This is a genomic window from Ensifer sp. Root278, assembly GCF_001429285.1.
Lineage (GTDB): Bacteria > Pseudomonadota > Alphaproteobacteria > Rhizobiales > Rhizobiaceae > Ensifer.
Genome location: NZ_LMJJ01000008.1, coordinates 115,343 through 230,685, shown reverse-complemented (window position 1 = coordinate 230,685; position 115,343 = coordinate 115,343). Strand labels below are relative to the sequence as shown.

73 protein-coding genes and 1 pseudogene (2 of these 74 running past the window's edge) are annotated in these 115,343 nt (G+C 62.0%); 31 read left to right on the top strand and 43 right to left on the bottom strand.

Annotated features, from left to right (window positions below):
* The 3 genes from ASE60_RS09805 to ASE60_RS09795 all read right to left on the bottom strand — a co-directional run.
* A protein-coding gene (locus ASE60_RS09805; RefSeq protein WP_057249681.1) for an ABC transporter substrate-binding protein crosses the window boundary here: on the bottom strand, window positions 1–1,054 show its 5' portion. The gene continues 488 nt to the left of window position 1, outside the view; 1,054 of the gene's 1,542 nt are visible here — the first part of the coding sequence; it begins with the start codon at window positions 1,052–1,054; the stop codon falls past the left edge of the window.
* A 124-nt stretch (window positions 1,055–1,178) separates the two neighbouring features.
* Entirely contained in the window at window positions 1,179–1,811 is a 633-nt protein-coding gene (locus ASE60_RS09800) for an XRE family transcriptional regulator (protein WP_057249680.1), read from the bottom strand.
* Between the two features lie 200 nt (window positions 1,812–2,011).
* Entirely contained in the window at window positions 2,012–3,469 is a 1,458-nt protein-coding gene (locus ASE60_RS09795; protein WP_057249678.1) for a M81 family metallopeptidase, read from the bottom strand.
* A gap of 111 nt (window positions 3,470–3,580) precedes the next feature.
* On the opposite strand from ASE60_RS09795, the gene ASE60_RS09790 reads away from it, so the two are divergent.
* The 9 genes from ASE60_RS09790 to ASE60_RS09750 all read left to right on the top strand — a co-directional run bounded on the left by ASE60_RS09790 (window position 3,581) and on the right by ASE60_RS09750 (window position 11,709).
* On the top strand, window positions 3,581–4,405 hold the full coding sequence (locus ASE60_RS09790) for a M55 family metallopeptidase (protein ID WP_057249676.1): 825 nt from the start codon (window positions 3,581–3,583) through the stop codon (window positions 4,403–4,405).
* 24 nt (window positions 4,406–4,429) lie between these two features.
* Window positions 4,430–5,668: an FAD-dependent oxidoreductase gene (locus tag ASE60_RS09785; RefSeq protein ID WP_057249674.1), complete on the top strand. Its 1,239-nt coding sequence runs from the start codon at window positions 4,430–4,432 to the stop codon at window positions 5,666–5,668.
* 435 nt (window positions 5,669–6,103) lie between these two features.
* A complete protein-coding gene (locus ASE60_RS09780) occupies window positions 6,104–7,030 on the top strand; it encodes an amino acid ABC transporter permease (RefSeq protein ID WP_082615790.1) in 927 nt (308 codons plus the stop codon).
* Window positions 7,027–7,791, top strand: a complete 765-nt coding sequence (locus ASE60_RS09775; RefSeq protein ID WP_057249673.1) for an amino acid ABC transporter ATP-binding protein — start codon at window positions 7,027–7,029, stop codon at window positions 7,789–7,791. The genes ASE60_RS09780 and ASE60_RS09775 overlap by 4 nt, the downstream gene beginning before the upstream one ends.
* 32 nt (window positions 7,792–7,823) lie before the next feature.
* Window positions 7,824–8,684: an ABC transporter substrate-binding protein gene (locus ASE60_RS09770; protein ID WP_082615789.1), complete on the top strand. Its 861-nt coding sequence runs from the start codon at window positions 7,824–7,826 to the stop codon at window positions 8,682–8,684.
* Between the two features lie 22 nt (window positions 8,685–8,706).
* The gene (locus ASE60_RS09765; protein ID WP_156414619.1) at window positions 8,707–9,516 is read left to right on the top strand and encodes a GntR family transcriptional regulator; all 810 of its coding nucleotides are present in this window, start codon (window positions 8,707–8,709) and stop codon (window positions 9,514–9,516) included.
* Window positions 9,513–10,253, top strand: coding sequence for a BtpA/SgcQ family protein (locus tag ASE60_RS09760; protein WP_057249667.1), 741 nt, complete (start codon window positions 9,513–9,515; stop codon window positions 10,251–10,253). Before ASE60_RS09765 ends, ASE60_RS09760 begins: the two co-directional genes overlap by 4 nt.
* Window positions 10,250–10,768: an ureidoglycolate lyase gene (locus ASE60_RS09755; protein ID WP_057249666.1), complete on the top strand. Its 519-nt coding sequence runs from the start codon at window positions 10,250–10,252 to the stop codon at window positions 10,766–10,768. The genes ASE60_RS09760 and ASE60_RS09755 overlap by 4 nt, the downstream gene beginning before the upstream one ends.
* Complete coding sequence (locus ASE60_RS09750; protein WP_057249664.1) at window positions 10,765–11,709, top strand: carbohydrate kinase family protein; 945 nt, start codon at window positions 10,765–10,767, stop codon at window positions 11,707–11,709. The genes ASE60_RS09755 and ASE60_RS09750 overlap by 4 nt, the downstream gene beginning before the upstream one ends.
* Window positions 11,710–11,819: 110 nt before the next feature.
* On the opposite strand, the gene ASE60_RS09745 is transcribed toward ASE60_RS09750, so the two are convergent.
* The 4 genes from ASE60_RS09745 to ASE60_RS09730 all read right to left on the bottom strand — a co-directional run bounded on the left by ASE60_RS09745 (window position 11,820) and on the right by ASE60_RS09730 (window position 16,656).
* On the bottom strand, window positions 11,820–12,872 hold the full coding sequence (locus ASE60_RS09745; protein WP_057249662.1) for a sugar phosphate isomerase/epimerase: 1,053 nt from the start codon (window positions 12,870–12,872) through the stop codon (window positions 11,820–11,822).
* A gap of 153 nt (window positions 12,873–13,025) precedes the next feature.
* Window positions 13,026–13,979: a substrate-binding domain-containing protein gene (locus tag ASE60_RS09740; RefSeq protein ID WP_057249660.1), complete on the bottom strand. Its 954-nt coding sequence runs from the start codon at window positions 13,977–13,979 to the stop codon at window positions 13,026–13,028.
* A 63-nt stretch (window positions 13,980–14,042) separates the two neighbouring features.
* A complete protein-coding gene (locus tag ASE60_RS09735) occupies window positions 14,043–15,053 on the bottom strand; it encodes an ABC transporter permease (RefSeq protein WP_057249658.1) in 1,011 nt (336 codons plus the stop codon).
* Between the two features lie 76 nt (window positions 15,054–15,129).
* Window positions 15,130–16,656 carry a sugar ABC transporter ATP-binding protein gene (locus ASE60_RS09730; protein ID WP_057249656.1) on the bottom strand — a complete coding sequence of 509 codons (1,527 nt, stop codon included), beginning with the start codon at window positions 16,654–16,656 and terminating at the stop codon, window positions 15,130–15,132.
* 163 nt (window positions 16,657–16,819) lie between these two features.
* Here ASE60_RS09730 and ASE60_RS09725 point away from each other — a divergent pair, with 163 nt between their 5' ends.
* The gene (locus ASE60_RS09725) at window positions 16,820–17,842 is read left to right on the top strand and encodes a LacI family DNA-binding transcriptional regulator (protein ID WP_057249655.1); all 1,023 of its coding nucleotides are present in this window, start codon (window positions 16,820–16,822) and stop codon (window positions 17,840–17,842) included.
* A gap of 54 nt (window positions 17,843–17,896) precedes the next feature.
* On the opposite strand, the gene ASE60_RS09720 is transcribed toward ASE60_RS09725, so the two are convergent.
* Window positions 17,897–18,817 (bottom strand): LysR family transcriptional regulator, encoded by a 921-nt coding sequence (locus ASE60_RS09720; protein ID WP_057249653.1) that lies wholly within the window; start codon window positions 18,815–18,817, stop codon window positions 17,897–17,899.
* A gap of 180 nt (window positions 18,818–18,997) precedes the next feature.
* Between ASE60_RS09720 and uraD the strand changes: the two genes are divergently transcribed.
* The 6 genes from uraD to ASE60_RS09690 all read left to right on the top strand — a co-directional run bounded on the left by uraD (window position 18,998) and on the right by ASE60_RS09690 (window position 23,789).
* Window positions 18,998–19,534, top strand: coding sequence for a 2-oxo-4-hydroxy-4-carboxy-5-ureidoimidazoline decarboxylase (uraD, locus tag ASE60_RS09715; RefSeq protein ID WP_057249651.1), 537 nt, complete (start codon window positions 18,998–19,000; stop codon window positions 19,532–19,534).
* A 42-nt stretch (window positions 19,535–19,576) separates the two neighbouring features.
* Window positions 19,577–20,920 (top strand): MFS transporter, encoded by a 1,344-nt coding sequence (locus ASE60_RS09710; RefSeq protein ID WP_057249649.1) that lies wholly within the window; start codon window positions 19,577–19,579, stop codon window positions 20,918–20,920.
* A gap of 262 nt (window positions 20,921–21,182) precedes the next feature.
* Entirely contained in the window at window positions 21,183–21,713 is a 531-nt protein-coding gene (locus tag ASE60_RS09705) for a sigma-70 family RNA polymerase sigma factor (RefSeq protein WP_057249647.1), read from the top strand.
* Window positions 21,706–22,467 carry an anti-sigma factor gene (locus ASE60_RS09700; RefSeq protein WP_057249645.1) on the top strand — a complete coding sequence of 254 codons (762 nt, stop codon included), beginning with the start codon at window positions 21,706–21,708 and terminating at the stop codon, window positions 22,465–22,467. Before ASE60_RS09705 ends, ASE60_RS09700 begins: the two co-directional genes overlap by 8 nt.
* Before the next feature lie 10 nt (window positions 22,468–22,477).
* Window positions 22,478–23,194, top strand: a complete 717-nt coding sequence (locus ASE60_RS09695) for a Bax inhibitor-1/YccA family protein (RefSeq protein ID WP_057249643.1) — start codon at window positions 22,478–22,480, stop codon at window positions 23,192–23,194.
* A gap of 28 nt (window positions 23,195–23,222) precedes the next feature.
* Window positions 23,223–23,789 carry a DUF2076 domain-containing protein gene (locus ASE60_RS09690; protein WP_057249641.1) on the top strand — a complete coding sequence of 189 codons (567 nt, stop codon included), beginning with the start codon at window positions 23,223–23,225 and terminating at the stop codon, window positions 23,787–23,789.
* A gap of 425 nt (window positions 23,790–24,214) precedes the next feature.
* Here ASE60_RS09690 and ASE60_RS09685 read toward each other — a convergent pair whose 3' ends face one another.
* From ASE60_RS09685 to ASE60_RS09665, 4 genes and pseudogenes are all read right to left on the bottom strand, one after another.
* The gene (locus ASE60_RS09685; RefSeq protein ID WP_156414618.1) at window positions 24,215–25,423 is read right to left on the bottom strand and encodes an ABC transporter substrate-binding protein; all 1,209 of its coding nucleotides are present in this window, start codon (window positions 25,421–25,423) and stop codon (window positions 24,215–24,217) included.
* Between the two features lie 19 nt (window positions 25,424–25,442).
* On the bottom strand, window positions 25,443–25,808 hold the full coding sequence (locus ASE60_RS09680; protein ID WP_057249636.1) for a hypothetical protein: 366 nt from the start codon (window positions 25,806–25,808) through the stop codon (window positions 25,443–25,445).
* Window positions 25,809–25,884: 76 nt separating this feature from the next.
* Window positions 25,885–27,672 carry a type I secretion C-terminal target domain-containing protein gene (locus tag ASE60_RS09675; protein WP_057249634.1) on the bottom strand — a complete coding sequence of 596 codons (1,788 nt, stop codon included), beginning with the start codon at window positions 27,670–27,672 and terminating at the stop codon, window positions 25,885–25,887.
* Window positions 27,673–28,161: 489 nt separating this feature from the next.
* A pseudogene (locus ASE60_RS09665) lies at window positions 28,162–31,706 on the bottom strand (hypothetical protein); the annotation flags it as partial.
* A 513-nt stretch (window positions 31,707–32,219) separates the two neighbouring features.
* On the opposite strand from ASE60_RS09665, the gene ASE60_RS09660 reads away from it, so the two are divergent.
* Complete coding sequence (locus ASE60_RS09660; RefSeq protein WP_244495581.1) at window positions 32,220–33,146, top strand: transglutaminase-like cysteine peptidase; 927 nt, start codon at window positions 32,220–32,222, stop codon at window positions 33,144–33,146.
* 85 nt (window positions 33,147–33,231) lie between these two features.
* Here the strand turns inward: ASE60_RS09660 and ASE60_RS09655 are convergent, their stop codons facing one another.
* The 5 genes from ASE60_RS09655 to ASE60_RS09635 form a co-directional block, all read right to left on the bottom strand.
* On the bottom strand, window positions 33,232–33,840 hold the full coding sequence (locus ASE60_RS09655; RefSeq protein ID WP_057249625.1) for a ribbon-helix-helix domain-containing protein: 609 nt from the start codon (window positions 33,838–33,840) through the stop codon (window positions 33,232–33,234).
* A 3-nt stretch (window positions 33,841–33,843) separates the two neighbouring features.
* On the bottom strand, window positions 33,844–35,124 hold the full coding sequence (locus ASE60_RS09650; protein WP_057249622.1) for an HlyD family type I secretion periplasmic adaptor subunit: 1,281 nt from the start codon (window positions 35,122–35,124) through the stop codon (window positions 33,844–33,846).
* A gap of 60 nt (window positions 35,125–35,184) precedes the next feature.
* Window positions 35,185–37,362 (bottom strand): type I secretion system permease/ATPase, encoded by a 2,178-nt coding sequence (locus ASE60_RS09645; RefSeq protein WP_057249620.1) that lies wholly within the window; start codon window positions 37,360–37,362, stop codon window positions 35,185–35,187.
* A gap of 33 nt (window positions 37,363–37,395) precedes the next feature.
* A complete protein-coding gene (locus ASE60_RS09640) occupies window positions 37,396–38,757 on the bottom strand; it encodes a TolC family outer membrane protein (RefSeq protein WP_082615788.1) in 1,362 nt (453 codons plus the stop codon).
* Between the two features lie 447 nt (window positions 38,758–39,204).
* Window positions 39,205–39,966, bottom strand: coding sequence for a diguanylate cyclase (locus ASE60_RS09635; protein ID WP_057249616.1), 762 nt, complete (start codon window positions 39,964–39,966; stop codon window positions 39,205–39,207).
* Between the two features lie 1,119 nt (window positions 39,967–41,085).
* Between ASE60_RS09635 and ASE60_RS09630 the strand changes: the two genes are divergently transcribed.
* Window positions 41,086–41,292 (top strand): hypothetical protein, encoded by a 207-nt coding sequence (locus ASE60_RS09630; RefSeq protein WP_057249614.1) that lies wholly within the window; start codon window positions 41,086–41,088, stop codon window positions 41,290–41,292.
* Between the two features lie 198 nt (window positions 41,293–41,490).
* On the opposite strand, the gene ASE60_RS09625 is transcribed toward ASE60_RS09630, so the two are convergent.
* Complete coding sequence (locus ASE60_RS09625) at window positions 41,491–42,111, bottom strand: pentapeptide repeat-containing protein (protein WP_057249718.1); 621 nt, start codon at window positions 42,109–42,111, stop codon at window positions 41,491–41,493.
* Window positions 42,112–42,301: 190 nt separating this feature from the next.
* Entirely contained in the window at window positions 42,302–42,511 is a 210-nt protein-coding gene (locus ASE60_RS09620; protein WP_057249612.1) for a dodecin, read from the bottom strand.
* Between the two features lie 336 nt (window positions 42,512–42,847).
* Between ASE60_RS09620 and ASE60_RS09615 the strand changes: the two genes are divergently transcribed.
* Window positions 42,848–43,177, top strand: a complete 330-nt coding sequence (locus ASE60_RS09615; protein WP_057249610.1) for a hypothetical protein — start codon at window positions 42,848–42,850, stop codon at window positions 43,175–43,177.
* Here the strand turns inward: ASE60_RS09615 and ASE60_RS09610 are convergent.
* Window positions 43,138–43,851, bottom strand: a complete 714-nt coding sequence (locus tag ASE60_RS09610) for a 5-formyltetrahydrofolate cyclo-ligase (RefSeq protein WP_057249608.1) — start codon at window positions 43,849–43,851, stop codon at window positions 43,138–43,140. The two genes, ASE60_RS09615 and ASE60_RS09610, sit on opposite strands and share 40 nt — an antisense overlap.
* Window positions 43,852–43,968: 117 nt before the next feature.
* Between ASE60_RS09610 and ASE60_RS09605 the strand changes: the two genes are divergently transcribed.
* Together ASE60_RS09605 and ASE60_RS09600 are read left to right on the top strand one after the other, a co-directional pair.
* The gene (locus tag ASE60_RS09605; RefSeq protein ID WP_057249606.1) at window positions 43,969–44,847 is read left to right on the top strand and encodes a LysR family transcriptional regulator; all 879 of its coding nucleotides are present in this window, start codon (window positions 43,969–43,971) and stop codon (window positions 44,845–44,847) included.
* A gap of 38 nt (window positions 44,848–44,885) precedes the next feature.
* Complete coding sequence (locus ASE60_RS09600) at window positions 44,886–46,007, top strand: HPP family protein (RefSeq protein ID WP_057249604.1); 1,122 nt, start codon at window positions 44,886–44,888, stop codon at window positions 46,005–46,007.
* A 69-nt stretch (window positions 46,008–46,076) separates the two neighbouring features.
* Here the strand turns inward: ASE60_RS09600 and ASE60_RS09595 are convergent, their stop codons facing one another.
* Entirely contained in the window at window positions 46,077–46,376 is a 300-nt protein-coding gene (locus ASE60_RS09595) for a hypothetical protein (RefSeq protein ID WP_156414616.1), read from the bottom strand.
* A 500-nt stretch (window positions 46,377–46,876) separates the two neighbouring features.
* Here ASE60_RS09595 and ric point away from each other — a divergent pair, with 500 nt between their 5' ends.
* From ric to ASE60_RS09580, 3 genes are all read left to right on the top strand, one after another.
* Window positions 46,877–47,548: an iron-sulfur cluster repair di-iron protein gene (gene ric, locus ASE60_RS09590; RefSeq protein WP_057249601.1), complete on the top strand. Its 672-nt coding sequence runs from the start codon at window positions 46,877–46,879 to the stop codon at window positions 47,546–47,548.
* The gene (locus ASE60_RS09585; protein ID WP_057249599.1) at window positions 47,548–48,738 is read left to right on the top strand and encodes an NnrS family protein; all 1,191 of its coding nucleotides are present in this window, start codon (window positions 47,548–47,550) and stop codon (window positions 48,736–48,738) included. Before ric ends, ASE60_RS09585 begins: the two co-directional genes overlap by 1 nt.
* A 158-nt stretch (window positions 48,739–48,896) precedes the next feature.
* Window positions 48,897–51,218 carry a PBP1A family penicillin-binding protein gene (locus ASE60_RS09580; RefSeq protein WP_057249598.1) on the top strand — a complete coding sequence of 774 codons (2,322 nt, stop codon included), beginning with the start codon at window positions 48,897–48,899 and terminating at the stop codon, window positions 51,216–51,218.
* A 61-nt stretch (window positions 51,219–51,279) separates the two neighbouring features.
* On the opposite strand, the gene ASE60_RS09575 is transcribed toward ASE60_RS09580, so the two are convergent.
* The 3 genes from ASE60_RS09575 to ASE60_RS09565 all read right to left on the bottom strand — a co-directional run bounded on the left by ASE60_RS09575 (window position 51,280) and on the right by ASE60_RS09565 (window position 57,645).
* Window positions 51,280–53,133 carry an ABC transporter ATP-binding protein gene (locus tag ASE60_RS09575; RefSeq protein ID WP_057249596.1) on the bottom strand — a complete coding sequence of 618 codons (1,854 nt, stop codon included), beginning with the start codon at window positions 53,131–53,133 and terminating at the stop codon, window positions 51,280–51,282.
* 135 nt (window positions 53,134–53,268) lie between these two features.
* Window positions 53,269–56,439, bottom strand: coding sequence for an efflux RND transporter permease subunit (locus ASE60_RS09570; protein ID WP_057249594.1), 3,171 nt, complete (start codon window positions 56,437–56,439; stop codon window positions 53,269–53,271).
* A gap of 30 nt (window positions 56,440–56,469) precedes the next feature.
* Complete coding sequence (locus ASE60_RS09565) at window positions 56,470–57,645, bottom strand: efflux RND transporter periplasmic adaptor subunit (RefSeq protein ID WP_057249592.1); 1,176 nt, start codon at window positions 57,643–57,645, stop codon at window positions 56,470–56,472.
* Between the two features lie 882 nt (window positions 57,646–58,527).
* On the opposite strand from ASE60_RS09565, the gene ASE60_RS09560 reads away from it, so the two are divergent.
* From ASE60_RS09560 to ASE60_RS09550, 3 genes are all read left to right on the top strand, one after another.
* Entirely contained in the window at window positions 58,528–60,066 is a 1,539-nt protein-coding gene (locus ASE60_RS09560; RefSeq protein WP_057249590.1) for an ATP-binding protein, read from the top strand.
* Window positions 60,063–60,671: a response regulator transcription factor gene (locus tag ASE60_RS09555; RefSeq protein ID WP_057249588.1), complete on the top strand. Its 609-nt coding sequence runs from the start codon at window positions 60,063–60,065 to the stop codon at window positions 60,669–60,671. The genes ASE60_RS09560 and ASE60_RS09555 overlap by 4 nt, the downstream gene beginning before the upstream one ends.
* Before the next feature lie 87 nt (window positions 60,672–60,758).
* Entirely contained in the window at window positions 60,759–61,241 is a 483-nt protein-coding gene (locus ASE60_RS09550) for a heme-binding protein (protein WP_057249716.1), read from the top strand.
* 479 nt (window positions 61,242–61,720) lie between these two features.
* On the opposite strand, the gene ASE60_RS09545 is transcribed toward ASE60_RS09550, so the two are convergent.
* The 5 genes from ASE60_RS09545 to cyoA all read right to left on the bottom strand — a co-directional run bounded on the left by ASE60_RS09545 (window position 61,721) and on the right by cyoA (window position 66,679).
* On the bottom strand, window positions 61,721–62,413 hold the full coding sequence (locus ASE60_RS09545; protein WP_057249714.1) for an SURF1 family protein: 693 nt from the start codon (window positions 62,411–62,413) through the stop codon (window positions 61,721–61,723).
* An 85-nt stretch (window positions 62,414–62,498) separates the two neighbouring features.
* Window positions 62,499–62,900, bottom strand: coding sequence for a cytochrome o ubiquinol oxidase subunit IV (gene cyoD, locus ASE60_RS09540; RefSeq protein ID WP_057249586.1), 402 nt, complete (start codon window positions 62,898–62,900; stop codon window positions 62,499–62,501).
* The gene (gene cyoC, locus ASE60_RS09535; RefSeq protein ID WP_057249584.1) at window positions 62,897–63,517 is read right to left on the bottom strand and encodes a cytochrome o ubiquinol oxidase subunit III; all 621 of its coding nucleotides are present in this window, start codon (window positions 63,515–63,517) and stop codon (window positions 62,897–62,899) included. The genes cyoD and cyoC overlap by 4 nt, the downstream gene beginning before the upstream one ends.
* A gap of 4 nt (window positions 63,518–63,521) precedes the next feature.
* On the bottom strand, window positions 63,522–65,525 hold the full coding sequence (gene cyoB, locus ASE60_RS09530; protein ID WP_057249582.1) for a cytochrome o ubiquinol oxidase subunit I: 2,004 nt from the start codon (window positions 65,523–65,525) through the stop codon (window positions 63,522–63,524).
* 80 nt (window positions 65,526–65,605) lie between these two features.
* Entirely contained in the window at window positions 65,606–66,679 is a 1,074-nt protein-coding gene (cyoA, locus tag ASE60_RS09525; RefSeq protein ID WP_113132302.1) for a ubiquinol oxidase subunit II, read from the bottom strand.
* Between the two features lie 327 nt (window positions 66,680–67,006).
* Between cyoA and ASE60_RS09520 the strand changes: the two genes are divergently transcribed.
* A complete protein-coding gene (locus ASE60_RS09520) occupies window positions 67,007–68,332 on the top strand; it encodes an MFS transporter (RefSeq protein ID WP_057249579.1) in 1,326 nt (441 codons plus the stop codon).
* Between the two features lie 36 nt (window positions 68,333–68,368).
* Here ASE60_RS09520 and ASE60_RS09515 read toward each other — a convergent pair whose 3' ends face one another.
* The 10 genes from ASE60_RS09515 to ASE60_RS09470 form a co-directional block, all read right to left on the bottom strand.
* A complete protein-coding gene (locus ASE60_RS09515) occupies window positions 68,369–69,685 on the bottom strand; it encodes an ATP-binding protein (RefSeq protein ID WP_057249577.1) in 1,317 nt (438 codons plus the stop codon).
* Between the two features lie 4 nt (window positions 69,686–69,689).
* Window positions 69,690–70,343 carry a response regulator transcription factor gene (locus ASE60_RS09510; protein ID WP_057249712.1) on the bottom strand — a complete coding sequence of 218 codons (654 nt, stop codon included), beginning with the start codon at window positions 70,341–70,343 and terminating at the stop codon, window positions 69,690–69,692.
* A 146-nt stretch (window positions 70,344–70,489) separates the two neighbouring features.
* Window positions 70,490–71,224, bottom strand: coding sequence for an isoprenylcysteine carboxylmethyltransferase family protein (locus ASE60_RS09505; protein WP_057249575.1), 735 nt, complete (start codon window positions 71,222–71,224; stop codon window positions 70,490–70,492).
* A 12-nt stretch (window positions 71,225–71,236) separates the two neighbouring features.
* Window positions 71,237–72,004, bottom strand: coding sequence for a carboxy-S-adenosyl-L-methionine synthase CmoA (gene cmoA, locus ASE60_RS09500; protein ID WP_057249574.1), 768 nt, complete (start codon window positions 72,002–72,004; stop codon window positions 71,237–71,239).
* Between the two features lie 189 nt (window positions 72,005–72,193).
* A complete protein-coding gene (locus tag ASE60_RS09495) occupies window positions 72,194–73,039 on the bottom strand; it encodes an efflux RND transporter periplasmic adaptor subunit (RefSeq protein WP_057249572.1) in 846 nt (281 codons plus the stop codon).
* A 34-nt stretch (window positions 73,040–73,073) separates the two neighbouring features.
* Complete coding sequence (locus ASE60_RS09490; RefSeq protein ID WP_057249570.1) at window positions 73,074–75,050, bottom strand: hypothetical protein; 1,977 nt, start codon at window positions 75,048–75,050, stop codon at window positions 73,074–73,076.
* A gap of 20 nt (window positions 75,051–75,070) precedes the next feature.
* A complete protein-coding gene (locus ASE60_RS09485) occupies window positions 75,071–75,892 on the bottom strand; it encodes a SapC family protein (RefSeq protein WP_057249568.1) in 822 nt (273 codons plus the stop codon).
* Window positions 75,893–76,003: 111 nt separating this feature from the next.
* Window positions 76,004–78,151, bottom strand: coding sequence for an efflux RND transporter periplasmic adaptor subunit (locus ASE60_RS09480; protein ID WP_057249567.1), 2,148 nt, complete (start codon window positions 78,149–78,151; stop codon window positions 76,004–76,006).
* 10 nt (window positions 78,152–78,161) lie between these two features.
* Window positions 78,162–79,907: an HlyD family efflux transporter periplasmic adaptor subunit gene (locus tag ASE60_RS09475; protein ID WP_162261283.1), complete on the bottom strand. Its 1,746-nt coding sequence runs from the start codon at window positions 79,905–79,907 to the stop codon at window positions 78,162–78,164.
* Between the two features lie 164 nt (window positions 79,908–80,071).
* The gene (locus ASE60_RS09470) at window positions 80,072–107,044 is read right to left on the bottom strand and encodes an LEPR-XLL domain-containing protein (RefSeq protein WP_057249563.1); all 26,973 of its coding nucleotides are present in this window, start codon (window positions 107,042–107,044) and stop codon (window positions 80,072–80,074) included.
* A 646-nt stretch (window positions 107,045–107,690) separates the two neighbouring features.
* On the opposite strand from ASE60_RS09470, the gene ASE60_RS09465 reads away from it, so the two are divergent.
* Entirely contained in the window at window positions 107,691–108,989 is a 1,299-nt protein-coding gene (locus ASE60_RS09465) for a S41 family peptidase (protein WP_057249561.1), read from the top strand.
* 65 nt (window positions 108,990–109,054) lie between these two features.
* Here the strand turns inward: ASE60_RS09465 and ASE60_RS09460 are convergent, their stop codons facing one another.
* A complete protein-coding gene (locus ASE60_RS09460) occupies window positions 109,055–109,900 on the bottom strand; it encodes a methyltransferase domain-containing protein (protein WP_057249559.1) in 846 nt (281 codons plus the stop codon).
* A gap of 205 nt (window positions 109,901–110,105) precedes the next feature.
* On the opposite strand from ASE60_RS09460, the gene ASE60_RS09455 reads away from it, so the two are divergent.
* Complete coding sequence (locus ASE60_RS09455; protein ID WP_057249558.1) at window positions 110,106–111,914, top strand: ABC transporter ATP-binding protein/permease; 1,809 nt, start codon at window positions 110,106–110,108, stop codon at window positions 111,912–111,914.
* 100 nt (window positions 111,915–112,014) lie between these two features.
* Here ASE60_RS09455 and ASE60_RS09450 read toward each other — a convergent pair whose 3' ends face one another.
* A complete protein-coding gene (locus ASE60_RS09450; RefSeq protein ID WP_057249556.1) occupies window positions 112,015–112,842 on the bottom strand; it encodes a bifunctional allantoicase/(S)-ureidoglycine aminohydrolase in 828 nt (275 codons plus the stop codon).
* Between the two features lie 67 nt (window positions 112,843–112,909).
* The gene (locus tag ASE60_RS09445) at window positions 112,910–113,596 is read right to left on the bottom strand and encodes a GntR family transcriptional regulator (RefSeq protein WP_057249554.1); all 687 of its coding nucleotides are present in this window, start codon (window positions 113,594–113,596) and stop codon (window positions 112,910–112,912) included.
* 302 nt (window positions 113,597–113,898) lie between these two features.
* Here ASE60_RS09445 and ASE60_RS09440 point away from each other — a divergent pair, with 302 nt between their 5' ends.
* Window positions 113,899–114,633, top strand: a complete 735-nt coding sequence (locus ASE60_RS09440) for an aspartate/glutamate racemase family protein (RefSeq protein ID WP_057249553.1) — start codon at window positions 113,899–113,901, stop codon at window positions 114,631–114,633.
* A gap of 71 nt (window positions 114,634–114,704) precedes the next feature.
* Here ASE60_RS09440 and ASE60_RS09435 read toward each other — a convergent pair whose 3' ends face one another.
* Window positions 114,705–115,343 carry the 3' portion of a DUF480 domain-containing protein gene (locus tag ASE60_RS09435; protein WP_057249551.1) on the bottom strand. The gene runs 12 nt beyond the window's last position, so the window shows 639 of its 651 coding nt (coding positions 13–651); its start codon lies off the right edge, out of view; it ends in the stop codon at window positions 114,705–114,707.

Below are 115,343 nucleotides of genomic sequence, written 5' to 3'. Positions count from 1 at the left end.
GAATATCGCTCTTGCCGGAGTCGGCAAGCAGAGCCTTGGCCTTCTCGATGTCGTATGTGTACTGGAAGCCCTGCGGGTCGTGTCCCCACATGCCGCTCGGCACCGCGCCGCGCATTTGCTTGGCCTGGCCGAGCATGATGCCGTCGATGATGCCTTGATAGTCGACCGCATAGGAAATCGCCTTGCGAACCTTGGCGTCGTCGAGCGGCGGCTGGCGGTTGTTCATGTAGATGTAGTTCACATACATGCTGGGATTGCTCTCGACCACGACGGAAGCGTCCTTTTGCAGCGCCTCCGCCTGATCGAGCGGGATCTGTTCGATGATGTCGGCATCGCCGTTGGTCAACTGAAGGCGGCGGGCCGACACGTCGCCGACGATGCGAATGACGACCTGTTTCAGCGCCGGCTCAGTGCCTGCGTAATGTTCGTTGCGGTCGAGCACGATGCTCTGGTTCCGCTCCCAGGAGGCGATACGGTAGGGCCCGCTGCCGGCGGAGTGCTCGGCAAGCCAGGCCTTCGCCATGTCGCCGTCCTTTTCATGCTCCATCACCTTGGGATTGATGATCGCTGCCCCGGAGACGGCCAGCGTCGAAATGAACGGCGCGAACGGCGCCGTCAGATGAAATCTGATAGTCTGCGGATCGACGACCTCGACCTCCTTCAGCACCGGGAACGCGTCGGACGGTCCGGCCTTCAGCTTCATCAGCCGGTCGAAGCTGAATTTGACGGCCGCGGCATCGACCGGTGAACCGTCATCGAACTTGTGGCCGCTGGCGAGCTTGAAGGTCCACACGAGGCCGGCATCGTCGGCGGTCCAGCTTTCAGCCAGTTCGGGCCCGACCTCCGTTGAGCCGCCCTTGTAGGCGACGAGCCTTTCGTAGGCGGCATAAATCAGTGTGTAGCCGCTGTTGCTGATTTCAACTCCAGGATCGGCGGTCGGCGGATCTTCCGCTCGCGCCATCACCAGCACGTCCTGCGCTGCGAGCGCGCCGGAAAGAGGCGTCGACGCCAGAAGCAATGCAACGCCGATCGATTTCCACTTGGAACCGTTCATCTCGTAGTCCTCCCCAGAACTGCGGCGCACAATGCCCTCCCGGCATTCACCGCAGTGCTAGACTAGGAAACGCTTTTCCTAAGTGCAATATTTTTTTCTTATCGTATTTGTTTTTTAGTTTCGATCAGCTTTTGAGCTTGATCGTCTGCGCGTTCGCCAGTGTGGAGACCAGCTCGGTTTCCGGGGTCGAGCAAACGCACAGGATATGCGCGGGTTCTTCGCTGACGCTGAGATAGGCGTGACCCATTATCGCGTCGAAGTAGCAGGAATCGCCCTTCTTGAGCCGCAAAGGCGCATAGATCTCGGTGTGAAGCTCCAGTTCCCCTTCGAGAACGTAGAAGAATTCCTCGCCCTTGTGCCGGATAAGCGGCCCAAACTCCTCAAGTGTGCGTGCACGGGCTACCGCCACGATCGGAACCATCGACTTCTTAGAAATCTCCGTGCAAACATAAAGATAGTCGTAGTTCTGCGTGATGATCGCCCGCCCGTCGCCGGACTTGGTGTAGGTGCGCCGCCCCAGCATGTTGGGGGCTTCCTCAGCGCCCGCCATGGTCCCGAAAAGCTCGACGATGTCGACCTTCAGGCCCTGGGCGAGCTGGATCAGTCGGTCGTAGGTGAGCTGCATCTGGTTGTTCTCAACCTTGGAAAGGGTCGAGACCGCAAGCCCGGTCATGGAACTCACCTCTGCCAACGTCCAGCGATTGCGGTTGCGAATCTCCTTCAGGATATCGCCGAGGCTGGATTTCGCATCGGTCATCGTTGGCGTCTCCAATTTGCCTGCAGCCGTTCCGGACCGCGTGCCGATTTCGGCTCAGCCCGCGACGCGGCAGAATCCGACTGGCATGATAGGAAAACCATTTCCTATAATACGTGGCCGAAATCAACATTGCCTCGAAGGCAATGCGTGCCGGCGACAACCCTGCCCGCGATCGTCTTCGGATCGATACCGCCCTTGCCCTACCCCTCGAATGGGTTGGCGACCCTGGGCCAATAGGGTCGCTTCAGCTTGGTAAAGGCCAGTTTCTCGAATGAGGGCTGCAAGGCACCGGGCGCGCTGACGTAGAGAATTTCGCGCGCGATGGGTTCGAAGCCTGCGCGGAAGTGGTTGCTGGATTTCACCACGACGATCTTCTTCTGCGCCGGGTCCAGGCCGAGCGCGGTCATGCATTCCGGGTGGAAGGTTTGTGTGCGCACGGTGTTCAGCACGATGTCGACGTTGCCGACACTGACCCAGACGGCATCGCCGATGCCGAGCGGCGTCGGCCCGAAGCGCTGTGTGATGCCCGAAGCGACACGCCTGACCGTCACCGTCAGATCGAGCGGATCGCCGGAAGCCGGCCCGACCTTGCCGCCGATCCGCAGCGCCAATGTGGCCCCCTCTCCCGCCTCGCGGCACATGCGCACCGCAATCGGGTCCCAATAGAGGCAGGTCGCCACGTCTTCGATGCCGCGCTCGATGATGCGACGCAGGATGAAGGTCGAGTCTCCAGGCGCTCCGCCGCCTGCATTGTCGGAGACGTCGGCAAGCACGATCGGACCGCTCTTCGCGGCAATGGCCCGATCCAGCGCCGCGTCGATACCGAGATAGTCTCCGCGCATTTCTTCGCGCGCATCGAATATCTCCCGACCGAAGGACCGGGCGGTGCGCGCAGCCTTTTCCGGGTCATTGTCGGTGACGACGAGCATCTTGGCGCCGACATCCTCGACATCGCCCCAGGGGAAGCCGTGGCCGAAGGAGACCGACAGCACGCCATCCTGCCCCTCCACGGCTTTCATGCGATCGACAATGCCGCGCAACGGCGCGCGATGCGGGTGGAAGGTGTTGATCATGCGGCAGTCATAAACGCCCATGGCTGGTCGCACTTCGCCCGCGAGGGTCCGCTCCACCAGCCGGAACAACTGGCCGGCTACCTCCTCGATGTCCGTATGCGGATATTCCTTGTAGGTGGCGATCATGGTCGCATTGGCGAGCATGCGGTCGGTGATATGGCAATGGAGATCAAGTTCGGCGGCAACCGGCACATTCGCCCCGACCAGCCCGCGCACATGCTCGAGCAGATCCCCCTCGACATCGTCATAGCCTTCGGCGACGCAGGCGCCGTGCAGGGCAAGCATGACGGCATCGACCGGCATGGCCGCCTTGAGGTCGCCAAGGATGGTGGCGCGGAAGCTCTCGTAGACCGCCCGCGTGGTCCTGCCGCCTGGCTCGGCCACCGCGCACAGGCTCTCCACCACGCACCAGGCCTTTTCTTGAGCGGCCTTGCGCCAGACAGACAATTGCGACGAGCAGCAGGTGCGCGGCCTGCTGGTGGCATCGCCGTAGGCGATCAGGTTTTCCCGGAAGGCCTCAAGGCCCGTCTGCATCGGCGAAAATGTGTTGGTCTCGGTGTCCAGCCCAGCGATGAACAGTTTCATTTTTACCTCTTGCCTATCAAGAAAGATATTTTCTAATCATAAAACTATGTTTATCGTCGGAAAGTCAAATGCATTATCCGCGCCTTCGCGCGGCTGACTGGGGAGGCAGGAATGCGCGTCTATATTTCCGCGGATATCGAGGGCATCGTTGGGGTCGTCAGCCGCGACCAGCTGATGCCCGAAGGTTTCGAGTATGAGAACGCCCGGCGCTGGATGACGGACACAGTGGTCCATGCCTGCGAGGCTGCGCGTGAAGAAGGCGTGGAGGAAGTCATCCTCAGCGATTCTCATGGAAATGGCGAGAGCATCCTGATCGACCGCCTGCCCGACTATGTGCAGGTCGTGCGTAGCTGGCCGCGGCCGCTGATGATGATGCAGGGCATCGAGCTCGGGTCCTTCGTCGGCGCCATGCTTCTCGGCTATCACGCCGGGGCAAGCCACTCGGGGGGCGTGCTGTCGCACACCATCGGCGGCACAGCCTTCGCCGAGGTGCGGATCAACGGCGTCGTCATGCCGGAGGCCGGCATCAATGCGGCCATCGCCGGGCATTTCAATGTCCCGGTGCTGCTCGCCTCGGGCGACAACATTGCCTTGGACGAGATCAGGGAGCGCATCGGCGACATCGTGACGGTGCCGGTGAAGCAGGTCTACAGCACGCAATCGGCGATCACGCTGACGCCGGCCGTCGCGCATCGCCGCATCCGCGAGGGCGTCAAGGCGGCGCTGGCAAGAGCAGGCTCGGCAAAACCGTTCAGACTGGAAAACCCTGTCCTGGAGATCGTGTTCCGAAATCGCCTGCCGGCCGAGTATCTCTCCTATCTCAAGGGCGTCGAGCGCACTGATGGTTACACGATCCGCTACCAGGGCGACGACATGGTCGACGTATCGCGCTTCATCCAATTCGTGGTCGGCTACAATTCGCGCCTGACTTTCTGACGGGCCCTTCTGCGGAATCAAACAATGGCTACCTCCATCGTCCTCGGCGCCGGCATGGTCGGCGTCTCAACCGCGCTCGCACTGCAGGAGAACGGGCACCAGGTGGTGCTGCTGGATCGCCAGGCACCGGGCCGGGAAACAAGCTATGGCAACGCTGGCATCATCCAGACCGAGGCCGTCGAGCCCTATGCCTTCCCTCGCTCCGTGACCGAGATTGCCAGGGTTGCGCTGAAGCGCGGCAACGACGTCGACTGGCGGCTGCGCGATATGCCACAGCTGGTGAGGCCGCTCTGGCGCTATTTCGCGCAGTCGGCGCCCGCGCCTTACGCGAGAACCATCGCGGCCTATTCACAACTGGCGCTGCGTGCGAGTGACGATCACGCGCGTTTCATCGAACCCGCCGGCGCTGGGGAACTGATCGTCCGGCAGGGCTGGCGCGCGGTCTATCGTACACCCGCGACATTCGAAGCGGCTGCTGCCACCGCGGAGCGGCTGAAGCGTGTCTACGGCGTGCCGTCAGCGGTGCTTGGTGCATCCGAACTCGCGGCAAGCGAGCCGGCGCTGCAACCTCGGCTCGCGGGTGCGGTCCATTGGACCTCTCCCTGGACCTGCCGTGACCCGGGTGAACTGGTCGCGCGCTATGCCGCCCTCTTCATTGCGCGCGGCGGAACGCTGGCCCTCGGGGACGCCATGAGCTTGCAGCAGAATGGCGCCGGCTGGCAGGTGTTGTCCGAGGGCGGCACTTTTACGGCACAGAACGCGGTCATCGCCTTGGGTCCATGGTCGCCGACACTCGCGAAGACGTTCGGCTATCGCATCCCCATGGTGTTCAAGCGCGGTTATCACAGGCATTTCGCAGGTTCGAACGGACCGCGCATTTCGATGCTGGATGTCGACCGTTCCACGCTGGTTGCACCGATGAACGCAGGGTGGCGGGTATTGACCGGTGCGCATATGGCACCGCCGGGCACAGCGCCGGCATCGCGACAGATACTGCACGCCGCCAACGCCGCGCGCGAGCTTTTTGGCTTGGGCGAGGCCGTCGAAGCAACGCCCTGGTCGGGCACCCGGCCCTGCATGCCCGACATGCTGCCCGTCGTCGGTCCGACCCGGTATAAGGGCCTGTGGTTCCATTTTGGCCACGGCCATCAGGGCTTCACATTGGGCCCGACGACCGCCTTCATTCTGGCGGAGCAAATCGAGGGGGGACACGGCAATCCGCTCGCCCTGCCCCTGACGCCATCCGCGCGAGGCTGGGCATAAGGTGCGGCTTTGCGCCGTTCGGTACGGACGCTGGATAGGATTACAAGAACGAGTACTTGCGGACTGGCGAGACTTTCAGCGTCTCGCCAGTCGAAGCGGTGCGGTCCCTTGGCACACCGGCAACGCTCATAGCGCGCCGCAGCCTTACTTATTTTCTCTTCAACGGACCGTTCGGTTCCGTCCCGGTACAGCCTTCATGCGGCTGCATCCCGGAAGTTGCCAGTTCGGCCGGGCGCTTAGCGCTTGAGAAGCTGTCCCCTTCGCCGGTTCCTCCGTGCCAGCGGCGATCGTTTTGTTCCTCGCGGCCGCTGACTTCCAATCCTCCAGCGCATTCAGCGCGAATATGCACAGGCGGAAATATTCTCCGGTCGCCAGCTTGACTCCGTTTCGGCGTGCTTCTATCAAGTTGTAGGCCTAACCATACAATTGGATGCCATGCACCACTCTCACTCATCTTCAACGTCCGCGCTGTCACTCGCAGACCTTCCCGGTCCGGATGTCGCCATCCGCCCACTGCACCACCCCTGGCGGTGGATCAGTGGCGGTCTCGTCATCCTGCTGCTTGCCGTGATCGGCCGCGCCTTCGCAGTCGGGCAAATCCAGTGGACGGTGGTCGGCGAGTTCCTGACGGCTGGCGTCATCATCACCGGCTTCGGTTGGACGCTGCTGATCTCGGCCTGTGCGCTGGTGCTCGGCGTCTTGCTTGGTTTCGCTTTCGGCATCATGCGGCTTTCGGAAAATCCGATCCTGCGCTTTGCAGCATGGCTCTATGTCTGGGTGTTCCGCGGCACGCCGGTGCTGCTGCAGCTGCTCATCTGGTTCAACATCGCTCTGGTCTTCCCGCGCCTCTATATCCCTGGGCTCATCGATGCCCGCATGGTCGATGTGGTGACGCCCTTCGTCGCGGCTGTCCTCGGTCTCGGCGTGAACGAAGGCTCCTATCTGACGGAAGTGGTGCGCGGCGGCATCTCTTCGGTCGACAAGGGCCAGAAGGAAGCTGCCCATACGCTCGGCATGACGCCGGGCCAGACGATGCGGCGTATCATCCTGCCACAGACCCTGCGGCTGATCCTGCCCGTACTCGGCAACAGCGCCATCGGTATGCTGAAGTTCTCCTCGCTCGCCGCCACCATCGCCATGGGCGAGATGCTGAACGCTGCACAACGCATCTACTTCATCAATGGCGCTGTGATCGAACTGTTGTTCGTCTGCGCCGTCTGGTATCTGGCGGGAACCACCGTTCTATCCATCGGCCAATACTATCTCGAACGCCATTTCGGCCGCGATGGCGCAGCCGCAACCCGCGAGCGCCGCTGGTTCAAAGGATGGGCGCGTCGTCCCGTCGCCCCGGGGGAAGCATGACACTCGCAGTCAAGGCAGTCGGTATCCGCAAGAGTTTTGGCAGCCACGAGGTCCTGAAGGGTCTCGATCTGGAAGTCGCCTATGGCGAGGTGCTCTGCATCCTCGGACCCTCGGGCAGCGGCAAGAGCACCTTCCTGCGCTGCATCAACCATCTGGAAACGCCGAATGGCGGCTATGTCTGGGTCGACGGCGCGATCATGGGCTACGAGCTCAGCCGCGGCGCGCTTGAGGGATTGCCGGTCAAGCGGCTCAGGGCGCAGCAGAGCCAGCTCGGCATGGTGTTCCAGCATTTCAATCTTTTCGCGCACCGAACGGTGCTCGGCAACGTCATCGAGGGACCGATGGTGGTGCGCGGCTTGAGCCGCGCCGAGGCCGAAGCCCGTGCCATGGGCCTGCTCGAGCAGGTCGGCATGGCGGCCAAGGCATCGAGTTATCCGTCGCAGCTTTCCGGCGGCCAGAAGCAGCGCGTGGCAATCGCCCGGGCGCTCGCCATGGAGCCCCGTGTCATGCTCTTCGACGAGCCGACCAGCGCGCTCGATCCGGAACTCGTCGGCGAGGTTCTGGAAGTCATGCGCAATCTCGCGCGTGGCGGCACGACGATGATCGTCGTCACCCACGAGATCGGCTTTGCCCGGGAGGTCGCCGACCGCGTCGTGGTGATGATCGACGGCGAGATCCGCGAGATGGGCGTGCCCACGCACGTTCTGAGCAACCCCGGCGACCCGCGCGTGCGGAGTTTCCTCAGCCGCGTGCTGGCCTGAAGAAAAGAGTTCAAAAAGAGGGAGAACTGAAAATGAAACAACTGCTACCAATGGTTCTGGGGCTAGCCTCCGCAACAATCATCAGCCTGGCCGCAGGCGGCCTGGCGCACGCCGCCGACGAGAAGCTCGCAGCCGCTCTGCCGGACGCGGTGCGCGATACCGGAAAGCTGAACGTCACGATCAGCCTTGCCTATCCGCCAATGGAATACAGCGACGCCGGCTCGACGGAACTGAAGGGCTTCGACATCGATCTTGCCAAGGCAATCGCCGAACGCCTCGGCCTGACGGCCGAGTTCCAGAACGTCGAGTTCCCGCAATTGATCCCGCAGGTCGTCACCGGCCGTTCGGACCTGATCATGACCGCCTTCTCCGACAAGGTGGAGCGCCAGACGCAGCTCGATTTCATCGACTACTTCAAGACCGGCAACGTCTTCTATTCGGCTGCCGATCATCAGGGTGAAATTAAGAGCGAAGCCGACCTCTGCGGCAAGACTGTCGCGGTCGCAACGGGAACCAGCTGGGTTACCTGGGCGGAAAATGTCGGCAAGGCTAAATGCGCAGCCGACAAGCTGATCACCGTCATCCAGATCCCGACCCAGGCCGAGCACATCATGCAGATCCGCCAGGGCCGCGCCCAGGCTTCAGTCATCGGCCTGGAAGGTCTTCTCGACCTGATGAAGCAGGAGCCGGGCAAGTTCTACCAGATCGGCGAGGTCGGCGATGTCAACCACTACGGCATCGCCTTTGCCAAGGCGAACGGTCAGCTGCGTGATGCCGTAAAGGGCGCGCTCGACGCCATGAAGGCCGATGGCACTTATGCACAGATCCTCGACCGCTACGGCTTGAAACAGGCCGCCGTCGAAGAGTTCAAGATAAACGGAGCCACGAAGTAACCGAACCGCGCCGGAGCCTGCCTTGACCCATCCTTCCATGCCAGACGCCTCCACCATCGCAGCAAACGGAAACCCGGACGACCGGCTGGCCCGGCTGCGCCTCGATCTCTATTCGAGCGAGCAGCTCTACCGGCAGCTCTATCGGGCGCTCCGCGCCGCGATTCTCAGCGGCGACTTCTCCGAAGGGGAAGCGATTCCCTCGGAGAACCAGTTGCGCGACCAGTTCGGCATCGCCCGAACAACGGTGCGCAATGCGATGGCGCTTTTGGTTTCGGAAGGTCTGGTTCAGCAGATTCGCGGCCGCGGCACGATCGTCTCGCACCGGCCGATCAGCCACAACATCTGGAATTTCGGCAGCTTCACGGAGCTTGCCCGCCGCCAGGGCCAGCGCCCAGTGACGCGCGTGCTGGAGCACCGGGTCGAGAATGGCGAACTCTTACTGGTGCGCGCCCGCGGGCTTGCCAATGGCGATACGGTGAGTTGGCTGAACGTCGACACATCTCAGCTTGATCTTGCCCTCTATCCGGGCATCGACCGCTACGATTTCGCGGCGCAATCGCTCTACGAGGTTTTGCGCCGCGACTATGACCGCCACCCCTTGCGTTCGGAATTGCTGCTCAGCGTCGTGCCGCCTTCCGACCGCCTCAGGGAGGTCTTTGCTCCGGCGCCTGACGTGCCGGGCTACCTTTGCGCCAGCGGGGATGTGCTCGATGCCGACGACCGGTTGGTCGAGCGCACGTCGATCGTCTACTCGCCGGCCGTCCAGATGAAATTTGCAACGCGCTGGGGGCGCGAGACCGCGCCGCACGGTGCGCAGGAGAGCAAGACATGAGCCGCTTCGGCGACACTTTCACGACCCCAAAACCCATTCTTGGCATGCTGCACCTGGCCGGTGACGGCCCCGCGGCCAAGCTTGCCCAGGCCGAGGAAGAGGCCCGCATCATGGCCGGCGAAGGCGTGGACGGGGTCGTGGTCGAGAACTACTTCGGTGGTGCAGAAGACGTCGAGCGGGTGTTGGACCGGCTGTTCGGGTTCGACCTCGGCACCCGCATCGGCGTCAACGTGCTCAGAGACGATGCGCGCGCCTTTGCCCTTGCCAAAACGTACCCCGTTTCCTTTGTCCAGGTGGATTCTGTCGCCGGCCATCTGCCGCCGGGAGCGGACGAAGCCTTCGAAGCCGAACTCGCGACACGCCGCGAGGACGTTTCGGCACTGTTGTTCGGTGGCGTTCGCTTCAAGTACCAGCCCGTTCTGTCCGGGCGACCGGAATCGGAAGATGTGCGCATCGGCGCTTCGCGCTGCGACGGGCTGGTGGTCACCTCCGACGCCACCGGCCAGCCGACAGACATGGAAAAGGTGGCGCGCTTCCGCGCCGCGACCGGTGGCGCGATGCCGCTCCTGATCGGCGCCGGTCTCACCGAGGCCAATGCCGCCGAGCAACTGGCCAAGGCCGATGGCGCCGTGGTCGGGAGCTGGTTCAAGCACGACCATAAGGACACAGGCCGTGTCGAGGCAGCCCATGTCGCCGGACTGATGCGCGTCGTGCGCGCCATCAGGAGCGACGCATGAGTGCGGCCGACTCCGTTTTCGCCCGCCCGGTGACCCCGGACAATTTCTCGCGATACGGCAAGGTCTATGACCTGACCGGCGACACCGATCCCAAGGTGGTCTGGACCGCCGGTGATGGATGGAGCGACGGCTTCACGAAAACATCGTTGATCGATGGTGCCGGCCATCTCGGCGTCACGCGCGGCGGCAGCGCACCGTGGCACTGCGGCGCTATGGAGCGGCATCCGCAAACGGAGGAGGCGATCTTCTGCTTCGCCCAACCGGTTGTCCTCGCCGTCGCTCCCGCATCTGACGCCAGGGCGCCGGACCGGAATGAGATCGAAGCCTTCGTGATCGCGCCCGGGCAGACCGTGGTGATGGACCGCAACGTCTGGCACGACGCCTGCCGAGGTGTGTCGGGACCAACCCCCTATTACTGGATGGCCGTCTGCGGTCTCGGCGAAAGCCCTTGGGTGCCGGTTGCCGGTGGCCCGAAGCTGGTGCAAGCCATTCCAGGCGAAGGACCAACCGCATGACATGCTTCTTCATCGGCGACGTCGCACTCGACGAATACTACACCGCCGATCGCTGGCCGGGCCGAGCCGACAAGGGCATGGTCAAGGAACTCCCGGCCGAGGCCGGTGGCTCCATTGCCAACGCCGCCGTGGTGCACGCTGGCCTTGGCGGTGAAACGCAGTTCATCTCCCTGCTCAACGACAGTCCCCTGTCGCAACGATTGATCGCCGATTTGAAGGACAACGGTGTCGGCGTTGATCATATGCTGATCGATCCCGCCATTCCGGAATCACGCAATTTCATCTTCCTCGTCGACGGCGAGCATGTCGTTCTGACGGTCGAGATGGGCGAGCAGCCGATGTGGCTCGGCGCCGCTGCCCTCGATGCGTTGCGCCAACCAGGCTTTCTCTACACGACGCTCTATCGCGCCCGTCGTCTGCATGCGCGAACGGATCAAGGCGTGGTCAAGCAAGCCGACCTTCTTGCCGATCTCCGCCAGCACGGCCGCCGCGTCATCTTCGATCTCGACGTCGGTGGATGCACGCCGCAGGATATGCCTTATCTCACCGGTGCTACCGTCGTTATCTTCAACCAGGTCGGTTTCCGCGCTGCCTTCGGCCACGATGAAATCACGATGATCAGCGACTGGATGCAGGCGCACGATATCGACTGGGTCGTACGCACCCTCGCTGCGGATGGCGCCGAGGCGCGCAACGGCGACACGATCCTTCGCGTTCCCGGCCTTCCGGTTGACGTCGTTGACGTCACCGGTGCAGGCGACACGTTCGGCGGCACATTGACCTGGTGTTTGTCGCAAGGTCAGACCATCGAAGAGGCGCTGGACTTCTCCGTCGCAGCCGCCTCCCGCTCCGTCACCATCCACGGCCCGCGGGCGGGCAAGGCAGGCCCGGACGATATCCGCCGCTGGCGTGACGACGGGCGCCGGCCGAGAGCTCGGTGAACCGCAGCACAAGATCGGATCGCCGGGGGTTGTAGCTGAGCCCTTCCTTTCCGCACGAATTAAAGGGACGGCTGGACGTCACGACCTGCCGGCGAGGGGCTGAACCTTACTCAGATCCCCAGCATGCGCCGGTTGGCGGCCTCGTCGGTGCCGCCGCCGGCAAAGTCGTCAAACGCCTTCTCAGTCACGCGGATGATGTGGTGCTTGACGAAGTCGGCACCCTCGCGGGCACCATCCTCCGGGTGCTTCAGCGCGCATTCCCATTCGACCACCGCCCAGCCGGAGAAATCATTGGCCGCCATCCTGGAAAACACCGCGCCGAAATCCACCTGGCCGTCGCCGAGCGAGCGGAACCGTCCGGCCCGGTTGACCCAGCCCTGATAGCCGCCATAGACGCCCTGGCGTCCGGTCGGGTTGAACTCCGCATCCTTGACGTGGAACATGCGGATGCGGTCCTTGTAGATGTCGATGTTGTCGAGATAGTCGAGGCACTGCAGCACGTAGTGCGAGGGGTCGTAGAGCATGCAGGCGCGGGCGTGGTTGCCGGTGCGCTCCAGGAACATCTCGTAGGCGATGCCGTCGTGCAGGTCCTCGCCCGGATGGATCTCGTAGCAGACGTCGACACCACAGTCCTCGGCATGGTCGAGGATCGGTTTCCAGCGCTTCGCCAGTTCGTCAAAGGCGGTGTCGACGAGGCCGGCCGGCCGCTGCGGCCAGGGATAGACGAAGGGCCAGGCAAGCGCGCCGGAAAAACTCGCCATGGCGTTCAGCCCGAGGTTCTTCGAGGCGGTCAGCGCCAGCTTCACCTGTTCCACCGCCCATTGCTGCCTTGCCTTGGGATTGCCGCGCACTTCCGGTGCCGCAAAACCATCGAAGGCCTCGTCATAGGCCGGATGCACGGCGACGAGCTGGCCCTGCAGATGGGTGGAAAGCTCGGTCACCTCGACGCCGTTATCGCGGGCCTTTCCGGCAAACTCGTCGCAATAGGTCTTCGAGGTCGCTGCCTTCTGAAGATCGATCACCCGCGCGTCCCAGCTCGGGACCTGCACGCCTTTGTAGCCGCAGTCCGCCGCCCATTTGGTGATCGCATCCCAGGAATTGAACGGTGCCGCATCGCCGGCAAACTGCGCAAGAAAGAGCCCTGGCCCCTTGATCGTCTTCATCTCTCGTCTCCTCCGTTGGAAAATGTGCCGGGCAATCGAAAGGCGCCGGCGATGCCCGCCTGGGGCTCAAGACGACACGACCTGTGATTTCAGGTGATCGTTGTGGGATGGCAGCCCGCGCCGACCGCGGGCCGCCTTTCAGTCAAGCCTGGATCAGAACGGCGAATCCGGGAAGTAGAAGTCCTTGGCATTGTCCTTGGTCACGAGCGTTGCATCGATCGTGTAGACGCCACGGACCGGAACCTGGCCGTAGAAGTTGGCCACGGTCATCTCAAGCGCAGTACCGACCATTGCCGGCGGGTAGAGCACGTCGACCGGGATCATCTTGTCGCCGTCCATGACCTTCTTGATCATTTCCTTCGAGCCGGCGCCGGCAACGACGTATTGGATGTCGGTGCGCTTCGCCTGCTCGATGGCCTGCAGCACGCCGACGGCCATGTCGTCGTCCTGGCACCAGACGACGTCGATCTTCGGGTACTTCGTCAGGTAGTCCTGCATGACCTTGAAGGCATCGTCGCGGTTCCAGTTGCCGTACTGGCGGTCGAGAACCTTGACTTTCGAGCCTTCGATGCCCTTGTCGAAGCCGTCCTGGCGCTGCTGGTCGATCGGGATCGGCAGGCCGCGGATGACGACGACTTCGGCTTCCGGCGTCGTGGCCTTGATATATTCGCCCGCGACCTGGCCGAGCGCCGGGTTGTTGCCGGCGACGTAGAGATCGCGCACGGAGTTGTCGTTGACGCTCGGCGCACGGTCGACGAGCGCGACGAAGGTTCCCTTGCCCTTTACTTCCTTGATTGCGTTGACCAGCGGATCCGGATCGGTCGGCAGGATGACGAGAGCGTCGATGCCCTGTGTCTCGAGGTCCTGCACGGCGTTGGCCTGGCTTGCCGGATCGGGTGAGGTCTTGACGATGACGTTCAGGCCCGGATTGCGTTCCATCAGGATCTTGGCGACGCGCTCGGCATGGAAGACCACGCCGGCCGTCCAGCCATGATCGGCAGCCGGGATCGAGACGCCGATCGTCACTTTCTTTTCTTCCTGCGCGTGCGACACGCCAGCGAGTGCGGTCATGGCCGCGAGGGTCAGGCCGAATAGCTTATTACGCATTAAGTTCCTCCCAAATATCAGGTCAGCCTGTTTGAGGCCGGGAGACCTGTGGACCCGGCCGTCTCACGATTTCCGAACCAGCGAGCGCTGGACGAGCATCGCAATGATGATGATCGCACCCTGGATGGCGCCGATCAGGTATTCACTGATGAAGTTGGAGAGCAGCATGATGTTGCCGACCAGTTCGAGGATGAACGCACCACAGATCGTGCCCCAGACGCGACCCGCGCCGCCTTTGAGCGCGGTGCCGCCGACGACAACGGCGGTGATTGCCTGTAGTTCCCAGAGAATGCCAGTCGTTGCCGACGTCGAGCCGAGGCGCGGCACATAGAGGAGGACGGCGGCTGCCACGCAGAGCCCCTGGATCACGAAGGCGACGGTGCGGACGCGGTTGACGGAAATGCCGGAGTAACGCGCAACGTCACGATTGGAGCCGACGGCGACGACGTGGCGACCGTAGCGCGTGCGATAGAGGATGAAGGCCGCCACGGCCGTCACCGCGAGGATGACGACGATCGGTACCGGCAGGCCGAAGATCGTGCCGAAATAGGCGGGACGATAGATTTCCTGGAGCTCTGGCTCCTTAAGCGTGATCGCGCCGCCCTGCGACAACCAGGTCGTCAGTCCCCTATAGATGCCCATGGTGCCGAGCGTCGCGATGAAGGGTTCGATCTTGCCGACTGTGGTGATCAGACCATTGGCAAGACCACAGAGTGCGCCGGCGACAATAGTAAACAGGACCGCCGCCAGAAGCATGAGCACCGGATCGGCGATGACCCCGGAGTTCATGAACAGGATCATCAGACTGGCGATGAAGGCGACCATCGCCCCGACGGAGAGATCGAGATCGCCCGACGAAATCACGAAGGTCGCTCCGACCGCGATAATGGCGATGAAGGCGCTGCGGGTAGCGACGTTGGCGAGGTTGTTGATGCTGATGAAGTTGGGATTGACCAGCGCCCCTACCAGCAGCAGCAACGCCAGTGCGACGAATGGCGCCACGGCCCTCAGATCGATGTCGCGCCAGCTGCGGCGACGAATTGCGCCCTGACTGCCTTCCTCGTTTACGCTCATATCCAATTGAACCTCCGTCCCACCTGTCGGGAATCTTGTTGTTCTCGGCATCTGCGCAGGATGCGCCGCGGCCGCCTCAGGCCGCCGTCTTCCTCTTCAATCCTGCGGCGTAGCGCATGATCTCCTGCTCGGAGATCTCGTCCCCCTCGAGAATGCCGGCGATATGGCCTTCGCGCATGACCACCACGCGACTGCATAGGCCTATGACCTCGGGCATCTCCGATGAGACGACAATGATCGAGCGACCGTCCCGGGCGAGCGCCGAGATGAAGTGGTAGATCTGCTGCTTGGTGCCGACGTCGATGCCGCGGGTCGGCTCGTCGATGATGATGATACCAGGGTCGGTTTCCATTACCTTGGCGAGAAGCAGCTTCTGCTGGTTGCCACCGGACATGCGTCCGGCGACAATCTTGTCATCCCTGACGCGGATGTCGAAGCGGCGGCGCGCCTTGACCAGAGCCGCCTCCTCGCTTCCCGGATCGAGATAGCCGAGGCGGCTATGGCGACCGAGCGACTGCAGCGTCAGGTTCGCCATCATCCCGGCATTGAGCAACAGCCCCTTGGCTTTCCGGTCCTTGGTCATGTATGCGAGACCGGCCTTGTTGACCGCGTGCACGTCACCGGATGAAACCGGCTGGCCACGAACGAGAACCTCGCCGGACACACGCGGGCGCAATCCGACGATCGCCTCCATCAACTCCGTCCGACCCGAACCGATCATCCCGGAAAAACCGAGGATTTCGCCGCGGCGGACCTCGAAGCTTGCGTCCCTAACGTAGCCTGTTGAGACCGAACTGACGCGCAGCACGACCTCCTCGTCGAAGTCGGGTTCGCTTTTGGCGGGATAGAGGCTCGAAAGCTCACGGCCAACCATCAACTGGGCGATCGCCTCGCCGTCGAGGATGGAGGTCGGCGATGTCTTGATCCATTGGCCGTCGCGCAACACCGTCACGCGATCGGTGAGTTCCATGACCTCGTCGAGCTTGTGCGACACGAAGACGAAACTCGTTCCCTTGTCGCGCAGCTTGCGCACCAAGCGGAACAGAAAGTTCGTTTCTTCGCGAGAAAGGACGGCGGTCGGCTCGTCCATGAAGACGACACGCGCGTCACGGCTGATAGCCTTGGCAATCTCCACCATCTGCTTTTCGGCGATCGACAGCGAGCCGATCATCGCGTTCTCGTCGACATGGGAGCCGAGGAGATCGAGAACGCGGCGCGTTTCCGCGCGCATGAACTTGCGGTCGAGCACGCCGAACCTGGTCACTTCGCGGCCGAGAAACAGGCTCTCGGTGACGGTGAGATGTTCGGCCAGATTGAATTCCTGATGGATGATGACGATGCCGAGCGCTTCGGCCGCACCGTTTGCTGGGAGCTTCACCGACTGGCCGTCGAGCAGGATCTCGCCCGAGGTCGGTTGCTCGAAGCCGGACAATATCTTGACGAGCGTGGATTTGCCGGCGCCGTTCTCGCCCATCAGCGCGTGAATCTCGCCCTGGCGCAGCTCGAAATCGACGCTGAAAAGCACCTGCACGCCGCTGAAGGATTTACTGATGCGGCGCGCAGACAGCACGACGGGAGCCCCGTCGACAACCTCCGTGGTCATATTCCCCTCCCTGCGGCCTCCACCGCTTTTTCAATGATGTAAACCTTTACACTGCGCGATGTAAAGGTTTACATCTTGCTTGTAAGACAATTTTTTCGGCCTGCGCGTTTGACCGTCAGGCAAGTCTGTGTAGTGTCTCGCAACAAAGCCCGAGGCCAAGCGAGTGTCCGATTCCACCCCCGCAACCATCGAAGATGTCGCACGCATCGCCGAAGTGTCGATCGCGACAGTTTCGCGGGCCATTCACATGCCCGAGAAGGTTGCCAAGTCCACGCGGCTGAAGGTCAACCAGGCCATCGCGCTGACGGGCTACACCACCAATGCGATGGCGCGCAGCCTTAGGCTGGGGCGCTCGAACATGATACTCGTGGTCGCGCCCGATATCGGCGATCCGAACTTCTCCAGCATTCTGGTTGGCCTTGAAAATGAAGCGCGTGCCCATGGCTACGGCGTGCTGATCGGGCATACCCAGAATGATGCCCAACGCGGGTTGGAATATCTGAAATTCTTCAACTCGAACCAGGCGGCCGGCCTGATCCTGTTTACCGGCATTCTTCCTTTCGGCCATCAGGAGGTGACGCCGCGCCTGCCGCCGACCGTCGGTGTTTTCGAGCCCGTCTTCAACGGAGGCATTCCCTATGTCGGCGTCGACGACGTCGAGGGCGCGCGCAAGGCCGTTGATCTTCTCATTTCCGAAGGGCATCGGCGGATCGCATTCATCGGAGACTCCCATACGCGCCTTGCCTATGGCCGTCGTCGGTCGGGGTACGAGGCCGGACTTGCCGCGGCCGGCACCCCCCCGAACCGCCGCCTTATCCTCGAAGGCGACGGAACGGTGGAAAGCGGCAGGCTGGCGCTGGAGCAGCTCTTCATGCGCGACGACCTTCCGACCGCCTTCATGTGTGTCAACGATCAGACTGCTCTTGGTGTCGCGCTTGGCCTCAAAGCGCGCGGCTATGAGATACCGGATCAGTTTTCGGTCACCGGCTTCGATGACGTCCCGCAAGCCAGTTTCATGACCCCTTCCCTGACCACGATCCGCCAACCACGGACCGCGATCGGCAAGCACGCGATGGCACTGCTTCTAGAGATGCTTTCGGACCGCACCCCTTCAGAAACGGAGATCCTGCTGAGGCCCGACCTGGTGGTCCGCAACTCTGTTGGGCCGCCGCCGACACGGCGATGAAGGATTGGGCGCGACTGTCCGGTTACTCCGAGAGCAGCCACTTCGTTCCGAAATCTAGCTGATGATCCTGTTGCGCGCTTGCATGATGATCTCGCGCAGCCACCGGTGCATCGGCGAATGATGCGAGCGGTCATGCCATAGCATGTGGAAGACCATCTGCGGGAACTCGATCGGCGGCTGGCGCACGACGAGAGGCAGAAGCCCCGCAAAGTAGCTGGCAAAATGACGGCTGGTCGAGAAGATCAGGTCCGACTGCAGCAAGAGGTACGGTGCGGTCGTAAAATAGGAAAGCGCCACGGTGCGCGCCCGGCTGACCCGAAGGCTTGACAAGTGGGTTTCGACGACACCGCGATGGGCCATCGAATAGGCCACCGGCACGATATGGGCCGCCGCCAGGTAATCGGCTTCGCTGAATTCGCCCTGCGCTAGAGAATGGCTATCCCGCATCAGGCAAACGATGTCGTCCTGCAGGAGGATCGAGCGCTTGAGATAGGCGGGCGGAGACGGCCAGTTGCCGATGACGACATCGACGTCACCCCGGGCAAGCGCTCCCTCGAAGTCGAAGTCGGGACCGAGCGCCCGGATCACGAGGCTCGCATTCGGCGCCTTGCGCCTGATCTGATCGACAATTTCCGACAGGAACACCGGCGCCATGTAGTCCGGCGAGGCGATCGTGAAGCTGTGATTGCTTGATGGGGCGTCAAACGGCGCCGTGGCGTCGACCAAGCCGGTGAGATCGGCCAACAGGGCCTGAGCGCGTGGCAAAATCGCCAGAGCGCGCTCCGTCGGGACCATTCCGTCACGGCCGCGCACAAGCAGTTGGTCGGAAAAGATCTCGCGCAGCTTGCCAAGCGCCAGGCTGACCGCCGGTTGGGATTGCTCCAGCTTGACAGCGGCACGCGTCACACTGCCCTCGGCCATAAGCGCGCAGAACACCTTTAGGAGATGTGCGTCAACGGTATCTTCTTTCGACATCTGATTTTCAGAATAGCCAACAAAATCCGGCAGGGCGAGCCGGCCAATAGGTCAACACCACCTTTTATTCGTCTGGCTAATAATGGGTATTTGCCTGCCCGCGTTGACCAAATCGCCCCCACCGAGCACCGTTTGTCATAGGAAACACCCCGATGCGGCGGCTCAACTTCAGGGCAAGTCATGCTTGATATCGACGCGATCAACCAAATGGACTGCGACGCCTTCGTCGCCTACCTCGGTCCTGTCTTCGAGAATTCGCCTTGGGTCGCGCAGCGCAGCTGGCAGAAGCGGCCGTTCGCCGACGTCGAGGCATTGCATGGTGCGATGTTCGGCCAGATCCTGGCCCGTGACACGGCGTCCAAGGTCGAATTCCTGGGCGCGCATCCGGACCTTGCGGGCAAGGAGGCCAAGCAAGGCCGGATGACCGCGGAATCGACCGTCGAACAGGGAACGGCCGGGCTCGACAGCCTGGCGGGCCACGAGATGGCGCTGATCGACGATCTGAACCGCCGCTATCGCGCCCGGCACGGCTTTCCCTTCATCGTTTGCGTTCGCCACTACACCAAGGCCGGCATCTTTGCCGAGTTCAAGCATCGCATCGGACGGGAGACCGACGCCGAGCTTGCGGAAGCACTGCGGCAGATCGCCAACATCAGCCGCTATCGACTGGGCGCCCTCGTAAAAGAGGCGCAGGAGGTTATCACGCCGGCCGCATAGCGGCTGGTTCCTGAAATGGACTTATACGGGAGGTAGTCCACAATGGCATCGGCAGCACATGCGGGGAACAGAGGCGGCTCACCCGCCGCGAACCCCGAAAATCTCGAGTCGGTCTACCGCAAGGTGACATGGCGGCTCCTTCCCTTTCTGATGTTCCTGTGGATCCTGGCATGGATCGACCGGGTGAATGTCGGTTTCGCGAAGCTCACCATGCTGCAGGACCTGCAGTTCAGCGAAACCGTTTACGGTCTCGGTGCCGGCATCTTCTTCCTCGGCTATTTCTTCTTCGAGGTGCCGAGCAACATGTGGCTTGAACGGATCGGCGCCCGCGCCACGATCGCCCGCATCACCATCGGCTGGGGTATCATCTGCGTGCTGATGATGTTCGTCACCCAGCCCTGGCAGTTCTATACGCTGCGGTTCCTGCTCGGCGTGTTCGAGGCCGGCTTCTATCCCGGCATCATCCTCTACCTGACCTATTGGTATCCATCGCTGCGTCGCGCCAGGGCCTTCGGCCTCTTCATGTCGGCCTCGGCTCTTGCCGGCGTCATCGGCGGCCCGCTGGCAGGCACGATCATGACGCAGCTCGGCGGCGCCAACGGCTGGGCCGGCTGGCAATGGGTGTTCCTGCTCGAAGGCATCCCGTCGATATTCGCCGGCATCGCCACCATCTTCTATCTGACCGACAAGCCTGAAAAGGCGCATTGGCTGACCTCGGAGGAAAAGGCCCTGCTCATCCAGGACATCGAGCAGGACAAGAAGGCTCTCGGCCATCGTGAGCACAGCGTGCTCAAGGCGCTGAAGAACCCGACCGTATGGAAATTCATCGCCATCTATTTCTGCATCATCATGGCGAACTCGACGCTGACTTTCTTCGGCCCCTCCGTGGTACGCGAAATCGGCTTCTCCAGCCCTGCAACGGTCGGCTGGATCATGGCAGCCATCTATCTCGGCGGTGCGGCGGGCATGATCCTGAACGGCATTCATTCCGATCGTACTTCGGAGGTGCGCTACCACTGCGCCTTTGCAGCACTCGCAGGTGCCACCGGCCTGATGGCCCTGGGTTTTGTCCTGCCGGCCAGCGCTGCCCTGTCGCTCGCTGCCCTGGCGCTTGCGATCGTCGGCACCATGTCCGCAATCCCGGTCTTCTGGCAGATGCCGAACCATTGCCTGGCGGGTTCGGCTGCGGCGGTCGGTATCGCGCTCATCAACTCGGTGGCGAACCTCGCCGGCTTCGGCGCCCCCTACCTCATGGGCTACCTGAAGGACACGACCGGCGTCATGACCCACGGGCTGTGGCTGGTGGCTGCCGTCGAGGCGTTGACCTTCGTGCTGATCGTCGGTTTCGTCAGCAAGGTCAGCCGGCAAACGCAGCAGCCTGCGTAGAACAAATCCGACAAGACCTCGCGCGTTGCGGGTTCTGACCGGACGAGAAATGTATCGGATCATCGTGGCTTTGCTCGATGGTCCGATATTGCATCTGCGGCGTGCACAGCGCGTGAGAGGCCGACACGGCCAAGGATTTCGGCAGGCCCAATCTGCCTGCGGCCGGCAGGTCCGGTGCCCGGTCTCGACGGTAATTCTCAGATTTTTTCATATTTTTTCTGCGCAGTGGATGAGAACCCGCGCTCGCTCCGTATATGCGGGTATGGATTCGAAGAAAGGCGCCTTTGATATTATTGGGCAGTTGGCTGCGCTGCGGCGCTATGCCCGCTCGCTTGCGCGCAATTCGCCGGACGCCGAGGATCTCGTTCATGACGCTCTCCTGAGAGCCTACGAACGACGCTCGACTTTCCGGTCTGGAGCGAACCTTAGAAACTGGCTTTTCGCGATCGTTCGCAACACGCATATCGACCGCTTGCGATCCACGATCTCTCGTGGCCAGCGTGACGACCAGACGGCGCAGGAAGCCGGATCGTCTTACCCCGCCCACCAGGAGCACAGCGTGCGGCTGGCTCAGGTCCGCGAAGCGTTCATGCTGCTTCCGCAGGAGCAGCGCGAGGCCTTGCATCTCGTTGCCGTCGAGGACCTCTCCTATCAAGAGGCTGCCGACATACTCGACATTCCCGTCGGGACTTTGATGTCGCGCGTCTCCCGCGCAAGGGCGAGCCTGAGAGACTTCGAAAACGGAACGAAAAAGCCCAACCACCTGAGGCTTGTCGGAGGCGATAATGACTGACGTCGACACGATTATCGATACCGATCTCGATGCCTATGTGGACAATCAACTCGATGCGGCCGGTCGGCTTCGGGTTGAGACCTGGCTTGCCAGGAATCCTGATGCGGCCGCCCGTGTCATGGCCGATCTCGGAATGCGGACCACGCTCAAGCTGGCGATGACATCGGATGTCGTTGCCGGACGCCCCGAGACGCGCGAGGCGGCTCGCCGCCTTTCGTCGGGACTGGCGAATGCGCGCGTGTGGAACGCCCTGCAGAAGGTGGCGGCGGTCGGCTTGATGATTTCGGTAGGGTGGATTGCCCATTCGTCCGTCGGTCCGAGCGAAGTCAATGCCTCGGCCCATCCGCCGGCTTTCGTGGAATACGCTATCCGCGCGCATCAGACTTCGCTCGTCAGGGCGGGAATGCCGTCACAGCCGGAAGTGCAAACCTACGACCGGGACGACATTCGTGCCGCGACCGCCATCGTCATGCCGGAGCTTCCGAAGGACTGGAACGTCGTCGACGTCCAGGTATTCCCCTCGGATTTCGGGCCTAGCGTCGAGACGAGCGTCAAGACCGATGCAGGCACACTCATATCACTCTTCGCCGGCAGGCCGGGGCACTTCGCGGTCGAGCCCGTGAAGGACCTCAATCTTTCCAACGCCGAGGCTGCCTGGTGGCAGGTCGGCGAGGTCGCCTATGCCGTCGTCTCAACCACGCCGGGCATCGGCCTCAGCGATGAGGCCGAGCTTCTCAAGAACTCACTTTACTGAGGAAACCTTCATGCATTCGAACCAGAACCGCTTCGGCGGCATGAGCCAAGCTTCTGCCGCGGCCCTCGACGAAGGCCTTCGCCAGCACATGCAGCGCGTTTACAACTATATGGGCCTCGGCCTTGTCGTGACGGGACTTGTGGCCTTCATCGTCGGCACCACGCCGGCACTTTACGTGCCGATCTTCTCCACGCCGCTGAAATGGGTGGTGATGCTGGCTCCGCTCGCCTTCGTCTTCTTCTTCTCCTTCAAGATGCATTCGATGTCGGCGTCGTCAGCGCAGATGACCTTCTGGGCCTTCTGCGCCGTCATGGGTCTATCGCTGGCCTCCATCTTCCTGGTCTTCACCGGAGCCAGCATCGCCCGCACCTTCTTCATCGCCGCCACCATGTTCGGTGCGACGAGCCTCTACGGCTATGTAACGAAACGCGACCTGGCGAAATTCGGCTCGTTCCTGATCATGGGCCTGATCGGCGTGATGATCGCCTCGATCGTCAACATCTTCCTTGGTTCGAGCGCTCTTCAGTTTGCCGTCTCGGTGATCGGTATCGTCGTCTTCGTCGGCCTGACTGCCTGGGACACGCAGAACATCAAGGAACAGTATGCCGACAATTTCGACCAGGAATCCCAGCAGAAGCTCGCGGTTTTCGGTGCCCTGTCGCTCTATCTGAACTTCGTCAACATCTTCCAGCTGCTGCTCAACTTCACAGGTCAGCGTGAAGAGTAATACCCGCAGATAGCAAGGAACATATCTCATGGATCGCAACGACCAGCAGGCCATTGACGGCCTGTTCTCTAAGCTCGCCCATGTCGAGCGCCAGTCTGGCCCGCGCGACGCTCAATCCGACCGCTTCATCCAGGAACGGATCAGCGCGCAGCCGGGTGCACCCTATTACATGGCACAGACCATCGTCGTGCAGGAGCAGGCGCTGGAGGCGGCTCAACGCCGCATCGAGGAACTGGAGGCGCAGACCGCGCAGAGCCAACAGCGCGGCGGCTTCTTCTCCTCGATGTTCGGCAGCAACGCCGCCCCTCAGCGCCAGGCGCCGAAACAGCCCGGATATGGCCGTGCCGCACCCAGCTCGCCATGGGGCAACCAGAACCAGGCCTACGGCCAGCCGATGCAACAGCGTGCCGGCAGCGGCTTCCTCGCCGGCGCAGCGCAGACCGCAATGGGCGTCGCCGGCGGCGTTCTGCTCGGCAACGCGATCGCAGGCATGTTCGGCGGAATCGAGACTCAGGCTGCTCAGCCCAGCGCCACGGCTGCGGAGCCGGAAGAGCCTGCGGACGATATGGATTTCGGCGGCGACGAAGACATTTGACGCCGCTTTCGGCTTCCGGGGACCATCCCCCTCCCCCGGAAGCCGGCCCACTCAGAGACAACCTTTTCTCATGACCCCACCTGCGCCCAAGCTACAGCCTACCCCCTGTCCGGTTCCGATGACCCTCCATCTTCCCGGATGTGGAGAATGCGCAGATCTCGGCTTGCTGTCTGCCTAACTTTCCCTGAGATGGCCGCAACATCGATAAGGTCACGATCAGGGCGCTACACATGGTTACTTGAGCATGGCAACCTGCCGATGTTCAGCAACGGTCAACGCTGCCCTTCGTCCGGGAATGCCGAAGAGTAACGCCGGCGTCGCCCGGGGGCCGCTCGCAGCGTTGCTTCGAGATGAGAGGCTCGGCAAGCCTGTGGATGATCGCGCCCGTGGGCCGGCAAGCGGAGCTTGAGGCCAGCGCTTGCGCTTCAGAACGATCGCGGCGCTGGATCCATTAGTTTCACGCTGCCGGAGGTGACCTGGTAGATCGCGCAGGTTCGCTCGACGGAACCACTCTTTTCGAAGCGGAAGGCTGCGGCCGCGCCGATGAAGCCGTTTGGAGACCGAAGGCTCTCCTGCGTGATGGCGGTTTCGCCCTGGCTGCGCACCAGGCCGGCGGCAAGCGCGATCACGTCGAAGCCATAGGCCGCATCCGTGCCTGCGGCCCGCTCGTATCGATCGAGATAGCGCGAGGTCATCCGGGAACCATTTTCAGGACCAAACAGACAGAGAAAGCTGCCCGCGAGCTCGGGGCGCTTGTAAGCGGCATTTGCCCAGCCAGAACTTCCGACGACCATCGCGTTCGGTTTCAGATAGCCGTTGGCCTTCAGTTGCGACAGAGCGCCGACATCCGGATCTCCCGATCCGACCAGGAGCACGCCATCGGTGTCTTTCAATGTGGTCTTGGAGGCCGCGTCGCCGGTGAATGCCGTGGTCCCCGTCACGGCGACGAGCGCCGGTTTGATGCCATAGCCGGCAAGTCCGCGATCGAGCCTTTGCCGCTCGGCGGCGGAGACGTCGCCCGGCAAGAGCACGACGAGCCGCTTGCGCCCGGACGCCACCGCATAGGACGCGCCCTCGACGGCGCTGTCGATGCGGTCGGACACGAAAGCGAAAGTGCCGGCCGGCCGCTCGGCGCCGTTGCCCCGCAGTACCAAGAGCGGCGCACGGGAAGAGCCGAGACCCTGGCGCACGGTGCTGACAGGCACGTCGGCGACCGACAGCGCGACGAGCGCGACGTTCTGGCTGGCAAGCCGCTTCGCCGCCTCTTGAATCTGCTGTGGCGAACCGTCGGTATTTTCGACTAGCACCGAGAGCTGGCCGCCACCCACCTCGTCGATGGCGAGCGACGCGCCGTCCCGGATATCGCGTTCGCGTACCGTTTCGCCTGACGGCGCCATCAACGCCGTGATGAGCGCGATCCGCGTTGCGCCCCCGCCGAAGGTTTCCTGCGGCTTTACCGCATGTTCGGCCGCGCGCCGCGCATGCCTCGCCTGCGGCGATTCCACGTCGAGAACGTCCTGGGGCGTGGGGGCGCCCTGACAGCCCGCAAGCGTACCGAGTGCGAGGACACCAAGGGCTAGCCACTGCCGACAGGACGACAGCCGCCTTGTCGGTGAAACGACAGCATCGGACATGACGATCAATCCGCCTGTCTCAATTCATGAAATTCCGCATCTTGGAATAGAAGCAATCGCACTTGGCGATGTAGTCCTCGTCGCGCCAGTTGGACTGCAGGTAGCCATAGGCCTTGCCGCAGGCAACCTTGGTCTCGGACGCCCAGACGAAAGTAGGCCGCGTCGAGGAGATCCAGTGCGGATCGTCGGCGACCGCGATTGCCTCGTCCATGCGCGACACGACCTCCTTGGTCAATGTCGCGACATCCTGGTCAACGGTGAGCGAGGATTGGCTGGCTTCAGCGCACTGCCGCGCGGCTGGCGCGTAGTCGACGATGAGATCGGCCGCGAAACCTGAAACGGGCATAAGAGCGACCATCGCCCCCACCAGCATGCTTCTGATCATGAAAAGATTCCCCCTGGAAAATGCGGTCCCCGGATGATTACCGAGAACCGCCGTACTGTCGAGATCGACGTAGCGTTTATGAAACGTCCTGTGTCTTCGGCGCACCGTTTTCGGTGAACAGGATCTTCACCACCTCGGTCGAAACCTGGAAGTCTTCCAGCACCGCGACCGTGTGCCAGGCGGAAGCATTGCCAGCGCTGCCATCAGTATCGACCTGTAGATTGGCGTTCAGTCCGTCCTGGACCACCTGGACGAAGTTGCCGTCGAGGTTCGTTCCCGTGGGCAGATTGCCAAGCAGAGCCGTCAGATCGACTGTATCGCCTTCGGCGTAGTTGTAGTCGGTGATGACGTCATCAATGCCGGGGAGTAAGGAGTCTGCGTCGATCACGAACGTGTCAACTCCTGCGCCACCGCTAATATGGTCGGAGCCGGTCCCACCATAAAGGATGTCATCGCCCCCATTACCATAAAGAAAATCGGTTCCGGCATTCCCATCGAGCGCGTTGTCAGATGAATTCCCGTTAAGTGTGTCGTCTAAATCCGAACCGATAATGTGCGGATTTGGTGACGTAGCGGTTGCAGTTTGCCCACTAGCAGCAAGCGAATAGTCTTGAATGCCCTGCCCCGCCGCCGTGAGTGTGACGTCTATGCTACTCGACGCCCTATCCCCGTCACCATCGACGACTTCGATCGGCACGTCAAAGGAGACTGGCTTGGTGGTTGGTACGGCAGCGCCGAATTGACCAAGTTTGAAGGGGTCCCCCGCAGCCCAAGTATATTCGACGCTATTGTAGCCGTTCGCAGTAAAGATACCAATCTGTGTTGACTGGCTATTGTCTCCGTACACGTTCCCGACGCTGACCGAACCGTCGAGATTTTCGCTAACCGTGAACGTGTGTCCGCCGACGGTGATCGTGTAGGTCTGCTGGAGTGCGGGTGTCAGGTCAACGATTTGGCTCGAGCCGTTGTAAGCTATGACAACGGCCGTGACAGCATCTTTACTGCCGTTACCTACTATCGTGTCACCGTCCGGGTCGTCAAATGCGGTAATCTTGACCGTGCTGCCATCTGAGATGAAGCTAGCGGTTGACCCGTTGACCGTGTAGTGAGCATCGAAAACATGGTCGCGCTTCAACAGAACATCGTAGTCGCCACCACCAGTGCCGCTTGGATCTCCCCTAAGGTCAGTCACGAAATCAATTCGGAATGTCTCGCCATTACCGACGCTTCCTCCCCCACTGACACCCCCAGAGTTGGCCGAGGTGTTGATGGTACCAGCCGGAAGACCGTTGATCGCGGGCGTGAGCAGCAGATCCGGGCTGTTATTGTCAATTGGATGCGAGACGGTCTCGCCTGCAGCGATGAAACCGGCCCACGGAGCGTTGCCACCAACGAAATCGTAACTGCTGCCACTGAATGAAACATTTGTGGTGCTGTCAACTTTCCCGTTCATGTCGACTGAATAAGTGGCATTGGTGGGATTGAGATTGATAACGAAGATTGAAGTCGCACCGGCGAAGCCCGTGAGGGTGAGCCCGTCTGGAGAGACGTGATACACAATCGGAACGCCATTAGCCGTTAGGCCGCTAGCTTGGCTTCCAAGTGAACTGGGGAACCGCACAGTACCAGCGCCGTCAGCGCCATAGTTGTTGTTGAGCGTTCCGTCCTGATCCAGTTCAAAGATAACGGGACTTCCTGCCGCATTGGTGACGATCGCGTGGTCGGGTAAGACGGCCAAAGGCGCATCGTCATTGAAGGCGACAGTCAGTGTGCCATTGGCAACCGAGTTGTCTGCGTCGGTGACGGTGTAGCCGAGRCCGACCGAGACATTGTCCTCGCCRTTCGGGCCGGCCGTATGCAGCACGTTATCCTTGAGCTCGACCGTATAGGCACCTGTAGCCGACCGTGAACAGCACGCCGCGCGGGCCCGTTGCCGTCAGCGTGTTGCCGCTCCAGCTGTAGTTTACCGTCTCCTGTCCGATCGTACCGCTCGTGCCATGCAAACCGGCAAACGAGAAGCCGTTCGTGCCCGCACCGTCACCACCGACAGCGCCRCCGAGCGTGCCGGAGAAGRTCGCTGCACCGGCAACCGGAGCCGGGTTGGCGCCAGCCAGACCGTCATCGTCGACATTCGCAGACGCCACGCCGCCCGTCGGCGTGTTGGCATCCGTYACCGAGAAGCCRAAGTTTGCCGTCGACGTRTCRCCGTCRCCGTCCGTCACCGTGTAGGTACCGTTGACCGGCAGAGATGCTCCGACCGTCGGAGCATCCGCCTGGAACTCGTAGCTGCCGTCGGCCTTGACCCGGATCGAGCCYGCRCCGACRTCGATCCATGCGGACCAACCGGTGACNNGCATCGAAAGCACCGACCGRRGYGCCRTTGATCTGYGTCAGCGTTGCKCCATCCGCRCCAGMYGCAAAGTCGAACGWGCCRCTGATCGTCGTGCCTTCCGAGACGTTCCCACCGGCTTCGCTCGACGCCAAAGGTACGTCGTCGGAGACGGAGACCGAGACAGTGCCTTCGGCCGTATCGCCATCGGTATCGGCAGCGATCACCTTGACCGAGCCGAGGCTCGCAAGGTCGTCGGCGTTGATGCCGGGGTGGCTGGCATAGTTATCGTTCAGGGTCGCCGTCACCGTCGCGCTGTCGCCGTTGCGCACCAGGTCGAGGGTGACGATCGCAACACCACCGGCACGGCCGATAATCTGCGTGTCTGAGACGCGATCCCAGGTCAGTGCCCCGGTCAGGCCGCTGGTGTTGCCGAACGCGATCGTCGCGATCGCATCCGAACCGGCCGTAAAGCCGATCGTGCCGCTGCTCGTGTCCGAACCGGCCGGCGTCGAGCCGTCCGCAAGGTTCTGGTCGTCAAGCGTCAGCGAGGCGGAGGCGGCAAGCGGATCGACCGCCGGGCCAGCACCATCCGTCACCGTGATCGTCTGGCTGTCGCTCGTCGTGTCACCGTCGGCATCCGTGGCCGACAGCGAGAAGGTGACATTGACGCCACCAGCATTGTTGAGGTTGCTGGCCGCATCGAACGACCAGGTCTTGTCGGCATTGACCGTCAGCGTGCCTTCGGCAAGCGTGAACACCACCGACTGACCTGCCGTCAGCGCCAGGGTGTGGGTGGTGTTGCCGACCGTGACGTCCACGGTGCTGACACCGTCAGCGCCGGCCGAAAGCGTCCAGTTGCCGGCAAGCGCCTGGCCCTCGACCACGTTGGACGAGGCCGGATCCGTGATGCCGATTACCGGAACGTCGTCGGAGACCGACACGTTCACCGCGCCCTCGGCCGTGTCGCCGTCCGTGTCGGAGGCGATCACCTTGACCGAGCCGAGGCTCGCAAGGTCGTCAGCGTTGATGCCGGGGTGGCTGGCGTAGTTGTCGTTCAGCGTCGCCGTCACCGTGGCGCTGTCGCCGCTGCGCACGAGGTCGAGCGTGACGATCGCAACGCCGCCGGCGCGGCCGACGATCTGCGTGTCGGAGACGCGATCCCAGGTCAGCGCCCCGGTCAGGCCGCTGGTGTCGCCGAACGCGATCGTCGCGATCGCATCCGAACCGGCCGCAAAGCCGATCGTGCCGGCGCTCGTGTTCGAACCCGGCGTCGAGCCGTCCGCAAGGGTCTGGTCGTCGAGTGTCAGCGATGCGGTTCCCGCCTCCGCTTCGATCGACGGACCACTACCATCGGTGACGGTGATTGTCTGGCTGTCGCTCGTCGTGTCACCGTCGGGGTCCGTGGCCGACAGCGAGAAGGTGACGTTGACGCCACCGGCATTGTTGAGGTTGCTGGCCGCAGCGAACGACCAGGTCTTGTCAGCATTGACCGTCAGTGTGCCTTCGGAAAGCGCGAACACCACCGACTGACCTGCCGTCAGCGCCAGGGTCTGGGTGGTGTTGCCGACCGTGACATTCACGGTGCTGACACCGTCAGCGCCAGTCGAAAGCGTCCAGTTGCCGGCAAGCGCCTGGCCCTCGACCACGTTGGACGAGGCCGGATCCGTGACAGCGCCAGTCGAAAGCGTCCAGTTGCCGGCAAGCGCCTGGCCCTCGACCACGTTGGACGAGGCCGGATCCGTGATGCCGATCGAGGGAACGTCGTCGGAGACCGACACGTTCACCGTGCCCTCGGCCGTGTCGCCATCCGTGTCGGAGGCGATCACCTTGACCGAGCCGAGGCTCGCAAGGTCGTCGGCGTTGATGCCGGGATGGCTGGCGTAGTTGTCGTTCAGCGTCGCCGTCACCGTGGCGCTGTCGCCGTTGCGCACCAGGTCAAGCGTGACGATCGCCACGCCGCCGGCGCGGCCGATAATCTGCGTGTCGGAGACGCGATCCCAGGTCAGTGCCCCGGTCAGGCCGCTGGTGTCGCCGAACGCGATCGTCGCGATCGCATCCGTACCGGCCGCAAAGCCGATCGTGCCGGCGCTCGTGTTTGAACCCGGCGTCGAGCCGTCCGCAAGGGTCTGGTCGTCGAGCGTCAGCGATGCGGAGGCCGCAAGCGGATCGACCGTCGGGCCAGCACCGTCGGTGATGCTGATCGTCTGGCTGTCGCTCGTCGTGTCACCGTCGGCATCCGCGGCCGACAGCGAGAAGGTGACGTTGACGCCACCGGCATTGTTGAGGTTGCTGGCCGCAGCGAACGACCAGGTCTTGTCGGCATTGACCGTCAGTGTGCCTTCGGCAAGCGCGAACACCACCGACTGACCTGCCGTCAGCGCCAGGGTCTGGGTGGTGTTGCCGACCGTGACATTCACGGTGCTGACACCGTCAGCGCCAGTCGAAAGCGTCCAGTTGCCGGCAAGCGCCTGGCCCTCGACCACGTTGGACGAGGCCGGATCCGTGATGCCGATCGAGGGAACGTCGTCGACGATATCCACGCGCAGCGTCGCCGTACCGATCGCGCCGTCAACGTCGGTGACCCTCAGATTGAAGGTATCCCGGTCCTGCTCGACATTTGCGCCCGGGCCGGAGCCAGTAACGGGGCTCGTCAGTTCATAGGTATACTGCGCCGCGCCAGTGGCGGGGTTGTACGCGGTGATGGTCAGCACGCCGAACAGGCCCACGACCGATTGGCCGACGAGTCCGCCGATTGTGAAAGTCTGGCCGTTGATCGTCAGGCTGGCGACATCGCCCAGGCCGTCCGGATCGGAGATCGTGAAGATGCCATTGACCGAAGCGCTGCCATCGCCTGCGCGCGATCCGCTGGCGAGGCCAGCTTCGTCGACCTGCCGGTCGCTCACGAGGATACCGCTGGGATCGCTGCTGCCGCCATCGGGGATGATCGACGGGTTGTCATTTGGGTCAAGCGTAAAGGGAAGAAGCTCGGTCGCCTCGAGGGTCGGAAATTCCAGGGCGGTCGGCGGCAACAGACCGATAACCGGTCCGGCCTGGCCAATGTCCGCGTTGGCGTCACCAAAACCGCCGCCGCTGCTCTGGTTCGAGACGACGCTGATGCTGCCATCCGGACCCGCTGCAACGTTGATGCCGTTTTCGCCGAGCACGGCCACCAGGGTTTCGCGCGGGATTTCAGCATCGCCGATGACGAAGGTCGGAACCTTTAATGCGGCGTTGTGAATGGTGATCGTCGAGCCGTCCGGCTGTTCCAAAACGATATCGGTACCGACGACCTTGATTTTCTCGATCGACGCGCCTGCGGGCAGGTGCACCACGTTCGAAGCATCGGCTGTGACCGTCGCGGGCATGGGCGGCGTCTGTGGCGCTGTCTCGGCGCCTTTCACCGGCGCTCCGGTTGCCGGGTCGACGAGCTGGGGTTCTCCCTCTGCTCCCGTCGCCGCCTGCGCCACCAGTCGGTCAGCCTTGCCATCCGGCGCGTTGCGGAACTCGATTGCCTCTGCCTGCGTAGCGGCGGCTTCGTTCGAAATTGTGGTGCCTTCGGTTGCCATAGAAATACCCCTCGACCTTTGCGAGCAAGAAAACACCAAGCTTTTTGGAGCGCAATCGGGGGCTGAGGGATTAGCGAAAAACAGCATAATATATTATGTTAATACCCAAAATTGGTGAGCTTAGTACAAATTTAGTATTTCTGGTCATTGGTCCATAACCATCTTCCGCGCGGGCACGGCGACTCGAAAGAGTGGCCCCGAAATCGTGCTCGGCGACACCTAAGCCCTTCCATTGGTTCGACGTGCAGGCTTATCGCTTAGGGAACCTCAAGAAGAACTGCGAAACAAACGGTCGCGGTTTGCAATCCACGCGACATGCCGCCAATGACGATGTTATTGGTGTGTCTACAAGGTGGGCTGGCGACCTGATCCGAAAGAATACACAAGTATAAAATTTGAATAAAATTTTACACAAAACGTATTGTTCCGAAGCACACTAAATAATACATACCGCTTTACCGGCATTTTTCTTTTCATTCGTACAGTGTCCTCACGAAACCGAGAGACACGGCAATGAACAAGAACAGCTGGATGCACTGCGGAAAATACCTGAAGACTTCGGTGTTCGCGATCGGCCTGGTGTCGCTATCTGCGACATCATCCGTTCAGGCGGGCCAGTCCGGTATGCTCCACGCTGGTCTCTTCCAGCAGCTGCTGAGCATGGCAAGCCCCCTGGCAGCCGTCGCCACGGAGACGATCAACACCTTGTCGAAGCAGGCTTCCGAGGCTCTGAAGAGCCGGCAGGTGCAGAAGGTGGCGGTGACTGCGCGCCCGAGCCTCGGCGGCCAGGCAGCGGCAGAGTCGGAACCCTCCGCCGTGTTCCATTCGGTCGCCTTCCGCGTCTCTTCAATCCCAGTGGCGCGCAAATGGAAGACCGTATATCCGGCAGTCGTGGCGGCGGACTTCAACGGCTGCGCACAGGAGAGTGGTTGTGCCGCCCGCGGCATTCTCGGCAAGGCGATCGAAAACGCCAACGGTCTTGCATTCCGCCAGAAAATCAGCGGCATCAACCGCACGGTGAACCGGATCGTGCGCTACCAGCCGGACGCGGAGAACTACGGCTCCAAGGACTACTGGGCAAAGCCGGATGAAATTCTTGCCCGCGGCAAGGGTGACTGCGAAGACTATGCCATCCTGAAGATGGCTGCCTTGAAGGCGGCCGGTCTGCCGTCAGAGGCCATGTCGATCGTTGTACTTCGCGATGTCCGGCGCAACCTCTATCACGCGGTGCTCGCAATCACGACGAGCCAGGGCCACTTCATTCTCGACAACCTGAGTGACGAGGTGAAGCTTGACCGCGCGCTTCCGAGCTATCAGGCGCTCTTTTCGGTCAGCGCCGATCGCTCCTGGATCCATGGCATTAAAACGACCGGTGATAAGGTTGCGTCTGCCGCACCTCTCGCGGATGTCATGCCCGGCGAGGGCATTGCGGTTCGCTGAATGTCGGCTCCAACGTCGATGCCTTCCCTAAGCAGGCTATGAATGCCGCCCAGCCGTCATCGCGGCAGGCAGCACTTCCGAGCGCTCAGGCCAGGATGAAGCCGATGATTACATCCTGGTCGGCCAGCGGGGCCAGTGCGGCGTTGAGTTTGCCGCGCGTCACCTGCCCCTGCACGCCGATGGTGAAGCCCGCGGGCTGCGGCTCGCCTGGAGCTGCCTTCAAACGACGGACAAGATCGACGAACTGAACATCGAATGCGAGCCTCAAGCCGCGCGCCGGCTGCGGTTGCTGCGACCGCAGCACCCGCGACTGGACGAAGGAGAGGAACGCGGGGTTGAAGGCGACGATGTTCTTGTTTCCCGTGAGGGCAAAGGCAGGCGTTGGGCTGGCGCGCACCTGACCGGCGACGATCGCCAGATTGCTGCGTTGCCTCGCACCGATAAGCTGGTCGCGCATGTAGCGCGTGGCGACATAGCGCAGTCGCGCCGTCAAATTCCCCTCGCCTTCAAGCTCTCGTTCACAAGCTGCAACGATATCCGCAAGTCTTCGTCCCTGCCGCGCGGCAAGCTCGCCAAGACACTGCCAATAGATTTCCTCGAGCTTGATCCCGCGGCGCTGACCGCCAACGGTGACGACGCGGAACCGCAGCGCGCTCAGGTCCTCATCGGACGGTGGAGGCTGCGTTTCGTTCATTCATCAGCGCTCCCGCAGGGCTTCCTCACGCGCCTTGTTGATCGGCTTCATCAGATAGGCAAGGATCGTCTTCTTGCCCGTCATGATATCGACCGAAGCGATCATGCCCGGCATGATGGCGTATTCCCGCCCGTCCTTCACCAGCGCAGCCGTGTCGGTTTTAACGCGCACGAGATAATAGGTCTCGCCATTGTTCTGGTCGACGAGACTGTCGGCGCTGACGGTTTCGACGATGCCGCCGAGGCCGCCATAAATCGAGAAGTCATAGGCGGAGACCTTGATCAAGGCCGGTTGGCCCGGACGCACGAAGGCGACGTCGCGCGGCGAAAGCCGCGCCTCGACGAGCAGCGTCTCCGACGTCGGCACGACGCCGCCGATCACTGCGCCCGGCGTCACATAGGCACCGACCGTGTTGACATCCAACGTATTGATGATGCCGTCGACCGGGGAACGGATGTCGGTGTTGGCGACCCGGCTGGTCGCCCCGCGGATCGTTTCGTCGATCACGGAAAGCTGCGAGAGGGCCTCCGTTTTTTCGGCCAGGGCCTCCTGCTTCAGTTGCAGGGAGAGTTCGGTGACCTGCAGCGACGCCTCCTCGAGCGCCGCCTCCAGCTTGCCGACCGATTGCTTCCAGAGGGCGAGCTGTCCCCGGGTGTCGGTCAATTCCTTTTCGACCCGCAGCAGCTCCGTTTGAGCGATGAGCTTGCGTTTGGCCATCGGCTCGATAAGTCCCTGTTCCCGTTCCGTGACCTGCAGGCTCTCGGTCAGCCGGGTGATGTTGGCTTGCGCCTCCGCCAGTTCCTTCTGACGCTGGCCCTCGCGCGCCTGCATGACCGACAGCTTGTTATTGAAGTTTCCAGCCTTCGCCTGGAGCAGTTGCTCCTCGTTGGCGCAGATAGCCGGTGCGACCTTGGCGATATTCTCGGGGCAATTGTACTTGGCGTCGTAGGCCCCACTCTCTTCGAGTTCCAGCCGCGCTATCTGCGCGCGTAGCGACCGCGCCTTTGCTTCGAGCTCGCCAAGCGAGGAGCCGCTGGCCGTATCGTCGAGCCGCAGGATCAGATCGCCGCGACGGACGACCTGCCCGAGCTGCACGGCGATCTCGCGCACGATGCCGGGCTCGCTCGACTGGATGATCTGCGTCTTCGAGACGGGAATGACCTTGCCTTCACCACGTGCGATTTCGTCCACTTCGGCAATCGCCGCCCAGGCGACGAAACAACTGATCAGCAGGCCAATGACAAGCAGTCCGGCGCGAGCGGCGAGCGGCGGTTTCTCAGTCATGCTGTCCCCTCCCGCCGCTTGCGGACAGGCATTGCTTCGTCGTCATGTCGAGAGCGTGGATCATAGCGCCGCCCCCTCGGCCGGTCCGGCAGGACCGGAGCGTCGTTGCAACTGTTCGATGACCGCGGCCTTCGGGCCATCGGCGACGAGGCGCCCGCGGTCGAGAACAAGCAGGCGATCGACGAGGCTCAGCATGCTGTGACGGTGCGTGGAGATCAAAAGGGTGACATCGCTGCTGAACACATTGGAGAGCTTATTGATCAGCTCACGCTCGCTGGCGAGATCCATTGCCCCGGAAGGCTCGTCCAGGAACACCACCTTCGGCTTGCGCAACAACAGCCGGGCAATGGCGACCGCCTGGCGCTGCCCGCCCGAAAGCTGGGAACCGCGCTCACCGACCGGCATGTCATAGCCACGCGGATGATGGGAGACGAAGTCGTCGACGCCGGCAAGCCGCGCTGCCGCGACCACCTCTTCATCGCTGGCTGTCGGGTTCGCCATCAGCAGGTTTTCCTTGATGGTGCCGGAAAACAGGTCGGAATTCTGCGACACGAAGGAGACGGCCGAGCGGACGACGGAGGGATGCAACTGCCGGATATCGACGCCATCGAGCAGAATACGGCCGGCGCTGGGCGCGTAGAGACCTGCGAGAAGCCGGCCGAGCGTGGTCTTTCCCGAACCGATACGGCCAATGATGCCAACACGCTCGCCCGCCTTGATCGTAACGTTCATGCCGCTGACCACTTTGTAGTCGGTCCCCGGATAGGCGAAATCGAGATTGGTGAAAGTGATGCTGCCGTTGCGGATCTCGCGGTTGACGAAACCGATCGTGTCCGGCCGATCCTCCGGCTGCTCCATCACCGCATTCAGGATGCGCAGCGACAAAATCGCCTGACGCAGCCGTGCCAGCGTCATCGCAATCTGCCCCAGCGGCGCGACGGCGCGGCCGGAAAGCATGCTGGCCGCAATGATCGCGCCCGAGGAGATGTTGCCTTCAGTGAATTCGTAAGCGCCGGCGACGACAATGCAGACCGTCACCAATTGCTGCACGAATTGCGTCGCGTGCGAGGCCCAGGAGGAGATCTCCTTGATTTGCTCGGCCGTGTTCGAAGAGTGCTTGGCCAGTTCGTTCCAGCGGCGCAAAAGCTGCTTTTCCGAATGCAGCGTCTTCACCGTCTCGATGGCGCTGATCGTCTCTACCAATAGCGCCTGGCGCTGGGCCGATTCGTTCGAGGCGGCGGCGACGCGGTTGCCGATCTTGTACTGCGCGACATAGCCGATCAACACGCTCAAGAGGAACGCGACCGCCGGGATGAGCGCGATCCAGCCTGCGACCGCGTAGACCGCTGCGATGAAAACAAAGACGAAAAGGCTGTCGATGAGGGTGCTGAGCGTATTCGAGGTGAAGAACTCGCGAACGAATTCATACTGCATCGCTCGGTTGGCGTATTCGCCTGTCGAAGGTGGCCGCGATGCCATCGTCGCATGCAGTATCTTCTCGAACAGCATGTAGGAGAGCTTCAGGTCAGCCTTCCGTCCGGCAAAGTCGATCAGCGCGGCACGAACCGTCTTGAGCAGGAAGTCGAACAGAATGGCGGTGCTGATGCCGAGCGCCAGCACCCAAAGTGTCGCCATCGCCTTGTTCGGCAGAATCCGGTCATAGACGTTCATCGTAAAGAGCGGTGCGGCCAGCGCCAGCACGTTGATGAAAAAGGCCGCGATCGCCACCTGCACATAGGCTTGCCAGAATGGCTTGACCGTGGCCGTCAGCCAATGCCGGCGGTCGATGTTACGGGCCTCACCGACGCCGCGGCCGGACGCCGTATTGAGATAGGTGGCTGAGAAGGACAAGGCATAGGCGAGACCGCCGAGCTGCAACTCAGACAGTTTCACCGCCGCTTCGCCGGGGGCAACTGCTCTGTTCGAAAGGTTCAACGTGCCGTCAGGCGCCTCTTCCAAAAGCGCCATGGCGCTGCCGTCACGAAAGACGAGCAGCAGCGGGTACACGAAATCACGATTGCTGATCGCGCGCCCGGAAACGATTTCCGTTTCCAGGCCGACCCGCTCCGCAATACGTGAGACGTCCTCGGCGCTCGGCAACCGCGCGTCAAAAGGAACGTCGGAATAAAGCACGCTGTCGGACGAGGGGCGGTTCAAGAAGATACAGATCTCCTTGAACGCCTCGGAAAAGCCAGTCAAAGACGGGCCGATCTGCACATGCCTGTCAATGCTTTGCACTACCACCGATTGTGTCCACCTTGACGAGGACTATCATTTCTGCCGGATCGGCGCCAACAAATCGAGCGGCAAGTCGTTCGTCTGGCGCGAAGGAACACGGCGATAGGTTTCCGTGGGCGGCGTATCCGGAACATTGAACTCGTTGCGGGCATAGGCTTCGGCCTGGGCCGGCGCCTTGATCTGCATCGTAGAAAGGAGCTGGCCGGTAGCCGCAAGCAAGCGGTACTCGGCAAACAGAGCGGCGTACTGCGAGGTTTTCGCGAGAACGCTGACATTGAAACGCGAATTCTGCGCGCCGAGCACGTCAAGCAACGAACGCTGCCCGACCTTGAGCTGTTCGCGATAGGACTCGACGAGCTGTACGTTCATCTGAGCCTGCGCGTTCAGCGTGCGGGAGATCTCGTACTGGCTGTTGCGGCGTTCCCAGGAAATGCGAACGGCTTCCTCGACCTCGCGATGTGCCTGGTGGAAGACCAGCCGCTGTTCGCTTGCGCGGCGCATCTGCTCCTGCTCGTTGGCGATATCAATGCCGCCACGATAGAGGTTCCACTTCGCCACGATCCGCGCCTGGGCATCCCAGCTGTTGCCGGTCGCGCCGTCGATATCGTTGCCGGTGCGCACACGCCCTTCGGCGAAGACTTCCGGAAGCATGTTCGAGCGTGCCGCTTTGACCTGCGAATCCGCAGCGCTGATGTCGGAATCGGCGGCCTTGATGCGCGGATTGCTGCCGCGGGCGATACCGATTGCCGTCTCGAGCGTCTTCGGCAGAACGCCGGCCACCGACTTCGGCATGGACGGCTTCGTGAGCGGCTGGCCAACCAGGCGGTTGAAGCTGATCTTGACGGTTTCGAGCGATTCCTCTGCTTCCTGCAGACGGGCCTTGGCCGACAACAGGCGTTCACTCGCCTGCTGGCGATCCGCATCGGTAAGGGCGCCACCTGAAATCAGCGAGCTGATATCCGACAGGATCGACTGGTGCACGCCGACGTTCTTGCGCGCTTCCGCAACGATCTGCTGCTGGAGAATATATTCGAAATATTCGCGGACGATCTGCAGACCGATCGTCTCGGACCGTTCGAGGACCCGGAAGGAGGCGCTGTCGACGCGCGCCGCCTGACGCTCCAGTTCGGCGCGACGACCACCGCCATCGAAGAGCTTCTGCGTAATGGTCAGCCCGACGTCGGAAGGATAGAGCGGATCGTTCTCAATGGAACCAAGGCGACGGGCTTCGTCCTCAAGATGTTGAACGCCCGTCGAAGCTTCCATGTCGACGCTCGGCAGATAGAGACCGCGCGCCTGCCGCAGTTCGAACTCGATTGCCTCGCGGTTCTCGATCGACTGCCCGATTTCCGGGTTCGATTCCATCGCGATCTGAAGCGCTTCCCTCAGCGTCATCGCTTCGGCCGCGCCACCTGCAAATACGGTTGACGCGAGCAGAATGGAAAAAAGTCCGCCCTTAAAAGTTTTCCCCACTTTCAATATTATCCCCCTCGCAATCCGTACGTCATGCTGGCGAATCCGAGCGTGCGTTACAACTGCCGAAATTTACCGATAGATAATACAGAGGTAATATAACGCGGCCACCAATTTTGGGGTGGTTCTATGGCGCCCCAAGCTTTCGCACGGCTATGTTGCAAAAATGGAACATTCGTGTGGCGAGAAGAGTAACCGTTAACCTATTGAAATAAAATAAATCAGCCGCGGCTGCCCAAAGTAGCAAGGCGCTTCGACCCACTGCAACGTCGCCGTCAACGCAACGGCAGCGCGAATTCCTTACCATAGCCTCAGCCGCCGCGAGCGGAGGTTACCTGTTTTCCTGGCACTGGCGCTGGCACCAGTAAATCACGCTGAAGGCAGCCGGACGAAATCGACGGTTTGCGTTCCCTCGCTGGCCACCAACACCGTTTCGGATGCCGCCGCACGGCGCAACCTTTCGAGATCTACGCTGCCGTCGAACAATGCGCCGCCGACGCTGAGTGCCAGATCGACCTTGCTGCCGTCTGCCGAGAAGTGTGCCGAAGCCAATGCCTTCGTCAGGCGGACGGAAACCTGCTCGGCATCCGATTCGCTCGCGCCGACCAAAAGAACGTCGAAGCTTGCCGGGCCGGTTCGAGCGACGATGTCATCGCGCCGCACCGAGGTGCTGATCGTGGAGGCGACGAACTGGAGCAGTTCTTCGCTCCAGGCCGGACCGAAAGCGGCACCAACATCGTCGAGGTTGTTGATCCTGAGATGAATGAGTGCTCCGTGAAGCTCTTCGCCGGCGCGTTGCCGGCGACGCTCGAGGCCATTGACCTGCTGGACCAGCCCGCGGCCGGTTACGCAGCCCGTCGTGGCATCGTGGGCGACGACATGGTTGATCTGGTTGCGAAGGCGCTGGGCCCGGCGAAACTGCGTCGCCGCGAGAACGATCAGCGGCACGCCCATCAACAGGGAGATCAACGCGGCGCCAACCACGGCGGCCGCATAGGGCCGATCGACGAGAGCCACCAGGCTGAGATAGACCAAAACCTGGGCGAGTACGGCGAAACCAATAATGCCACCGATGACATATCGCGCGATTCGCCAGTCCCTCTGCCCGTTGAACTGTACTTCTCTTCGCATCCACCGCTCCCGATTCACCAATGACAATCGGTCTAGCGCCAGTTTATGGATATTCCATTTCCAGGGTACCTACAACTTTATGCAGTATGCGGGCTTTCCAAGAAAAATGCTCCAAAACGGGATATCCGGTTCGCCGAAAGCAGCTTGCCGGTCCCTCCCGCGGGCTTGAACGCGCCGTCAACCGCCACCGACGAAAAGAAGCGATTCGATGCCGGATGTCACCTTACCGACCGGGCTCACGCACAGCAACGCTTCCCAAGCGGTCGCCGGCTGTCGTCGATCGCTTTGTTCTCAGTACGCGAGTGCACCGCCGACAACCGACGAAGAGCGCCTTGTCTTCGGCGCTTGATAGGGCCCATGCGTCCGTTCAACTGCGGCAAGGTCGGGAACCCTCCCCGTCTTTCGGCGTTCCTATTCCGCCGGGCGCCCTTGCCCGATGCTGAAGCGCCACGAAAGGAACCGATGATGTACGACAGGGAGCGTTGGCCAGAACAAAGGGCATCAACCGGACTGCCGGTCGGAATCATGCTCCTTTCAGCCCTCACCATAACCGCCTATCTCGCCGTCGGCGGCGCATTTTCGGACGGTGGTGATCGGGCTGTCGTCTACATCCCACAGACAATCGGAAAGTAGCCCACGCAGCGCGGAAGTGCACGGCTACGTTGACCGAAGCTGGCGGACATGAGACATGGCGTGAGACGGGGCGGCTCCTCCTCCGTCCCGTAATTCACGACAGGCCTAAAATGTCTCTACAAACAATGCCGTGAGTGACCGGCAATGAATCCGGCGAGCATACAGCCCGTCCGGTGGCCATTCACGAGCTATCAAGGTGACAGCGACGGCCATTAAAGGCAACGAATCAAAGGGGTGGCGAACTACTCAATTCGGGCTAGGCGGCGCTGACCTCAGCGTCGTATTTTACCTGTTGCACAACTGCGCGCGAGCGCCCGCTCGCCGTCCTTGAGACGATGGAGTGCCGACTGTCCGGGGCCCTTTCTCATCCGAAACGATCAGATCAAGTCGAGACGCATGTGGATCTTTCGAACGCGCCCCAGCGCGCGGCTCCAATATTTGCTAAATCGGCTATAAGCCACTCGCTCAAACCAATCAGGAGAAATCATGGAAACCGTCGAGATCAGCGGCCGCAGCGACTTCGCACTTTGGGCAATCCAGCGCGCCCAGGAAATCGTCACGGCCGAGGGCGCCGCCTTTGCTATGGCCGCTCGCGACATGAATGAGGATACGCTGGGGGAAACTGCCGCCGCGCTCGGCAAAGCCATCAGCGATGCCATGCTCGAAGTCTTTGACGGTCTGACCGCGGAGTGACCTGAGCCGTCGGGACGCACACCGGTCTCGCGATAGGGGCGAGCGCCGGATATCCAAATGGAGGGTGGCGGGTAGCGATCAGCCGCACATCTGGCTTGTGGTTCGCGGTCCGGAGGGCTCGCCGTTCGCCTGTCACCAGCCAGAACGCAATGGCGCGCGCCTGTCCTTCATCAACGCATCCAAGTTCTTGAGGAGGGTTCACTTCTGCCGCACGTCGAGGCCTAATGCCTCGGCGATTGTGATGGTTTGGTCGATCGTGATGATCGCGTCCTTGAGGTGCACGTTTTCCGGTTCGATCGCACTGAGGTCGCTGCCCCTGAGATCACAGGCTGTGAAATCGATGCCGTGCAGCCACGCGCCGGAGAGATCGACGTCTCTCAGCGAGCCACCCTTGCAGGAGGCACCGGTAAGGTCTGCCTCCCGCAAGCGGGTTTCCTTGAAGGATGCGCGGCCGAGACCGGCGCCGGGCAAGCTGACGAAGGACCAGTCGCCGCCTGAGACCTGCATCTGGTCGAAGTCGCATGTATCGAACATGCTGCCGACGAACTTGCACTCTGTGAACCGGCTGTCGAAGAATTTGCAGGACACGAAAGTGCAATTCACGAAGGCACCCGCCTGATGCGACGAGGCATTGAAGCGCGCCCGCCGGAAGGTGCATTCGTGGAAGACGACACCAACGGTCTGCGCCTCGGTCAGGTCGAGATCGACGAACAGAGTGTTCTGATGACGCTCGCGATCGATCTGCCGGCCATACCAGTCCGCACCGGCAATCGTGATATCTATCTTCGGCGGCGCTTCGCCATGTCGTCGTTCAGCCATCGTCATCCATCCATTGAGCTCTGTTAGACGGCGAACGCCTGCCGTTCGGTCATCCTGTTCGACCGGGCAACAATTGAGGACACCGGCAGCGACCTCGCTTCACGCGAGGGTCGACAGACTGTTCAACCTGACTAGCAGAGTCGACAGATTCTAGTAACCGGCAACTGCCGAAGACCCGCCCGGCCGCGCGTCAGTCGTCGATCCGGAAACCGACCTTCATGACCACCTGATAGTGCGCCACTTCGCCGTCCTTGATGTGGCCCCGGATCTGATCGACCTCGAACCACTCGAGATTTCTCATGGTTTTCGACGCCCGCGCGATCGCCGTTTCGATCGCCTCCGTAACGGAAGACTTCGAACTGCCGACAAGTTCTACCTTCTTGTAGACATGGTCACTCATGACACCCTCCCGGTTGCCTCTAGAAGCGATCAACAAGCCTACAGGCAAATCACGAAAACAGCACCTGCCCCACGCATCGAAAGCGACGCGCGCGAGTTGCGGGCATCGCCACGGCTTGCTTCGACTACCCGTCGTCCTGGAAAGCGAGCGTGACCTCAAAGCGGATCATGCCCATGCCTCAGCGACCGCGTGATTTGCACAAGGAACGTGCAGTTTGCCTGGCACTGGCCGGTTTTTCCCGCAAATCGGACGCGCGGTCGTGCAAATGCAACACCGTTTCAGGTGGCCCAACTCTTGCTTCACTCTGTCTGAAACATCCAACCAAGGGATTGTCGGATGATGTGGAGTGGGTTGCTGCTGTCGCTGCTGCTGAGCGTTTCAATGGCCTTCAGCCTGACGGAGTTGAGTTTCGTGCGCAATGGCCGCGGCCAGCAATCGCGCGGCGATGCGGTGCGAACAACGCTCGCGATGTCAGCTGGATTGACCGCTTTGGGATTGGCGTTCAGTCATCAGGGGCCATCACTGGGGGTAATGGCAGTCGTCGCCGGCATAGCGCTCTCATGGCTGGCGGCGCGGTTCGCCTCACGTACCGTTGCGCTCGCGGTCACCATCCTGTCGCTCGGCTTCTATCTGCAGTTCGCGGAACTCGCACCCTTGCGCCCTTGACCGACGGTGCATGAAAGCGTTCGCCCTTCGGTCACGATCGCATCCATCGCGATGTCGTGCCATTGTGGCCTGATGCTCTCCATTCTCTGCTGTTCGAACCCAACGCCGATCACGAATGGCTTCGGTTGAAGCACGGCGAGTGTACGATCGTAATAGCCCCCACCATAACCCAAGCGATAACCGCTCTCGTCGAAACCGACGACCGGGGCGATGACGATGGTCGGCTGAACATCCCGCCCCTCGGTCGGAATTGGGATCCCCCAAACACCCCTCTCGAGCGCCTCGCCAGCGCGCCAGGATCGAAAGCCGAGAGGTTTTGCCTTGGCGAGCACCACCGGTAATGCGCAGTCGGCGCCGCGGGCAATGAGCGTGTTCATCCAGGAGCGCAGATCCGGTTCACCACGGAACGGCCAATACAGCGAAATCGTTTCGCCTCGAACGTTGGACAGAAGTTGGTCGAGCGCAGAAACGATCGCGTCTGTCCGTGCGGTCCGTTCTGCAATCGGAATGCCCTGTCGCGCGGATATCAGCCTTTTTCTCTCTTGCTCCCGCCATTGCACAATCGAGATCGCCTCTGGAGATTCCATGCCCATATAGGCCGGATCCACCTCGTGCATCAGGCAAGGCGGTGATGAAAAGCGCGGCGGAAGATCGTCCTCATCAGGCGTGCACATGGTCGATGGCCTTTCTCCGTTTCCGGGAATGTTTCGAACGCAGTTTCACGAGATCACCTTGATTATCATTTCCCATTCGAGAACAATAAAGCAGCTTCATTCCCTTTCGTAGATAAAATGGACTTCACGACCCTTGAGATTTTTCTGCTGGTAGCCGAGCGCACCAGCGTGACCCGCGCCGCCACCGAGATTGGCCGTGCGCCATCCAACGTCACCAACCGTATTCGCGCACTCGAGGAAGAATTGGGCGTCGGCCTGTTCAGCCGCGACGGCAAGAAGATGACGCTGACGCGCGAGGGGCGTCTTTTTCGCTCCTACGCCACACGGCTGGTGGCGCTCGGTGACGAGGCGCGCAACGCGCTGAAGCCGACGATGATGCCGGACGTCTTGCGGCTGGGCAGCATGGAGAGTACCGCTGCCAGCCGCCTGCCGACGGTTCTGCAGACGATCAACCGAACGCACCCGGATTTGGCGCTGAGGCTCACAATGGGCTCGACGGAGGAACTGACCCGAGCCGTGCTCGCTGAAGAAATCGACTGTGCGCTGATCGCACGTTTGCCAAGCGATATCGCGATGCCGAGACCCGACCCGCTCGAGGACCTCGATGGAGATCCGATCTACCGCGAAGACGTATTGATCGTCTTGCCCGCGTCGCATCCGCCGATCAAAACCGCCCTGGACGTGCGTGTGAGCTGGTTGGCGGCGCTCGAACCCGGATGCACGTACCGCCGTGTCGCGGAACAATGGGCACGTCCGTCGCCGACGATTGCGACCAAGGAGGTTTCCTCCTATCACGCCATACTGGCGAGCGTTGCAGCCGGTGACGCGATCGGTGTAGTGCCACGATCCGTATTCGAACTGATGGACTGGCCAGGCGACGCTCGAACCCATTCATTGCGTGAAATTCAGACACTGCTCATCTATCGTAGGGAGGCCAGCTCCCCTGCGATCGAAATCCTGCGCCGCGCATTGCATACCGACGCTGGCGCCCACTGAAATATTCAACCTACGCGCTGCCATTTACAGGTGACTGCATGACCAATTCGCCCAACCAGACGCCCTCGCAACCGCCGGGCCGTCGTTTCTTCGCGCCGATCCTGGCGGGTGCGACATTGAGGGAGCGCCTGATTGCGTGTCTCGGAGCGCTGGTTGGTATCCTCCTGACCGGTATGATCAGCGGCAGTATCTTTGGTGGCGGTGCCAGCCTTCCCTTGATCGTGGCGCCGATGGGCGCATCCGCGGTTCTGCTGTTTGCGGTTCCCACAAGCCCGCTTGCCCAGCCGTGGTCGATCGTCGGCGGCAACACGATCTCCGCCTTCGTGGGGGTTCTGTCAGCTATGTTCGTGCCGGATCCGCTGATCGCAACTGGTATTGCCGTGGGGATCGCGATCGCGGCGATGTCCTTTACGCGCTGCCTGCATCCGCCCGGCGGCGCCGCTGCGTTGACGGCAGTGCTTGGCGGCCCTGTCGTGGCGAGCTGGGGCCTCCTGTTCCCGCTGGTGCCCGTCGCGCTCAACTCGTGCCTGCTGGTGGCTCTCGGGATCCTGTTTCACAAGCTGGCGAGACGCAACTACCCGCACGTCGTCGCTCCGCCCGCAAATATGCACGCGACCATTGATCCGCCCGCCAATCGCCGGGTCGGCTTTACCGGCGCGGATGTCGATGCCGCGCTCGAGGCGCTGGATGAAACGTTTGACATCAGCCGGGAAGATCTTGATCGGGTGCTGCGCCAGGTGGAATTACAGGCGGCAATTCGGGCGACACCCCACATCCTGTGCCGGGATATCATGTCGAGGGACGTCATCTGCATCCATCAAGACGACAGCAGCGAGGCGGCGCGCTCGTTGCTTCTCAAACACAATATCCGGACCATACCCGTAAAGGATGGAAACGAGCGACTTGTCGGTACAGTCGGACTGAGGGAGCTGACCGAGCCCGGCGCCACCGTCGGCAGCAACGTTGCAACGCCAGTGGTCGCGCGCCAGGACGACCGGGCGATGAGCTTGCTTCCGGCGCTCACCAGCGGAACAATTCACGCGGTCATCATCGTGGATGACGACCATCATGTGCTGGGACTGATTTCACAAACGGATCTGCTGGCGGCAGCAGCGCGGACGTTATTCGATCACAACTCAGGTCGCGAACAGGCTGCATAGGATTTGCCTTCGGTTGTCCACCCGGATCAATCCACCATGCCCGTCGTCAGATTGGCGAGATCAGCAGGCTCAGTGCAGCGAAATCTGTCGCGTCGGTTGCCTCACGTGATGCACGAGCGGTGTTTCGCTCGATATCAGTCGCGCAACCAGACGCCCTGACGCCGTAACCACATCGATGACTGCGTCGCAATAGTCGTCGTCCTTGGTCAATTCATCGACAATCCTTTGACCATAGGCAACTGCGGGTCCATCTGATGGGTATTTCCGGCCAACTTCGTCGCGGCTGACGACGCCTGCTGCATAGATATTGAACAGATAGCGGCGCATGATATTCCACTCCATACGGGATGCCGCTTCGGCGCTGGCCATGCTGAAGGAACCGAAAGCGCTATGAGCGGCATTGCAGGGTTTGAAATGACCCTGCAACCTATCGCGACATCGTCTCCTTGTCGCGTGACCCGAGCGTGACATTTACTCTACGTTAAGCATCGTCAGCTTCACCGTGCTCGACGGACAAGCTGGGATCGGCGTGTCGACCTCGCGGATGCGTGTGACGCTGACCTGACTCGGGACATATTACCGGTCAAAAAACGGCTCGCTGTCGAAGTCGATTCCTGGGCGGACGACGCCCCGTACCTAAGAGGAACGGGTAGGTCAACGACGAGACGTACGCGCGTTTCTGGCGTTTGCGCAGGCACAAAGACGAAGATCCTCACCTCGCGTAGCCAAGGATGCTCTCTGCGCCGCACCGCAGCCCGGAAGTCCCCGGCGCCGGAGGGGCCGATACACATTGCCTCAACCCCAGACGACTTCGATGCGTCCGAGCGCTGCTCGGAATCCGTCTGCAAGCATCCAACAAGGAACAGATGATGATCGATCTCAGCCTCGAAAGCACAGTCGCAACGATCGCAGCCGAATTGCCGGGGGCCGCGGAACTCTTCCGCCGTTACGGCATCAGCTTCTGTTGCGGCGGCAAGATGTTGTTGTCGGAAGCTGCGCTCAAGGCCGGTATCGCCCCTTCGGCATTGCTTACAGAACTGGAAACGCTCAAGCGTTCCGCAAGTCGAGATGCCCCGGAGGAGACCGCCGATCTCATCGCTCACCTCCTCCACAGGTACCACCAAACGCACCGTGCTGAGCTCGCATGGTTGATTCCGCTTGCTCAGAAGGTGGAACGGGTACACGGCGGCCATCCGTCGGCGCCTGTCGGGCTTTCCCAAGCCCTGGAGGCGCTGCGCGACGAGCTCGAAAGCCACATGATGAAGGAAGAGCTCGTGCTGTTCCCGATGATGCAGCGCGGTGATGGCGCTACGATTTCCTATCCGATCGCCCAGATGCGGCGCGAGCACGACGACGAGGTGGAGCATCTGCGAACGATCGAGCACGTCACCCACGGGCTTTCCTTGCCGGACGGCGCCTGCGGTTCGTGGGCTGCGCTTTATACCGGGTTGCGTAAGCTCACCGACGACCTCGTCACTCATATGCATCTCGAAAATGCCGTGCTGTTTCCGCGCTTCGAGGCCGGCCTCCAGACGATTTGATGATCGCGGCGCCAAAGGCGTGGACATCGATCTGGCAGGCGCCGCACCGACCCCTGTTCTTTCTGGCGGGTCTATGGGCGTTTGTCGCGCCTGCGGTCTGGCTTCTGCCCGAGGGTATTGGACCGGACAAAGCCGCCTGGCACAGCCATGAGCTTCTCTTCGGCATGGCCGGTGCGGCGGCAGGTGGCTACCTGTTGACCGCCCTGCCTGCCTGGACAAAGAAGGGCCCGGTCTCGCGTGATGTCACCGTGCTCGCGACCGTTCTCTGGTGCGTGGCCCGCCTGACGACGGCTCTTTCGGCGCACCTCTCGGTCGTTGCTGCAGCGGTCGGGATGTCAGCCTACTTCGTCTTTCTCGCGGTCGTTCTCGCCCGGGGGGGTGTATCGAGCAGAGCGGGACGCCGCTTCTGGGCACCGTTCGCCATGGCGCTGATTGGCATGCTCAGCTCGCTGTGGCTTGACGGAGAGGCAAGCTATCTCGTCGCAGAGGCAGTGCCGCGGATCTTCCTCGCCCTGATCACCCTGATCGGCGGGCGTGCCGTGCCCGCTTTCACACGCTCCTGGCTCGGACGAACTGGTGAGGCAGGTCTCCTTCGGGACCAACACGGGCTTTCCTACCTGGCGATCGGCGGCATAGTTGCCGCCGCCTGGCTCAACGCTTCCGAACAATCGAATGCAGAGGGCATCTTCCTCGTACTGTCCGGCTTGGCGCTCGTGTTACGAATGAGCGGCTGGCAATGCCTGAGAACCCGGCGCTACCCGGCGCTCTTCATTCTGCATCTTGCTTTTTCCTGGACGCCGGCGGCTCTCCTGCTCATTGGGTTCGCCACCATGTTTCCAGACCAGATGTCACCCGCGACCGCCGTGCATGCGGCGACCATGGGGGCAATGGGAACAATGATGGCGGCCCTCATGATGCGTGCTGCGATGGCGCGCAACGAAGGCATACTCGTGCTCAACGGGAAGATGGCATGTGCTTTCGCCCTTACCTGCCTCGCCACAATGATTCGCATTCTCGCCGAATGGATCGGTAGCGCGTATTTCAATCCCATCGTCGCCGCGGCCGCATGCTGGATGTTGGCATGGGGGCTGTTCCTTCTTGCCTATCTACCGGCGCTAAGAGGACCTGTTCCGAGACCAGTCCTGAGCGCTGACAGGGCGCTAGCACCGCTGACCGAACCCGAACGATAGGCTTTGCGCGGTCCTTTCGGACCCGCCATGTGCACCGCCGCGAGAGCGAGTTCTGTTGCCGGAAACACCTGCCTGCCGGCCAATTGCACATTGCATCATGAACATTGTCAGGTCACAAGGTCGCGCTATCTTCCGGAAGATCCATTTAGCGGTAGCCGATGCCACGCCCTCCCAAGACCTCAACCCAGATTGCAAACACCACCAGCAAGGGTGCCGATCGCCCGGAAAGCTCGGAATCGACTGTCGAGCATGTCGTGCTCCAGACGGGCGCTTCAAACCCATCCGACGGGCCGGATCAATCCACGAAAGCCACCCCCTCCCCGACACTCTTCGGCCAAAGCGGACAGGCAGCTCGCCATCTGCTGGTTGCGCTCGGCCACGACTTGAAGGTGGGTGCAATCTTGGTCCGCGCGAAGACCAAGCATGCGGCTTCGTACTTGAAAACGAAATTCAGCCCTTCGAATGCAGACGAAGCCGCATCAACTGCCGACGATCCCCGTGGGTGGTTCGTGGCTGCTCTGGCGAAGGTCGGGAACCGGCTGGGTGCGCTGCGTAAGAAGCCCTCCGAAGATCGCGCGCGCACCTTCGTCAGGCCAAGCTGGTGGAAGGTTGCCATCGGCTTGGCCCTCCTCGCCTGCCTCCTTCTTCCCGGTACTGTACTCGTGTGGGCGCTGAAGGATGTTCCCTGGAGCGAGATTAGGGACGGAACTTTGAAGCCTGTCGTGGTGCTGGAAACGGCGGACGGAGGACCGCTGGTCAGACAAGGCCCTTATCAGGGACCCTACGCACAGTACGACCAATTCCCGCCGCAGCTGATCGATGCCGTGCTGTCAATCGAGGACCGCCGGTTCATGGACCATTTCGGCATCGATGTCAGAGGGATCGGACGGGCACTCGTGCGGAACTTCGAAGCGGGCTCGGTGGTCGAGGGCGGCAGCACCATCACCCAACAGCTCATCAAGCTGCAATATCTCGACAGCGACCGAACAATGAAACGAAAGATCCAGGAGTTCGTGATCGCCCTGTGGCTGGAGTGGAAGCTCGGCAAGCAGGAAATTCTGACGCGTTACCTCAACAGCGCCTATCTCGGCGCCGGCGCGACCGGCATGCCCGCAGCCGCGAGGATCTATTTCAACAAGGACATCGGCGCACTCAACCTGCCGGAATCGGCGATGCTGGCTGGATTGTTGCGGGCGCCGAGCCAGTGGAATCCGATCGACAATTTTGAGGGTGCGCGCCAACGCACATCGGTCGTCCTCGACACGATGGTAGCCAATGGCAAGATCACCGCACCCGAGGCTGCACAAGTCAAGGCGAGCTTCGCCACGCTCCATCCGACGACGCCGACGCCGCGATCCGGAAGCTGGTTCGCCGACTGGATCTCGCCGCAGGCGAGCGAAATCGCCGGCGCATCGCCGGGTTCGACGACGGTACGCACGACACTGTCCCCACAGCTGCAACGGATCGCCGAAAGGGTTCTGGCAAACGCGCTGGATACGGAAGGAAAGGCGGCCGGGGTATCCCAGGCCGCGTTGGTTGCGATGACGCCCGACGGAGCGGTCGTCGCGATGGTCGGCGGTCGCGACTATAAGCAAAGCCAATTCAATCGCGCGGTGACCGCCATGCGGCAACCGGGTTCCACCTTCAAGCTGTTCGTCTACTATGCGGCCCTGAAGGCCGGGTTCACTCTGTCCGACCAGGTCCTGGATGCGCCGATCGACATTAACGGCTGGTCGCCCGAGAATTCCGGTGGCCGCTATCGCGGCTGGGTCACGCTTGCCGAGGCCTTTGCCCGCTCGCTGAATGCGCCAACGGTGGCGCTTGCCCAGGAGGTCGGGCTCGACAATGTGATCGCCGCAGCGCGCGAGCTCGGCATAAACGCGCCGCTGGCCAATACGCCGTCCTTGGCCCTCGGCACTTCCGAGGTCAGCTTGCTTGACCTCACCAGCGCCTATGCCTCCGTCCATCTCGGCAAGGCGCCCGTAGAACCCTGGGGCATCATCGACTTTCAGGCGGCCGGGCAGCCGGAGGCGTTCCGTGTCGGCTCACAGGCCGCGCCGACCATTGATCTCTCCGCGTACCAGCCGGATCTCGTTGGCCTTTTGCAGTTGGTGGTCGAGCGCGGAACCGGACGCGGGGCCGCTCCCGGCGCGTTCGCGGCCGGCAAGACCGGCACCAGCCAAAACAATCGCGATGCCTGGTTCGTCGGCTTCACAGAGCCACTCGTCGCCGGCGTATGGGTTGGCAATGACGACGATACGCCGATGAAGGGGGTCACGGGTGGCGCCTTGCCAGCGCATATTTGGCGCGACTTCATGCGGGAAGCGATGGCGGCGCCTGCGGCAGGAGCGCTTGTCGAAAGCCCGGCCGCGCCGCAGTCCTGCAACATCACGGCCTGCTCCCGCAGCTATCGTTCCTTCAGGCCGTCGGACTGCACCTATCAGCCCTATTATGGCGGACGGCGACTCTGTGAAAAATGAGCCTTGCTTGGGCACGATGCCAGCTGACTGGAGCACGGCCTTTGACGTTGGACGGCGGCGATCAATCCAGTTCTTCAGGAATAAAGCCGCCGGTCTGTCGCTTCCAAAGACGGGCATAGAGCCCGTCTCGCTCCAGGAGCGCATCCGGTGTGCCTTCCTCGATGATCCGGCCGCGATCCAGAACGATGATCTTGTCCATCCTAGCAATCGTCGAAAGGCGGTGGGCAATGGCAATCACTGTCTTGCCGTCCATCAGCAGGTTGAGCTTTTCCTGGATCGCCGCCTCGGCCTCGCTGTCCAGTGCGGACGTGGCTTCGTCGAGGATCAGGATTGGCGCATTCTTCAGCAGCACCCGCGCGATCGAAACACGCTGTCGCTGACCTCCTGATAGCTTGATGCCGCGATCGCCGACAAAGGCCTCGTAGCCCTTGCGACCCTCGCCATCGGTCAGTTCGGCGATGAAGGTATCGGCTTGCGCTGCCCTTGCGGCCTGCTCGATTTCCGGCCGGGTTGCTTCGGGATGACCATACAGAATGTTGTCGCCGACCGACCGGTGCAAGAGCGCGACATCCTGGGCGATGACACCAATGTTTCGCCGCAGGCTCGCCTGGCTCACGGCGCGAATGTCCTGCCCGTCAATGTGGATGGTGCCCCCCTGGATGTCATAAAAACGCAGCAACAGGCTGACCAGCGTCGTCTTGCCCGCACCGGACAGGCCGACCAAACCCACCTTCTCGCCCGGGCGAACCGTCAGCGACAGATCATCGATGACCGGCCGGTCCACCTTGTAGGCGAAGCGAACATTCTCGAACCGAATTTCGCCGCGCGGAACGGTGAGCTTCGTTGCGTCCGGTCGATCGGTCACAGTCGGCGGCGTGGTCATGACCGGCATGGCATCCTTGATCGTGCCCAGCGCCTTGAAGATCTGCTGCCCCATCTGCAGGAAGGTGAAGGAGCTCGCCGAAAGCCGTTGGAGGATATAGACGGTCGCAACGAAATCGCCGACCGTCAGAAAGCTGTCGAATAGCCCCCAGAAGCCGATGCCCAGCATGACGAGCCAGAGCAGCATGTTGAGGCTGATGACGACGAGCTCGGTCGTCCGGTAGATGCGCTGCTCGTGGTGCAGCGTACCGACCGCCTTCGACATAATCTTCCGCAGCGCACCCGCCTCACTGTCTTCGGCAGCGAATTGCTTGACCATCTGGATGTTGCCGTAGATGTCGGTCATCGCGCCGGAAACCAGGCTGTTCTGCTTCGCCGAGCGCCGTGCGCGCTCCGTGAAATCCGGTACGACCTTGATGGTGAAGAGCACATTGACGATCACCCAAAGGACGACCGGCAACGCCAACTGCCAGGAGAGCGCAAACAGGAGCAGAACCGAGCCGACGATCTGAAGCAGGAAGCGCGGCGCCGTCTGAAAGGCAATCAGGATCTGTTGCTGAACGGCATTGGCGACCTGGCCGAGACGCGATGCCACCTGCCCGGCAAAAAGGTCATGGAAGAAGGCGAGATCCTGCCCTTCGATGGCCTTGTGCCCCTGCCACTGTATGGCGATCGGCAGACTGATGCCGATCGTATGCGAGTTCAGAATGTTGGTGATGTAGAAGAAGATCGGCATCACCGGAAAGATCAGAAAGGCCAGGAACGCCAACAGCCAGAACCGGTTCTCGACGAAGAGCGCGACGCCCTGTGTCGCCACGCCATCGACGATCACCGATAGCCCCCAGATGATCGTCAGGTTGATGGCTTCCACTGCCATCGACGTCAGCGCCATCGCAATGACGACGGCACGAAACATCCGGATGAAGTGCAGGAGGACCGCGACGGGTCCGCTGGTGGGAAGTGGTTGGTATGGGATGTCGAGCGGTCGGATCAGCGTTTCGAAGGGGCGGTAGATCGCATCTGAAATGGACATAAGCCGCTCGGTTCGATCGTCGGGAGAGGAAGGTCTAGCTACACGCCGAGCATTGCACCACCATCGCGCCGCAATCTCAACTAGAAAAACCTTCTGGCTGGCCACAGGCATAGAAGCCAGAACGCGTTCGCACCGTTATTTGTCAGTTGGGGAGCCCGCCGGATTAACGACTGTTTGGCTGACACTTGTTGGTAGTCGTCGTTCAAGCTTTGCGGTCACGCCAAGCAGATTTGAGATCCACCGCGTCAGGTCCTCCATGTAGAGGTAGATCACGGGCGTCACGAAGAGGGTCACGAACTGCGATACCATTAGGCCGCCGACCACCGCGACACCTAGCGGCTGGCGCAGTTCGGCGCTCGCGCCACTGCCGACCGCGATCGGTAATGTGCTCATGATCGCGGCGGCGGAGGTCATCATGATCGGGCGGAAGCGCATAAGGCAGGCGCGGTGGATTGCCTCGCGGGCCGAACTGCCAGAACGCTGCAGCGCCAGCGCCACATCGATCATCATGATCGCGTTTTTCTTGACAATGCCGATCAGCATCAGCACCCCGACGATCGCGATGATCGAGAGGTCGAAGCCGCAGAAGTAGATCGCAAGAAGCGCCCCGGAAATCGCCGACGGCAGGCCGGAGAGCACGGTCAGCGGATGGATGAGGCTTTCGTAGAGGACGCCGAGCACCAGATAGATCGTCACAATCGCCGCGAGGATCAGCAACCCCTGGTTGGCGGCAGCATCCTCGAAGAGCTGCGTGGTGCCGTAGTTTCGGGTGGCGATCGCTGAGGGCATACCAATCTCCGTCTTGAGGCGCGCGACCTCCGCAAGTGCGTTGCCAAGAGCGACCTGCGCCGGCAGGTTGAAGGAGATCGTGACCGCCGGCAGTTGCCCCAGCTGATTGATGGTGAATGGCCCGGACACCGTTTCGACACGGGCGAAGGCGCCGAGGGGCACAAGCGCACCATTCGCGCCACCGACGCGCAGTTCGGCGAACTTGTCCGCAGACCACTCGATGCTCGGATCGAGTTCCACGATGACTTCGTAGCTGTCGCCTGCCGTGTAGATCGTTGAGATCTGCTCGGCGCCGAAGCCGCCATAGAGTGTCGTACGCACTTGACTGGCATCGACTCCCAGCGTTGCCGCCTTGTCGAGGTCGACGACCAGGCGCGTTTGCGGCGCGTTGATCTGAAGGTCGCTGTTGACGTCGGTGAAGAAGGCGCGATCAGAGATCATCGCATCGCAGAGCTTTTGTGCCCACTCGTTCATCAGCGGCTGATCGAGGCTCTGGAGGACCAGCTGATACTGACTGGCGGCGGCGCGCGACCCTACGGAGAGGTTCTGGATCGGCGACATATACGCCTGGATGCCGGGAATGGCCGCAAGCTCCCGGCGTAAATCGGCAAGAACGGTTTCGAGCGGAGGGCGGTCGCGCTTGGGCTTGAGTTCCACAAACAGACGCCCGGTGTTGAGCGCCGTCGATGCACCACCCGAACCGATCGCGCTTGCCACATGGGCGACATAGGGCGACTTGGCAAAGACCGCCTCTACCTTGGACTGAAGATCCGTCATCGCTGCAAAGGAGATATCCTCGCGCGCCTGAGTGGTGACCTGGAGCTGGCCTATATCCTCCTGAGGGAAAAAGCCCTTCGGGATCGTCGTGATCTGATAGGTCGTGATCGCGACGGTGAACAGGAAGAAAAGAAGCACCAGGCCACGCTGCCGGATGCAGATGGAAAGCAGCCGTTCATAGGTAGTCACGACGCGAGCGAAGCCGCGCTCGAACGCAATGTCCAATCGCGCAAGCACGCCGGCCGCTGGCGCGCTGTCCTTGTTGGCAGGCAGTCGCGCGGCGAGCATCGGCGTCAGCGTGAGCGAAACGAGGGCGGAGGCGAGTATCGCCACGGTGACGACCACCGCGAACTCGTGAAGGATGCGGCCGATGACGCCGCCCATCAACAGGACCGGTATGAACACTGCGACCAGCGACAGGGAGATCGCGACGATGGTGAAGCCGATTTCCTTCGAACCCGCAAGCGCGGCCGAAAAGGCATCGGCGCCCTCCTCTTCCATGTGCCGAACGATGTTTTCCAGCATCACGATCGCATCATCCACCACGAGCCCGACAGACAGCGTCAGCGCCATCAGCGAGATATTGTCGATCGAGAAGCCGAGTGGATACATTGCGGCAAACGTGGCGATGATGGAGATCGGCACGGCTAACGCTGGGATAAGCGTTGCCCAGAGACGGCGGACAAACACGAAGATAACGAGGATCACCAGGCCAACGGTCAGCGCGAGGGTAAATTGAACGTCGCGCACCGCGCCGCGCACCGAGGTCGAACGATCGTTGAGCGTTTTGATGAAGGCGGACGCGGGAAGCGACTGGCGCAGCGACGGCAGGAGCGCCTGCACCCGGTCGACGACTTGTACCGTGTTCGCATCCGGCTGGCGCAGGATTGCCAGGATAATGGCGCGCGATCCGTCATGCCAGCTCGCCGTCTGATCGTTGGCAATGGAATCGACCACCGTCGCAACATCGCCAAGCCGCACAGGCCTGCCGTTGTCGCTCTTGATGATGATGTTTGCGAAGCTCGCAGCGTTCATCCGCTGCGTATCGGCAACGATCGCCACCTGGCGGTCTTTCGTCTGCGCTGTGCCGAGCGGGGAATTGTCGTTGGCCGCAACGACCGCGGTTTTCAGCGCATCCACGGAGATACCCCGCGCCGTGAGCGCATCCGGGTGCATCTGAATGCGCACGGCGAATTGTTGGCTGCCGAAGATGGACACTTCGGCCACCCCGTCAAGCACGGACAAGGTGGGAGAAATCACCTGTTGTGCGATTGCATCGAGATCGGTGAGAGGCACCGTATCACTCTTCAGCGCCAGCAGCAGAACCGGGGCATCGGCCGGGTTGACCTTACGATAGCTTGGCGGCGCCGGCATATCCTGCGGCAGGAGCCTCAGCGTTCTGGTGATGGCCGCCTGCACGTCGGCGGCGGCGGCATCGATGTTGCGCCCGAGCACGAACTCGATGGAGATCGACGTGGAGCCAAGCGCGTTGGTCGTCGAGATCGTGTCGATCCCCGCTATCGTCGCAAACTGCTTAATAAGGGGCGTTGCAACCGAGGTCGCCATGGTATCCGGTGACGCGCCCGGGAGCGAGGCCGAGACGTTGATGACCGGGAAGTCGGTGCGCGGCAGGGCCGCAACCGGCAGGACGAGATAGCTGAAGACACCCGCAAGGATAAGTGCGACCGACAACAGCGTGGTGGCGATCGGACGGCGAATGCTGAACTCGGACAGTGGCATCTTCGTTCACTCCCGAAATATCGCAGGAACTCAATCCGTCAGCGGTTGTGCGCCAGGAGGCACCGCCTTTACGGCATCGCCCGGTTTCAGGCGGGCTTGTCCCTCGACCACGACCCTTTCGCCCGGGGCGAGCCCCGAAGCGATCACAGCCAGTTTTCCGTCATCGAACAGAGGCTTTACGGCCAGTGTTTCCACCGTGTTGTCATCCTTCACATGGAAGACGAAGGGGCCGTTCTGGCCTGGTTGCACGGCAACGCTCGGGATCACCGGCGCCTGATGCAATTGCTCCTGTTCGATATCGACATCGACGAACTGACCTGGCCATAGCTTTTGCGCGCCATTGGGGAAGGTCGCCCGCATGGCGATCGTGCCTGAGGCGGCGTCGACCGAGGAGTCGATGAAATCGAGCACGCCCTCGCCTATGGCCGTTTCAGAACCGCTCAGCTTGGCCCGCACACGCGGCGGTTTGCCCTGATCGAGCAGCGCCTTGAACGTCTGCAATTGCTGTTCCGGCAAATGGAAGGCAACGTCGATCGGGTCTATCGCCGTAATCGTCACCAGATTGTTGGAGGTAGCGCCCGTCTGACCGACAAGATCACCGAGAGCGACCTGAACGACCCCGAGGCGACCACCGATAGGCGCGGTGATCTGGGTCAGGCTCAGCGCGACCTGATCGGCGTCGACCGATGCTCGGTCAGCATCAAGCGTTGCTTGCGCCGACTGTTGCAGCGAGAGAGCGGTGTCATAGGTCTGCTGCGTACCCGTCTTGTCGTCGCGCAGGGTTCTTGCGCGCTCCATCTCTATTTTCGCGTCCGAGAGCTGCGCAGCGTCCTTGGCAAGGATCGCCGTGTTACGCGCGAGCTGCGCCTGCATCACCCGGTCATCCAGAGTGAAAAGCAGATCCCCCGCCTTGACCATCTGGCCGTCCTTCACGTGGATGGCGGTGATCTGGCTTGCGACGCGGGCACCCACTTCCACGGTATCGGGCGCCTGGACATTGCCCAAGGCATGGACAATGACGGGAACGTCCTGAAGCGTGACGGTGGCCGTTTCGACGGGCACGCTGCCTCCATGTCTGGAGTTGGCTGCAACACCACTTTCGGGCTTTGCCTCGCTCAGTACGGCCGTCCTGGTCACACTGACCCCGACGGCGGCCACACAGAGGAAACCCGCGGCGAGGATCGCGATACTTGATCGACTGGCCATCAGCGCCTCCGCGATCCTTGATATGCTCCGGACGTCCGCCTCAAGAGGGACCGCGACGTTAGACCCAGAAGACGGTATCCGCACAGCCAGCGTGGTCCGTTTGCGGGTGCAGCGGATCCCTTCTGATCTGTTCGGCCAATTGGGGCGGCGGAGGCGCATCTGGGAAAGAGCGCGCGTCGTGCCAACGCTTCCGAAATTGGGCGCGAATCTGGCCGCTTCAATGGCGCAACACGCTGAAAAACAATTAAAAATTGTTCATGTTTAGAGATCTACACGCGGTCGCGCTTGGCGGCAGCTCCAGCCGCACGAGACGCTTCTCCTGGCGGGTCGTCAGGCGAGAGTGATGGTCGGGTTTTAGATAACCTGGCCAAGTGCTTGATCCATTCACTGTTTTGGCGGTGGAACTGTAGTGCCAACTGATTGCAAGGAATGCAGCAATCGAGCAGAGCACGTCGGCGATGTGGCGCACCACGCCCGCGCTTCTGTGGGTTGGTAGGAGCGCATCATCCTCGTCGCGCCTGGATCGGCCCGTCCTGCCCAGTCTCCTTCGATCACTCCAGGCGGAGAGCGTGGCGGCGCTGTGTTGCGGGGACATTGCGGCCCGGGATCGGATTGGGCTCGGACGACTCTGGTAGCGGACGGGTAGAGGTCGGTAAGGGACAGCGACACCCTCGCGGGTGCGTCGACGGAGACGGAGCACTGCATGGATTCGCAGTCGGCGCGAAGCTTGCTGTTGCATCGATGCCTGGGCAATGCTTGCAGCTCGATGGATTGACAGCGCGCATTTCACCGGCGAGATGATCGAGGCGAACACGATCGCGCCTGACCTGCGACCGCTCTCTGCTGAAGGCAGCGCATAACAACAAGACCGCCGAATCGATAATGCACAGCAATCGCTCGATCTTCGAACGCCCCTTCTATCTGGCCCTCCTTTGGTGTCTGCTCCTGCTTGTCGGTGGAGGCATGCTGGCGGGCTGGGAACGCCAGGCGCTGGTTGCCGAACTTGAGCAAGAGAGCACGCTCCTCCATAGCCTGGCCTCCCAGCGGGCCGATCAACACGATGCGCACCTGACCGCGCTGTCGGCCGTTGCCGTCGCCTCCGAAGGGCGCAGGCACGACCTGTTCCTCGAGGTCGCCCGCACGATTGCGCGCTTCTATCCGCGGATCGACGAGGTTCAGCTCGTCCCCCTGGATCCAAATGCGGAGACCGTCGGGACCGATCCATTCGACGCCAAGGCCACAGAGCTCATCCGGGCAGCTGCCAGAGCTTCGGACGGGCGCATTGCTCTCCTGCCCCATCCGCAACGCTCCGGCCACTACATTATGGTCAAGCGCAGCCCGAACAGCGACGGGGCCCGCTATGGATTGATGCTCGGCATCGACGCAGCGAAGTTGATCGGAGACGTTGGGCCATTCTGGTCTCGCCCGGGGGTCGCGGTGCGGTTATCTTTGCCGGACGGACACCTCCTGCTCCAGCCTGCCGCCCTGCCCGAGGCAATCCGCTTTTCGAAGGCGCTGAGCAGCGTATCGCAGCCATTGCTGCTCGAAACAGGCATGGAGATCGGACTCGCGGACATGTTCCCGCCCGTACAGACCGGCTTGACGCTTCTGGTGGTCAGCCTCGCCTATCTCGCTGGATTGGCCGCATTGCGCCAGCGTGCGCGCACGCGCGCTGCAGAACAGCAGGCAACGCTCAGTGCGCTGGAATCGCGCCTCACGCACGCCTCGCGCGTCAACGCGCTTGGCGAAATGGCGAGCGGCATGGCGCATGAACTGACCCAGCCCCTGACTGCAATCCTTGCGCAGGCGCAGGCCGGGCGCCGGCTGCTCAGCCAAGGGCAAGACGCAGCGCTTGCTCCGGTACTGGAGGATACAGTGAGCCAAGCGCGCCGGGCATCCGCCATATTGGAAAGGTTCCGCAACTGGTCGCAGCCGCATGCGGCGCCGGTTGCTGCCTTCGATCTGCGTCAGGCGCTCGCAAATGTTGAAGCGCTACTTGAACCGGACGCGATATCACGCGGAATTCAGCTTGATTTTCAGGTTCCAGAAACATCGGTTTCGGTCGTTGCCGATCCGGTCGAGATCGAACAGGTCGCATTCAATCTGGTCCGCAACGCCTTTGAGGCTTTGGCTCAACAGGCGGGCGATACAGGACGCGTGGCCGTTACCTTGAGCGAGGACGATACCACGGTGGTCTTCGAGGTCGCCGACAACGGCCCCGGCGTTCCGGAAACACTTCGCCCGCAGCTGTTCACGCCATTCGTGACGACCCACACCGGGGGCACCGGGCTCGGTCTGGCGCTGAGCCGGCGACTGGTGGAACGCGCCGGCGGCGAAATTGCCCTGGTCGAGAGCGACCACGGTGCCACCTTCAAGGTGACGCTGCCCCGTGCGCGCCGAACCGAGGAGCCGATGCGATGACCCTCCCCGTCTATCTCGTTGACGATGACGATGCAGTGCGTCGCGCGCTCAGCCTGTTGCTCTCGACGGTCGGCATCAAGGTCACGGGTTTTTCTGATCCGCAAGCCTTTCTGACACAGGTTTCGCGCCTCGAGCCCGGCTGCCTGGTGCTCGATATCCGCATGCCCGCCATCTCCGGGCTGAAGCTGCAGGAAAGACTAAGGGAGCATGGGGTAGACTGGCCGACGATCGTTATCTCCGGTCATGGTGATATCGAGGCCTGCCGTCGTGCCTTCCGTAATGGCGCGATCGATTTTCTCTCGAAGCCTGTCGACGAGCAGGACTTGATCGATGCGATCCATAAGGGCCATGAACTGCTGGAGCGGACCATGCGCGTGCATGCCGAGAAGGCAGAGACGCTCGCTTTGCTGGCGATGCTCACGCAGCGCGAGCGCGAAGTTCTCGACCGTATCGCTGCGGGTTTCACCACCCGCCAGATCGCCGAAGGTCTCGGCCTCTCGCCGCGTACCGTCGAAAGCCATCGCGCCGCAATCGGTGCCAAGCTCGGCAGCACGTCGCAGGCGGAGATGACGCGCATCTGGCTCGACGGAACGAAAACTCCGTAGAACTACGGATGCTCGCGCAAGGTCTACGAATACCGGCGACAGCCGAGGCGGGATAGCCTTTCCACATCAACAGGAAAGGAACCTATGATGATCCGCAATATCGTGCTCGCAGCCGCGCTTCTCGCTCCCGTCGCCGCCACGGCGCAGGAACTCCCGACCGCGGCCTACCTGCCGCTCGACATGGCCGTCAAGGCTGCCGAAGCCGCAGTGAAGGCTTGCGCCGCGGAAGGCCACAATGTCAGCGTTGCCGTGGTTGGTCGCGATGGCGCAACCAAGGTGCTGCTGAAGGCCGACAATTCCGGTCCGCACACCGGTAACAGCGCGCAGGGCAAGGCCTTTACGTCTGCTGCCATGGGTCGCGACACGGCTGGCCTCGGCGAGTTCATCGCCTCCAAGCCGGCGAATGAAGGTCTTCGCGACATGGACGCCCGGATGGTGATCCAGGCTGGCGGCGTGCCGATCAAGTTCGGCAAGGCCCTGGTTGGCGGCATCGGCGTAGGCGGTGCGCCGTCGGGCGATATCGACGCGAACTGCGCCACGGCCGGCCTTCAGGCCATCGGCGCCAAGTAATCCGCTGGACATCAGAAGTGGCCCTCCCAAGAGGGCCACTTTCCGTTGGAGGTTCTGCGCTTCGGAACCGATCCAACAGAAACTTTCGCAGGGCCGAAGCGCCTGCATGCACTGGCCGTCAGTCCTGCGTGGGCTTCATGTTGCCGACGGATATCGTGCCGGATCGCACGCCTCGGGCAAGGTCTTTGCGGACCCTCGGTGCTCCGCTGCGCCGGCCATCATCTGAAGCCTACTCGAAACCGGCCCCGCACTGGTCCCTTGAAATTGCAGCCGCCCACTCCATTTAAGGGACATCACCCGTTTCGAGAGCTTGTCATCAGCGATGCTATCAGCATGCGATGACGGCACTCCGGGTCCGAACAGGGCGCTCCCCGGAACACGGGTCGAGCGCCCTGTTTCGTTGAACTCGGGCGAGCGGAATACTGTCGTAGATGAGCGGCATCAGCCGTCCCAGCCGGAACCGAGCATACCCGGCGCTCTCAGTCTGCTTTGATCCGCTGGCGGTAGACGAGATACGCACCTGCGGCGCTCATCGTCGCGAGTGCGAACCACGTCAGCGCATAGACCAGGTGGCTGTTGCGAAAGCGGACGATCGTGAGGCCGCCGATCGGCAGTCCACCGGGATTGGGTGTTGCATCCGCATCGATAAAGTAAGGCGCGACATTGTGCAGGCCCTTCGCTGGGGCGATTGCGGCGACGTCTCGCGAAAACCACCGATCGCTTGCCGGGTCATTGGACCGCAGGAAGGCGCCGCCGGGTTCGGTGATGCGGAGAAGCCCGGTTACCACAGCGGTTCCGTCGAGCTCACCCTCACCGCGTCCGGCAACATCGCGGCGATCGGCCGGCACGAAGCCGCGATTGATCAGCACGGTTGAGCCATCCTCAAGCCGCATCGGCGTCAAGACCCAAAATCCGGCGCCAAGCTCCGTCACCGCCTGTACCAGAGCGGTTTGGTCGTGCCTGAAGGTACCGGTCGCGCTGACGCGGCGGTATTCGTCCTTTTCCCGGCTGACGGCACCCCAATCGGATTGCGCTGGCGCCGGTACAGAGGGTGCACCGACACGCGCCTCGACACGGGCAATGAGATCGAGCTTCCAATAGAGCCGTTGCACCTGCCAGGTGCCGAGCGCCAGGAACACCGCAACGAGGAAGAGCAAGGCACCCGTCATCATCAGGCGGGCGCGGGAGGATAGACGGACCCTCCCCGTCGCCTTGTCGTCGGTGATCATCGTCGTGTCCGCCTGCCCCGTCCCGCGCTCAGGGCATGTTCTTCATCATCTCGTGGGTCATCGGCATCATGTTGGTGTTGAGATGATGCATGACCCAGAGCGAACCTGCGAGCGCGATGCCGACGATGACGATCGTGAAGATCAGCGCCATCAGCGTCCAGCCCCCTTCGGAACGGGCGTTCATGTGCAGGAAGTAGATGACGTGCACGACGATCTGGACGACGCCGATGCCCATGACGATGACGGCGGTCAAAAGCTTGCTGTCCAGCACGCCGCCCATGACCAGCCAGAACGGGATAGCCGTCAGGATCACCGACAGGATGAAGCCCGTCATGTAGCTCTTGAACGAACCGTGACCGGCGGCATCGCCGTGATGGCTGTGCGCGTGGTGAGGTTCGAACGCGCTTTCGTGGTCGGAATGTGCGCTCATCCGAGAGCTCCCAGGAGATAGACGAAGGAGAAGACGCCGATCCAGATGACGTCGAGGAAGTGCCAGAACATCGACAGGCACATCAAACGGCGACGGTTGTCCGGGATCAGCCCATGTTTGCTGACCTGCACCATCAGCGTGATCAGCCAGATGATGCCGAAGGTGACGTGCAGGCCGTGCGTGCCGACCAGCGTGAAGAACGACGACAGGAAGGCCGAACGTGTCGGGCCGGCGCCCTCGTGAAGCAGGTGATTGAACTCATAGAGCTCCACAGCCAGGAAGGTTGCGCCGAACACGCCGGTGACGCCGAGCCAAAAGAGCGTCTCCATCTTGGCGTTGCGCTCCATCTGGAGCATGGCAAAGCCATAGGTGATCGACGACAGAAGCAGCATCGCCGTGTTGAAGGCAACGAGGCTAAGGTCGAACAGGTCGGCCGGTGACGGTCCCGCCGCGTAGTTGCGGCCGACGACGCCGTGCGTGGCAAACAGTACGGCGAAGATCAGGCAGTCGCTCATCAGGTAGAGCCAGAAGCCCAGCATGGTGCTGTGTTCCGGGTGATGCTCTTCCGTGATGTAGAACTGCGGCTTCTCGTTTTCTTGGACTTGGGTTTCGCTCATCGTCTCAGGTCCGTTCCGCGAGCAGCTTGGAGCGTGCATCTTCAGTCGCCGCTACAGTCTCTGCGGGGATGAAGAAATCTCGCTGATAGTTGAAGGTATGGCCGATTGCGACGGCAAGCAGGGTAATGAAGGACACGGCCACCAACCACCAGATGTACCAGATCAGCGCCAAACCAAGCACGACGCTGATACTGGCGAGAATGACGCCCGTGCCGGTGTTCTTCGGCATATGGATCGGTTTGAAGCCGGTGAGCGGGCGCTCATAGCCGCGGTTCTTCATATCGTACCAGCTGTCGTGGTCATGCACGACCGGGGTGAAGGCGAAGTTGTAGTCCGGCGGCGGCGACGAGGTCGACCATTCAAGCGTTCTGGCATCCCAGGCGTCACCGGACGTCTCGCGCAGTTGCTCGCGGCGCAGAAAGCTGACGATCAGCTGCATGATAAAGGAAGCGATGCCGATTGCGATCAGGACGGCGCCGAAAGCGGCGATGATGAACCAGATCTGCAGCGACGGATCTTCGAACTGGCTGACACGGCGGGTCACCCCCATCAGGCCAAGCACATAGAGCGGCATGAAGGCGAAGAAGAAGCCGAGCTGCCAGAACCAGAAGCTCATCTTGCCCCAGAACGGATCGAGCTTGTAGCCGAAGGCCTTCGGCCACCAGTAGACGAGCCCGGCCATCAGCCCGAACAGCACGCCGCCGATGATGACGTTGTGGAAGTGGGCGATGAGGAACAGCGAGTTGTGCAGCACGAAGTCGGCTGGCGGGATCGCCAGCATGACGCCGGTCATACCACCGATGACGAAAGTGACCATGAAGCCGATGGTCCACAGCATCGGCAATTCGTAGCGGATGCGGCCGCGATACATGGTGAAGAGCCAATTGAACATCTTGGCACCCGTCGGGATCGAGATGATCATCGTGGTGATGCCGAAGAAGGCGTTGACCGACGCGCCAGACCCCATCGTGAAGAAGTGGTGCAGCCACACCAGGTACGACAGGATCATGATCACGCAGGTGGCGTAGACCATCGAGGTGTAGCCGAAGAGACGCTTGCCGCAGAAGGTCGCAACAACCTCGGAGAAGATGCCGAAGGCCGGCAGGACGAGGATGTAGACCTCCGGGTGGCCCCAGATCCAGATGAGGTTGATGTACATCATCGGATTGCCACCAAGGTCATTGGTGAAGAAGTTCATGCCGAGGTAGCGGTCGAGCGACAGGAGTGCCAGCGTCGCCGTCAGGATCGGGAAGGTCGCGACGATCAGGATGTTGGTGCAGAGCGAGGTCCAGGTGAAGACCGGCATCTTCATGAAGGTCATGCCCGGGGCTCGCATCTTCACGATGGTCGCAATCAGGTTGATGCCCGATAACGTCGTGCCGACGCCCGCCACCTGTAGCCCCCAGATGTAATAGTCGACCCCGACGCCGGGACTGTAGTCGGCGCCCGAGAGCGGCGGATAGGCAAGCCAGCCAGTGCGCGCGAACTCGCCGACGAACAGCGACATCATGATGATGACGGCGCCGCCGGTGGTCATCCAGAACGAGAAGTTGTTGAGGAAGGGGAAGGAGACGTCGCGTGCGCCGATCTGCAGCGGCACGACATAGTTCATAAAGCCGGTGACGAAGGGCATCGCCACGAAGAAGATCATGATCACGCCATGGGCGGTGAAGATCTGGTCGTAGTGATGCGGGTTGAGGTAGCCCTCATTGCCGTTGAAGGCGATCGCCTGCTGCAGGCGCATCATCAGCGCATCGGCAAAGCCGCGCAAAAGCATGATGATCGCCAGGATAATATACATGATGCCGATCTTCTTGTGATCGACGCTCGTGAACCACTCGTGCCAGAGATAGCCCCAGAGCTTGTATTTCGTGATCAGGGCGAGGATCGCAAGGCCCACCACTGCCACGACCGCGAAGGTCGCGACGAGGATGGGTTCATGATAGGGGATCGCTTCCCAGGTAAGCCGCCCGAAGATGAATTGCGTGAGGCTGGTGTCACCAAACATGGGTCTTCCAATATGTCTCGAATTGCGGCCCAAAGGGACCTTGGCGCTCGCTGGATCGGAGCCGGCGAGCGCGCGAAATCCTACTGCGTCTTGTGCATATCGTGGTTCATCGGCGCTGGCTGCTTGACGCCCTCGGCCGGTTCCTCGCTACGCGCAGGATTGCCGGTTTCGGGGAAGGTTGCGCCGGGTGCGGCCGCTTCCGTCGCGCCGCCGGCATGACGGTTGTCATGCTCGAGCTTGGCGCGGTTCTCGTGGCTTTCGACGCCGGCGCCGCCCATCATGTCGATGTGCATCATGTCCTTCATGCACATTTGCCCTTCCCGCACGCACATGTTGAGCACCGCCTCATAGAGGCCGTCGTCAACGGAGGCGTAGTAGCGCACCGGCTCCTTGATGCTCGGCTTTTCGAGCTTCAGGTAGGCATCGCGGTTGAGCATCGTGCCGTTCTGCTTCGCCCGGGCGACCCACTGGTCGAAGCCCGCCTGGTCCACACCGTGGAACTTGAAGCGCATGTGCGAGAAGCCGTCACCGCTATAGTTGGATGAGAGCCCTTCGTATTCGCCCGCCTTGTTGATGACGGCGTGCAGCTTGGTCTCCATGCCGGGCATGGCATAGATCATGCCGGCGAGCGCCGGAACATAGAAGGAGTTCATCACCGAGGATGCCGTGATCTTGAAGTTGATCGGCACGTCCACGGGTGCTGCCATCTCGTTGACTGTCGCGATGCCATAGTCCGGATAGAAAAACAGCCATTTCCAGTCGAGGGCTACGACCTCGACCGTGATCGGTTTCACCTCTTCCGTCACCGGACGTGCCGCATCGATGCGGTCGAGCGGCCGGTAGGGATCGAGCTTGTGTGTGCTCACCCAGGTGATCGCCCCGAGCGCGATGATGATCGCCAGCGGCGCCGACCAGATGATGACTTCAAGACCAGTGGAATGGTGCCATTCCGGATCATATTTGGCGGCAGTGTTCGACTGGCGATAGCGCCAGGCGAAGAAAAGCGTCAGGAAAATGACGGGTACGATGATCAGCAGCATCAGGACCGTCGAAATGACGATCAGATCCCTCTGCTGTGCGGCAATATCGCCGGATGGCGACATCACAACCATGTTGCATCCCGTGAGTGTCGAGAGCAACAGGACGGATATCATCGATCGTCCGGCTAAACTGAATGGCTTCGGCATTGCGGCCTCAACTTGCGTTTTGTCTAGTCGGCATTACTCGGGCATGATCGCGCATGGAAGTGAGGTCCATCGTCGCAGCGCAGCATTTTGCCGCAGTGCAGTGACAGCCTTATCGCTTTATGCGCGTTTGTACGGGCGCAAAGTCTCATTGTCGGTCCGATGCCAGCTGCTCCAGCGAACGTTAGGCACGAACTCAAATGAGACATGTGCGCAGGTACGTGCGCGGCATTCTTGATATCAGACGCCAATTGGTCAACACTCTAACGACAAGACGTTCGTTCGTCGGAGAAATTCATGGTTTCGGTCTCTCACCCCACATCGTCTGGTCTCGAGCGGGATGCACGTCGCATTCATGAAGACGACAAGCCTCTTTCGCCGGGTAGCATCGCCATTGGGGTGGTCATCGGGCGAACCTCCGAATTCTTCGATTTCTTCGTCTACGGGCTTGGTTCGATCCTTGTCTTCCCGAAATTGATCTTTCCGTTCGCGTCCAATGCGGTGACCGCGACGCTGATGTCCTTCGCGCTGTTCCCCCTCGCCTTCCTCGCGCGCCCCGTCGGTTCCTTCGTCTTCATGTGGATCGACCGGAACTACGGACGCGGCACGAAACTCACCATCGCCCTCGTCATCCTCGGCGGCTCAACGGCATCGATCGCCTTCCTGCCTGGCTACAACACGATCGGCTACTGGGCTGTGGCCCTGTTGGCGTTGTTCCGCCTTGGACAGGGGTTTGCCCTTGGCGGCGCCTGGGACGGTCTCGCCACGCTGTTGAACCTCAATGCGCCACAGAATCACCGCGGCTGGTATGCGATGATCCCGCAGCTCGGCGCGCCGATCGGCTTTGCACTGGCGAGCATTCTTTTCGGCTATTTCGTCAGCAACCTTTCCGAGGCGGACTTCCTCGCCTGGGGTTGGCGCTATCCTTTCTTTGTCGCCTTCGCGATCAACGTTGTGGCGCTCTTTGCGCGTCTGCGCATCGTTGCCAGCAAGGAGTTCGGTGCGGCCATGGAGGCCAAGGAGCTTGAAGCCAGGCCGATCTTCGAGATGCTGAGCAAGCACAGCATCGATGTCGTGCTCGGCGCCTTCGTGCCGCTTGCGAGCTTCGCGATGTTCCACCTCGTGACAATCTTCCCCTTGAGCTGGATAACGCTCACTGGCGGTCAGTCGGCAGCCGAATTCCTGTGGGTCCAGGTTGCAGGTGCCGCTCTCGGCGCCATCGGCATTGTGCTGTCGGGCGTGATCGCCGACCGGGTCGGTCGGCGAAACCAGCTGATGATCGGCGCCATCCTGATCGCGATTTTCAGCTTCTCTGCGCCGTTCCTGCTCGATGCCGGCGGCAAGGGCCAGGACGCGTATATCCTGATCGGCTTCGCCATCCTCGGCCTTTCTTTCGGCCAGTCCTCCGGCGCCGTTTCGTCGCGCTTCACCCAGTACTATCGCTACACCGGTGCGGCGCTGACATCCGACCTCGCCTGGCTCGTTGGCGCGGCCTTCGCGCCGCTTGTGGCGCTCGGCCTTGCCACCAGCTTCGGCATCATCTTCATCGGCGGATATCTGATCTCCGGTGCGATCTGCACGATCGCCGCGCTCAGCCTGACCCGCGCGCTCGATCAGCAGTAAGGGCATGGCGGGCGGCAGCGCCCGGCCTGCCAATCGTCAGAGACGGACTTCGACATGGAAGCCCCGGTCCATGCCTGGGGCCGGCGAAGCGATCAGCAGTCGTCCGTGCATTTGTTCCACCAGTCGCTGCACGATCGCAAGGCCGAGGCCGGAGCCGGAAGCTTCCGTCGGCCCGCGATTGAAGCGCTTGGTCAGGCCATTCAAGGTATCCGCGTCGATGACGACACTGTCGTTGGTGACGCGCACGCCTTGCGCATCGACGTCGATCCTGACCGGGCTGCCGGAAGGGCTATGGATAAGCGCGTTTTCCAGGAGATTGCGCAGGACGATCGCAAAGGCATCGGGGGGAATCGGACGCACGAGTTCGGCGCCTTCGGCAACATGAACCTTGAGGCGGCTTGCGCCGAGCGCCGACCGCTCCATGTCCTCGAGGACAAGAGCCAGCACCGGCAACAGGTCCGTGCTTTCGTCTGAGATGGCGATCCCGGCTTCGGCCCGCGACATCTGCAACAGCTTCTCCGCCAGTCGACCGAGGTGAAGCAGCGCGCGTTCGATCTGGCTGGTTCGTTGCCGAAAAGCCGGAGGCACTTCGCTCGCAAGCCGCTGTGTCTGCGCGAGTGCACCGGCGATCGGGGTCCTCAGTTCATGGGCGCTGTTGGAGGTGAACTCCCGCTCTGCGTCGAGCGCGGCCTTGAGCCTCGTCAGCAGAAGGTTCACCGAACGGGCAATTGCCCGCAGTTCCTTCGGCAGCGCCGCTTCGTCGAGCGGGGCCATGTTGCCGCTGTCCTTGGTGAGGATTTCTTCGCGCAACCGTTCGACCGGCGCAAGCGCGCGGCGCGCGACAAGGATGATGGCGATGATGCTGGTCGGAATCAGGGCCAGCAGCGGCAAGAGAAGCGCCGTGCCGCCCTCGAAGAGGGCTTCGGTGCGATGCTCGAAGGCGTCAGCCACCTGCACGAAGAGGGAGCCGTCGGCCGTTCCGGCGGTGTAGATCCGGTGCGTTGCCGTTTCCGAGAAACCGACCTCAAGCGGAACGGCGAAGGGTTCCGGCGCGCCGTCGTCAAACAACACCCTGCCGCTGCGGTCGCGGACCTGATAGGCTAGATATTGTGAATTCAGCTTTGGCGCGACCAGGCCGACGGCGGGCGTGCCATCGGCACGGTCGCGGGCGATGTCGTCGACTACGATTTGCAGCAGCCGTTCGGCCGTTTCCTGGACACCGCTGTCGAAAATCTCGGTGAATTCGTCCTGCATGACATAAACGCCAAGGCCGAGCGCGACGAACCAGAAGATGGCGATGACGCTCGTCAGCGCGATGGTCAGCCTGCGGGTCATGCTTGCAACGCGCGACATCCGGTCACCTGATGCTGTAGCCGAGGCCCCGCACCGTCTCGATCCGGTCGGAGCCGATCTTCTTGCGCAGGCGGCTGATATAGACCTCGACCGTATTGCTTTCGATCTCAGCGCCAAAGGCGTAGAGCGCGTCGTGGAGTTGCTCTTTCGAAACCAGCGCGCCGGGGTGGGCGACGAGTTTGTCGAGCACGGCCCATTCCCTTGCGCTGAGGCTCTGGCTTTCACCTTCGACCAGCACCTTGCGATGGACCTGATCGATCTCGATGCCGGGAAGCCGAACCGTTGGCGTCGCCTTGCCGACATACCGCCTGGAAACGGCCAGCATGCGGGCACTCAACTCACCGAGGTCGAACGGCTTGACCAGATAGTCGTCGGCCCCGCTGTTCAATCCTTCGATGCGATCGGAGATCTGGTCGTGTGCCGTCAGGATGATGACGGGCGTGCCGTCGCCCCGCGTCCGCAGCGAGCGCAGGAGCGATAGCCCCGAACCGTCAGGCAATCGAAGGTCGAGCAGTATCAGACCATAGAGAACCGTCTCCGTCGCGGCCGTGGCATCGGCAGTGCGCGTAAACCAATCGACGGCGTGGCCGGCCGCCGCGACATGGTCGCGCAGCGCCTCCCCCAGAACCTGATCGTCTTCGACTAGTAGGACTCTCAAGATATCACCGGACACTTGTTCGTCCTTGCCTATGTTCGATGGGGGATGGGCGTCAAGCCCCTGAAGCATTGCGCATCACTTTGCGGCAGCGGCGGCGCCGACGCTTGGATGGTCGCGATCGTGGAGCAATGGGCGCCAGCGGGCTGCTAGGATGCGGCGCGTTCGCGAAACGCGCCGCGCCTCTTCATGTAGCTGACGATCGCCGTACCGATGCCGACGAGCGCCATCAGAACGCCGAGCGCCGCGAGTGCACCGGTATTGTGTTCCGCGGGGGCGCTGCTCGCGAACTTGTACATTTCGGTCGCGAGGATTGCGATCATCGCGGCTGAGACGGTCGAGTAGTCCTTGCCGATAACGCGCTTGACGTTGAACGACATTCCCTCGGTAGACTGCGCAAAGTTCCTCATTCGCAATGCCCATCGCGGCACGTCGCGGCGATAGGCCTGGTAGGCTTCGCCGAACGTTCTGTCGAGGAAGGCTTCTTCGGCATAAACGATGCACTGGTACATGAAGGCAAAGAGCCCGATGCCGAAGACGACGAGAAGCGGGTTGCCGTGCAGCAGAAAGACGCCTGAATAGAGCAGCATGTTTCCAACGTAGAGCGGGTTGCGACAGACGCCGAACATGCCTTCCGTAACGAGATCCTTGGCGTAGACCTTTTTCTTCAGGCCGCCGCGCTGAATGTATTTGTACCCGACCACGGTCGCACGCAAGGTGAGGCCAGCCAGGATGACCAGTACGGCCGCGAGGTCCTTGGCGAGCGTTAGCGCCGGGCTATCGAGCACCAGGGCCGGAGGCGGCGCCAGCAGGAACAGAACAATGATGATGGCCGGAAACAGTTGGTTCCGGAAACGGAAGAGAAAATTGCCGATCGCGATCATGGCCCAACGTTCCTACTTGATCGCGATGATGCCGCAGAAATTGTACCAGCGGAAAAAGACCTCGACGCTGCGGAAGCCGGCTTCCTTCAGGAGCTCGAGGTTTTCCTCCAGACGGTAGGGAATGAGCACGTTTTCGAGTGCTTCGCGCTTCTTGGCGATCTCGATATCGGAGTAGCCGTTGCGGCGCTTGAAATCGTAATAGTGCTCGATGAAGAGACGATTGAACGTCGAATCTTCACTGGTGAGCTTTTCGACAAGCAGCAGAGCGCCGCGTTCATTGAGCCCGTCATAGATCGTGCGCATGATGCGCTCGCGATAGAGCGGACGGACGAACTGCAACGTCAGCAGCATCATCACGACACTTGCGTCGTGAATGTCGATGCCCTGGTGAAGGTCGCCGACCCTCAGGTCTATTGACCGGTTGGTGTTGGCTTCGACGATCTTCTCCCTCGCCTTCTCGATCATGTCGGGAGCGTTGTCGATGCCAACGAAGCGGACGGAGGGATCAACCATAGTGTCGAGGCCGAGCAATGTCGTCGCCGTCGAACAGCCAATATCGTAGAGACAGCTACCCGGTTCAGCGAAGTCTCCAGCTAGTTCGCAGGCCATCCGTTGGATCTCACCGTAATAGGGAACCGAGCGGCTGACCATGTCGTCGAAGACAGCGGCCACCGTCGCGTTGAACGCGAAGTCGCCGACCGGCTGATCTGGTGTCGCGAAAACCTCGTCTCGCCTGTTGTTGTTCTCGTGCACCTGTAGGTGCGGTACCTTGCTAGCCATTTGCAGGTTCCTTTGTCCGTCCAAAGCACTACGCGGACCCCTGCCTTCGTTGCGGCAGGAGCCGATTGCGGGCTAGAGGGCCATCGAAACCTGACATGAACCTGAATGGCGGCACCAACGCACACGACACTCCAACAGCGCCAATGTAACGCTCTGATTTTATGAACTTGCCGGCCGTCCGGATGCCGACTATTCGAGATCGTCGGCTCGGTCGTCAAAAGTCACGGAGCAGCGATGCCCGGCCGGTATGTGGTTGTTGGGATTGGCAAGCTCTATTCGCAAGCCGAATGTGCCGCTCGCTGCGTCGAAAACCTGATCAACCACCTTGATCTTACCGGTAAAGCGGCCCTGGATCGGAGCATTCGGGACGACCTGCGCATCCATTCCCACATGCAACTTGCCGAACTCGCTGACCGGGATGAAGGCCTCGACAAAGAGCGGGTCAAGCTTGGCAATTGTCGCCAGCTTGCCGTCCTGATCCAGGTATTCTCCGTTGAAGAGTGAACGCTCGAGCACGACGCCGCTGATCGGACTGCGGATCGTCCTTTGCTCAACCACCGTCTGCGCCCTTTGCAGTTCCAACTCAGCGCTGCGCTTGCGGGTTTCGGCGGTCGCAAGCTCCTTCTGGATGACCTCCATTTCGGCAACGGCCTCTTCGAGCTTGTCGGTCGAGGTGACATTGCGCGCAAGCAGCGCCTCCGCCCGTTTCATGCGGTTGCGAGCAAGATCGAGCCGCGCCTTCTGCGCCTCGATCTCGGAGGTACTCGCGGCCTGCTCGGACATCAGCTCCACGGTCGCCTGCTCCGCATCGGAATGGAGCCTGGCGATAATCTGGTTTTCGTTCACCTGGTCACCGCGAGCGATCAGAACCTCTTTCAAAAGGCCGGGAACCGGACTGCCGATGCGTACGACGACAGAAGGGTCGATGACGCAATCGAAAGCTTGTGCCGAAGCCGGCGCAATGGAGCAAAGCGGAAAGAGAACGGCGAGCATCTGCCGCGCCTTCGCGCGCCTGTCCGCCAGGGGTTTTACCATTCCGTCTTCTGACATTGCGTCACTTGTCATCGGGTCACTCCGGCAAGCCTGAAAAGGCCAGCAATGTGCCCAGGCGTCGATCCTGGGCCAGAAGGTTCTTTCGGTCCTTGGCATGCGTTCGTTCCGCCCGCTGCTGGGCCAGATCGAAAAGCAATAGCCGGGCACGCTTTCCGCATCGACCGAGCAGACGCAGCGGCTGCCAGGGAATGAGATCAAGCAGCGGGTCTTCCAGAGACAGGATCGCTTCCGTGCTTCCCGGGTCCCCCTTGCGGGCGGTTCGTCCCTCCATCTGCCTGTCGATGCGCCCCGCGTCATGTCGTTCGCTGAGCAAAACGTGAAGGCCACCCAGCGCGAGAGCCTGCGGGACCACGGCGATGTCGACGCCGCGTCCCGCCATGTTGGTGGCGACCGTCACCCGACCGACGCCGCCGGCCTGCGCAATGATCTCGGCCTCCTCCGAACTCTGTTCCGCATTGAGCACCCGATGCTCGATCCCTTGCCCCTGCAGTACGACACTCACTGCCTCGGAGGCCGAGACCGAGCGCGTCGCAATCAGGACCGGGCGGCCGGCGGCTCGCAGTTCCTGGACGCGTCGCACGATCGTAAGCCATTTGTCGTCGAGCGTGGGGCAAATCGTCGTCGGCAGTTTCGTGCGCCGTGAGGGCGCGTTCGGGGGAATGCGCATGACCTGCAGCCCGTAGACATGCCGGAGTTCTTCGGTAATTTCGCGTGCGGTTCCCGTCATTCCCGCCAGGTGGAGGTATCGGCGGAAAAACCGCTGATAGGTCATCCTCGCCATTGTCAGCTTGCGGCTGGTGATCACGCAGCCTTCCTTTCCTTCGACCAGTTGGTGCAGCCCGTCGCTCCAGGAGCGATCAGGCATCACGCGGCCGGTATACTCGTCGATGATCTGCACCTTGCCGTCGCCGACGAGATAGTGCTCGCCCTTCCTGAAGAGCAGCAGCGCGACAAGCGCCTGGCTTGCAGCCTCCTCACGCCGGATGCGATTGCGCCAGATGCCGCCGATCGCCTCGGCACGTTCTGCAAGCTTGGCCTTTCCGGCTTCGGTCAATTCCAGCCTGCGCTCGTCGAGCAGCAGCAGATAATGGGTCGGCTCCTTGAAGCCGTCGATCAGCGCGAAGGTCTGCTCCACCCATTGCCGCTCGCCGTCCGCGTCCGTTTCCTGGGAAATGATGAGCGGCGTTCTCGCCTCGTCCACCAGTACGCTGTCGGCTTCGTCGACGATGGCGAAATGCAGTCCACGCATGACAAAAGGTGGCGATTGGCCCCGGCGCTCGTCCAGCATGCGGTTCACCTTCGCGTGAACGGGGCGTGGCTGGCCGCCGAAAGTGATGCGGTCGCGCAGATAATCGAAGGCGATTTCCTTGTTGCTGGCATAGACGATATCGCACGCGTAGGCGGCCGGCCGATCCGGTCTTGGCACAGTACTGTTGACGAGGCCAGTCGTCAGCCCAAGAAAATCGTAGATGGGGCGAAGTATATCCCGATCGCGCGCCGCCAAGTAATCATTGACGGTGATGACGTGGACTGAAAGCCCCGCAAGCGCCGCGATCGACGCCGGCAGGCCGGCGGTCAAGGTCTTGCCCTCGCCCGTGTCCATCTCCGCCACGCGCCCCTTCAGCATGGCAAGGCCGGCAAGTATCTGCACGTCGAGGTGGCGCAATCCGATGGTGCGCTGTGAAACTTCGCGCACGATCGCAAAGCCGAGACAAATATTGGCATCGGTGAGGCCATGGCACCGCAGGGCCGCACGGACTTCGCCGATGCGCGCAGCGAGCCCCTGCCCGGTTTCGTCGCCCAGGGCTGCTCCCGCCGCATTGACCTTCTGGACAAGTTCCCTCAGATGGCGCCGGTGCAAACGACCGGCAACCATCTGCGGAACGCTGGTCACCATCTTCTCGATGCCGTCAAGCCAGTGCTCGGGTCGGTCCTGGCGTTCGGGGTAGACGACCAGTGGAGGCGGCGACCAGCTCGGGACGAGAATATTCATGGTCGCTTGCCCAATCCGCCTTAGGCGCTCGCTTCCTCGACGGGCGCATCTTGGCCGTTCCGGTAGTTCTTCGGCTGTTTCGGTACGGCGGGCGGAGCGTCTCCCTTACCGGCAGCATCCACGGCTTCGGGCATGCGCTCCAGCATGCTGGAGAAATGCCTGAGCGAGTGAAGATGCAGGTACGTGCATTCCAGCTCGTCATTGGTGAACATGGCCTGCAGGTCTTCGCTTGCCAACGCTTTCAGCTTTTCACGGTTGACCGTCATGAACCCGGAAAGCGACCGGCGTTCGCCGCTGTTGAGGTTGAACTGGGCCTGCATCGGCTGCAGCAGCCCCAGTGATTTCAACCGCTCACAATACTGGCGGGTTCGCTGGTGCCTTGCCTGATAGTCCTGCAGGAAGCCAAGCACGCTCTTCAGGTATTGGGTTTGCTGTCCCTCGCTGTCGAACAGGCGCTCGCCGCGGCCTTCGCGATTGAAGCCGTCGAAACTTTCGTCGATGTGAAGGATGAACGTCCTGCCGCTGCGGTCCGTTGAGAACACGAACGGATAACGGCGCACGAACGCCGGCACATATTTGCCGAGCCAGGCACCGTCGTCGCCGACGAAGAGGTTTTGCGTCTGCTGGGCGCCGAGAACCACCGCAGGTGTCACCGTGTCGTCCGTGCCGGCAAAGACGATCGGATATTCGGCGGCGGCCTGAGCAAATTCGATGGCCGTCACCGGAACCGAGTTCACTTCTTTTGCGAACTTGTATGAAGTTCCGCTTTTAATTGACACATCCTTATGGCGATCGGCCGAGACAGGATGCACGTCTTGATAGAAAAGAAGTTGCGCTGTCATGGTGGTTTCCCTCCAGTATCTTGTAAGTGCCACTCAGGTATTCTAAAAGACAATCGCCAGATTTTTACTCAGGCTAATTTGATCGAACACTTTATTAGACTTCGTGTCCAGTCAAACTTTAAATAAACGCAGGAATATCTGCCGCGTTGAACGATAAATTCTACTGGCGACGGGCGAGGACCCGTGAGAGAACCTCACAAAGACACGTCCACCTATTCGAGGCACGGTCGGGCTCTCGGTCAGCATCAGGTCGAGATGCAAAAGATTGGCAAGCACCCGCCGCTGTGACGTGTCGCGGGGGTCGAGCGTAATGGCGCCGCCGCCGGCGGTGCTGAGCGCCGCATTGGGCAATGTGTCGGTTAGCGCCGGAACCTCGCGGACAACAACCGCCCTGTAGATCTTCGAAAAATCCTCAACGAAGCGCAGACTTACGTCCCGTGTTTGCGAGCGGACAAGGTCGGCGTCCTCCTCCGGGACGATGACCCGAATGGTTGGCTTGTCGAAGTGCGCAACGTAGGCGATCACCTTGCCACGTTGCACGAACTTGCCCGGCAGGTCGCGATCGTCGGGCAGGATCAGCGTGCCGCTCGATGGTGCTCGGACGATCAAATTCTCCTGCCTTTGCCGTGCCAGGTCGAGATCGGCACGAGCAAGCCGCAGTTCCTCCTTGACCATGCTCGCATGGGCAAGATCCGACAGATCCTGCTTGGTAAGACGCCGTTGGAGCTCGGCGACACGCAGTTGCAGCAGTTCGACGCGCGCCGCCAGCAGCGGATCCTCCTGCCGGATCAGTGGATCGCCAGCCTTGACCTCGGCGGCGGGTGCGGCGGTGATTTCATCGACCGTACCATCGGTCTGAACATGGACGATCGCATCGCCTGGCAACCATACGATCCCCTGCACGACAGTCGCGTGCGGAATGGGCAGCACGAAGACTACCAGCGCGACTGCGGCGAGGACGGAGCCGACCACCGCGAATGCGCGGCCCCGGCTTCGCCGCAGGAGCGGGCTCGTCAGCAGGAACCAGAAAGCCTTTGCCAGCGGCACTGCAAACATCAGAATGAGCGCCCAGATGGCGAGCAAGGTACCGACGATGAAAAACTTCTGACTGACGAGCGCGATGATCGCGCCAGTGACCACAAGGCGGTAGAAGAACGCCGAGACGCCGTAGAGAACGAACCAGAACTCCTCCCCAGGCGCCGTCGCCGGCGAGTTGACCGAGCCGATCTTGAAGGCGTAGCGCTGAACGAGATAGGCGAGATATTTATTGGCCCGGCTCGCGAGGTTGGGTATCTCCAGAAGATCGCTCAGGACGTAGTAACCGTCGAAGCGCAGAAGCGGGTTGCCGTTGAAGAGCACGGTTGACACGCCGCCGATCAGCATGACGTTGAAGGCGAAGGCCCGCACGAGCCCCTCCTCCGCATTGACCCATACGATGAGGGCGACCGCGGCAAGCGTCATTTCCACGAAAATGCCGGCGGCACCGACGAGGGCGCGTTGCCACTTGCTGGCAAAAGCCAGACTGTCGGATGCATCGACATATGGGACCGGCATGAAGACCAGCATCATCGCACCGACCTCGTGGACGTCGCCGCCCCATCGCTTGACTGCGTAGGCGTGCCCTAGCTCATGCAGGGTCTTGATGAGCGGATAGGCGATCAGCATCAGGAAGAGGTTCGACGTTGACAGAACGCGGTCGGTCACGTTGGCGGTCAGCGCGTTCCAATTCATGCCGGCAAGAACGCCGGCATAGGCGACAAGACAGATGAAGACGAGCGCGCCGAACCATGAGAACAGCACCCGGCCGACAATGGCGGTGGCGTTCAGAAACTCGTTCGGGTCGAGAAGGCCGAAGCGAATGGCGAGGGGATTGCCGAAACTCATCAAGAGCTTGCGATTGCGCGCCTTCTTGCCGCGCTCGGCGATTTCATTGATATCGGGTGGAACATTGCCGAACAGGACGTCCGCCGCGTGCAACTGCCCGAGAAGCTGGATGACCTCATCCTGGGTCACGACCTTGTCGGTGAGCTTGTCGCAGGCGATGTCCCAGATCGCCTGCATCGTCCGGTGGCCATCCATCAGGCTGATGATGAGATAGGTCTCGGGCGTGAAGCGGTGGAAACGCCCGGATGTCCGGTCCTGCAGCACGTACCAGAGCTGATCACGAAAGACCGTGCGATGGATGCGTACATGGCCGCGCAGCTTCAGCTTCAGTTGCGCGACGCGGTACCAGGATGAACTGAAGTAGGACCGTTCCATGTCCGCGCCCTCACGGCATCCAGCGCCACGCGGCGAGATAGGCCCATTGCACCATCTTGTCGGTGTAAACGCGGATCAGGAGCCGTTCGTCGACGGAGGTCTTGGCAATGCCCTCCATGCCAGGCCGAAGCCGATCGCTCAGATGATCCAGCGCTGCTTCGACCTTGAAGAAATTGTGTCCCTCCTTCTGGGTGGAAATCGCGGTGATCTGCTCGATTCGATAGGTGAGCGGCTCCTGCGGAAGCGCGGAAACTCGCAGGACTCCCTGGCGGCCGATCTCGACATCGTCAATGTCGCTTTCATCGACTTCGAGGATGACGCGATAGGACTTGAGCGGTGCGACCGTAAAGAGCTCCTGCCCGCGCTCGACCGCAGCGCCGATCGACTGGCTGAGGTCGCCGTTGACGACATAGCCGTCAAAGGGAGCGAGCAGCCGGGTGCGCTTGAGCTGTTCGTCGATCAAAGCGAGCTGGGCGTCGGCCTGATCGATCTGCGACTTGACGATGAGCGCCTCGGCCCGTTCGTGCTGCATCAGCGCCCGGTCATATTCGGTCGTCTTCTGCTGTCGGGTGGTCGTCAGCCGAAGCCGTTCCAGTGTCAGATCCTGGTCGTCGAGCTGCGCCAGGATCTGCCCCTGTTTGACCACTTCGCCGGCCCTTGCCGACTGGCTGGATACATAGCCGTTGAATGGCGCCACGACCGTTCGCTGGATTGTACCGCGAACGACGGCCGAAGACGTGACGGAGTATTCCGTCGTGGCCACGCTGAAATAGGCGGCCAGGATGACGGCGATCAGCGTCGCGAGCTTGCGGCCGAAATAGCCTGGGCCCAGCAGGCGCCGCAACTGGTTGCCGGCGGCCTCCCAAAGCTTCACCAAGACGTTCCTGTCGTTGCGGCGTTTTTCCTCAAGCACCGGTCCGACGACCGCTGCCACTGCATCGCACAGGTCAACGGTCGTCTCGTCGAAGGCACTGCCGCGTGGGCGCTGCAGCGTCAGGGCGCCCACGATCTGATGCCCAGATTGCAGGGGGATCGTCAGCACGCCTCCGCACTTGTGCGTCTCGACCAGCTCTTCGTGCGCCCGAAGGACACGATACTCCCAGTGCTCCTGCGGCGGGTAGAGAACGATGGCGCGCTGATCGACAGCCTCGTCCATCGCCGCGCCGATGTCGCGAATGATGTTTACCTTGTTGCCGAAGCCTGCCGCATGCGAGACCGTCGCGACACGACATCGCCGTCCGCGGACGAAACCGACGCTGACAGGGTCGCAGGCAAGCCGCATGGCGAGTTCCGTCACGAGCGCGGTGGCCGCTTCGGCGAAACCTTTTGCCTCGATCACCGCGGCAAGCATGTCGAAGGCCAGCCTGTTGCGTTCGCTGATTTCTTCGTTTTCGACTTGGAGCTGGCGCCTGAGCAGGACCTCGACCCAGCCGGAGGCCCATTGCACCTTGCGCATCACCGCGTTGATGGCAGCAGGCTCGACGGAAAGCGAAAGCGCGCAGGCGCCATACAAGCGCTCGTTGACGATCAACGGCGAAGCGATCAGTTGCACCATACGGCTACCGGTCGTTCCGGTGGAGATGCCCTGGCGTTGGCTCAGCGCCCTCTCAGCGGCGGCCGTCAATCCCTCGTCGGCGGCCCTTTCCGGCCAGAAGGCGATCGGCGTGTAGGGCCCGGTGTCCGGTTCCCCGAGCATGACCATGCCGCTGGCCACGCCATAGATCTGCCGGCAGAGTATGGCCAGCCACGTCTCCATGAATTCGTCTGGCTCGGTCGCATTGCGGAACTTTTGCCAGAGCGCTTGATCCAAAATAGCGTAATTCACCGCCCCCGGGCCTTCGACCGGGGGCGGTGGTGCATATTCCCTGGCAATGTGATCAGTCATGCCGGCACGCGGTGGCCAGACAGTTTACTCGCACGCTAGCGCCCTCCAAAGAGACTGACCAGTCGAGAAAGCAGTCCCTTTCGGGCCTCCCACTCGATTATGCCGTTCAACACTTCTTGCTCACTCGTATCCGCATCATTCTCACCGGCGCCTGAAGTCTTGGCGGCATGATCTCCGACCTGTGTCCAAGCCGTTGGGTCGACAAACGTGCCGGTTGCCTCGTCGAAGACCCATGACTTCTCGTCGCTGCTGCCGAAGCGCACTATGCCATCGCCCCCGCCCGTTGCCGGTTGCCACGCGGCCGCCAGAGCGCCTCTGCCGCTTCCGGCCCAGCCGGATGCCGCGGCTGTCTCGTTCGCCTCGCTAACCCCTGGGACATGGAGATCCGAGGCGCTGATGCCGGCAAGTTTCATCAGCCGTCGCTCAGTCGGGGTTACGAACAGACCCAACTCCTCATCGAACACCTGGGCGTCGTTTCGCGTTTCGGACTGGGTTGCCGGCAGCGGCAACCGGCGCTCGCCGACCTCAAGCGTTTCGGCCATGACGCCGCCGACAGCATCGTCGGCAGAGTGGACCAATCCGGCCTCGTGACCCATTTCATGGAGCAGGACCGAGAGCAGATCGAAGCGTCCCGCGGCTGGGCCGCCACCGATCGCCTGCCACTTACCGTCGACAAGGCTGTACTCCTCGTTATCCTGCGGCGTGAGATCGACGAACCAGCCCCGTCCGGCGGCGTTGCGGTCGATCCTGATTGCGCCGAACACGGCTTCGGCCAGTCGGTCGCCTTCGAGATCGACGATCTGCAGATCGATCGTGCCGAGGCGCGCCAAGGTTGATGCATCGAGCAGCCCCGATTTCGCCCAGAGGGCGACGGCATCGTCGAGCACCGAGAGTGCCTGTCCTCTCGTGATCTCACCACCGGCGACGGTCGTGTCGCCGGTCGCCGCCAGCAGATTGGTCGACGTGTTGAAGGCGGGATCGTTGGTACGGATCAGGAAGCGATCGAACGAGCTTGATCCGACACGTGACATCGTGCCGAAGCCGCCATCGACCAGTGCGGCATTGAAGCCATAGGTGCCGACGAGGCCGCCGTTCACCTGAATGCTGACCGCCGCCCCCTTGAAGATCACCTTCAAAGTATAGTCGACGCCGACATCAAGGACGCGACTGAAGGACTGATCGACCTTGTAGCCGCCCTTGGCACTGACGTGGCCAACAAGGACCTTGTCGTTGGCCACATCGAGGGCGACGAACTTGTAGTCGTTCGGACCATAGCTGTCGAAGACGATGCCGCCCGTGCCCGCCGTCAGTAGCTTGGCCTCGAGTTCGAGGTAGGAGTCCGCCCGGAGCTTGGTGCCAAGGTTGAACGTGCTGATGGAAGCACCGGCGGCGCCGACGAAGCGACCACCTGCGACGGTCCAGCCCGTGGCCGCCGTACCGCTCATCGGGAACCGGCTGGTTGCGTCGAAGTTGTCGGTATAGTCAAGCGACAGGTTTGGCGGCAGGATCTGAACCGAGAAGTTGTCCACCTTCGACTTGGAGCCATCGTTGCCGGCGCCCACCAGACCGCGGTTGAGGCCCACGGGCACGCCATCCTCGATCCTGGGCGCGAAGGTGTAGCCGAACCAGTTCACACCCGCGACCGTCACCGTGACGTTCGTGCCGTTGACGGCGACGAGCACGTCATAGGTTATGCCAGCCTTCAACTGGACGGGCTTGTTCGACTGGGCGACCTGGTGCCAGCCGCTGGCGTCGCGGTAGCCCATTTCGATCTTGTCATTCGAGATGTTGATACCAGCCCATTTGAAGTCGGTCGGCGAGTGGTAGTCGAAGATGACATAGGCGTTGGCCTTCCAGCCCGCCAAAGGCTTCTGAGCGGTGATCTTGGCCGAGATCTCGAAATAGATCGGCAGGTACTGGTCGGCATAGAAGACCGCCGCCGCCTGCCCCCACGATGTCTCGGATTCGACCGACATCATGCCGCTCGAGACTGAGAACTTGCCCTGGTCGGCGGCGAACACGTCAAGCGTGCCGTCGTTGAAGTCGGCCGTGCGCAGAACGTCGCGTCGTCCACCGGGGATATTGCCCGGTTGCGGATCAGTCGGTCCGCCGGTCTGGTCTTGCCAGATGCCGTGATCCTTCTGGGTCACCAGGCCAAGTTCGCCTTCGACCCCGCCCTGGAACTGCGACACATGGCTGTATTGGTCACTGCCATTGACGCTTCCGGTATCGGCCGTGCGGGTGATGTCGACACCATCGCTGAAGGCTTGCGCATAGAGGAAGTCGAAGAGCTGCGGCGGCACCTGACGGCTGACCGTCGCGATGCCGAACGGAGCGAACGGCACGAGATAGCTGTTGAACTCGCCGACCCAATCGATCAGGCGGTCGCCGCCGGTGTTGCCGATCAGGATGTCGAGCCCGGCGCCGCCGAAGACACGATCCTCGTAGACCGGATGCGTTTCCGGCTGGTCGTTCATCCAGCCATTGGTGCTAAGCACATCGTCGGCATTCATGAGGTCATTGCCCCAGCCGCCATAGATGTGATCGCGCCCTGTGCCGCCGACGATCCAGTCGTTGCCGAGGTCGCCGAAGATGGCGTCACTGCCGTCCGTATTGCGGTCGGCGAAGGCGATCGGCGTGCCGTTGGGCGAGAACGCGATCGCGCCGTTGACCAACGGTCCCTCATTGTCGACCAGGTTGAGGAAATACTGGAACTGGGTCGGCGCAGCACCCGACTTCCAGGCGGTTCCGTCAGCATTGAACAGAATCGTCCGGCGCGGATCGTATTCGTCATAGAGGAAGAATTCGCCGAGCTTACTCTGAACCGGCTTCGGTGCGTTCCACGGATCGGTATCGGCACCAAAGCGCAGGATGTCTCCCGGGTTCCAGGGCCGTGTGAAATCGGTGCGCACCAGCCCGACCACGACGCCGTTTTCGAAGCGCTGGGTGTAGCTGAGCGGCAGGGCTTCGCCGCCGCCGACGGCATCGTCGCCGGCGCCGCCATGGATGAAGTCGTCGCCGAGACCGCCGAAGATGATGTCGTCGACGACATTGGCGTCGAACAGCGGATCATCCGCGCCCTGAGCATTCGGCTTCAGGTTATAGGGCGTGAGGTCGACCGATTTCTTCAGCTGGCCGCCGATATTGATCGTCTCGGTCTGCACCTGCCCGGGCGTGTAGATGAATTCGTTGAGCACGTCGCCCTGGCTGGTGCGGGTATCCGGGTCGGTGGCAAGGAGGGCCAAGACGCCGTAAAGCGGCTCGGCATAGGTAGCGCTGTTGCGGCTCGTGAAGATCCGTCCGTCGTCGCCGAGGATGCCGTCCTGGCCGGTACCGCCAGAGATCCAGTCATTGCCCCAACCGCCGATCAGATCGTCATTCTCGGCATCGCCGAACATGCGGTCGTGGCCGCCGCCGCCATAGGCGATGTCGTCGCCGGTTTCGCCGTGGAATTCGTCATGGCCGCCGATGTCATTCTTCGCCCACAGACCGAATTCGTTGCGATAGGCCGCGTCGTTCGGGTTCGTCTTCGAGAACAGGTCAGGACGGAAATCCGGGCCGCCCGGTGTGTAGTCGAGAAGGTGCACGCCGCGGACGACGATGCGTTCGGCGCCGGCGCGGGCCGGATCGTTCACATCGTAATTGTACCGGACGTAGAGCTGCTGGTTTGCCAGCCCGTTGGGGTTGATATCGAGGCCATTGATCCCGACAATACGGACGATATTACCGTTGTCGCCGACCATGGTGTCGGCATCGCGGGCATAACGCGCAGCCGCAAGGGTGCCGTCGCCCGGAAGGTCGAGGTCGTTCCGGTCGATTTCGCCGCCGGTACCGCCGAAGATGTAGTCGTCGCCGTCAGGCCGTGCATTTGCATCGGTCAGGCTGAAGAACGAGGACGAGCCGCCGACCAGGTCGTCCTGGCCGAGGCCGCCGAACAATTGGTCATCGCCACCACCGCCTTCGATGTAGTCCTGGCCATCGCTCGCAGCAGCAAAGGATGCGATCACCGTCAACGGACCGATCGGTTCGACAACACCACCCGACGTCCGGGAGGCACCGACATGCGACGTGCCGGCGAAGGCAAGTTCGATACCGCCGTCGCCCTGGATGACGTCATTACCCAGTTGGCCGAAGATTTCGTCATGACCTTCGCTGCCGGCAATGTAGTCGTTGCCGAAACTACCAACGCCGGCAGCTCCCTGGTCGAAGGCGAAGGTGTGAAGGGTCGCATAGTCGACCGCATACTCGCTCCACCACGGCGCGCCGTCCGGGTCGCGGTAACGGCGTGCGATACCGTCGACCAAGAGGAGACCGCTGTTGTCGCCAGTGACGGTGCCGAAGCCAGCCGGGATCGGCCGATCCGTACGGCTGTAGAGCAGCGCGCCGGCCAAGGTCTGGAAGCGCTTGCTGAATGTGTCGTCCAGCAAGTTGCCGTCCGCGCCGCCCTGGCGGGTGAGGTAGACGTTGTCGCCGAAGATGCGATCGTCCTGCTGGTCGCCGTCCAGCATGTCATGGCCGGCACCGCCGACGATCACATCGCGGTCAAGCCCGCCGAACACGATATCGTCGGCGCCGTTCTGCAGCTCGGCCGACTTGATCGCCGTCACGAGCACGAGCTCGGTCGTCTGGATTCGCTGTTTGAGACCGGACGGCAGGTTCGGATCGTCCACGAACATCTCGATGACGCCATGGTCGGCGAAGATGATGTCGTCGAAGTCGCCGAGCACACCGGCTGCGGCAACGGCACTCGGTCCGTAGCCGAGATGCGATGCGCCATCACCGAAGATCAAGTCACGGCCGGCCTGCATGAGGTCGCGAACCGCCGACTTCACCGGCTTGATCGTGGTGCCGTTGGTGTCGGTGTTCGGGTTGGCGGAAGGCAACGGGCTGTTGTCGACCGTGTCGATGAAGAGCTGGCGGGTGAAGATGTTCACGTTCACGCCGCTGTCGCCATAGATATGATCGACGCCGCGGTTGCCGATGATCAGGTCGTCGCCGGAACCACCGGCCAGATGATCGCCGGCCTGGCTGCCATAAATCGTGTCGTTGCCCGCGCCGCCATAGATCGTCAGGCCGACGCTGGGCAGACTCCCCCCTCCAACGCCCGCAAACAGTGCGCTGGCGTCGATGACGTCGTTGCCGGCGAGCTTGTAGGGGTTGGCGAGCGGGAAGACCCATTCATCGTCTTCGTTCTCGCCATCCTGCAGTTGCGGGAAGGGATCGAACGGCTTTTCACCGAATTCCATGCCGAGCACATTGTGTGCCTGGCCGGAATACCAGATGCCGTCCTGGCTGGTGTCGCCATAGATGACGAGCGGCGAGTTCGGACCTGCGCCGCCATTGACCTTGATGTAGTCGCCGCCGACGCGCTTGCCGCCATCGAGCGTTGTGTCATAGCCGAACACGGTCAGTTGGACGCCCGTTGCCGGTGTCAACGCCACGTTCTGCAACGTCATCACCGCGGCGGTCAGCGCCTGGATCGTGAACGGTCCGGCATAGCCGCTGACATAGACCTTCTGGCCGACATAGAAGCCGTCTGCTTGCCAGCTCCCGGCGCTGCGCGTCAGGCTGTTGGTGGCAACGTTCATCGTGCCGGAAGCCGTGATCGTGCGTGCTTCGGCGACGTGCAGAGAGCGTTCGGCGTAGCTGTTGAACGCATCGGCCGCCAGCGAGACGCCGGCCCCCTGCCCCATGTGGGTGTTCGGCGCGCTCAATACCAGGGCGCTGAGATCGCCCCAGGTCAGGGCCGAGTTCGGCGGCGCCGGAAGGGTCGCGTCGACGATGGCAAGGATCGTCCGGGTGTAGGTCTCGCCCTCAAGCTGGATGACCTGGCCGACCTGGTACCGGTCTTCGGACCAGTCACGCCCATCGAGGCGGGTCACGACGATCGAGCCACCGCCGCCACTGGCAATGTTCATCTTGCCGGCGCTTTCGATGTACATGTTGCCGCCGCCGTGGACGAGCGTCAGGCCGCCATGCGCACCCTGCACATAGAAGCTCTTGACCGCATCGTTCTGTGTGGCGAGCAATGCGCCTTCTAGCTTCAGCGAGAAGCCGTCATCGGAGATCTCGATGATGCGGAAGTCGCGCTTGCCGTTTTCATCGACCATGGTGATGAGGTGACCGGCAAGATAACCCTCGTCCGCCCACTTGATGTCGTCCTGACGGGTGACGATGCCACCGGTATAGGTCGGATCGATACTGACATCGGTGACCACCGTTTGCAGGATCGCGTCGGTGACCGGGTTGATGCGGTTGATGGTCCGGGGCGCGTCGCTGACGAGCGCGAGCTGACCGCCGGTGACGCGCATCGTCGAGCCGACAATCGAGACGATCTGGTATTCACCCTTCGCGAAGTCCTCGTCGATAGTGATGAAATCGCCGACCGCAAAGCCGGTCCATGAGCCTCCATCGGTACGCACGATGATCCCGCCGGCAATCGTCTGGGCGACGTCGACGGACTTGTTGACGGTGATCACGTCCTTGTCGATCGCGGTGATGGTCAGTGCGCCGCTGGCAACGCCAGCGAGCGATGGGCCGCTGAGAACCAGGATCGAATTGTCGTTCGGGTCGGCGCCTTCTTCCGGATGCAGCGGATCGATGAGGGCGTCGTTGATCGCGACCACGGTCCAGGTGCCCACCTGCCCCGCAATCTTCACGGTCTGGCCGACGAGGAAGCCCATGGACTTCCAATCGAAGCCCGCGCGCACGATCGTGCCGCCGTTGCTGCCGTTCGGCGTCACCGTGAAATTATTGGTGACCTGAACGGAGGGCGCCGGATCGAGCGTGCCCTGGATGACGAGACCATCATTGCCCTCGCCGAGCATCAGATTGACGACCTCGATGGTGCTTTGCGTCGCATTGGTGCCGAACTGGCCGTCAGAACCGACGCTGATCTTGCCGAAGCTGATGCCGCCCGGGAAGAAGCCCGATTCGCCGAAGGTCGGATCGCCGGTGACCCCGAGGCCGAGGCTCAGATCATCGGCCATGTTGAAGCCGGTCAGCGTCGTCTGCGTCATGACGCCGTCGACATCTTCCTTGCTGGTGTCGTTGAAGATGTTGAGGACATCGATCTGTTGCGATTCCGGCGGCTGGGCGCCGATGGCGATCAGGAAGTCGTCCGCTTCACCCGGCAGTTTCAGGCCGTTTTCCAGCGAACGGTCAGCGCCCGTCGGGCCGCCTTCAACAGCCAGCGGTCCGCGCAGCTTCGAGAGATAATGTCCCGAAGCCGGGAAGACCTTCACGCCTTCGCGCGTGACGGGGATGTCGTAGTTGTCGTCCGCCTGCAGGACGACCGTCTGCTGGATATAGTAGTTCCCCGGATTGAACGTCGCGACCGCCGCGGTGCGCAGCACCTTGACGCCCGCTAGCGTGCTGCCGACCGGCAGCAGTCCAGCGTTCTCCGAGGTGATCTGGATCGTGGCATCCTTGGTGTCGTTCTCGCCGCGAATGATCGCGATCTTGAAGTTGCCGATAACGTTGTCGGCGGCGTCGAAGACACGGATCCACTGGCCTTCCAGGAAGCCATAGGCGAGCCAGCCGTCCGCATCGTCGGCAAGGCCGGCGATCGTCATCCGATAGGTGGGCGTGCCGTCCTCGATGACCGTATGGAACTGGATATTGCCCGTAAAGGCGCCATCGCTGGCGAGGTCCGAGAGGATGACATCGGCAAGCTGGCCGCCGGTACCGAACGTCCGGTCGACCTTGATGAACTTGCCGTCGACCGTGTCGATCGCGGTGATGTAATAGTCACCGCTGTTGCCGCCGGCGTTGCCGACGCGGATCTGCTGGCCGACGAAGAAGCCTTCATCGACGAAGCTGCCGAGATCGGCGCCCGTGCCGCGGGTAATCTTGCCGTTGAAGCCGTCATTGCTGAAGACAAGGTTGCCGTCGAAAATCTGCGTCGGCCGGAGCCCGCCGATCACCGTATAGCCCGAGCCGGGTGTGACGGCGACGCCGTTGACGCTGACGACATCCGCCAGTCCATCGGTGACGATCGCGACCTGTACGGTGGTGCTGGGCGCCTTCGTCAGCCGGATCGTGTAGTCGTCCGTGTCGCTGCCATCGGCATTGAGCAGCGTCGTGCCGCCGCTTTCGAGCACGACGGCACCGGCCGTGTCGTTGTCAATGACTTCGATGTCGACATAGCCGGGGCCGGAGCGCAGATTCGGGAAGACATAGTCGTGGTCGGCGTCAGTCGTCAGAACGTCGTCGCGCTGGAAGTAAATGACCGCCGTATGCGGATCTTCGCGCGGGATATCGTCACGCGCCTGAACGCCGATGCGAACCGGGTCATCCCAGTTGGTATGGTCGAAGGTTAGCCGCCAGTAGCCGTCGGCATGTTTGTACATGCGGTCGCCGACCGAGTTGAAGATGTTCGTCGGATCGTCGACATCGAAGATCTGGATATCCTCGTCGCTCGCCTCGTTGAGGAAGAGCTTGACGACGATGATGTCACCCACTTCCGGCGCCGTCGAAAGCTGAACGAGGATCTCGTCCGTCAACTGGGTCGTCGGGCTGCCTTCGATGACCAGCGACCGGCCGTCTTCGATGTTCGTGCCAGGCGCCACCTCGGTGACATAGATCCCGGGTGTGTCGTTGTCCCTGACCAGCACTTCGACGTTGCGGACGTCAGCCGCGTCAAAGGGGTCTCCATCGGGATATTCGGCATCGATGTCGATGACATTGGTGTCGACGCCGCTCAGATCGGAAATCACGCTGTGCTGGATGACGACCACGCGGTCGCCTTCTGCCCGCGGGTCGTCCGGCGCATAGACGTAGACCATCTGCGGATTCATCCAGTTGCTGCTGTCGAACCGCAGCACGACCGCGCGATCCTTGATGATCTGCGGTACGCCGTTGACCATGACAACATGCTGGAAGTCGCTGTCGGTGACGGTTCCGCCGGGGTTGACGGTGGACAGCCAGACCGTATCGCCAAGGCCGTTCGGCAAGGGCGCTGGGTTCAACAGTGTGCCGTCTTCCTCTTCCTGCGGCGAGCGTGCCGCAGACACGGTGACATAGACCACCTGGCCGGCGAGCGGAGCGATTGCCAGCTTCACCGTGTAGCTGTCCACATTGACCGGGCCGCCTTCGCGCACGGCAGTAAAGCCGCCGGTTTCGTCGATGCGGATGATGCCCTCTTCTCCGGAAGCGACGTTGTAGTCGAAACCGTCGACCAGCACACCGTCGTAGAGCGCGTCACCGGACGTGACGAGATGATCGACAGCACCGGAGGCCCCTTCGAGCTCGCGGGTCACGATGTCTTCGGTCACGTCGCCGGTGACGTTGATCGTATCGGATCCCAGGCCGCCAATGACGCGATAGGCAACGCCGAAGGCGGTCGACTGGACAAAGAATTCGTCGTCACCTTCGAGACCATCGACTTCGACCACTTCGATCGTGGTGTAGCGCACATTGAGACCGGCGCCGAAAATGCCACGTTCGGTGATCGCAAAGTCGTCGGCGAACTCCGTACCGAGGATGACGAGCTTGTCGAAGCCCGTGCCGCCGTCGACGGAAACCGGAGCATTGACGTTGTACTGGACCTCGTCCTCACCACCACCGGCGCGGATGTCGGGCGCCCGCGCAACAGAGAAGCCGAGCCCGATGATCGGCATCGCAACGCCCTGGTCGTCGCGCACGATCACGTCGTCGGTGTAGTCGTCGGGCGTGGAATCGGCATCGGCAAAGTTAATGACGCCGTCGCCATTGGTGTCGAGCGTGACAGCCGGCAGGTCGTCCTGGTCGATCGTGCCGTCGCCATTCCAATCCTGGTTGGCAACAGCGGCGATCGCAAAGGCGCGCACGATGAACAGGTCGTTGTTGTCGTCGCCTTCGAGCCTCAGCTCAGCTTGGTTCGAATAGACACGGAACTCGTCGTTGCCGGTTCCGCCCTGCGCGACCAGCGGCGCGCTGATGCCGGGGCTCAGCCAGCCGCGTGTCGTAGCAACCATGTCCGGGAAGACGTCCTGGGCGAGCAGGCCGCCGCCGAAGAACGGCGTGACGCCGTTTTCCGGATCGTCGGTGCGCTTGTTGCCGAAGATCTGCCCGATCTGGAAGGAGTCGTCCCCCGCTCCGCCCTGAAGCGACACGATCGCCGTCGTATCATCGGAATAGAAGTTGTCGTTACCGCCGAGGCCTTCGACGGTGACGCGACCATTGAGGGCCGTGTCGTAGTTGATGCGTGCGCTCTCGTTCGACGGTTCGTTGTCTTCGATCGTGTCCGCATAGGTGGTCGGCTGGCCATAGACCATCGCGACATAGGCCGGGCGATCGGCCGTTTCATGCGGCAGATAGTTCGCACCGCGCAGCAGGAAGATGTCGTCGATCGGCTTGTTGCCGTCGCCGTCCTTGCCGTTGAATGCCGAGTTGTAGCCGTAGACGTTCAGCGCATCGACGCCGTCGTTGGAGCGCCCGGTATCGAGCACGTTGATGACGTAGTTGCGGTTGAAGTCCGTACCGGCACTACCGAGGCCCGGATTGTTCGAGCCGAGCGTGTAGACCTCGTAGAGGTCGCTGCCGGAGACACCGTCGAGCGTCAGCGTATGTTCGGCTGCCGTCGTCATGTTTGGTGATGTCTGCGTCGCTGTATCCTGCAGGTAGTAGACCGTGAAGCGATCTTCGCCGTCGGCGTTGGTCGGGTCGAGGTTCTGGCTGCCATAGGCCCGCGTCTTCGAGCCGAGGAAGATATAGCCGGGGCTGCCCTGGCTGTTGGTGCCGCCGGCGCCCGAGGGATCGCCGAACTGGATGGTATCGACATCGGTGTTGCCGAAGATCCAGGTCAGATTCGTGGGGTGCGGTGCCGTCGTCTTCGGCGCGGCTGTCCCGACCGGCGTCCCGTTGGTCTTGTTGCCGGGGGTCACCGCGGCGTTGGCGATGATGCGCCCACGCAGCAGCATGACCGAGCCGAAGCCGATATCGGCATTGGCGAGCAGAGTGATGGCCTCGTCGAAGGCGGTGACGTCGCCATAGATGTCGATCCGCTTCGCCGCCAGGATCTCGCTGTTCGAGTCGAGTGTGACGTTGTCGCCGACGCGCAATTGCACATTGCCCTTCTCGGCGAAGATCTGGCCATGCGGGATGAGACGCTCGGCATCCGCCTGGAAGGTCGGGAAGGTGGCGCCGTCCTCGGAGAAGCGCGCGCTGCCGCTGTGCAGTAGATCGAGGTTTTCACCCTGGACCCCCGTCTCGCGAACGGTGATGCGAATGTCGCCGTCATAAGTATGGGCGAGCACGAGCCTGAGGTTGCCGGCGCTCTCGCCGGGATTAACGGGTGCTTCCGCCAGATAGATGTTGTTGTCGGCTTCCAGCGCGACGTCGTCGTTCGACGAGCCGCGTGAGGAATCGATCTCGAGGTCATTGTTGAAGGCACCGATGGAGCCGCCGCCATTGGCGTCGAGATCGATGCTCTGGCCAAGCAGGTCGGCGAAATCATCGCCGGCGCCGTTGTTGCGCGCATCGAGGATCGAGCCAGAGACGGTGCGCAGCGAGATGTCACGCGTCGTATGGACCGTGTGGACGAGCAGATCGCCGACGACTTCATCGAGGAAGATGCCGAGTGTGCTGTCGGCGGTCGTGTCGAATGCCCTCAGCACGCCCAGGCCGCCGACCCCGTTGCGGATGTCGACGTTGATCTCGAGGAAATCGGTCGGCAGCCCGATGCCGCCGAGCGGCGAGTTGATGTCGAGCAGCGTCGGGTTGAGAACCTGCGCAGCGACCTGTGCATGGTTCGGGTTAAAGAGACCGACACCGGCGGCCATGGTGATGTTGCGGCCGGCGACATCGGCTTCGACATCGCCTTCCGTGAGGCCCCGCGCATCGATGATGCGCCGCGGCGAATAGAGCAGCACGTCCGACGCGGTCGACTTGATCCGCTCGACGCGCATGTCGCCGGTCTTTTCGCTCAAGGCGATATAGCCGTTGGTCACCACATCGATATCGCCGTTTCCGGTGATTTCGGTGATTCCGAGGACATTGATCGTCGTTGCGCCGGGATCGGGATTTGCTGCAGCGACGATGATATCGCCACCGCTGGTGACCGCTCCGGCCTGGAGGCCGGGCAGAGTCCGATTGCCGGTAGCCGGATCGATGCCACGGAAGTCGTAGGTGGAAGCGATCGGCGTGTTGCCGGTTCCGAAAACGCCGCGGCTCAGCTCTTCAGGAAGGCCGCTGTCCGGCCGGAAGAAGTTGTAATGGGTGATCCCGGCTGCCTGGCTCGGCGCCTTGACGAGCACGCCGCCCGAGGCCCCTGCGCCGCTCTGCTCGAGGCTCGCCTGTAGCAGCACATTGGCGCTATCGCCGGCGCTTATCCGGTCGATTTCGACAATGTAGTAGCCGCCGCCGAGATCTTCGCGCAGCAGGGCCTTGAGGTCGAGGTTGATGTTCTGGACGGCATCGACGGTAAATGTCTCCGCCGCAATCAGGCTGTGCTGATTGGTGAGCGGCCCGCTCGGCGAAAGATTGATCGCGACACCGGCGAGGGAATTCGCCAGCGTGCTCGCCAGCTTAACGCTCAGGCCATCGGACGAAGCGATGACATAGTAGTAGCCGCCATCGACGAGCCCACCGATCGCCGTGCTGACCGCGTCATAGCGCACGAGTTGGCCGGTATAGAAGCGGCTTTCGTGCCCGAGGAAGATCTGCTCCGTCAAGCCGCTGACACGGCCGGTATCGAAGCTGACAAGCTGCGGCAGGCCGGCGCTGTCGACGATGTCGATGTTGACGCGGTTTCCTGTCGTGCCGACGTTTTCATCCGCGCGGATATTGAGGATGTGCGTGCGGATCAGGGATTCCCGGCCGTCGCTGCCGAGCACACCGCGATCGTGGGTCGCGAAAACGGATCCGTCGGTATTGACGATCGAGGTGGTCCCGATCGGGTTTTCGATGGTGCCGTTGATATAGATATCCGACCGGCCGCCCGTGTCGGTGATCTCAATCAGCGTCGGCGCCACCTCGCGCTCGATGTTGAACGTCAGGGTCACTGTCTTCGACGGGTTCAGCCAGGCAAGCGGTTGCTCGTCGGTTACAACGTCGATGTTGTTGATGATGATGTCCTTGTCGGACTCGTTGCGGATCGTGACGCGCTGCAGCGTATCGCGGAACGTCCAGGTGCCGCCGGAACCGACCATCGTGTCGGAATCGAAGACGACGTCGCCCGGGCCAGGATTGACGATGTCGTTGACGACGATGTCGGCGCTCTGGATCGTATCGCCCTCTCCTTCGCTGCTACCGCCACCACTTGCGCCGTCGTTGACGGTCACCTCGACCGCGACGTCGATCTGGCCGTCAGCACCGATGACGAGCTGTTTGACAACCAGTTCTGGCGAGCGCCCGGAGAGAATGAGGACATCCGAATTGAAATCGATCTGTTGCGGCCGGTCGTCGGGGCTGCTGCCATCGGAGCCGCCGGCGGCAAGCGAACGCTTGCTGTGGTCGGCGTCATCCGTCTGCGAGATCGAGCCGTTGACGGTGGAAGCATAGAGCGCCAGGTGTTCGCTCGATGCCGCGGGCTCCTGCGGGTAATCCGGATGGCCGAGAACACCATCCGCATTGTCGCGCGGGCCGGCCGTGACCAGTGCGCCGGCGGCGCCGAATATCTTCGACGCCACGTCGGTGTCGTTGTGCGCATCGGAATCGACGAAGCCGAAAAGGCCTGTGGCACGGGCATAGGACTTGGCATGCGTCTTGACGTTGTCGTAGCGGGTGACGAGGTCGACGCCCTCCCAGCCGGTCAGTTCGGCGTCGGCATTGATGTGCACTTCCGCCTTCGGCCGGGCCGTTATGGTGCTTTCGGCCTGGCCTTCGCCATAGAAGCCGGCGCCGCGGCCGTCGCTTCCGGCGAAGACGTCGAAGCGCCCGACTTTCGCGCTGGCAACGGCCCGCTTGGCGCTCAGAACAGCCCGGTCGCCGAGCGTTGCGATCGTGTCGGCCTGATCCGGATCGGGGTTCGGATCCGCAACACCGATATAGACATGGGTGACGGCATCGCCATCTCCGCCGAAGCCGACGCCTGAACCGGTCGACTTGGCGGAAACGCCGGCTTCGGAATAGGCGGTTAGCCGTGCCAGTTCGCCGGCGACGACGATCGCGTCGGCGCCGATCGTCGCGGCACTGTTGTACTCGATCCAGACTACGGTCGTCGGCGAAGCCAAGCCAACGGCACCGCCGGCGCTCGCATGCGACGAGGCTCCGGTATTGGCATTGGTGCTGGATGCAACGGTGACGTTCTTGCCGGCGACGATGCGCGTGCCGTCCCCAACCGAGGCAACACTGTTGATGTCCTGGTAGCTGTTGGCATCCGCGTCGCCGACGGCGACGAAGCCGCCGGTGCCGTTGACCGCGTGCGCCGTCGTATTGGTGGTGGCCGATGTGGCGATCGAGACATCGCCGCTCGTCGTTACAAGCGTCGCCGATATCGTGGCGGTCACGTTCGGATTGCTGGTGATATTGGCGTCATTGCCGTTGACGCCAACAAAGCCGCCGCCGGAACCCTTTGAATAGGCCGAGGATACGCCGTCGCCTGACTGCGGCGCGATTTCGCTGAGCGAGACCTCGCCCGGGCCGAACAGGAACTGGCCGCCAGCTACCGACGTCACTGCATCGTTGATGTCGATCCGAAGCTGTTGCTCGCTCGTGCTGTCGCTCGATATGTCGACGGCCAGCGCGCCAATGCGATGGTTGGCGTAGGGGCCGGAAAGCCCGGTCGGCGTCAACGTCATCTGCGTGCCGCCGGAAGGCGCGTCCCACAGTTCGAAGGTATCGTCGCCGGGCCCGCTGACGCCACGGACATAATAGGTCTTGCCGTCTTCGAGCCCGCCGATTGGCAGATTCTTGGCGTTGATCAGCGAATGGATGTCGTCGGCAGTCTTCGCCTTGTTGGGCGTGAGCGTGATGATCGACTGATCGAAGGTCTTGGTGAGCGTCGTTTCAGTAACGCTGTTGACGACCGACAGGATCAGCGTGCTGCCGCTGACGCCGGTAACGGTGTAGGTACCGCTGTTGGCACCGGCGCCGCTGATGAACAGAGTACCAGTTCCAAAACCGAAATCGGCCCAGTTCTCGCCATCGGTACGGATGATCCGGTCGCCGGCCCCATTGCGGACGAACTGAACCTGTTCTGTGACCACGTCATTGCGTTTCAGTTGGATCGTCGTCGAATTGACGACGTGGACACGGTAGGTCTGGCCATCGGACAGCCCCCCGATCGGCGTTCCGGGCGCTCCCGTTTCCGTTTCGACGTTGTAGACAACGTGCTCGCCCTCGCTGAACCCATGGTTCAGCGCGTTGCCGTTGTCGTCAAAGAAGCGAATGTTGTTCTGCGTGCCGTCGTCAATCGGTGAGCCATCGGGATTGAGTGCCGTCGGATGGACATCGACCTGCCGGCTGACGAAGGTCTTGGCGTCGGGCGCGTCATAGGTGACGGCCATGCCATTGGTGAACCCATGACCGGAGATCGTGATCTGATTGCCGGCGATGTCGTCGGGCTGGAAGTTCTTGAAGTAGTTTTGCGGGTTGACCGCCTTGTCATGCGTATTGACCAGTTTGATATGGGACTCGTCGATAACCAGAACGTAGTAGAGATTGCCCTCGGTCAGGCCGAAGCTGTTCACCGTCTCGTCCGGCCCGGCATAGTAACGCACGGCATCGCCGCTGATGAAGTTATGCGCCCCCTGGAAAGTAATAATCTCGGTTTCGGAATCGATGCTTGCGGCATTGAAAGTCGAGCCGAAGTATAGCTTGTTCGGGTCGACATTGCCGCCATCGATGACGTTGATGACGTTGTACTGACGGTTGACCGCCGGATCCTGCGGATCGGGCCAGTTAAGACCGGGGATCACCGCGCCACCGCTGCCGGCATCGTATTCGACGGTATCGCCGGTCACGAGACCATGGTTGTTGACGGTGATGGTGTTGGCGACACCATCGGCGTCGACGACTGCATAGTCGGGCTGCGTGCCTGGAATGGGCGCGGCAATCGCCTCGACCGAAACCGTGCCGGTCGCATTGATGACGCTGCCAGTGCCAATGGTGCTGGAGACGGTCGGGCTGACATTGGTCGTGGCATCGGAATCGCCGGCGCCGAAAATGCCGCCGATCGTCACGCCGACGACCTTCGAATCCCCTTCGGTGTTGGCGAGTGCCTTGAGCCGGATATGGCGTGCGGACTGAACGGACGTATTGTTGCCGATGGTCGCCGCAACGGAGGACGGGCTTGCGGTTGCCGTGGCGCTGTTGAGCGTCAGCGCCCCGAGGACGCCGCCGCCTGTCGCTTCCGCAACGGCGAGCGCGCCGTTGATCGCAAGCGCGTCGACCCCGATGTCGCGAACCGAAACGATATTGGCATTCATCGCCGCGTTCGACTGGCCGTTAGCGGTCGCTTCAGCATCGGTTGCACCGACAGCGGCCGCACCAAAGGAATTCGCCTCGGTGTTGGCGACGGCGTAGTTGCGCAGGCGCGACTTGATATCGATGTCGTTGGTAATGGTCAGGCTGCCGCCCGCGCCGATCGTAGCATTGACGATGGCGTTGGCCTTGGCGGTGGGCACTGCGCCCTGGCCGCTGAACAGGCCGCCACCCGAGGCTTCGGCAAAGGCCTTGGCGCCACGATCCGTCGCTGTTTCGCCGACGAAATTGTGGGAGGCGAGCATGACGATGCCGCCGGCTGTAATAGTCGAATTGCCACCGATCAGCGCACTTGTCGTCGGCACGACATTCACCGTCACGAAGCTCGTGCCGACCGCGCCGAGACCGATGGTGAGCGCGAAAACATCGCCCTTGGCATTGTGGCTCGAAAGCGCTTCCAGCGTCACGGTGCCGGTGGCATCGATGTTTGCGCCGCCAAGGATCGATGCTTCGATGTTGGTCTCAACATCGATCAGCGCAAAATTGAACGAGAGGCCGAGCGCACCGCCGGCGAGCGCAAAGGTCTCCGCCTTGGCGTCGACGGTCGAGTCCGCATGCACAGTGATCGCACCGACCGTGTCGGTCTGGCCGATCTGGCTGCCAGCCCCGATGGTCGCCAGAGATTCGATAGTGCTGTCGTCCGTGTCGCCGATATTGAGGTCGACATAGGAGGCGCCGGCCGCCACTGCGCCGACCTGTATGCCTGTCGTCGTGACGTCGAAGTCCTGCGTGTTCGAAGCGTTGACCGACAACAGGGCGGCATTCTCCACCACGGTTCCATCGAGCAGGCGGGCCTGCACGCGGCTGGTATCGTTGATGACGATGACCGATGCGCCGAGGCCGACGAACCCGCCCTGGAAGGCGACGGTCGTCACATCGACCTCTTCGTCAAGCTCAGCCTCGACCTTGATCTGGTTGCCGGCGCTGAGGTTACCGCCGGCCTTTGCCTTGACCTGTCCGGAGACGTTGAGCACGGTCACGGCTGCGCCGGCGCCGACGAGGCCCGCGGCAGCGTTGCCGATCAGAAGATCGACCTTCATGTTCTGGCGCGAGACGACCAGAATGTCATGGCCGGCCTCGACATCCGCACCGGTTTCGATCGTGGCGGTGGTACCGTGCTCCTCATTCGTCGGGATCAACGCGGCATCGAGGTCCGCGCCCGAGAAGAACGACGGGTCGTTCAGCCGGTCCGATGCACCCTGCATGTTGTCCCTGACACGGGAGTCCGCGGTGCGGGAGTTTCCGTCGCCGCTGAAACCGGTCATCTGGCCGGTCAGTTCGCCGACGCCGCCATCGGTCTTTTCCCCCGCATCGGCGGCCGCGTTGTCGCCACCACCTGTGGTGGCATCGCCCGACGTGCCTTCCTTCTCGTTGGCGTAATCGTCCTTGAAATCCTGTCCGATCGACCAGACCGAGACCGACGCACCGAGGCCCACGACGCCGCCGACGCCGCTGAAGGCGAAGCCCTTGAGGGCCTGAATCGAGTCTGCACTGACAGCGACATCGTTGCGGGCCAGGATGTCAGCATTCGCGCCGATCGAGGCTGTGGTGTCGTTCTTGATGCTGCCGAAATCGATGCCACCACCGATGCCGACGAAGCCGACGGCAGCCGAGCCGGCAAAGGACGTGATGCGGACATCATTGGCGGCGTTGACATAAACGCCCTGCCCGAGGCCGACATTGCCCGGATGCAACTGATAGTCTGCAAAGCCCTGGTTGATCGCGGCACCCGCGCCGATGGCGGCCAAAGTATCGGAATCGATGATTGTCACACTGACCGCACCGGCAATGCCGACATAGAGCCCGCCGGCGCCGGCAACGGCGATATGCGTAACGATTTCCGACGATTGCGCCTGGACGATCACGCCGTGCGCCTCACCGGAAAGCGTGGAGAAACCGGTCGGATCGCCGCCGCTGGTCGTGATCTGGCCGTCGAGCACGTTCGAGATACCCGCGCCGTTGGCGCGCGCGTCGATCGTCGCGTTTTCGCCGATCGTTGCCTCGGTATCCTTGGTGACGTTGACGACGCCAACGGAGCCAGCGGCACCACCGCCGGCGAGACCGATGGCGACCGCACCGGAAACGATGGTAAACTGCGAGTCGTCCTTGGCCATGACGGCGACATCGCCGCCGGCCTCAACCGTCGAATCCCCGATGCGCGCGAACGTATCGGCATCGAGCGAGACAACCGAGACGCCGCCGGCGAGGCTGACGGCGCCGCTTACCGCAAGCCCGGCGGAGACGACGAGAACCTTTTCCTTCGCAGTAGCGATGACCGCTACATCATTGTTCGCGTCTACGAGCGTGTCGTCGCCAATAGTCGCCTTCGTTTTCGTGGTAATGACCGACACGTCGACTGCCGGAGCGGCTGCACCCGACCCGCCGAAGGCCGCACCGGCGCCAACGCCGAGGTGGCTGAAATCGCTGGCCGCAGCGACTAGGACCGACTGCGCCCCATTGCCGCCACCGCTCATGTCCTGATTAATGCGGGCGCCTTCCCCGATCAGCGCGGTCGTCGTCGTGTTGAGTACGTTGACCGCCGCACCGACGGCGACACCGACGGACCCGCCGCCGCCAACGCTAATGGCCGCCGTTTCGATATCGTCCTTGGTGCTTGCCGAAACTGCGACGCCGCGGAAGCCGCCATCAACGGCGGCCGTCGCCGTCCGCTGCTGGGTCAAGCCTGGATCGGTTGGGGTACCGTCATCGCTCTCATCCTGGTCGAGGTCATTGAACTGGCCGAGGCCGCCGCCGCCTTGCTTGATCGGCACGCCCGCTTCGAGACTGTCCTTGCTGACCTGGCCGTCGGTCTGCGGGTCATAGCCATCGCCCATGCTTTGCGATCCGGCAAAGCTGATGTCGAACCGGCCGGTGCGTGCAGCCACGCTGTGCTGGCCCTCGCCGGTCACGCGCGCGTCTTCACCGATGAACGATTCCGTCGTCTTGGTGACGACGGCCACACCGGCTGCGACACCGACGCCGGCGCTGCCGCCAACGGCAACGCCGCCGACGATCAGATCGAGCTCCGTTTCATCGACCGCCTGCACCAGCACGCTGCCAAGGGCGCGAACGTCGGTCAGGCCCGCATTGCCAATGCCGTCGATCGGATCGTCGCCGATGAAGGCGCGAGTCTTCACGTCGAAGATGAACACATCCGCCGAGACCGTGATCGCGGCTGAGGAGGCCCCGCCGGCTGCGACCGAGAAGGAGCCGACATCCTCGTTGCTGGTTGCCTCGACCTTGATGTTGCCATCGGCATCCATATCCATGCCGGAATCGATCGATGCCTGCGTGGTCTTGATCAATGTCGCGATATTCACGCCGGCGCCAACTGCGGCGCTGCCGCCGGACGCAGCAAGCGATCCCGCAACCGTCAGGAGATCCGTCTCGCCATAGGCGTAGGCGGCAACACCCGGATCGTTTGCACCGGACTGGGCCGTGACCGCCGTATTCGAGCCGATGCGCGCGATCGTCGTTTCCGTCAGCACCGTGACAGCGACAGAACCAGCCACGGCTGCGCTGCTGGTCGATACTCCACCGGCGGCGGCGATCGTGGTCACGTCCTCAGTCGAAATCGCCGAAACATCGAGACCAACGGGTCCGCCTGTTTCAACGTCGGCGTGGCCGCGGATCTCGGCCTTCACATCGTCGATGTGAACGAAGACCGTGCCGCCGATGCCGATGCCGGCACCCTGGCCGAAGGCGATGCCGCCGGCGAGCGCAAAGATCTTGGCGTCACCGGTTGCCTTGAGGGAGACATTTCCGCCGGCATGAAGCTCGGATTTGTCGAGTGCTGTTCCCGTCTCGACATAGGCTTCGGTCGAGCTGTCGAGCACGACGACACCCACCGAGGCCGCCACACCGGAGCCGCTGAGGCTCAATCCGAAGGTGGCTGCAATCGAGGTGATGGTGTCGAATGAATCGGCGTTGACGAGGATATTGCCGGCAATGGCACCGAGATCCGCAGTTCCGCCGACCCAGGCGCTGGAATTGCGGATGATGACATTCACGTCGAGGCCGATGCCGACACCGGCATTGCTGCCGCCGGACAGTCCGATGCCGCCAGCACCACTGACCATGGTCAAGATATCGGTCGCTTCGACGGTCACCCCGCCATTGCCGTCGAAATCGGAGCCGTCATTGATGAAGGCATGCGTCTCCATGAAGACGACGTTGACGCTTGAGGAACCGCCCACCGCCGTTCCGTTGCTTGCCGCAACGCCGGCAGCAAAGCTGGTCACCGCCAGATTGCCGATGACAGGAATGCTCTCCGTAATCGGCAGCAGTTCGGCATGGGCCGTGACACCAATCGCGCCGCTCGCCTCGGCATCGACGCCGGTCCCGACGTCGGCCTTGGTGTTGAGATCGTTGACGATATTGATGGAAACCGCGACGCCGACACCGGTGCCGCCATTGAGGCTCAGCGCCGCGCCGCCGGCGATGCTCTGCATCTCGTTGACGCTGACCGCATTGATAGCGATCCCGCCGGCGTTGGCGTCGAGATCGGCGTTGTTGCCGATGATAGCACTCGAATTGACGTCGAGATAGTTGATCGCGACGGAGCCGCCGACGGCGGTGTTCTTCGAGACGGCGCCTGCCAGTGCCCGCGCCTGGAAGGTATTCCTTTCGCCATCGGCCGTGATTGCCCGCACCTTGATCGAACCGGCGGTAAGATCGGCGCCGGAATTGACCTGCGCGGTATTGTCGAGCAAGGCGATATTGAGGCCGACAGCGGCGGCAACGCCGGTATTGGCGCTCGTGTTGGTCGCCGTCGCCGTGCCGAGCGCACGCGCGTCGGTGGTCATGGTCGCTGCGATTTCCATCGCGCCCGAAGAACCGATCACGACATTGCTTGCGATCGTCGCGGTGTTGTCGGCGTCGAGGAAGTTGACGGCGATCGTTGCGGCGACGCTGGTCCCGCCCTGTGTCGACTTACCCGTCTCATTCGTGCTCTTGCTATCGGCGGTGCCGAGACTGCTGCTGCCAGATTGGGTCGGCGCCTTCGAGCCGCCACTCTGGTTCTGCGCCATGTTCGTCTGGTTGCTGCTCTCCTGGTCGGAGTTCGCCTTCGAGGTATCATTTCCCTTGGCGCTCGCCTTGGACTCTGCCTTCGTGTCGAAAGTCGACGTCGCGGTGACACTGACATTGTTGGCGCCGGAGAAGTTCCTGCCGACAAAGGCATCGTTGGTCACTTCGGCGATGTTCAAAGCGAGCGAAACGCCGACGCCGACATTGCTGCCGGCCGCTTCGCCGTCGCCGAGCGTGTGGATCGTGCTGGCATGGCTCGCCTGCGCGGCGAGATTTCCGGTCAGCGTGATCGCACCGCCAGCACCCGAGCCGATATGTGCATCCGTGTCATTATCCACGTAGGCGACTGCAATTGCGCCACCGACAGCAGTGTTGCCGGCTGCGCCCGCCTTTGCCGTGGTGGTGACCGTATCGTTCGAGGTGGCAAGTGCCTGAAAGTTGCCGGTGTTGCCGCTGATCGTTTCGCCGTTTTCGATCCCGGCGAAGGTCGTGTTGAGCGAAATACCAAGCGCTATCGATGCGCCGACGCCAGTGCTTCCTGAGCCGCTGCCGGCACCATGGGCCGTCGCTTCTGTCGTCGATTTGGTTGTGTTGGTTGCCTGCAGGCTGACGTTGCCGCCAGTGAGCGTCACAGACGTCGTGCCGCCACCGCCGTGGTCGAGCCCAATCGTGCCGAGCGTATTGGTGGTTGCAACGCTCAACGCAAACGAGCCCGCCACGCCGGTTTCGCCGCCGCTCGCACCTGACGTGGATTTCGCACCGAAATTGTGCTCGGCGTTGCCGCCGACCGTCTTCATCGTCGCCGAAGCGGTGAGGCCGTCGGCCGTGATGTGCGCGCCGGCGCCGACCGAAGCTTCGTTGCGCATGGTCGCGACGTTGATGGCAACGGCGACACCGACGCCGGTGCCACTGCTCGTGGTCGTCGCCTTGCCGTCGCCCGTCGCACTGGCATTCATGTTGTTGGAGGACTGGAGCTGAAGCGCTCCGGTGCCCGCACCTTGCCCGGCAATGATCGTGACGCCATCACCGATCGAGGCGACGGCGAGCGACGAGGAAACGTTGAGGGCGAGCGCTGCGGCGACGCTTACCTGGCCCCCGCCGGTACCGCCCTGGCTCGTTGCGGACTTGTCACCCGTGTTCGTCTTGCCCGATTTCTCGTTGGCAAGTTGCTTTTGTTTATTCTTCTGGTCGTCAGCGGTGGTGTTGCCGCTGTCGCTTTCCTTATCCTTGTCCGCACCCGCGGCACTGGCTGTAGCTTCGGCCTTGCTCGCGCCATCGCCATGGGCTGAGAAGCTGACATTGCCATCCGCAGTGATGTTGCGGGCGGTGCTCGCAGTCGCGCTGTCATCGACGAACGCAAGCGCAATAGCGGCGCCGACCGCCGTATTTCCGGCGATTGCGTCGCCGAGTGCCGAAGTCGTGCTGTCGCCATGGTGGGTCGCGGTCGCGGCGAAGGCGCCGTCAAGGTCGATAAGGCCTCCGGTGCCGAGCTTTGCCTCCGTCACATTGTCGGCAACAGTGATCGCGATAGCGCCGCCAACACCGGTACCATCTTCGGCAGTCGCCCCGGATTCCGCCGTCGTGGTGGTCTTGTGGCTACCGGTGGCGCTGAGCGTCAGGTCGTCGAGTCCTGTGAGGACCACGGAATTTTCGACCTTGGCCGATGCCGTGTTGTCGGCTGCGTTGATGGCGAAGGAGGCTCCGACGCCGGTGCTGGCACTCTCGGCATCCGCCTCGGCGACCGCGCTGCTTTCCGAAGTATTGGAGACCGTCAGCGAAGCGTCGTCGCTGCTGAGCGTGACGCTGGCGAAAGGCCGGATCGCCGATTCTGCGGTCGCATCCGACACGTTGAGCGCAAACGATCCGGCAACGCCGGTGTCGCCGCCGCTGGCGCCGGAGGTCGAATGCGCTTCGAAGACGTTCTTTTGGTCGCCGCCGACATTCTTCATGGTGGCAGACAGGATGACGCCGCCGTCGGCGTTGACGACCGCACCGTTGCCGATGATCGCCCTGTTGCTCATGTCCGCGACGTTGATCGCCACGGCGGCGCCGACCGCCGTGCCCGAGGTTTCGCTTTCGAGCGTCGCGCTGCCATCGGCGATGGCCGAAGCATCCATGTTGTTCTTCGCCTGCAGGCTCACGCCGCCGGTTCCGGCGCCGTCGCCAGCCGTCACGTTGCGGCCAATGGCGATGCTGGCCAGCGCTTCGCTGTCGGAGACGTTGATCGCAAGGGCGGCCGCGACGCCGACATCGCCACCGCTGCCACCGCCGGTGTTGGCGGTCTGGCTCGTGTTGTCGGCATCGCCGGATTTGCTGTTGGCGAAGTCTACCTGCTTCTGCTTCTGCTGATCGGCCTTGGTGTTGCCATCGGCGGATTCGTCGTTCTTGTCGGCGCCTTTGGCGCTGGCTTTCGCGTCCGCCTTGCTGGAGCCATCGCCGAGCGCCGACAGGCTGACCGAACCGTCGGCACGCAGATTGCGGTTCGTGGTCGAAATCGCGCGGTTGTCGACGAAGGCAAGCGCAATCGCGGCGCCGACCGCGGTCGAACCGATCGCCGTGCCGTCAGCCGTGGTTGTGCTCAGCCCATGATGGGTCGCCGTTGCCAAGAAATCACCGGTTATGTCGAGCTCGACATCGTCCGTCCCGAGCGAGGCGCGGGTGGTGTTGTCGATCACGTCGATCGCCACTGCGCCACCGATGCCGGTGCTGCCGCCGGTGCCGCCGGCTTCCGCCGTCGTCTCGGATTCATGGCTGCCGGTTGCCGAAAGCGTCACGTCGTCTGCGGCCGTGACCGTCGCACCGTTTTCGAGCTCCGCGATGGAATTGTTGTCGATGACGACAAGAGCTACCGAGCCGCCGATGCCGGTCTCGCCGGCTTCACCGAGATCATCGCCATTGGGGGTGGCGGCCGTCTCGGCGTGAGTGGTCGACGAGGCCGTGAGGCTGAGATCCGCGCCATTGAGATCGACCGTCGCACCGGCCTCGATCACGGCTTCGACGTCGGTCATGATGATGTTGATCGCGAGAGCCCCGGCGACATTGGTTTCGGCGCCGCCCGCACCGGCTTCCGCCGTCACGACAAAGCTGTCGCCGGCATTCAGCGTGGCATTGAGGTTGACGGCGCTCGCCGTCAGATCCGACGTTCCAGCGACATAGGCACGGGTGGTTACATCGGCGATGCCAAGCGCGACAGCCACGCCGACGCCGGTCCCGGCGCTGCCCGTAGCCGAGCCGTCGGCGGCTGCCGTGACGCTCTCGGTGGAGGTCGCCGTCAAGGCAAGTGTGCTTGCGGAAACGAGGGTGGAACTGTCGAGATAGGCTTCCGTCGTTGTCCGGTAATCGGAAACCGTGACGGCACCTGCGAAGGTGATGTCGCCGCCGCTGGTCGCCGCCTTGTCCGAGGTATTGCTGTCCTGGTTCGGGTCGGCGAGCCGCTTTTCGGATTCGCTCGTGCCATCGCCCTGGTTCGAACCACCGGCGCTGGAGATCGCGGTGGTGCTGACATTGCTGGTCAAAGTCGCGCTGAAGGCGACGGAATCGGGCAAGTTACCGCCATTGGCGTTGAGCGACGAGTTGCCCGCCATATAGGCGCGCGTCGTCGCGTTCACTTCCGAAACGGCAACGCTCGCGCCCTTGGAGCCCGAGCCGCCATCCGCGGTTGTCGTCAGTGCCAGCTGGGTGTCGGCGGTCAGAGAAACGGAGCCGGATATGTTGAAGGCACTGCCGCCCAGAACTTCTGTGATGGAATCGCTGAGAACAACCGTCACGGAAACCGCGGCATCCTTGGTCGTGTCGTTCTCGCTTGCATCGCCTTCGTCGGCCGCGGTCAGCGAAACGCTGACCGAACTGCCGGCCGTCAGGCTCGCGGCCGTCAACGTGCTGTTGTCAAATCTGATCCTCGCCTCCGGCAGAACGGTGACGATGACGCCTTCGAGCGGACCAACCTCCGCGGTCGAAGCCGAAACGGTCGCATCCGCCGTCGCCGAGATCTGCACGGCGCCAGAGGCGGTGATGGTCGCGCCGCTGAGGTCGATGATCGCCTCGGGTGTCGCGAAATAGGCGCCGCCGGTGATTTTGCCGTCGTCTTCGGCGAGCGCCACAAGGGTGACCGTCGTCGCCGAGACATTACCTGAAACCGTGATCTTTTCGACATGAACCGCCAAGGCGCCGAATGTGTTCGTCCCCTCGATGAAGACTTCGTCCTTGCCGTCATCGCCAGCTGTATCGGCAGCGTTCTCGCCAAAAACAGTAAAGCTTGCAGCCCCTAGATTGACACCGGTAACCGTTAGGACATCCTTCGACAGCAGCGGGATCCCGAGGTCGGCGCCAAGTTTGATTGTCAGGCTGTTGGTGGGCTTGGCGAAGGTGACCTTCTCGAAGGTCGGGATAAGCGACAGCGACTCGAGCGTCAGAGTGCCGTCACCGTTATCCTTCAGCCTTGCTTCGTCGTCGAAATCGCTGGTCGCGATAATACGATCGGCGACGACCGTATTATCTGTGATCGGCTCCAGGCCATCGTAGCGCAGAACCTGACCATCGCGGGTGATCGTGCCGGACGCGGGACCGGTCGCAACGTAGGTGACGGAATGGAAGAAGCCGCCATCGAGAACGAGACTGTCGAAGCCGCCGGCACCACCGTCCATGACGCCGGTCAGACCGCCGCCAGCTGAAACGAAGAAGGTGTCCTCGTTGTCGGCAGAACCCTTGAGATTCTCAACCTCGACGAAGGACACCCCTGAAACGTTGCCGGAATTCAATCCGGTTATGTTCCAGTCGGTATCTTCCGGCGGTCCGATCACTGCGTCGCTGCCGGCCCCACCGCTCAGCAGGACCTTGCCCGAAACGGCGTTGTCGAAACCATTATGGACGAAGGTGTCGTCGCCGGCGCCGGTGTCGATCGTCAGCTTCAGATTGGGCGAAGCGAAGGTGTAGGACACCAGCGCGCCGCCATTGATGCTGTCAAGCGTCGAGAACCCGTCTCCCGGCGTGCCGGCATCGCTGAGACGCAGAGTCTGCCCCTCGCCCGTCATGTCGGCAAAGATGCGCTCCTGCGCGGTTGTCGCATCGGTCACGGTCGAGACGCCACCGATACCGATCCGATGGCTGATCTCGCCGTCTGCGGCGGTAAACACACCGGAGCCTGCACCATCGACCGCGAACTCGACGAGATCGAACACGCCGCCGGTCAGCGAGAGCCTGTCGTCGCCGTCGCCGCCTTGAAAATCGATATCGAGCGCCTGAAGGAAATCCGTGCCGAAATCGATTGTCAGCGTGTCGTTCGCAGCAGTACCGGTCACCCGGATATAGTCGATTTCCGCGGCATTCCGCTGCGCAACGAGGAGGCTCGACCTGTTGTCGTAAACCTGGACCGCCTGGATCAGGTTGTCATAGCGCAGGCTGTAGTCAGCGCCGCCATCACCGACCATGTCCACCGCAAAGGGCATGATATCGGCAGACAACAGATAACGGGGCTCAAGCGTCTCGAGCGCGAGCCCGGGTAGATGGCTGGTTTCCGAGCGCGGTGTGAAGCTTCGTGCCTTCCTGCCACCGAACCACCGGAAAAGGCGTTCGATCATCGCCGTTTCCTGGGGAGGTGGCCCATCCTGTGCGGCTGACTTTCGGCGGAGGTGTCGGGAATTCTTGGAATCAAGCATCGACGACAGCGGCATGCCACCCTCCCGCGTTCAAAGCTGTAATGAAACCCCTATATTCGAATGTTAACAAACTCTAATGCGGAAAGACAAGCCGTAATCTTTCGCAGTCAATAAATCTTCATAATCCGCTAGATTTTTACTTAAACCGGAAAGCATATGACAACTGCGTTACAGAATTTTCATAATAGATCTGTCGCCATTAACGGATTGGTTTGAATGGATTTTATAGCTCCTACGAGCTAATCCGGCCGCCTCTTTTTGATGACCCAAAGTGATCAGAGGCCCGATCTGCTCAGCGCCGCTTCGTCCGCCACATGACCGCCATTCGGGTGTCGATTAATCGCTTCGCGTTTAACGAGCGATAAAATTGCAATCACCAATTGCGCGCGGATAGTCTACGATCGTTGCGATGCCTTGCCTGCCTCCGGGAACTCCGATCTGAAAACGAGCGGAACCAGACAGGGCGGACGGTGTCCGCTGCCGAGATCACGCGATTTTGCAAGCAGGCCGCCTCCCAAGAAGCCGTGTTTGGCCGATAATCGAGCGATCGGAAACCGGAGGACGAGCTATGCGCCCTGGCTTCGCAGGTACGTTGCTGACCATTGCGTTGCTCCTGTCGGAGCCGACTGCTCTTCATGCAGTCGACGTCACGCGTTCGGGCCAGCCTGTGTTTGACCGCGTCGTCGAACTGGTGGATGAGGAATTCTACGACACAACGGCGCTGGCCCGCTTCAACGCCGCTGCTCGGGCACAAATCGACGGGAGGTTGCACTCGATCGCGACCACGAGCTCACCCAGCGACGTCGACGACGCGATCACATCGGTCCTTTCCAGCCTTCGGGTCTCGCATACCGGACGCTACAAGCCCGATACGATCGACTATTTCGAACTCTCCGACATTTTCCGTTTCGCAATCCGGAATGACGTGCGCCGCCTCTTTCCGCCGGATGGCGAGGTCCGCTATCCCGGCATCGGCATGGTGACGGCCGTTGACGGTGATCGTCGCTTCGTTGCCGATGTCTACGATGGATCGCCCGCCGAGAAGGCCGGCCTGCTCGTTGGTGACGAGATCCTGTCGGTTGACGGGCTTCCCTACCGGGAAATCGGCTCTTTCGCCGATAAGGTAGGTAGAAGCGTCGAGATCCGGCTTCGACGCCATCGCGATGCCGCATCGATTTCGGCGAAAGTCCAGGTGGAGCGCTTGCGGCCGCTGCCGATGTTCGAGCGGGCGATCGACAAAAGTCTTGCACTCAGCGAACGCGATGGCCACAAGATCGGTTACGTGCGGATGTGGACGCTCTCAACGCGCAATGGCCTCAATATTGTCGCGGAAGCCCTTGCGACCGGCCGCCTCAAGAACGCCGAGGGTGTTGTCGTTGACTTGCGCGGGCGCTGGGGTGGTGGCCCTGCCGATGCGGCGGAGCTTTTCGTTGGCGACACGCCGTCCTTCCGGTTGGTGCCGCGCCGCGGGGATGCGACACTCGCAAACTTCCGTTGGCGAAAGCCGGTAATCGCGCTGATCGATAAAGGTACGCGTAGCGGCCTGGAGCTCTTCGCCTACGCCCTCAGGCAGAATGCCATCCCGCTGGTCGGTGAACGGACGGCGGGCGCCCTGCTCGCAGGCCGCGCCTATGTCTTGCCGGATGACAGTCTGCTCGAACTCGCGGTTTCCGATGCGGTGATCGACAACGACCTTCGGCTCGAAGCTGTTGGCATCGAGCCGGATATTTCGGTGGCGTCGCCGCTTGCCTATGCGGCAGGAAGGGATCCACAGCGGGAGGCGGCGGTCAACGAGATGGCCAGGATGCTCGCCGCCGGTAAAAATGGCCGGATTTCCGCGCCACTCGACCCAGCGCTGACACGCTAGTCCGCGCAATGTTCATGCCCCAGGCGCGTCACGCCAAAGCCTCGAGCGCAAGCGCGCTCTAGCGGCTAACACGTACCGGCGACGACTGTCGCGGTCGAGCGCAATTCGACTTTGCCCGCCCGGATCGACTGCCGGGCAAGATCCAGAACCTCAGCCTTGATACGCTCCCGCGTTGCAATATCCGCCTGGCCCAATCCCGCCACCACGGGTGCGGCGATTTCGGTCATGAAGGTCCAATAGTCTTCGGGCGTGTCGTGAACCATCGTGGTCGTGACCTCTTCCTCACGGACGTCTCGCAGGCCCGCGTCAGTAAAGACGGCAGTCATCAGGCCCTCGGGCGCACAGCGGAACAGGCCGGGGGCTCCCGCCGGCGGTTTCGGCATTTCCACGTGGCGCGCAATGGTCGACATGATCGTCGTTGCCCAGATGTTCTTGTCAGGCGAGGCCCAGACGGCAGCACAAACACGTGCACCCGGTTTCGCGACCCGCTTCAATTGTTCGGCTGCTGCCGCAACATCAGGGAAAAACATGAAGCCGAACCGGCAAAGAACAGCGTCGAACGTCGCGTCCGCGAAAGGCAATGCACCGGCCTCGCAGATCCTGGTTTCAAAATTCGTCAGACCGCGGTTCCTGGCGTTTTCGCTCGCCACCTGAAGCATGCGCTCGGATAGATCCGTGACGGTGACGCGCCCGTTCGGGATCGAGGCGGCGACGGTCAGTCCCGGCTCGCCTGTCCCAGCAGCGACGTCAAGCACCTGATCGCCGTCTTTGATCGCTGCTTGGCGGATCATCGCCTGGCCGAAGGGGGCAAGCCAGCCGAGAACGAGAGCGTCCCATTTCTTCCAGCCGGCTGAAAAGCGGTCCCAGGTTTCTCTTTGCTGATCGCGGATTTGATCGAGATGCGCGGACATACTGGTTCCTCCCTTGGAGCCGTTTTTCGACCTCGTTTGGCGAAACTATGAACCCGCTTTCGGATGGTACAAATCAATTTTGCGCCGGGATACGAGGGCCTTTGTGACCGCGGTTACATGTGAGCTTAGACAATCCGCTCTAGGGTGAGAGCGTAAGGCACGCTATATTCCAATTAAAGATACCGGGAAGGAGAGATTCGCACCGATGTCGAACCGGACGAACGTCAAGAATAGCGGCCGGATAGAGCCCAGCGACGAACAATCCCTCGGTGATCAATTGCGGATGATGCATCGGGCTTTCATGGCCTCGCCGCTACGCAACAAGATCATTTGGCTCAGCATAACCATCGTCGTTGTCATCGTTGTGACAGCCTTCGGCCAGATCATCCTCAATCGATGGTACAAACCGTTCTACGACACGCTCGAGCGACGCGACCTGCCCGCCTTTCTTCATCAGTTGGTCGTCTTCGCCCAGATCGCTGGCGTGCTTCTCGTCCTCAACGTCCTGCAAACCTGGCTCGGACAGGTCATCAAGCTGCGCCTGCGCGAGGGCCTGACGGAAGATCTCATAACCGAATGGATGCGCCCCTCGCGCGCGTTTCGTCTGGCGAACGCCGGCGCAATCGGCATCAACCCGGATCAACGCATCCATGAGGATGCACGCCACCTGACCGATCTGTCAGCCGGGCTTTCAATCGGGCTTTTCCAATCGGGTATTTTGCTGGTGAGCTTCATCGGCGTGTTGTGGTCGCTGTCCGACGGCTTCGTCTTTCATGTGTCTGGCTACGCCTTCGCCATTCCCGGCTATATGGTCTGGGCCGCCATTCTCTATGCAGGCACGGCCTCGTGGCTAAGCTGGCTGGTCGGCCGTCCGCTGGTGGCGCTGAACGGTGAACACTATGCCCGTGAGGCGGCGCTGCGCTTCTCGCTGATGCGCGTTAACGAGCATATCGAGGCGGTGTCTCTATCTTCAGGCGAGGCCAATGAAAAGAAGCGCTTGCAGCGCGATCTCGCCTCGGTGCTCGAGATCAGCTACGGCCTGTTGCGCGCGGTGACACGCCTGACCTGGGTGACGGGCAGTTATGGTTGGATCACGGTCGTTGCCCCGATCGTCATTGCGGCGCCGGTTTACTTTGCCGGCGACCTGAGCTTCGGCGGGCTGATGATGGCGGTCGGTGCCTTCAACCAGGTGCATGCGTCGTTGCGCTGGTTCGTCGACAACATCGGCGCGATCGCCGACTGGCGTGCCACGCTGCTACGCGTTGCCGCCTTCCGTTCCGCATTGCTGATGACCGACGAAAGGCACGAGGGCGACAAACGTATCGACTTCAAGACGTCGGAAACGTCGCAGATGAGTTTCGACAATATCGAAATCGTCTCGCCGACGGGCTGCATCACGCTGCGGGAGCAGAGCGTGACAATCGATCCGGGCGAACGGGTGCTTGTCACCGGTGCGCCCGAGGTGGAGAAGGCGCCGTTCTTCCGGGCGATCGCTGGCCTTTGGCCCTGGGGTCACGGCCGCATTGCACTGCCGGTCGATGATGGCCTCGCCTTCGTTCCGAAGTCACCTTACTTCCCGCCCGGGACCCTGGGCGAAGTTCTCGCCTATCCAGGTCCAGCCGATAGCTACAGCAAGGGTGAACTTGCATCGGTGCTCTCCAAGGTCGGGCTTGGTCGCCTCAGCGGCCGGCTTGACCAGGATGCGCGAAAGCAGATGAACCTCAGCGAAGCGGAACAGCGCCTTTTGGCGATTGCCCGGCTCAGCTTGCACAAGCCGCGGTGGCTGATCATAGACGAGGCGCTCGACACGCTTGAGGACGACGCCTACCAGCGCGTTCTGAAATTCATGGACGAAGAACTCCAAGGTGTCGCGATCGTCAATATCGGACGCACCGAACGCGGCAATGACTTCTTCACCCGCGTGCTGCACCTCGACAAGAACCCGGCAGGCAATACGCTGCGGCGACTGCAGCCAAGGAGCCTTCAGCCCGCCGATCCGCAATTGGTGGATTGAAGCAAGCGAGCCATTCGGAAGCGCCAGTAACGCATTGAGGAAAATAGAAAACCGCGCATTCGTCGAATGCGCGGTTTTGCCTTACCTAGCGTAAGTTTCCTTAGCGCGCCCGCAGCTTCATATGGCGGTTCACGTCCTTGTAGAGCAGATAGCGGAACTTGCCCGGACCACCGGCGTAGCAGGCCTGCGGGCAGAAGGCGCGAAGCCACATGTAGTCGCCGGCCTCGACCTCGACCCAATCCTGATTGAGCCGGTAGACCGCCTTGCCTTCGAGCACGTAAAGGCCATGCTCCATGACGTGTGTCTCGGCGAAGGGAATGATCGCGCCGGGCTCGAACGTGACGATTGTCATGTGCATGTCGTGGCGCAGGTCCGCCGGATCGACGAAGCGCGTCGTCGCCCACTTGCCGTCGGTGCCAGGCATCGGCGACGGGGTGATTTCGGCTTCATTGGTGAAGATGGCTTCCGGCACAGGCAAGCCATCGACATACTCATAGGCCTTGCGCACCCAATGGAAGCGAACCGGCGCTTCGCTTCCATTGCGAACGCTCCAGTTGCTGGCCGGTGGAATGAAGGCGAAGCCGCCCGGCTGCATCTTGTGCGCCTTGCCGTCGAGCGTAACGGTCAGTTCGCCTTCGACGACGAAGATCGCGCCCTCGGCTCCCTCGTCCAGTTCGGGCTTGTCGCTGCCACCGCCCGGAGCGATTTCCATGATATATTGTGAAAATGTTTCAGCAAAACCGGAGAGCGGACGGGACAATATCCACAGCCGGGTTTTATCCCAGAACGGCAGATAGCTGGTGACGATATCCATCATCGTCCCCTTCGGAATAACGGCATAGGCTTCGGTGAAGACCGCGCGATCCGAAAGGAGTTGGGTTTGCGGCGGGTTGCCGCCATGCGGCGCATAGTAACTACGGTTGGTCATATCTTCCTTCAGTCTGCTGGCAGGCACCGCCTCCTCTTATCAGCGGTGCAATTGGTTCGTTTGAGCGTCAAAGCAAGGCGGTGCGAAGATCGCGGGGCTGATCCTTCTCCTCGTCCAGATCCAGTTCCGCTTCCACATGGTTCAGGTGTTCGGCCATTTCCTTGATCGCGCTCGCGACATCGCGCGCTGCGATGTGTTCGACTACGGCCAGATGTTCGTCCGGCCCGCAATTGTGAAGGTGGTTCGAACGGTACATCGCGGTGATCAAGGATGTACGGGAGACCAGGTCGCGCAGAATGCCGAAGAGAAAGGCCGAGCCCGAGAGTTCCGCGAGCAAAAGGTGAAAACCGCCCGAAAGCCGAACGATATCAGAGAGATTGCCGGATCGGCCGGCAATGCGCTCTTCCTCGATATGGCCTCGCAACCGGACGATATCCTTGGAGTTGGCGCGTTCACACAAGCGCTCGACGACGCGCTGCTCGATGGCCCGGCGGGCAACGAAGACATCGCGCGCCTCATCGACGGAGGGCTCGGAAACGAAGGCGCCGCGGTTCGGCATGATCGTCACCAGGCCGTCGCGCTCCAGCGCGGTCAGTGCCTGTCGGATGCGCGCCCTGCTGACGGAGAATATTTCGGCAAGTTGCTCTTCTTTCAAGCGCGTTCCCGGGCGTAGCCGCCGCTCTGCAATCGCAAGCCAGATCTTCTCGCAAATGATCGCCGTCGGAGCACCGGCGGCTTCGTCCGCGTTGTACATGAAATCTCCCTTAGCCGTTCGCTTACTCTCGCCGTGCGGCGCTCAAAGTCAATTCCATCAGCTGCAGTTAGATATTGACTACAAAATTGTAGACAATATTGTGTACCGCAACTTGATGTGCAATGGCAACTGCTTAAACACGACCGCGCGACCGGCCCGAAGCCGGGGCGCGATGCCACTTGAGAGCCCCGATGGACCTTAATTTCACTGAACTGCCGGACCAGGAGAGGGGCGTGATGCGCACTCTGGACACCACGGCCGACGTCCCCTTCGCAACCGTCCTCCGGAAAACGAGCTGATCCATGCGTCTCCTGCTCATCAACCCGAATTCCACTCGCTCCATGACCGAACAGGCGCATCGCAGTGCGGAGCGCGTCGCAGCACCTCATACCTTACTGGAGTCCATTAACCCTACGTCAAGCCCGGCCAGCATTGAAGGGCATGCCGACGAAGCCATGGCCGTACCGGCGATGCTCGCAGAGATTCGTAAGGGCGAGATGCGCGGCGTCGACGCCTATGTCATCGCCTGCTTCGATGACCCGGGCCTTGGTGCTGCGCGTGAGATCGCACGTGGTCCGGTGATCGGCATCTGTCAGGCGGCCGTGCAAGTGGCGATGAACATCGCGACCCGCTTTACGATCATCACCACCCTGCCCCGTTCCGTGCCGATCATCGAGGATCTGGCTGACGCCTATGGTGCCGGTCATCGCTGCCGCAAGGTCCGTTCGGTGGACATGCCGGTGCTGGCGCTGGAAGAGGACCTCGCCCATACCGAGGAGATGCTGGTGCAGGAGATCCTCAAGGCGCGGCAGGAAGATGGTGCTGAAGCAATCATTCTCGGCTGCGCTGGCATGTCAGAGCTCTGCGACCGCCTGAAGGCGCGCACCGGCATGCCTGTCATCGACGGCGTGACCGCTGCGGTGAAGCTAGCCGAAGCGCTGGTCGGCGGCGGCTATGCCACCTCAAAGGTCGGCGCCTATGACTATCCCCGTGCCAAGGAAAACCCGGCCTGCAGGCTGGCTGACGTCGCCGGCTAAATCTTAAGCCTTTACGGGCCACCGGGCGGCACCCCGTCCGGTAGCGCTCGCGCTGGTGCCGATTGGCTAGATCAGCGCATCAAGGCGTCAAGCTGCTCCTGCAGCGTCGCCACCTTCTGCTCGAGCGCTTCCAGTCGTTCTTCGAGGGCGGATAGCGCCGAGCCACTCGGAGCCGAAGACACCACAGCCCTCTCGGCAGCCGGCTGCTCGACTTCACCGCACAGCAGATGCGCGAAGCGGTCCTCGCGCTGACCGGCGCCTCGGTTCAATTGAACGATCAGTGGCGGCCGGCGGCCCATCATCAGATCGAGATTGTCCTTCAGCTCCTCGATCGAGGAGAACCGCGCCATGCGCTCGCTGCGTGCCCAGAGCTCGTAAGCGGTCTGCGGACCGCGAAGAAGCAGAAGACCCAGCATGACGATCTGCGGCGAGGTCAGCGAGAAGCGGTTGGCTACCAGGTGCTCGTAGCGCTCGACCCTGGACGCAAACGCCTGGCGGACCAACCCCTTCTGCGCCAGCGACGAGAGCGCGCGGTGGACGTCAACCTGTTCGACCGCCATGACGGGATCGCGGGCCGTCTTCTGGTTGGCGGCTGCATGCGCCGAATTGAGCGTCAGCGGGTAGACGTCGGGCGTCGTTTCCTTCTTCTCGATCAGGCAGCCGAGAATGCGGGCTTCAACGGCATTGAGGATGGGGAAATCGGTGTCGGA

Bases quoted from the DNA above. Each gene is read 5' to 3' on its own strand.
- ASE60_RS09620 (WP_057249612.1), bottom strand. From the start codon at position 42,511: ATGAGTGACCATGTCTACAAGAAGGTAGAACTTGTCGGCAGTTCGAAG.
- ASE60_RS09795 (WP_057249678.1), bottom strand. From the start codon at position 3,469: ATGAAACTGTTCATCGCTGGGCTGGACACCGAGACCAACACATTTTCG.
- ASE60_RS09780 (WP_082615790.1), top strand. From the start codon at position 6,104: ATGCACCACTCTCACTCATCTTCAACGTCCGCGCTGTCACTCGCAGAC.
- ASE60_RS09550 (WP_057249716.1), top strand. From the start codon at position 60,759: ATGATCCGCAATATCGTGCTCGCAGCCGCGCTTCTCGCTCCCGTCGCC.
- cyoA (WP_113132302.1), bottom strand. From the start codon at position 66,679: ATGATATCCGTCCTGTTGCTCTCGACACTCACGGGATGCAACATGGTT.
- ASE60_RS09505 (WP_057249575.1), bottom strand. From the start codon at position 71,224: ATGATCGCGATCGGCAATTTTCTCTTCCGTTTCCGGAACCAACTGTTT.
- ASE60_RS09475 (WP_162261283.1), bottom strand. From the start codon at position 79,907: ATGGAGACGTGGCTGGCCATACTCTGCCGGCAGATCTATGGCGTGGCC.
- ASE60_RS09635 (WP_057249616.1), bottom strand. From the start codon at position 39,966: ATGCGAAGAGAAGTACAGTTCAACGGGCAGAGGGACTGGCGAATCGCG.
- ASE60_RS09745 (WP_057249662.1), bottom strand. From the start codon at position 12,872: ATGAAGACGATCAAGGGGCCAGGGCTCTTTCTTGCGCAGTTTGCCGGC.
- cyoC (WP_057249584.1), bottom strand. From the start codon at position 63,517: ATGAGCGAAACCCAAGTCCAAGAAAACGAGAAGCCGCAGTTCTACATC.
- cmoA (WP_057249574.1), bottom strand. From the start codon at position 72,004: ATGGCTAGCAAGGTACCGCACCTACAGGTGCACGAGAACAACAACAGG.
- ASE60_RS09450 (WP_057249556.1), bottom strand. From the start codon at position 112,842: ATGACCAACCGTAGTTACTATGCGCCGCATGGCGGCAACCCGCCGCAA.
- cyoB (WP_057249582.1), bottom strand. From the start codon at position 65,525: ATGTTTGGTGACACCAGCCTCACGCAATTCATCTTCGGGCGGCTTACC.
- ASE60_RS09760 (WP_057249667.1), top strand. From the start codon at position 9,513: ATGAGCCGCTTCGGCGACACTTTCACGACCCCAAAACCCATTCTTGGC.
- ASE60_RS09545 (WP_057249714.1), bottom strand. From the start codon at position 62,413: ATGATGACGGGTGCCTTGCTCTTCCTCGTTGCGGTGTTCCTGGCGCTC.
- ASE60_RS09720 (WP_057249653.1), bottom strand. From the start codon at position 18,817: ATGTCGAAAGAAGATACCGTTGACGCACATCTCCTAAAGGTGTTCTGC.
- uraD (WP_057249651.1), top strand. From the start codon at position 18,998: ATGCTTGATATCGACGCGATCAACCAAATGGACTGCGACGCCTTCGTC.
- ASE60_RS09445 (WP_057249554.1), bottom strand. From the start codon at position 113,596: ATGTACAACGCGGACGAAGCCGCCGGTGCTCCGACGGCGATCATTTGC.
- ASE60_RS09600 (WP_057249604.1), top strand. From the start codon at position 44,886: ATGACCAATTCGCCCAACCAGACGCCCTCGCAACCGCCGGGCCGTCGT.
- ASE60_RS09585 (WP_057249599.1), top strand. From the start codon at position 47,548: ATGATCGCGGCGCCAAAGGCGTGGACATCGATCTGGCAGGCGCCGCAC.
- ASE60_RS09755 (WP_057249666.1), top strand. From the start codon at position 10,250: ATGAGTGCGGCCGACTCCGTTTTCGCCCGCCCGGTGACCCCGGACAAT.
- ASE60_RS09650 (WP_057249622.1), bottom strand. From the start codon at position 35,124: ATGACTGAGAAACCGCCGCTCGCCGCTCGCGCCGGACTGCTTGTCATT.
- ASE60_RS09625 (WP_057249718.1), bottom strand. From the start codon at position 42,111: ATGGCTGAACGACGACATGGCGAAGCGCCGCCGAAGATAGATATCACG.
- ASE60_RS09490 (WP_057249570.1), bottom strand. From the start codon at position 75,050: ATGAATATTCTCGTCCCGAGCTGGTCGCCGCCTCCACTGGTCGTCTAC.
- ASE60_RS09735 (WP_057249658.1), bottom strand. From the start codon at position 15,053: ATGAGCGTAAACGAGGAAGGCAGTCAGGGCGCAATTCGTCGCCGCAGC.
- ASE60_RS09680 (WP_057249636.1), bottom strand. From the start codon at position 25,808: ATGATCAGAAGCATGCTGGTGGGGGCGATGGTCGCTCTTATGCCCGTT.
- ASE60_RS09555 (WP_057249588.1), top strand. From the start codon at position 60,063: ATGACCCTCCCCGTCTATCTCGTTGACGATGACGATGCAGTGCGTCGC.
- ASE60_RS09770 (WP_082615789.1), top strand. From the start codon at position 7,824: ATGAAACAACTGCTACCAATGGTTCTGGGGCTAGCCTCCGCAACAATC.
- ASE60_RS09605 (WP_057249606.1), top strand. From the start codon at position 43,969: ATGGACTTCACGACCCTTGAGATTTTTCTGCTGGTAGCCGAGCGCACC.
- ASE60_RS09520 (WP_057249579.1), top strand. From the start codon at position 67,007: ATGGTTTCGGTCTCTCACCCCACATCGTCTGGTCTCGAGCGGGATGCA.
- ASE60_RS09610 (WP_057249608.1), bottom strand. From the start codon at position 43,851: ATGTGCACGCCTGATGAGGACGATCTTCCGCCGCGCTTTTCATCACCG.
- ASE60_RS09515 (WP_057249577.1), bottom strand. From the start codon at position 69,685: ATGTCGCGCGTTGCAAGCATGACCCGCAGGCTGACCATCGCGCTGACG.
- ASE60_RS09560 (WP_057249590.1), top strand. From the start codon at position 58,528: ATGCACAGCAATCGCTCGATCTTCGAACGCCCCTTCTATCTGGCCCTC.
- ASE60_RS09480 (WP_057249567.1), bottom strand. From the start codon at position 78,151: ATGGAACGGTCCTACTTCAGTTCATCCTGGTACCGCGTCGCGCAACTG.
- ASE60_RS09470 (WP_057249563.1), bottom strand. From the start codon at position 107,044: ATGATCGAACGCCTTTTCCGGTGGTTCGGTGGCAGGAAGGCACGAAGC.
- ASE60_RS09615 (WP_057249610.1), top strand. From the start codon at position 42,848: ATGATGTGGAGTGGGTTGCTGCTGTCGCTGCTGCTGAGCGTTTCAATG.
- ASE60_RS09730 (WP_057249656.1), bottom strand. From the start codon at position 16,656: ATGACCACGGAGGTTGTCGACGGGGCTCCCGTCGTGCTGTCTGCGCGC.
- ASE60_RS09705 (WP_057249647.1), top strand. From the start codon at position 21,183: ATGGATTCGAAGAAAGGCGCCTTTGATATTATTGGGCAGTTGGCTGCG.
- ASE60_RS09580 (WP_057249598.1), top strand. From the start codon at position 48,897: ATGCCACGCCCTCCCAAGACCTCAACCCAGATTGCAAACACCACCAGC.
- ASE60_RS09775 (WP_057249673.1), top strand. From the start codon at position 7,027: ATGACACTCGCAGTCAAGGCAGTCGGTATCCGCAAGAGTTTTGGCAGC.
- ASE60_RS09630 (WP_057249614.1), top strand. From the start codon at position 41,086: ATGGAAACCGTCGAGATCAGCGGCCGCAGCGACTTCGCACTTTGGGCA.
- ASE60_RS09565 (WP_057249592.1), bottom strand. From the start codon at position 57,645: ATGGCCAGTCGATCAAGTATCGCGATCCTCGCCGCGGGTTTCCTCTGT.
- ASE60_RS09750 (WP_057249664.1), top strand. From the start codon at position 10,765: ATGACATGCTTCTTCATCGGCGACGTCGCACTCGACGAATACTACACC.
- ASE60_RS09690 (WP_057249641.1), top strand. From the start codon at position 23,223: ATGGATCGCAACGACCAGCAGGCCATTGACGGCCTGTTCTCTAAGCTC.
- ASE60_RS09710 (WP_057249649.1), top strand. From the start codon at position 19,577: ATGGCATCGGCAGCACATGCGGGGAACAGAGGCGGCTCACCCGCCGCG.
- ASE60_RS09465 (WP_057249561.1), top strand. From the start codon at position 107,691: ATGCGCCCTGGCTTCGCAGGTACGTTGCTGACCATTGCGTTGCTCCTG.
- ASE60_RS09460 (WP_057249559.1), bottom strand. From the start codon at position 109,900: ATGTCCGCGCATCTCGATCAAATCCGCGATCAGCAAAGAGAAACCTGG.
- ASE60_RS09485 (WP_057249568.1), bottom strand. From the start codon at position 75,892: ATGACAGCGCAACTTCTTTTCTATCAAGACGTGCATCCTGTCTCGGCC.
- ASE60_RS09785 (WP_057249674.1), top strand. From the start codon at position 4,430: ATGGCTACCTCCATCGTCCTCGGCGCCGGCATGGTCGGCGTCTCAACC.
- ASE60_RS09800 (WP_057249680.1), bottom strand. From the start codon at position 1,811: ATGACCGATGCGAAATCCAGCCTCGGCGATATCCTGAAGGAGATTCGC.
- ASE60_RS09790 (WP_057249676.1), top strand. From the start codon at position 3,581: ATGCGCGTCTATATTTCCGCGGATATCGAGGGCATCGTTGGGGTCGTC.
- ASE60_RS09570 (WP_057249594.1), bottom strand. From the start codon at position 56,439: ATGCCACTGTCCGAGTTCAGCATTCGCCGTCCGATCGCCACCACGCTG.
- ASE60_RS09595 (WP_156414616.1), bottom strand. From the start codon at position 46,376: ATGGCCAGCGCCGAAGCGGCATCCCGTATGGAGTGGAATATCATGCGC.
- ASE60_RS09575 (WP_057249596.1), bottom strand. From the start codon at position 53,133: ATGTCCATTTCAGATGCGATCTACCGCCCCTTCGAAACGCTGATCCGA.
- ASE60_RS09660 (WP_244495581.1), top strand. From the start codon at position 32,220: ATGAACAAGAACAGCTGGATGCACTGCGGAAAATACCTGAAGACTTCG.
- ASE60_RS09685 (WP_156414618.1), bottom strand. From the start codon at position 25,423: ATGTCCGATGCTGTCGTTTCACCGACAAGGCGGCTGTCGTCCTGTCGG.
- ASE60_RS09740 (WP_057249660.1), bottom strand. From the start codon at position 13,979: ATGCGTAATAAGCTATTCGGCCTGACCCTCGCGGCCATGACCGCACTC.
- cyoD (WP_057249586.1), bottom strand. From the start codon at position 62,900: ATGAGCGCACATTCCGACCACGAAAGCGCGTTCGAACCTCACCACGCG.
- ASE60_RS09700 (WP_057249645.1), top strand. From the start codon at position 21,706: ATGACTGACGTCGACACGATTATCGATACCGATCTCGATGCCTATGTG.
- ASE60_RS09440 (WP_057249553.1), top strand. From the start codon at position 113,899: ATGCGTCTCCTGCTCATCAACCCGAATTCCACTCGCTCCATGACCGAA.
- ASE60_RS09695 (WP_057249643.1), top strand. From the start codon at position 22,478: ATGCATTCGAACCAGAACCGCTTCGGCGGCATGAGCCAAGCTTCTGCC.
- ASE60_RS09495 (WP_057249572.1), bottom strand. From the start codon at position 73,039: ATGGTAAAACCCCTGGCGGACAGGCGCGCGAAGGCGCGGCAGATGCTC.
- ASE60_RS09640 (WP_082615788.1), bottom strand. From the start codon at position 38,757: ATGACGCTGAGGGAAGCGCTTCAGATCGCGATGGAATCGAACCCGGAA.
- ric (WP_057249601.1), top strand. From the start codon at position 46,877: ATGATCGATCTCAGCCTCGAAAGCACAGTCGCAACGATCGCAGCCGAA.
- ASE60_RS09455 (WP_057249558.1), top strand. From the start codon at position 110,106: ATGTCGAACCGGACGAACGTCAAGAATAGCGGCCGGATAGAGCCCAGC.
- ASE60_RS09655 (WP_057249625.1), bottom strand. From the start codon at position 33,840: ATGAACGAAACGCAGCCTCCACCGTCCGATGAGGACCTGAGCGCGCTG.